Source organism: Margalitia sp. FSL K6-0131 (genome assembly GCF_038008735.1).
In the GTDB taxonomy this organism is placed as follows: domain Bacteria; phylum Bacillota; class Bacilli; order Bacillales; family Bacillaceae_C; genus Margalitia; species Margalitia shackletonii.
In genome coordinates this window covers 3,690,044-3,805,386 of sequence record NZ_JBBOZS010000001.1, presented here as the reverse complement: position 1 = coordinate 3,805,386, position 115,343 = coordinate 3,690,044, and the positions used below count along the sequence as shown (strand labels likewise).

Here is a 115,343-nt window from a genome sequence, read left to right as displayed (position 1 = left end):
AGTAAATAATTTAATAAGTTTAATTTTTTATCTAGTGTAAGCAGATATCGTGCGTACGGATTTCCTCCGTCTTCTCGCTACGATAAGTTAACATCAGTTGAAAATGGAAGTGCTATTTTCACTTGTTCGTGAACTACCTCACTGTGTTTTCTTTATCTCGAGGTGAGCGACTACGAAATCCGTACGCCAGTGTTGCGGCGCTTACGCTTTTTTTATAACCCAGGAAATTTCGACAATTTTCAAATATTAAATGAAATTGAGAATCATTTTAAGGTTATTTTAATGTTTAGCGTATATAATATGTTTAACGTTAACGAAAAGGAGGTATATATACCTAAGGCAAATTCACAAAAAAGCCATGTTTTTATGATGGTAACATCAATTTTTCAAAAAATATATTCATGGAAGTCCAAATAGTGTATAATACATAATATAGATTTCTTTATTAAAGTAATTTTAAATTAAGAATGGTAACCGGAATTGGTGAATCATTAAATAATATAAGGAGTGTGGAATGATATATGGTAACATTATACACTTCACCAAGTTGCACATCATGTAGAAAAGCAAGAAGCTGGCTAGAAGAAAATAATATTTCATATAAAGAACGCAATATTTTTTCAGAACCACTTAGTCTTGAAGAAATTAAAGAAATTCTTCGAATGACAGAAGATGGTACAGATGAAATAATTTCTACAAGATCTAAAACTTTTCAAAAGTTAAATGTAGATTTAGAAACATTGCCTTTACCAGATCTGTTTAACTTAATTCAAAAGAATCCTGGTCTACTTAGAAGACCGATCATTTTGGATGAAAAAAGATTACAGGTTGGATATAATGAAGATGAAATTCGGAGATTCTTACCTCGTAAGGTTCGTACATTTCAGCTGCGTGAAGCTCAAAAGCTTGTTAACTAATAATTGCAGACTTTGTCTACTAAATAACGCCTTTTATTCATGAGAATAAAGGCGTTTTCTGTGTGCAAAGATTGATTGGAAATGCGGAAATAATACTGCATTTGCATATACTTTAGGAAAGCGGGTAAACTGTTCCTAATTTGTTTAAAAAGGGTATTTTGATTTTCATTTTTGCTTCTCGTATACTTTATCTAGCCATAATTATTTTCGGCACATTCCTAAAAATAGGTCTTATAAGGTATCTGTCTATAAAAACAATTTTAGGCATTTTATCTTGAAAATTTTCTGAATTTCCGTTAAAATAAGCAGAATAATATTTCATTCTAATCAATAGGGTAAGACCGTTCACGCAATATGTTTAAAATCCAAAAGCCGATGTTCATTTGTTACTTCTTGTCATTTGATATAAATCCAAAGTAGGCTTTATTTCGAGACATCTTTTCTTATCAAGTAAATTCAGTATTAACCAAATAAGGTTTTTACCCAGAATAGCGTATACAAAAGCAATATAGTTTAAGAAAAGAGCTATAGGTAGACGCGGATTTTTTTAAATTGGAAGTAATTTTATTTCCATTTATCACACTTTTATCATAGAATAAGAGTACAAGGTGTAAACATTTTTAATTCACGTCATAACTAATCTTTATTAGGTAAGATGTCCGTTCAACACTTTTAAATAGAAGGGAGAGTTGATGTATGGATATCGAAAGAATTAATGAAAATACTGTCAAGTTTTATATATCATATTTGGATATTGAAGAAAGAGGCTTTGATCGCGAAGAAATTTGGTACAATCGCGAAAGAAGCGAGGAATTATTCTGGGAAATGATGGACGAAATTCATCATGAGGAAGAGTTTGTTCCAGAAGGTCCGCTTTGGATTCAAGTTCAAGCAATGGAAAAAGGTTTAGAAGTGCTTGTTACAAAGGCTCAGCTCTCAAAAGATGGTCAACGATTTGAACTTCCAATCCCTGAGGATAAGCTAAAAGACTTTCCTATCAATGAGCAGATTGAAGAATTTTTAGACGAACATTTTCAAACGAGACCATTGCAGGAAAATGATGATGATTTATTAGAGTTTATGGTATCATTTAAGGACTTTGAGGATGTCATTTCACTATCCAAAAGAAACGGCCTGGATAAGTTAAAAACTAAATTGTTTTCCTATAATAACAAATATTATTTATATGTTGAATTTATTGATGAACTTTTCGAAGAAGAGGATATTGATAATATTTTAAGTATTTTACTCGAATATGGAGAAGAATCAACATATACTGTACATCGTTTAGAGGAGTATGGAAATACCGTTATTGACAGAAATGTTTTTGAAAAAATAAATGAGTACTTTAAATAAAATCAAAATCCGATTTTTTTAGAAAATCGGATTTTATTTTTTGGGGGAAATATAAAGTTTAACCATGTGAATAACTTTTGAAAAAAATATCTATGACTAATTTCAGCGCTTGCGCATTTTTTTTTTGATTTTTATAAAGGAAAATAAGCATGTTTATGGAATATAGATAAGAAAGGAGGGATGTAATGCTTACCGCATTAACAAAAGAAGGAAAAGTGTATAATTTAGCGGGTTGTAAGGATGATTATCATTTAGATAATCTAAAAAAGAAAGTCCAATTTTATTGTCCTGTTTGTCAGGAACCGGTTATTTTACGAGCAGGCAGTCAGAAAATTCCCCATTTCTCACATCAAAAATCCTCTAATTGTGCATCAATATCAGAACCGGAAAGTTTACGACATATGCAAGGAAAAAAAGATTTATATTTATGGCTTGTAAATCAAAGGTTTAAAGTGTACTTGGAAAGATATTTGCCAAGGTTAAAACAGCGACCGGATATTTTGTTCAATAAAAATGGGAAGTGGTTTGCTGTTGAATATCAATGCTCACCTATTTCGATAAAATTATTAACTCAGCGCACAAATGGTTATGCAAAACATCATATTTCTCCAATTTGGATTATGGGTGGTTATCCTTTTCAGCATAGAAAGGATGCATTTTTTCAACTAAGTGATTTTCATTGGTCTTTCATTCAAGCAAGTGAAAAAATTGGTCTTACCCTTTTCAGTTATACCCCTCATTCTCGGTATTTCCATTTCTTAAGCAATATATCTCCGATTTCTTCAAGAAAAGTCCAAGGTACTTACACAAAAATATCTCTTGATCATATGACATTCCCCATTCTTTTATCCAATACAATATCGCAAAAACAACCAATCAATGCATATTGGTTTTTACAAAAACGAAAATGGCTTCAGAATAAAATTATATATAGTAAGGCCTTTCAGGACCCATTTTTAATATCTTTATATGAGTGTAATAGTCATCCTTCGCTATTGCCACCTGTTATTGGATTGCCTGTAGATTATATGGGTGTATGCAAAACACATCCAGTTGTTTGGCAATTTTATATTTGGCATGACTGTTTACGTTTTTTAAAAACCGGGGATCGAATGACCTTTAAACAAGTGCGTAATGCGATAGAAAGCCGGAAAAGAAGCCAGCATATCCTTTTTAGATGCCTTCCTTTTGTACCAACTTCCTATCAAAACAGAATGATTTATCTGTATTTACAAACGCTAGTACATTTTTCATATTTAAAAGAGGTAAAGAAAGGGACATTTGTACTGCATAAAATGATAACCTTTCCAAAAAATATGGAAGAAGCACTTCTTTTTGATAAAGAATTTCTTCATGAATTGGACGATAAATGACGTAAAAACAGCAGGAATTTTGTAAAAGATAGAGAATTTATTACTGTAAGGATTTTTCGTATCACGAAGGAATGGAGGAAAGACTATGACAAATGAAACAGCTACTGTAAAATCATTACCTAGTCGAAAAGATATACCGGAAGAATTAACTTGGAGATTGGAAGATATTTTTCCAACAGATGAAGCATGGGAACAAGAATATCAAAAGGTGAAAGAGTTAACGGGTGATGCCCCTAAATATAAAGGAAAGCTTGGAGAAAGCGCAAATGATTTATATGAAGCACTTAAGTTTCAAGATAATGTCTTTGAAAGATTAAGCAAATTATATACATATGCACATATGCGTTATGATCAGGATACAACAAATTCTTTTTATCAAGGCTTAGATAGTCGAATGAAGAGCTTGTATGCGGAGGCTGCTAGCTTATTTGCATATGTTGTGCCGGAAATTCTCTCAATTGATGAAAATACGTTGAAAGAATATCTGAAAGAAAACAAAGATTTACAGTTATATGAACACTCCTTGGAGGAAATTAATCTCCAAAGACCGCATGTGCTTTCTGCAGAACAAGAATCATTGCTTGCCAGTGCATCAGAAGTAATGAATGCATCAAGTACTACATTTGGGATGTTGAATAATGCGGACTTGGAATTCCCTACTATTAAAGACGAAAATGGCGAAGAGGTGGAAGTAACACATGGACGTTATTCCCGCTTCCTTGAAAGTCCAGATCAAAGAGTTAGACACGATGCATTTAAAGCAGTATACGAAACATATGGTAAATTCCAAAATACTTTTGCCAGTACATTGAGCGGCCAAGTAAAGAAGGATAATTTCAATGCAAAAGTTCGCCACTATGACTCAGCAAGACATGCCGCTCTTTCCAATAACAATATTCCTGAGAGCGTATACGATAATCTTGTAAATACTGTAAATAAGAATCTTCATCTTCTTCATAAATACGTTAAACTTCGCAAAAAAGTGTTAGGTGTCGAGGAATTGCATATGTATGACCTTTATACACCATTAGTTAAAGAAGTTGAGATGAAAATTCCTTACGAGGAAGCAAAAGAAATCGTATTGAAAGGCTTACAACCACTTGGAGAAGATTATTTGAATGTATTACGCGAAGGATTTGAAAATCGCTGGGTAGACGTCGAAGAGAACAAAGGGAAGCGCAGTGGTGCATATTCTTCCGGTACTTACGGAACAAATCCATATATCCTAATGAATTGGCAGGATAATGTTAATAACCTCTTTACACTCGCACATGAATTTGGACATAGTGTGCATAGCTACTATACAAGAAAAACACAGCCGTATCCTTATGGAGATTATTCCATCTTTGTAGCAGAGGTTGCATCAACTTGTAATGAAGCATTATTAAATGACTATCTTTTAAAAACAATTGATGATGAAAAGAAACGAATTTATTTATTAAACCATTATCTTGAAGGGTTCCGTGGAACTGTATTCCGCCAAACTATGTTCGCAGAATTTGAGCATTTAATCCATCAAAAAGATCAAAATGGGGAAGCACTAACTGCCGAATTGTTTACGAAGGAATACTATGAATTAAATAAACGTTATTTTGGAGAAGAAGATATTATTATTGACGAGGAAATTGGATTAGAATGGTCCCGAATCCCTCATTTCTACTATAATTATTATGTATATCAATATGCTACAGGTTTCAGTGCTGCAACAGCTCTAAGCTCGCAAATTTTAAGTGAAGGTGAACCTGCAGTAGAACGTTATTTAGGATTCTTAAAGGCGGGTAGCTCCGATTACCCGATTGAGGTATTGAAGAAAGCCGGTGTCGATATGACTTCAGCTGAACCTATTGAGGCTGCGCTTAAAGTCTTTGAAGAAAAATTAAATGAATTAGAACAGCTGCTTTCTTAAGGAAAGGCGGAAGTGCCTTGCTCATCGTCGTATGTATTTCGTAGTCGCTCACCACGAGTTTAAAGGAAAACGTGCTGAGGTGTTCACAAGCTGGTAAAATCGGCACTTCAAATTTTATGTTGACTTATCGTAGGGAGGATACGGAGAAATACACTAGCCGATAGGGCTGCAGCTAGACAAAAGACTAATTAGCCAGGCATATAGCCTGGCTAACTTAATGAAAACCTCGAAACGTATTGCGCCCATTAAGGTGAACTAGCAACAAAAATAAAGATAAAAATAAAATGGGAGAGGTAATATAGATTGGAATCAGCTTCATTAAACCAAGGATATTAAGAAAGAAACTGAAAAATATAAAAAGTATAAGGAAGAATACTGTGTACTTTTTCATAACCGTTTCACCTTTCACATGTAGTATTTTAGTAGTATATGAAACATGCCCCTATGGTGAAATATATTCTCATTTCCGGCATTATATAACAGGATTTTGACAATATTGTGAAACAATTAACAATCCCTTGCATCATTCTGCTTTAACGTGCTATAGTATAGATGTGAAGTTGATCACAAGCAAACATATACCCCTTTGTTTGACCGTGAAAAATTTCTCCCATCCCCTTTGTTCGTGTTGAAAAAGGCCTTGCATTTGCAAGGCCTTTTTCTTATGCAGAAAATTTGCAGCGTCTTCTAATGAAAAATAGATAAAAAAAGAATTTGGCGCAAGTTGCCAAATTCTTTTTAATCGATAAACTTCCAAAACGCCCCGTATTTACCTGGTATTTTTTGAATCTTTTGTTGTAGTATCCACTTTTTGAGCTCTTTTTCGACCTCTGCAATAGTCATATTGTATACGACAGCAATCTCTTTTGATGCCACTACACCGTAATACTTAAGAAACCGTTCAATTGGCGGAAGGGGGGCAGGCTCTGGTTTTTCCCCTAATAACTCATAAATAATTTGAACGTATACTTCATATGGATAAAGACCACTTATTTTTAATCCTTCATCCTCAATATTTTCATTGAAAAATACGAGTGAGGGAATTTCAGTTACTTCCATTTCTGATGCAATTTTCAAATCACATTGGAAAGCCTTTGCTGCACTTGAAGAATGAATATCATTTATGAATTCCTCAATATCAAGATTAACGTTTTTGGCACATTCTACAAGCACATCCATACTAGAAACATTTTGTTTTTTTAAAAAAATTAATTCCTGTATTTTTCGCAAAAAGCGCATGCCAGCACGTTTACCTTGTAATTCAGCGGCTTTAATAGCAATAGATGCGAGATACGGTGATGAAATGGGATTATCAAACCAAAGGCTTCCATCACAGGACATGCCCGTTCTGCTTGCTGTTTTCTCCCAAAGCTGTGCGATCGATTCATGCTTTTTCGCGCTAAGATTCAGTGTTGAAAGTTTACCACTTAATACATGTCTTAATCTGAAAAAAGACCCATATTCTATAAATAGTTTCTTCATAATTGGTTCCAATGCCCAACATTCGGGACATAAAGGATCGACAAAAATATATATTTCCAAAGGTTTCTTGTCTTGGTTACACAATTCAAGCATATTTATTTCAGTTTTAAAATCTTTCAATGTTCCTCACCTTTAGTTGTGTCAGGTGTGTTCACCATATGTTGTGCCGTTAAGACTAATCTCGAAAAAAATTGTTCCCGAATTGGGCCCTCTAATTTGACTTCGTCCATTGCTGCACTCATACAGGATAACCATGCTTTAGCACGTTTTGGTGTAATCTCATGAGGTAAGTGTCTTGCTCGCATCATGGGATGTCCGTGCTCATTTGAATAAAGAGTTGGTCCGCCTAAAAACTGTGTTAAAAATTGTTTCTGTTTTCTCGCCACTTCTGATAAATCCTCAGGAAAAATGGGAATTAAATCTGGATGTCTTGCCACTCTGTAATAAAACGCATCGACTAATTTGTTTAACGTTTCTTCCCCTATGATGTCATACGGTACTATACGCTTCTCTACCATATGATAATTACCCCTTTTATTAACGGCTCTTTTCATATACTTTATTGCTGCTTTGTCGAAAATCAAAAAATTTCTCCGGGTAAGATAGAATAACTTTTTATAAGAAATGATACCTCGAAATGAAACGTTAGAAAAAAAGCAGCATTTGTATAGAAAATAACCTTAATAGTTGTATTATGTATACTTATTTTAGCAATGACCTATTAATAACACAAACAAATAGCTTATAATTGTTTTATTTTTTACAAATATCTATACGTTATACTTTCTTCAAGGAAATTCAAATCATAAAAAATACCGCTGCACAATTGTTACAGCGGCTATACTAATTGACTGGTTATACGTCTGACATAATTTTGTGTTTCCTTAAATGGAGGTACTCCATTATATCGTTCGACATTACCTGGACCGGCATTGTATGCTGCAAGAGCTAATACGATGTTTCCATCAAATTTGTCCAGCATACTCCTTAAATATTTTGATCCTGCATCAATATTTTCAGCCGGGTCAAATATATTCGTCACACCGAGACTTTTGGCCGTAGATGGCATTAATTGCATCAATCCGGAAGCTCCGGAACTGCTAACAGCTTTTGGATTAAAATTTGATTCTTGTTTAATAACGGACTTTATTAGATTTTCCGGCAAGTCATATTTATTCGCTGCATTCTTAATAAGGCTGTCCAGATCTTTGGGAACACTATCATTATTTTCGATTGTGTTTAACAACGGAAGAGTATTAATATAATTGGCAGGGGATGATAATCCACTTATTGTATTCATACCCGTTGCGGAATTGTCCGATAAGTCTTGTAATGCATTAGATAAAAGCTCTTGAAATAATGAACTGCTGTTATCTTCTGTTGAAGCTAGTGTGCTTGCAGATGATAGATTTTGCAAAGCTCGTAGTTCCATTATCGTTTTAAGCTGATTTACATTCATCTTTAAAGTGCCTCTCCTACTTTTAGAATAGAACATTTAATTTTTTTCGTTAAACTCGTGAGCATTGTTGTATCGCCATAATCATACAATTGTCGGATACATAAAATTAATGTCCATTTTTTAATTTCTTGTACTCTCGATAAAATCTAATAACTTTATTTTCCGATAGTCTAAGGGGTATTTGAAAATGCTCCAGTAATTTGCGAAAATTTTCTTCCCCCTTATTCTTATCTGTTACTTCATATTCTATCTCATAATCCTCTTTATTTAAATAGGAACTATAGTCAAAAACTAATAATCCCCCTAAATAAGCAATTTCAGCCCTTTTGGTAGTTAGACTTCCGAAGCAAGAAAGGGTGTTAAAATCAATATTTAAATCTGTTAATGTATTTTTCACTTCACCATCAGGGAGATAGCCTGTTTCAATCATTTTTAGTGCTGCTTGTTCTTCAAGATATTCATTTGTTTCCCAATTACCATCCTTCACAGGCTGTTTTAAAGTCAGCTCATAATCCCCTTTCTTTTTTCTGATTCTGAGAGCACAGCTTATATTTTTTATGTCAAACTCTGGAGTATCAAAATAATAGTTTTTTTGTATGACCATGTCTTCCTTTTCGATGTTAAATTCATGAATCAATTTCGTGAATTCGTCTACTGTCACTAGGTTTTTAAATTCGATTTCCAATTCACTGCTCATAAATGATAAGACCCCTTTAATAAAAATTTCCACGCAATAACCGTATTTTATCAATGCTAATATTTCATTCGCAATAACCAAGCATTATAAGATATAATAAATGTTGAAAAAAAGGGATTGGGAGTCTTAGATGTCAATATCAAATACATAAGGTTGTAAGAGCCTGCACTGCTCTTAAAAATTCAACTATAGAATACATCGCTTGGAAACAAGAAGGGGGTTATGCCTAATGAATCATTGGGACCAATTTCTAGCTCCGTATAAGCAGGCAGTAGATGAATTAAAAGTAAAATTAAAAGGAATGAGAACACTTTTTGAACAGGAACATATACATTCACCGATAGAATTCGTCACCGGCCGAGTAAAACCAATATCAAGCATACTTGATAAGGCAACGCAAAAGAAGATACCGCTTGACAGATTAGAAGCAGAAATGCAGGATATAGCTGGCTTGCGTATGATGTGTCAATTTGTGGATGATATAAAAAAAGTTGTTTCTCTTTTAAGATTAAGAAACGATTTCAAAATAGTAGAAGAACGAGACTATATTACTAATAAAAAATCAAGTGGTTATCGGTCGTATCATGTTGTCATCGAATACCCCGTCCAAACAATTCATGGTGAGAAAAAAATACTAGCTGAGATACAAATACGAACATTGGCAATGAATTTTTGGGCTACCATTGAGCATTCCCTAAATTATAAATATCGTGGTCAATTCCCTGAAGATATAAAAATGCGCCTGCAAAGAGCTGCAGAAGCAGCATTTCTTCTAGACGAAGAAATGTCAGAAATACGAGAAGAAATTCAAGAGGCACAGGCTTTTTTCACAAAAAATAAGGAAAAAAATAAATCGGATAAGGAAAGCAGGAATTAAAAAAGGCTCTTTTCTAAAACTAGACGAAGCCTATATTTAGATTAAGAATAAATGAAAAAATGACCTGAAACTCAGTCTACATTAGGATTTATAACAACGTACGAAAAACAACGATCAATACGAATACAGTATTTCGAATGAATAGTTGTTAGTTTGGAAGGAAGGTGTAATTACTTGAAATTTTCAATAACCTCAAAAGGAAATGCACAATCAAATGCATTAATGCACAAAATTCGTACATATTTACAGGATTTTGGTTTAACATATGATGAATCGCAGCCTGATATTGTAATTTCCGTGGGCGGAGACGGGACGCTTCTTTATGCCTTTCATCGTTACAGCTCAAGATTAGATAAGACGGCATTCGTTGGAATTCATACAGGGCATCTTGGTTTTTATGCAGATTGGGTTCCAGATGAAATTGAAAAACTGGTAATCGCTATTGCTAAAACCCCTTATCAAGTGGTGGAATATCCGACTCTTGAAGTGATTATTCGATATCAACACGGTGGAAAAGAAACGAGATATTTGGCTTTGAATGAATCTACCGTTAAATGTGTGGAAGGTACATTGGTAATGGATATTGAAATTAAGGGTCTGCACTTTGAACGATTCAGAGGAGATGGTCTCTGTGTTTCCACCCCATCAGGTAGCACCGCTTATAATAAAGCCCTCGGTGGTGCCATTATCCATCCATCATTGCAGGCCATTCAATTGGCGGAAATGGCATCGATTAATAACAAGGTATTCAGGACAATCGGCTCACCATTGATTTTGCCATCGCATCATACCTGCACATTAAAGCCTGTTCGAGATCAGGATTTCATGATAACGATTGATCATTTAACATTGCTGCATAAGGATGTAAAATCCATTCAATTCCGTGTGGCGAATGAAAAAATCCGGTTTGCAAGATTTCGTCCATTACCTTTTTGGACAAGGGTACATGATTCTTTTATTGCAGATAAAGATCAATAAAATATTGATTTTGCTGGCCCTATTTTTTCACTTTAGACAGATAGTGGATTTCGCAAAGATGATAACAGTGGAGGGGTCCTGTGGCACCATTTAACTTACACTGGGTAATTGAGGAGAAAGACGCTGATAAATGGATCAAACAATTTTTGGCGGAGCACGAAATTTCCCGGAGAGCATTAACAGATATTAAGTTTAACGGCGGGAATATTTCGGTAAATGGGAAGGAAGAAAATGTTCGATATAAGCTGAGAACTGGAGATAAATTAGATATTGTTTTCCCGCCGGAAGAGCGAAGCGAGACATTGGTAAGTGAAAATATACCATTAAACATCGTTTTTGAGGATCTATCCATTCTAGTTATTGATAAGCCTCCTTATATGAGTACCATCCCTTCGAGGGAGCATCCGACAGGCAGTTTAGCAAATGCATTAATGGGCTATTATGAGAAGCAATCCATTGAATCATCTGCCCATATAGTTACAAGGCTGGATCGAAATACGTCTGGGTTGGTACTCATTGCGAAGCATCGATATATTCATCATCTATGCAGCTTGTTACAGCAAAAAAGGCAAATCAAACGAACATACCAAGCATTAGCAGAAGGTTATTTTACAGACAATTTCGGAACAATAGAAGCTCCAATTGGGAGAAAAGAAACAAGCATCATTGAAAGGGAAGTCAGGCCGGACGGTCAATATGCGTGCACTCATTTTGAAGTGCTGGAACAGCATGTGGGTTTTAGCCATGTGAAAGTGTGGTTAGATACTGGAAGGACACATCAAATTCGTGTCCATATGTCCTATATCGGTCACCCTTTGTTAGGGGATGACCTATATGGTGGGAACACAACTCAGTTTACAAGACAAGCATTGCATTGCAGTGATTTACACTTTATACATCCGATAACGAAAGAGGAAATGACGTTTCACAGTGAAATTCCGGAAGATATCAGGCCGTAATGTAAGCAGCACTTTTTAATTAGTGCTGTTTTTTTTATAAAAAAACTAAAAGGTAAATACCTCAGTTTCAGTTCTGAGAATGTACATTCGAAGCCATATTATGGAAATTAACTGGGATGTTGGAGTTATGAAGGACAGGGTATTGATAGAAAACAAGGGAAGTGTCCTTCATCAGGGCTATGAAGGACAAGAAATAGAAAGAAAACAAGGGAAGTGTCCTTCACGGGGTTATGAAGGACAAGAAATAGAAAGAAAACAAGGGAAGTGTCCTTCATCGGGGCTATGAGGGACAAGATAGTGATAAAAAACAAGGGAAGTGTCCTTCATCGGGGCTATGAGGGACAAGATAGTGATAAAAAACAAGGGAAGTGTCCTTCATCGGGGTTATGAGGGACAAGATAGTGATAAAAAACAAGCAACGTGACCTTCATCGGAGTTATGAGGGACAAGAAAAAGATTGAAAATAAGCGAAGTGTCCTTCACGGGGTTATGAAGGACACTTCGTGTGGGAAAATGATCGGGTATGATGATAGATAGGAAAATGTTCATCGCTGCCTTCTTAATTAAGAATCAAAATGGTTAAATTTCTCACCAACAAACGGCATGGAAGATGGCACAGAAATTGTTTCCATCTCCGGGTACCTAAGGGCAGTCAACTTTCCTCCAAAAACCGCTCCCGTATCGATATTAACTGTATTACGGATAAACCTTGGTTCTAAAACCGGTGTATGTCCATAGACAATGGTTGGTTTACCATTGTACAATTTTGCCCAATCTCTTCTCACAGGTGAACCATCCGGGTGTTTTTCCCCTGTAATATCTCCATAAAGAACAAACGTTTTTACTTTACTATTCATTTTTCCAATATAATCTTCACGAATTCCAGCATGTGCAATCACAAGCCTGTTATTATCTAACAGCAAATAGAGTGGTGAGTTTTCATACATTTCCACAAAAATATTTCTGTAGTGTTTTTTTTGTTGATCAGTACATGCAGATAACTCCGCAACAGTTGTTTCAAGTCCATGGGTTACTTGCACCTTGTTTCCTAAAAAATACCGATATAGTTTATTGCAGTGATTTCCCGGCACATAATATGCTTGTTTTTCTTTCCACAGCTGGTAGACAATATCAATTACCTTTAGCGACTCCGGGCCACGATCCGTTAAATCACCCACAAATCCAAGACAACGGCCGCTTGGATGAACTGGAATCCCATCCTTCCAGACATAACCTAACTGTATAGTTAATTGATGAAATTCACTAAAACAACCGTGAATATCCCCGATAATATCCATTTTCATATGAATCCTCCTTCCTATGGGTAAAATAAATTTGAAATATGAATAAGGTTATTATTAGCCAAAAGTAAAGAATCTTGTTAGGATAGAAACTAACAATTTTTTTAAATTGTGCTTTAGCCGAAGAGGGATAATTTACGAATAATCATTTCGCGGTGATTATCACCGGAACTGGCAGAATAATCGCTGGAACTGACGGAATAATCACCAGAACTGGCGAAAATAACACTAGAAATAGTTATAGCAATGGCTCGGCAGGCTAAATGAAATTAGCGGCAAAATTAAGGGAATTAACGGCTATTTTTTCCCATTCGGCTCAGGTTAACTCTTGATGTTAGAGTTGAATTATTTTAGAAGGGAGATGAACAATGGCACATACATCTGTTGCTTCATTATTGATTGTAATTGTGGCTGCGTTTTTAACGCCAATCCTTTTACACCGATTAAAACTATCCTTTATACCTGTCGTAATCGGTGAAATTATCGTAGGGTTAATTATTGGAAAAAGCGGGTTCGATATAATTGAAAAAGACACTTGGCTTAACACATTATCCACTTTAGGGTTTATTTTCTTAATGTTTTTAAGTGGAGTTGAAATAGATTTTTCAGCATTTGTAAGCAGAAAAAAGTCAGTAACATTGCCGAACGGGAAGAAAGAACCAAACCGTTTAAAGGTAGCTATTATTATCTTTATCGGCATATTTATCGTTTCTGTTATTCTATCCTATGTATTTGTCTTTATCGGACTAATTCATAATGCATTCCTTATGACATTAATTATATCCACTATTTCACTTGGTGTTGTAGTGCCAACCTTGAAAGACGCACATATTATGAAGACTGGAATAGGACAGATTATCCTATTGATAGCTGTAATCGCAGATTTAGTTACGATGATTTTATTGGCAGTCTTTGTTTCTCTCTCAGGCAAAGAAACAAGCAATATGTGGCTATTATTGATTTTGTTTGCAGGTGGAGTTCTGTTATATTTTATTGCAAAGGGATTTAAAAAAAGATCCTTATTTAAAAAGCTTTCCACAGGAACAGTGCAAATAGGAACAAGAGCTATTTTTACACTAATTATTATTTTAGTTGCGTTATCGGAATCTGTTGGAGCAGAGAATATTCTTGGTGCCTTCCTAGCGGGGACACTCGTGTCCTTATTATCGCCAAATCAAGAAATGGTTCGGCAGCTTGATTCTTTTGGATATGGCTTTCTCATCCCGATTTTCTTTGTCATGGTTGGGGTAGATTTGGATTTACATTCCATGCTGAGTGATCCAAAATTGCTAATGTTTATTCCACTTTTAATGATTGCCTTTTTTATTTCGAAAATTTTTCCGGTCCTGCTTTTAAAAAAATGGTATGATACGAAAACGGTTGTATCCTCTGCATTTTTGCTGACCTCGACCCTTTCGTTGGTCATTGCGGCAGCCAAAATTGCGGAACGTATAGGAGTTATTTCGACAAGCATGAGCGGTACGCTAATATTAGTGGCAGTCATTACATGCATTATTACGCCAATTATCTTTAGAAAGTTATTTCCAAAAGAAAATATTCAAGTCCGCAAATTGAAGGTTGCGCTTGTCGGGGCAAATCAATTAACCATGTCAGTTAATAGGGAATTAAAATCATCGTTGTATTCGCCAACCTTGTATCACACGATATTAGATAAAGCAGAAAATCAAATTGCTGATTCCCTATTTGATGTCATTGAAATTGAAAATTATGAATCAGATTCACTGGAAAAGGCAGGGATATTTGAAGCTGATATTGTCGTTATTATGACAGGAAATGAGGAAATTAATTCTCAATTAGCAGGGATTGCTAAGCGCAAGGGGGTTGAAAGAGTGATTGCCCGTATTGAAAGTCCAAGTCTTGAAGAATCAACGACGGAACAGGGGGTAGAGGTTTTTTCTACATTGCTGTCCACACAGGCATTGTTACGGGCATTCATTGAATCACCGGATATAATCAATTTATTAACTAATAAAGAGACATCACTATTTGAAATCACGATGTTAAATCACGAATTTGAAGGAATGACATTAAGAAGGTTCCCATTCACAGGAGATATTATTTTCGTACGGATATTCCGCGGAAATGACTCTATTGTGCCGCATGGGGATACACAGTTGCATTTGCATGATCGTTTAATTATTACAGGTTCAAAAGAGTATGCAGATGAACTGAAGCGGGAGCTTGAATTTTGCGAGTAATACATGAAATTGAATAAATTTAGGGGTGATTTTGCGTTCAGGGAGAATAGGGAAATACACATATGAGTGGATTTCTCCTGACCAAATCACCCTAAAATAAAAATGAAGTGTTTCAAATATAGTAACAGCTGCTAAAACCAGGTATAATATAAAGAGAATCATAATATTTTGTTGGAGGATAAAATGGAAGATTTATTAAAACTAAAAGATAAAAACATTGTAGTCATGGGTGTTGCAAATGAACGCAGTATAGCATGGGGAGTAGCACAGTCTCTTCACAATGCAGGGGCAAACTTAATTTTTACATACAGATTGGAACGTTCACTAGGAAAATTAACTCAACTGCTTGAAAAATATAATTATCCTAAAAGCTTGGTTGTTCAATGTGATGTAAATAATGATGAGAGCGTTCAAAATGCTTTTAATGAAATTGGTGAAAAAGTAGGAGTGATCCATGGTGTTGTTCATTCCGTTGCCTTTGCTCATGCGGAGGATTTAAAAGGTGATTTTATTGATACTTCCAGAGAAGGATATGCATTTGCGCAAGATACTAGTGCCTATTCATTAGTAGCTGCAGCTAAGGCAGCGAAGCCTTATATGACAGAAGGCGGTTCTATTGTTACGATGAGTTATCTTGGGGCTGCTCGTGCAATACCAGGGTACAATGTAATGGGAGTAGCAAAAGCAGCGCTTGAATCCTGTGTAAAATATTTAACATTTGATTTAGGAAAAGAAAATATCCGTGTTAATGCTATTTCTGCGGGACCAATTCGTACGCTTGCTGCAAAAGGTGTACCCGGATTTAATGACATCATGAAAATGATCGAAGAAAAAGCACCATTAAAGAAAAATGTTACGGCGGAAGAAGTCGGAGATATGACACTTGCTTTACTCAGCCATTTATCAAGAGGGGTAACTGGTGAAGTGATTTATGTAGATTCAGGTTATAATATTGTAGGATAAAAAAAAACCTCCATTTCACATTTGAAATGGAGGTTTTTTCTTTATTAATACGCTAAGCTGAATAACGCTTTTATGTGAGATAAGTAACGGATATTACTTGCTTCTTTCATTAGTGATGCTGGCATACCTTTAAGAGGTATATTGTTTGCTCCGATTGTAGCAACAGCATCTTTGCGTCCCAAGCTAGCTAAAGTACCCGAGTTTACTTGAGTAAATGTCTTCATTGCTTTGTTTTCTAAATAAGCATATAAGTTATAGCCTGTTTGTTCTCCCATTTGCCAAGCAATTTGAGCTGTTGGAGGGTATGGACGGTCGCCATTTGCAGGGAAGACAACAGCGCTGTCACCTACAACAAATACGTCGTTGTGGGAAGTAGATTGCAGATATTCGTTTACGGTAGCACGTCCACGGTTTACCTCTAATCCGGATTCTCCTACAAGTGGATTTCCTTGAACTCCACCTGTCCAAACGAATGTATTGGATACAATTTTTTGTCCGTCCTTAAGTTCAATTGTATTACCTTCAACGTTCGTTACTGGTAGTCCAGTTAAGAATTGAACACCGCGATCTTCAAGGCTTTTAGTGGCGCGTTCAATTAAATTTTCCGGTAATACTGGAAGAATTTTTGGACCTGCTTCAACTAGAAGTAGTTTAATTTCTTTTGGATCGATACCATACTTACTTGTAAGTGTTGGGAGTTTATCTGCGATTTCACCAACTAGTTCAACCCCAGTTAAACCGCCTCCGCCAATAAGGATAGTTGCGTCTGCTTCATTTTTTGTTTTTGCGTATTCTTGAAGGCGTCCCTCAATATGGCTTTTAATCTTATTAGCATCAGCTGCAGATTTTAATACCATGCTGTTTTCTTCTAATCCTGGAATACCAAAGTATGCCGTTGTACTTCCTAGTCCAACAACAAGTGCATCATAAGTTAATAGTTCGCCATTAGATAGCTTTACTTTTTTATTATCAACATTAAAAGATTCTACTTTTGCGATTTTAAGATCAATGTCTTTTCCTTTGAAAAGTTTATCTAGAGGCAGAGCAACTGCTTCTTGAGTAGCGCTCCCTGCAGCAAGACGATGTAGTTCTGTAATGATTTGATGTGTAGGATATTGATTAATAACAGTCACTTGTGCTTGATCTTTATTTAAATACTTGCGAATATTCAATGCCGTAAGTAGGCCGCCATAACCTGCGCCTAAAATGACAATTTTCTTTGACATAGTTTCTCCTCCGTCCTTAGTAATAAAATAAGAAATTAGTTATTGGATTTCTCTGCTGTAACTTTAAGATAAGCATCAACAAAACGGAAAAGTTTTTGTGCTTGTGGATCTTTGAGCATTCTTAGCAAACCAAATAGACCGATAGTTTCATTACTAACTTCTGCACGGTCTTTTGCTTCAATCACAGTAGCTGCAACACTTTTTGCTGTGTCTTTTACTGGTTCTGCAATTTCTTTAATTGCTCCAATCGTATCGCTCTTTAAAATTTCATCTGTAGCAACTTTTTGCACAAAATCAAATGATGTTGTAAGGAAACTCACCATTTCTGTTAATTTTGGGAGTTGCTCCACTAATGTGTTCAATGATTCTTGAACTTCCGGCTTTAATAATTGATCCAGAATATCTAATTTTTCCTGGCTTACCGTTACGTTTTTTGTTTTTGCATTTTCAACTACTTCTGCCATAACCTATTCTCCTTTACACTAAGTTTTATAAACAGTTAAAATAATGTCCCATTGCATTATACCTCTTATTTGCAAAAGGGAAAAGTATATCGAACGAATTACTTGTGAAATTTGTTCATTTTCAATTTTAAGGGAGAGATAGTATGCGCATTCATTATTTATATTGTTCCATTTCTACTTTCATTAATGCGAAGAAGGATGGATTTATTAAACAAAAAAGTCATTAATCAATAAGGATTCGGCATATTTATATAAGCAGATGATGAAAAAAGAGGGGAAAAACCGTGATCAATTCTTGGCTTTTATTGTTTTTATTTTCCTTAGCAGCTTTCCGCCTCACTCGCCTGCTTGTATATGATAAAATTACTGCATTTATTCGAAGCCCGTTTCACGAAGAAGTAGATGAAACCGATGAGAATGGTACAACGGTTACATACATTAAAATAAAGGGAAGTGGTTTGAGATCATGGATAGGTGAATTATTAAGCTGCTATTGGTGTACAGGAGTTTGGTGCTCCGCTTTTATATATATATTATGGTTAATTGTACCTGCTATAGCACAACCTCTCATTATTTTATTAGCAATCGCCGGTCTTGCAGGAATTTTCGAAGCGGTGCTAACCAAATTCATGGATTGACAATACGAACTACAAGTTTCTTTCCTTCATATAATGGCTAATGGTATAAAACAACAGGAGAGGATGACGACCGTTGAATATGAGAAAACCCATTATCAGAACTCCAGCAATGCCCCCATATGCAAGACCATTGATTACAACGCCTACTGTAAAAAAAGTAAAAAAGAGCGGCTGCGGCTGTGGAAAGAAAAAAGTAAAGTAAGCAGGCAAATAATATATGCCTGTTTTTTTATTTTTTTGAAAAACGAGTGAGTGAAACCTAAGTGAATTCATTAAAGCGACAATTCGCATCCGTTATTCATAACTCCACTCGCAAAGAGTCACAATCCTTCAAGCATTGTTTTGATTAAAAAGATCCTCCTATATTTTCCACTCTGTCCGTTCTCATAAAATGTTGATTTCTGCTAAAAATAATCTTTAGACAATTGATTCTATAGGAGAGGAATGCGGTATGAACAAAGGATGCAAGCACATTTTTATCATCTTTTCCGTCCTGTTGTTATTAGTTGGCTGCAGTAATCAAAACGATAATAAGAAAAGCAGCATGGCCTTAATTAAAACTACTCAGCCAACTCCGGTGAAGCTTAGCAATAAAAACAATGAGACACTTCCAGTCAAAGTAAAAAAAGAAGTAGCAAATATAAAAGAAATCTATGATGTTGCTGTAATCGAAGGAAATAAAACAATCTTAGTAGCCTATAAAGTCAAACATTTATATCGTTTTCGTATGAAAAGTATTGAAAAGAAATTAACGGATCGATTGGAAAAAGAGTATCCAAATGAAAAATTTGTTGTATCCAGCGATTATAAAATATTTCTGGAGGCTGTCCGATTAAGGGAGGCACTAAAAGCCGGAAAGATTTCCAAAAAGGATGCAAGAAAAAGATTTAACGACATCGTAAAATTAAAAGAAGAATTAACATAGAAAGTGTGAGTGTATATGGCCAATAAAAACAAAACAAAAACACCAGAACAAATTCAATATGATCAATTACAAAAAAAACATGAACTGAAAAGACCAGTATTAAAAAATTGTATTCGTGCCTTTTTTATTGGAGGGATTATTTGTTTAGTAGGACAAGCTGTTACATATTTTTATATCTACTTTTTCAACTTTACAGAGCAGACTGCTGGAAATCCAACCGTTGCAACGATGGTTTTTCTTGCCATGCTGTTAACAGGCTTTGGTGTGTATGACCGAATGGGACAATTTGCAGGTGCCGGAAGTGCAGTGCCGGTAACAGGATTCGGCAACGCCGTCATCTCTTCTGCCATCGAACATCGAACAGAGGGGTATGTTCTTGGAGTTGGGGGAAATATGTTTAAATTAGCCGGGTCTGTTATTTTGTTTGGTGTCTTTTCCGCTTTTATAGTGGCCTTGGTTAAAACCGTCCTTACCATGTGGGGGGGATTGTAATGTTAAATGGTGCACAAACATGGGTCTTTAATAGCAAACCTGCCATTTTATCGACAGGTGTAGTAGGAGGGCCATTTGAAAAAAACGGAAATCTTGCCAATGATTTTGACAAATTTCATGAAGACCTATGGATGGGACAGGATTCCTATGAAAAGGCGCAACGAATCTTAATTGAAGACGCTGTAGATATTATTTTAAAAAAAGAAGGGATAAAAGAGGAGAAGGTTCAATTTTTTATTACCGGTGATTTAATTAATCAAATAACCCCATCAAGCTTTGCTGCAAGAACGAATCAAATCCCTAATCTAGGCTTATTCAGTGCATGTGCTACTTCGATGGAGGGGTTAGCCTTATCCGCCTTTATTATTAATTATCAAGGTGCAAATAAAATTATTACTGGAGCATCCAGTCATAATGCTTCTGCAGAAAAGCAATTTCGTTATCCTACAGAATATGGCGGACAGAAACCCCCTACAGCTCAATGGACAGTTACAGGTGCAGGGTTTGCGCTAATTGGTTCAGGAAATGAGGCTGCAGAAAAACCGCACCCAAGAATTTTATCTGCTACTATTGGGAAAGTAATTGATTTAGGAATATCTGATCCCTTTAACATGGGCGGGGCAATGGCTCCTGCGGCAGTGGATACGATTGAGAGACATCTCCAGGATCTTCAAATTGATCCATCTTATTATGATCTAATTGTGACGGGAGATTTAGCTACCATTGGAAGAAATGTTGCATTAGAGCTTTTTGAACAAAAAGGTATTCCAATTAAGGAAGAACAATTTAAGGATTGTGGGTTACTCATTTATAAAAAGGATCAGCCAGTACAATCAGGAGCGAGCGGTCCGGGGTGTTCAGCTACCGTCCTTTACGGTCATCTTCTAAACCAGATGAAGAGCGGAAAATTAAAAAGGATTTTAGTGGTAGCAACAGGTGCGTTACTTTCACCCCTTTCCTTTCAACAAAAGGATACTATTCCATGTATTGCACATGCGGTTGCAATTGAATATTTATAGGAATTCAAAAAGAAAGGGTGAACATTATGCTTGCAATGTTTTTTTGGGCATTTGTCATTGGCGGTATTATTTGCGTGATTGGTCAATTATTATTCGATGTCGCCAAATTAACACCAGCACATACTTTAAGCTTACTTGTTTCCATTGGTGCGATACTTGCAGGTCTTGGCTTATATGAGCCACTCATTGATTTTGCTGGTGCAGGTGCCACTATTCCAATCACTAGCTTCGGAAACTCACTAGTACAAGGAGCTATGAATGAAGCAGGAAAGCATGGACTGGTCGGTGTATTGACAGGAATGTTTGAAGTAACCTCCTCAGGTATTTCTGCTGCAATTATCTTTGGCTTCATTGGGGCATTGTTATTTAAGCCAAAAGGATAAAGAAATGTAATTGTTGTTAATGGAAAACCCAAAAGCCCATACACATTTATCCCGCGTTTCATACTCTATAACGAGTAGAAAAAAAGCGAGGTGAGGTTGTATGTTCGGTTATGGAGGATACGGATACGGCGGCTGCTGTGGATATGGATACGGCGGCGGTTATGGCTGCGGAAACACTTTTGTTTTAATTGTTGTGCTGTTCATATTGTTAATTATTGTTGGAGCATGTTTTTGCTAAACAATGGTCCTCATAAAGATGGAGTAAAACATAGTGGTTTTGCTCCATCTTTTATGTAGAAAATAAATTTTTCACTTTCAAAGATCTCCAAGCTCGGATTTCTCCGTCTCCTCTTACCATAACTACCTCACCTTATTTCCCTTTATCTCGAGGTGAGCGCGAAATCCGTACGCTGATGAGCAAGGGCCTATCACATTTCTATATTGTCCGCCTTTTTCTTTCACCATTTATGAATTTCTTACATAACATAATGTAGTTGAAAGGGAGGGCGAGACGTTTATGGATAATCCTTTATTTAAAAATATTGAAAAGAAAACAGGCGTAAATATGAAGGAAATCTTAGAATTGGCGAACTCTTTGCAAAATGCCAATTTTAAGGATGAGAAAACAGTTCGAAGTATTATTCATAGAGTATCAGAAATTGCAAATAAGAAGGTTCCAAAGGAATTAGAAGATAAATTGGTAAAATCTATTACACAAGATGGAAAGAATTTAGATTTTAACACATTATCAAAAATGATGAATACTCCTAAAAAGAAATAATTTATTTCTAAGGGCTTGCCAGGTCGCAAGTCTTTTTTTCTTTTCCATCACATATACTTTAATATGCATCTATTCAAAAGGATGGGAGAAAAATTGGGCTATATCTTGCCAATTACGCAATATTCGCCGCCTGGAAGGAAAATAGAGAAGGAACCATTGAAATTATTTCCATCCGAACGGCCAAACCTTCTATTTCAACCATATAAGCACACTGCTTATATGGCTACGGAAAAGAAGGAAAACCACATCTATAGCGAAATGATAGTTTCTGTTGAACAATATTATAGATTAACTGGAAAAGGAAAACATATAAATGTATTAAAATAAAAAAAATGCCTAAAAAGGCATTTTCTACAATGATTTCTCCATTGTTTTGTGAGGAATTCCAGCATCAAGAAATTCATCGGATACTACTTCATATTTTAATTTTTCATAAAATGGAATGGCATGTGTTTGAGCATTTAATTTTAATCTAGTTAATCCCTGTTCAGAAGCGTGCTGTTCGATAGCTTCCATAATGATTTTCCCCGCACCTTTTCCTCTGTAGGAAGAGAGAATACAAATTCTCTCTACTTTTCCTTTTCCATCTACTACTCTAAAGCGGCCAGCACCTATCGGCTTATTATCGTCATATAATACAAAATGATCTGCTGCATCCTCGTACTGATCAATTTCCTCTTCTTCGGGAACCTGTTGCTCCTCTATAAATACAATTTTTCGAATCGTAAATGCGTCCTTTAGTTCATCCTCTGTTGTTACTTTAACGATGTTCACTTCATTTATTCCTTTCCTAAATGATATGTTTCATATACGGTCCAAGAACCATTATCAAGTTGATATAAAAGGTGAAATCGATCGATAACTTCTTCATGGTCTATACCAAGCATTCTTAATTGACCATAAATATCGGAATGTTCATCACTGGATAGCTTTTGTCCAATCGTAATATGTGGAACAAACGCATATTCCGATACTGCGTCAGGTAATAATTCTTCTAAATTCTTTTGTAAATTCTGTAATTCAGATGTAGGCTCCACTTTGAAATAAATTGTATTATTAACTGGTTGAAAGGAACTTACCTTAGAAATCTTTAATGGAACGGGCCGGTGATTTTTTGCAATCTGATTTAGTTTTTCAGAGTAAGTTGCAATTTCTCCATCAGATAATTCAAAAGCGGCTTTCAGTGTTAAGTGTGGAGGAATAAGAGCATAGTGAGGATCGTAACGCATTCTGTAAGAATTGGCGAGATCTTGTAGTTTTTTAGATGGGAACATAACTATTCCATATTTCATTAGTTTCAACCTCCTTATTCTTTACGAACATAATACTATTATAACAAATTTTCTAAATTTTTTATATAGCCAAATAGGCTCACAAAGATTAAAACATGTATTTCAAAGCTCTCTTTAAATCCGGTTGCCAATATTTCCAGGTATGTTCCCCATCAAATTCCTCATAAAAAACCGAAAATTTCTTTTCCTTAAACAATTGGTGTAGTTTTCGGTTTGGAGTAAGAAAATCCTGAACTTGCCCATTTGTCGTTTTTACTTTTGTTTCTCCTTTTCCAATTATATGATAGACAGAAAGTAAGGATGGATCAGGGTGTTGTTCCACTGCCTCTAGCACTTTTTCATCCACCATAGGGGATTGTAAAATAACCTTTCCGAAAATATTAGGGTATTTCGCCGCCGTTAAAAGAGATACAGTCGCAGCTAATGAATCGCCTATTAGCACTCTTCCCATTCCCATATGAAAAGTTGGAAATTCTTTATCTAAATAAGGTACAAGTTCATGAGCAAGAAAACGTATGTAAGCTTGATTTTGTTCTCCATCCGGATGGTATTTCTTACGGCGATCATGTACATTTTGATAAGGAATCCCTACTATTATCAGGTTTTCTATCTCATGGTTCTCCAATAGCTCATCTGCAACTCTGGCAATTCTTCCAAGCTGAAAATAATCCTTCCCATCTTGGGCAATTAATAGATGATATTTATATAATGGCGAAAAGGTAGCAGGGAGATAAATAAGGATAGTTAAGCTTTCCCCTAATTCTTTACTTTCAAACGTAAGTTCTTTAATAGTACCTCTTGCTTGTGTCATTGCTGTAATCCTCCATTTTATGGTGTATAAGTTAATGGCTATATTTTATCATAATTCGCAAGCAAACAATTAAAAATTAAATACGATAACCTTCCTTAAACTTTTCCGAAAGGCACTTTTCCATTTAAAGGCTGACAACCATATAACTATTGGTTCCTTTAATGGCTGAGGTTGTATTACTCTATAAAAAGGTAATTTAAAAAATAAGAATGGATAGGATAATTAATCCTGATATTATTTTATACTTCCGTAGTATTTTTTAATGTAAAAAAGATATCATATTTGGTAATGTGGCTAATATTATATGATGAATATTTAGCCACATTACCGGATCCTTGGGGATATTTCCAATACGGATGGTGGAAGCTTGGGTATTCAGGAATTTTAGACATTGTATTTTTGATCATTTTAGTAAGATTTTCCAAATGGATGTGTCGGGTGGGAGATAAGATGCATTTGTCCAATGGACTATTAAATGGCGGTAATAAATTATTGCCGTAAGATACAAACTAACCTTTGTTTACTATTTACATCTTGGATCATTCATTATTAATCGCTAATTTGTTCCGGAGTAATTCTCTGTTTTGCAGGATTCTTTTATCATTTGGACGATATTGAAAGGCTTTCTCATTATGTTCATAGGATTTTTGAAAATCACCTAAATAATAGTAGCAAACACACATTTGTAAATGCGGATACCAGGTATAATAGGCTGGGTAAGAAAAGCTCCATTGATCTGAGTCCGGCGGAAGTTGTGTAGCAAGTCCATACCAAAATACAGCGGTACGGTAATCTCCTTTTCGCTGAAAGTTATACCCTATTCGACTGCAGCTTTCCGGCCTAGGAGTCTTTGAAAATTCAAATGATTGGAATAAACTTTTTAGTTCATTTTCGGAATCCCCAAGGAATAAATAACAATCAGCCTTGTTAATACAGGCATAAAGCTTATCCTCAATCCAACCTGATGTTAATTCGATATTCTTATTGTAATTTTCTATTGCTTTTTCATAGTGACCGTTTTCTCTTAGTTCATTCCCATAATAGAAATAGTCTCTAGCTGTAAAAATGTCTCCTCTTTCAATCTTACTTTGATAAATATTTAATGCTCTTCCAACGGAATGCCGAATTTTTTTATGAGTAACGGAAATATCAGAATTGATGATTTTTCCATAGACATCAAGATACTGATGACAATCGCCCCGCCACTTATAATACTTATCTCTTTTCACTAATCGGTTTCTTCGATAGCGCAATGTTACGTTCCCGTATTCGTCGGTACCAGCATCATAATACATGGAAACGGAATCAACTGAAGGATCCAGTGATTGTTTTAATTCCATTAATTTTTTTTGATCTTCTTCCAATATTACATCATCGGCATCCAGATATAGAATATAGTCCTTTGTGGCATATTTAAAGGATTCGTTTCTTGCTGCAGCAAAATTTCCTATCCATTCAAAGAAAAAGACCCTGTCCGTATATTCTTTTGCAATTTCAACGGTTCGATCTGTAGAACCGGTATCTACGATATTGATTTCATCCACAATGTCTTTAACACTATCAAGACATCTTGCTAATACTTCTTCTTCGTTTTTAACTATCATACATAAGCTGATAGTGATCAACTAAAGCACGCTCCTTTGTAAAAATTGTTTAAGGTCTATATAGCATACTCATAAACACTTAAAATGTTTGGATAATGCACTTAAAAACTAGAAACCTTTTATATTAGTGAAAGAGATAGCCAATAGGCTACCTCTTTCAACATATTAACTAATTAAGCTAATTTTTCAATTTGAATATGAGCGTTTGTTCCAGTTGATAGTGATAAAGCTACACCAGTAACGACGATGGAAACTGTAACTGGAGCAGTTGTTACATTGACGATTGTTTCTCCAATTAATGGTGCCCCAACCGCCGCAAGTGCGAAGTCACCTGAAACAGGAGTTCCATTGACAGTAATTTCAGCACCGCCAAGTAGGCTTACTGCAGTTGTATATAAGATGAATCTCACAGAGTAAAAACCAGGAGCATTTAAACTAAAGGTTGTTGTTGTTGGTTGGGTTATATCGGTTCCGAATGATGTTTCTGGTGTATTAAATGGTACAGCTCCACCAACACCGACCGTAATACCTCCTTGATTTCGTGCACTAAATCCAGCTGCTAAGCCTGTACCTGTAGCTCCAGTTGGTCCTGCTGGCCCGGTAACACCTGCTGGTCCGGTAGCACCTGCTGGTCCGGTAGCACCCGCTGGTCCCGTAGCACCTGCTGGCCCGGTAGCACCTGCTGGTCCCGTAACACCCGCTGGTCCCGTAACACCTGCTGGTCCGGTAGCACCAGCTGGCCCGGTAGCACCAGCTGGTCCGGTAGCACCAGCTGGTCCGGTAGCACCCGCTGGTCCAGTAGCACCAGCTGGTCCAGTAGCACCAGCTGGCCCGGTAGCACCAGCTGGTCCGGTAGCACCTACTGGTCCCGTAACACCCGCTGGTCCGGTAGCACCAGCTGGTCCGGTAGCACCAGCTGGTCCGGTAGCACCAGCTGGTCCGGTAGCACCAGCTGGCCCGGTAGCACCAGCTGGTCCCGTAACACCTGCTGGTCCGGTAGCACCAGCTGGTCCGGTAGCACCTGCTGGCCCGGTAGCACCTGCTGGCCCGGTAGCACCAGCTGGTCCCGTAACACCTGCTGGTCCCGTAACACCTGCTGGCCCGGTAGCACCAGCTGGCCCCGTAGCACCTGCTGGTCCGGTAGCACCCGCTGGTCCGGTAGCACCTGCTGGTCCTGTAGTACCTGCTGGCCCTGTAGCACCTGCTGGCCCCGTAGCACCAGCTGGTCCGGTAGCACCAGCTGGTCCGGTAGCACCTGCTGGTCCTGTAGCACCTGCTGGCCCTGTAGCACCTGCTGGCCCGGTAGCACCTGCTGGTCCAGTAGCACCTGCTGGTCCCGTAACACCCGCTGGTCCGGTAGCACCTGCTGGCCCGGTAGCACCCGCTGGTCCAGTAGCACCTGCTGGTCCGGTAGCACCCGCTGGTCCGGTAGCACCCGCTGGTCCGGTAGCACCTGCTGGTCCCGTAACACCCGCTGGTCCGGTAGCACCTGCTGGTCCCGTAACACCCGCTGGTCCGGTAGCACCCGCTGGTCCGGTAGCACCTGCTGGCCCGGTAGCACCCGCTGGTCCAGTAGCACCTGCTGGTCCGGTAGCACCCGCTGGTCCGGTAGCACCCGCTGGTCCGGTAGCACCTGCTGGTCCCGTAACACCCGCTGGTCCGGTAGCACCTGCTGGTCCCGTAACACCCGCTGGTCCGGTAGCACCCGCTGGTCCGGTAGCACCTGCTGGCCCGGTAGCACCCGCTGGTCCAGTAGCACCTGCTGGTCCGGTAGCACCCGCTGGTCCGGTAGCACCCGCTGGTCCGGTAGCACCTGCTGGTCCCGTAACACCCGCTGGTCCGGTAGCACCTGCTGGTCCCGTAACACCCGCTGGTCCGGTAGCACCCGCTGGTCCGGTAGCACCTGCTGGTCCGGTAGCACCTGCTGGCCCCGTAGCACCCGCCGGTCCGGTAGCGCCAGGTGTTCCTGGAGGTCCCGCTGGTCCCGTAGGTCCTGCCGGTCCGGTAGCGCCAGGTGTTCCTGGAGGTCCCGCTGGTCCCGTAGGTCCTGCCGGTCCGGTAGCACCTGGAGGTCCTGTTGGCCCTGTAGTTCCCGGTCCTCCATTATTTGTTGTGTCTAATAGTTGAATATCGTCTACTAAAATATCTGCGCTTCCTGGAAATGGCAGTTTATTGATGACAACAAGTGCTTGAGTTGTCCCTAAAGGAGCTGGACTTGTTTCATGATAGATTTCGAGCCAATTGTCATTATCTGCTGAAGGAAGAGCGCCAGGCGGAATATTATCTATTAAACTATAGCCAAGGTAATCTAGAGCATTATCATAAAAAACTACGAGAAGTGCTACAGGTGGAGATGGGTCAGAACCAACTTTTGATAATGAGGCAAGAAATTCAAAACTTTCACCAGGATTCGCATCTACAAATTGTACTAAATAGGAGTTAATATCCCCGCCAGCTAACCTGGCAGAATAATAACCTGAATGAGAAAATTCAGTGGTTATGGCAGCATTCTCTTCCAGCCAATTATCAAGGGATCCATCTTCAAAATCTCCGTTTACAATAAAATTTCTTATAGCCAATTTTCTTCAACCTCCTTTACAATGTTGCTTCTTCTTTTTAGAGTTTTATTGGGTGATACGGTTATAATACTGATTTATCTTTAACAAATATGAACCTTTAGTAATTCTCGGCGAGCTAATATCAGCTTTGTTTAACATTATCTTTAAAAAGAAGAAGCTTACCACATACTATGGAACTATCGAACTTATCGTATCCACCATTGTTTTAAAGCAATCACACATTTATTTAAGATTTTGAGACTGTCATCACAAGTTTTGATAAAATTGGTATAAAAGTCCAGGTGAGTGATAAGAAGTACTATAAAAATATGTTTCACCTAAAAAAAGGAGTCACGTAAGAATGAAAAAAAATTCTTATGAGACACCCTTTTCATTAAGCCAGTATTAAATTTTTTGTCCATCACCAAGTTTAATAACTCTTGCATTTCCTTCAAAAGTACCGGTCACATTCCTTGTATCAAAAACTAGTGATGCATGAGTTAAAATTTGCTCTAAAGGTATTTTAGAGTGATCAGCCAAAATAATGACACAATCAGATTGTGATAAAAGACTATCTGTTAAATCAACACTTGTAAATAACTCATCTCCAATTTTTATAGAAGGAATATATGGATCATGGTACAGAACGTTTGCACCTTTTTGCTTCAATTTATCGATAATCAATAAGGATGGTGAATCACGGGTATCTGCTACGTCCTTCTTGTATGTTATGCCATAAATTAAAATAGTAGAGGAGTCAAATGGTTTCTGGTCTCCCAGCATTTCTTCGGTCCTATTTACAATATAGTCTATGATTTTTTGGTTAGTTGAATCGGATAATAAAATAAATTCACTATTAGTATTTAACTGTTGTAATTTCCATTGAAGATATAGCGGATCAACAGGAATGCAGTGTCCGCCAATACCGGGACCAGGGTAATATGGTGTGAATCCATATGGTTTCGTTGCAGCAGCTTCTATAACTTCCCATATATCGGTATTTAACATATCACTTAAAATCGCCATTTCATTTATAAAGGAAATATTAATAAATCGATAGGTATTTTCCAATAATTTCGTTAACTCAGCTGCTTCAGATGTAGAGACTGGTACTACTTTTTGATATATGTCGCCATATAAAGAGAGGGCTTTATTTTTACATTCATCTGTTATTCCACCAACAACTTTTGGTATTTCATCTACTTTATATTTTTTGTTTCCCGGGTCAATTCTTTCTGGTGAATTTGCCAAGTAGAAATCGATTCCTACTTTTAAACCGCTTTTTTCTAGGATTGGCAATAACACTTCTTTTGTTGTACCTGGAAAAGTGGAGCTTTCTAAAATAACTAATTGGCCCTTTTGGAGTCTCTTTTGAATAGCCTCTCCGGCACTTACGATAAAACGTAAATCAGGCTTATGCTCAGTAGTTAGTGGTGTAGGCACACAAATAATAATTGTGTCCACTACTAATAGCTCATCAAAATTGGTAGTTGCTTTAAAGCGATTGCTCAGATTGGCTTTTTGTAGTCGATTATCAGTAATATCTCCTATATAGCTCTTCGCATTATTTAAGGAAGTAATTTTTGCTTCATCTAAATCAATCCCTATAACATCATATCCCTTTTCCACAAGCATGATAGACAACGGAAGTCCTACATATCCTTGACCAATCACGGCAATTTTATTGTTCATTAACCTACCACCTCGTTTCTAAATATAAATTCCTTTTACACTATTCAAAGAATGGGAGGCAGGGATAGACAAACAACACCAAATGTGGAAAAAAGGCAAATGCATTGATTTAAGTGTCATAGAATGCACTAAAGGGACAAATAACTAATAGGGCGTTTGCTGATAGAGCAAATATAAATATAGGTTTTTAAATCATTATGGGGAGAAAGTATAGAAAAACAAAAATATAGTGTTTCCTGCCGTGACTTTATATAATATCCGCTCATAAATTATGGAGAATATAAACTTTTTACTAATTAAAATGATCCTAATGGCATGAGTTCATTATGGACCAAGATTATTTTATGTAGAGTCAGGGAGATGAATTATGATTAATCTAGTAGACTTAGGGCGTCAATTTCAACATGTTAAAGAGGAAATCTTACTTGAGATTGAGAAGGTAATTGACAGTGGTAACTATATCTTAGGATCGAAGGTGGAAGAACTTGAGAAAAAAATAGCGGAGAAACTAAATGTTACAGAAGCTGTTTCCGTCGCTAATGGTACAGATGCGCTTGTGCTTACATTAGAAGCACTTGGAATCGGTAAAGGTGATGAAGTCATCACAACGCCATTTACGTTTTTTGCAAGTGCGGAAAGTATATCACGTATCGGGGCGACACCTGTTTTTGCAGATGTGAATCCACATACATTTAACCTTGATCCTTCTGATATAGAAAAAAGAATTACTTCAGCGACAAAAGCAATTATTCCTGTTCATTTATTCGGGCAACCTGCAGACATGGACGAAATAAATAGCCTGGCTAAGAAGTATGGTCTTCTGGTTATTGAAGATGCTTGTCAGGCATTCGGATCCACCTATAAGGGAAAACCTGTAGGAAGTCTTGGAGATGCAGCTTGTTTTTCCTTCTTTCCGACGAAAAATTTAGGAACGTTGGGGGATGGGGGAATAATTACTACCTCTAATGTAAAACTTGCAGAAAATCTCAGGAAACTGCGCGCACACGGAACAACAAAAAAATATTATCATGACAGGATTGGGTATAATAGCAGATTAGATGAATTACATGCAGCTATTTTACTTGTAAATTTAAACAAAATAGAGGAATGGAATTCCAAGAGAAGAGAATGGGCGGAGCGTTATAAGAAATTCCTTTCGGGTGCCGCTCATATCCAATTACCAATGGAAGAAAAGGATCGGAAGCATATTTATCATCTGTTCTGCATTAGGTCCAAACAACGTGAACAAATAATGAAAGCCCTCAAAGCTCATGACATACAAACGGGAATCTACTATCCGTGCTGCCTCCATCTACAGGAAGTCTATAAAACCTTAAATTACCAAGAAGGAGATTTTCCTGTAGCGGAATCTTTATCTAATGAATTATTTGCCATTCCAATGCATCCTTATTTAACAGAAAGCGAGCAGGATTATATTATTTCCATTCTTCTTCAGGATGGAGGTAACTAAATGAATATTCGGTTTGGCTTAGTTGGTTGCGGGTTTATTTCAAAAAATCATTTGCATGCATTATCGAAATGCAAACAAGCACAGTTATCTGCTGTAAGCGATATTGAAAAAGTAAGAATGGATGAAGCAGTCAAATATTATCAATCGGAAGTAAATTCACTGGAATATGTTCAATGTTACGAGGATTATGAGGAAATGCTGAAGAGTCCAGAAATAGATGCGATTATTATCGCTACTATTTCCGGTTTTCATTATGAAATGTGCAAAAAGGCTCTTCTTGCCGGTAAGCATGTCATTCTTGAAAAGCCGATGGCATTATCAATAGAGGATGCAGACAATTTAATAAAAATCGCAAAACAACAAAATAGAAATTTGATGATATGTCACCAACTGCGATTTCGACCTATTATGAAAAAAATTAAATCTGTCATTACGGATGGGAAAATAGGTAAGCCGATTTTGGGAGTTGCCTCGATTCGAATTAACCGTTCCCTAGACTATTATAAATCTGCATCATGGAGAGGTAGCTGGGAAACGGATGGAGGTATGCTTATTAATCAAGGGATACATTTAGTCGATTTACTTCAATGGTTTTTAGGTGATGCAAAGTCAGTTTATGGTGAAATTAGCAGTCATACCGATGTAAAGGAAACAGAGGATGTGGCCGTTGGCATTATACAATTTCAAAATCAAGCGAAAGGAATGGTTGAGGCAAATATAGTTACTCAGCCTAATAATCTCGGATATTCATTATCTATTTTTGGAGAAAAAGGAACGATTTCTGTGGATGGCCGATCATTAAATAAGATTTCGCGGTGGTATATCGAAGGAGAGGATGCAGATCCCGCTGCTTTGTCTAGTCTCTTAGAGGATACGAATGAAGAGGTTTATATGTATGAGAATTTTATAGAATCAATAAATGACCAGGAAAAAAGCCTATTAATAGATGGAGCCGAAGGAAAAAAAGCCTTAGAAATCATTTTTGGCATATATGAATCATCGCGAATCAATAAAACGGTTTTCCTTCCACTTGAATCATTCTCCACTGCAGAAATGGCTAGAAAGGAGGAAACTGAAATATGAAGTTCACAAATGTTTTAGTAACTGGAGGAGCAGGGTTTTTAGGTTCACAGCTCGTGAAGAAATTACTGCCGATTAGTAACCATATATATGTAATCGATGATCTTTCAACAGGGAATAGGGCTGCAGTTCCGCTGTCTGAAAAAATAACTTTTTATGAGGATAGTGTAACGAATGGACGTATTTTAGAGGAAGTATTGCCAAAGGTGGAATATATTTTTCATTTCTCCTGTAAAAATCTCGTTCTTTCTGTAAAGAATATGGATGATGATTTTCATACGAATCTGTACGGCGGTTACTTGCTGCTCCAAAAGGCACAAGAATTTTGCCCTAATCTAAAGAAATTCGTCTATGCATCTACTACTTCCATCTATAGTGAATCTCCTATTTTGCCAACACCTGAATCCTATTACAATATTAAACTCCCATATGCGGCAAGTAAATTCTCGATGGAGCATTATTGTCATGTGTATTATGAAATGTATCAAATGCCAATCACTATTTTGCGTTTTTCCAATGTTTACGGACCTGGTCAGCTTTCATCGAATCCATATTGCGGAGTGGTGGCAAAGTTTTTCGAAGCTGTGGAACATAATGAATCGATGATTATCTATGGAGATGGAACGCAAACAAGAGATTTCACCTTTGTAGAAGACGCCATGGATGCCGTAGTAATCGCTGCTAGTTCGGAAAAATCAATCAATCAAGTATATAATGTTGGAACAGGTGTAGAAACGAGTGTATTGGATCTTGCTAAGGCAATTAAGAAAGTGACAAACCATGAGAATATTAAGTTGAAATTTGAACCAAAACGAAGAGTGGATGTAGTACAGCGCCGTTGTATACATGCTGAGAAAATTAAAGAAGAGTTGCATTGGCATAACCGCCATTCGTTAATTGATGGGTTAGTAAAAACCTACATTTGGCTTAACGGTGGTGAGGATTAAAATGAAAATATTTCATGGCACTATTGAAATCGCAGGTCAGATGGGTATTCTTAGTAGTGCATTAAAGAAAAAGGGGTATTATTCCATAGGCTATAATACCTTTCATAGCTATCTTGGTTATGAGGATTGCTTAGTTAATACGGATCAACCCGGAATCGAAGAAAAGTTTGAAGAAATTATTGACACCTTTGATCTTTTTCATTTTCACTATGGCAGCTCACTTTTCACCGATTTATCAGATCTGCCAGAGCTTAAGAAGAGAAAGAAGAAAATGGTTATGCATCATTGGGGGAACGATGTGAGGTTCCATGAGCAAGCAAGAATTCATAATCCATATGTTTACACAGGAGATTCGCCTCCGAATGAAGAAATCCATGAAAAGCTGATGAAAATTACTCCATATATTAAAGATGCAATTGTCCAGGACTACGAAGTTTATGATTATGTAAAGGACTATTACGAAAAAGTTCATGTGTTGCCGATTGCCATAGATTTAAATTTCTTTCAGCCGAGTTATCCGTCTTTAGAAAAAAAACGGCCAGTTTTGTTACATGCTCCAACTAATCGAGAATTTAAAGGCACGATTCATGTTGAAGAAGCAATTGAAAAACTGAAAAAAGACTATGACTTTGATTATGTAATAGTGGAAAAAATGAATCATGAGGAAGCGATAAATCTTTATAAGGATGCGGATATTATTATTGATCAATTCTTATGTGGATCTTATGGACTTTTTAGTGTAGAAGGAATGGCCCTCGGAAAACCCGTTCTAGCTTATATTCGTCCAGACCTTGCAGCAAAATTTCCATCCAATTTACCTATCGTAAATAGCAATCCGGATACATTATATGATAATGTAAAATTCCTTCTAGATCATCCCGAATTACGCCAGGAATTAGGGATAAAAGGGAGGAAATATGTGGAGAATGTCCATTCACATGAAGTAGTGGTAGAGAAATTACTCGATATTTACTGCCAATTAGAGGTATAAAATCCGCCATATAAAATGAACAGTGCACGAGAGGGTTAAAATCCTCTCGTGCACTGTTTATTTTGTAAAAGTTTATGCGGGGAAAGCAGCAGTCGGATAAACCGGCGTATAAGTCTTTCTGGTAAAGGAGTATAGAGCAATGTATTCATCAAGATTGTTTTCATAAATTTCACGCATTGTTTGGTTTGGAAACTGATATACCAATAAGCTCTCATTCATATAATTATTGTAAATTCCATAATTTAGATAGTCGTATAAATGTCTTTCTTTGAACATATCACCTTTCCCAAAGAAGATTTGCATTCCTATACGATAATAATTTGCAAAGACAGTTGAATTGGCTATCCATGAAAAATCATGGCCGGAATTTCCATAGAAATTAGGATTTGTGCATGATGCATCAAAACCAAATTCCTTCCAATCCACACACCCGCAAGAACCGTACTGTTGTAACCACAAGGATAGCAACCCATTACTGTGGATGAAATTGTTAACATTTTTCACAAGGTTTATATCATTGCCACTTATAGAAACCCTTTGCCACACGAAGCCCTTAAAGGTAAGGAACTCATGAAGTGATGTAGATTGGTCCCACATATTTTGAAAAGAGGAAATCCACCATTTTACCGCTTCTTCTCGATCCTCCTCATTTTTGAAATTAAGTTCTCTGCCATCTACTAATCCAAAATTAGTTTGGGATGGATTTGGATATGGGATTGTTACCCATATATCTGTTTTAAAACCAGGCTTTGTATTGATAGCAAGAGCATCTAAATTATAGTTACTTACAAATAAATTATTGAGAGCAATTTGCCAATCTTCTTTATCTGCCAATTCGCCAAAATCTGCATACATTGGGTGAATATAATGGCCTTCTCTCCCGTTGATTGGATTGAAAATGAATCCTCTAAACAATCGATCTGCTGAACGACCATTCACTAAATATGACTGATAAGGTTTTAAATCTGTCGTTGACCATAGAACTTTACCGGTATCTGAATTTTCCCCGTAAGGTAAAACACATATGTGATTTTGGATGCCGAGCTCCTTAGCGGTCATATATCCGTTTTCCACCAAAAAATCCCTCCATTTATTTAAATTCCGTATAGTATATGTAAGGAAATATGAATTCGTATAGTCACTACTCTATTAGTGAATTCAACCAAACAAAAATTTATGTCATGAATACAATATAGAGGAAGGAGAGATCAATATGAAAATAGTTCATGCACCTACTGAAATAGCAGGTCAAATGGGAATTCTAACCCAACAATTAAGAAAAGAAGGTCACAAAGTAGCTGGATTCAACGGGTTTCACACTTTTCTAAATTACAAAGAGGGCATCATTAACACAGATGGATTTGAGGTATTGAAAGAATTCCAATTCCTCTTAGACAATGTGGATATTTTCCATTTTTATAACTCTAACACGTTTTTAACGGATTTTATTGATATTCCTATGTTAAAAGCAAAGGGAAAAAAATTAGTGATGCACCATTGGGGCAGCGATGTTCGTAAAGATGGAATGGTAAAGGAATTAAATCCATACCCGCTGCCGCCAACTTATTACACAGATGAAGAAATAGATAAGCAGCTTACGTTTCTTTCACAATATATTGATGTAGCAATAGTACAGGATTATGAGGTATATCAATATGTAAAAGATTATTATAAAAAGGTATTTATTCTGCCACTTGCTTGTAATGTAGATGACATTCAACCTGCCTATCCGTTAGTTACGAACAATAATCCATTAATCATTCATGCGCCGACAAATCGAGAATTCAAAGGTTCGGATTATGTAGAAGCAGCTATAGAAAAAATTCAAGGGAAAGCTCCGTTTACGTATCAAGTTCTGGAAAAGGTATCGCATGAAACTGCGATGCAAACTTATATGAGCTCAGATATTATTATTGATCAGCTGTTATGCGGATCTTATGGCATGTTAAGTGTAGAAGCCATGGCTATGGGGAAACCGGTGGTTGCTTATATTAGAGACGATATAAAAAGTCATTTTCCTGCGGATCTTCCAATCGTTCAAGCTACCCCTGATAATCTTGATGAAGTATTGTTGAATTTAATTCAAAATCCGACATTGCGAAATCAAATTGGTATTGCAAGCAGAGCATATGTTGAAAAGAATCATTCTGTTAAAAACGTTGTAGATGAGCTAATCAAAATTTATGAACAACTATAAAAAAATATGGTCATAAATTCATAGGTGAAAACTAATTTGCTTTGGTAGTTAAAAGGAGAATGTTCATGGTTAACAAATCTGTGCGACTAGGAAATAATGTAGAGATAGGGGAAAATGTAGTAATCGAAGACAATGTATTTATTGGTGATAATGTTGTGATTGGGCATAATGTAGTGATCAAAAAGGATACGATTATCGGAAGTGGAGTCCAAATTGGTGATTTAACTATATTGGGAAAATCAACTTCTTCGAACAAAAAAATGGCAAGGAAGCCTGAAAAAAACCTTTCTCCTTTAGTCATAGAAGAGGATGTTACAATTGGATGCAATAGCGTCATTTACCGTAATGTTCAATTGAAAAGAGGAGTGTTCGTAGGAGATTTATCAAGTATCCGTGAAAAGGTGGAAGTAGGGGAAGATAGCATTGTCGGTCGTAATGTAATGGTCGAAACCAACACTCAAATTGGCCAAAGAGTGACGATTCAAACTGGCTGCTATATTACTGCTGACATGAAAATAGAAGATGATGTATTTATTGGTCCTTGTTGCTCGAGTTCGAATGACAAGTATATGGGTATGGGAAATTTTGAACATCAAGGACCAATCATCAAGAAAAATGCAAAAATCGGAAACAATGCGACGTTGCTGCCAGCTATCGTTATTGGAGAAAATGCTATTGTTGGAGCGGGAGCAGTCATTACAAAAGATGTTCCTGCAGGTAAAACCGTTGTTGGTAATCCAGGAAGGATCATTCGTTAACGCCTAAAGTTTCATATATTTTTTTGCCATATATACAAATAAAAAAGTCATCTGAAGAGTATGCCCTAAATTTTTTTTTGTAACTTATTGTTTAGATAGAGATTGGTAAATTTCGAGTACTTTCAGGCTATTTTTGTTCATGTCGTGATATGCCTCTGCATATTTGCGCCCTTTTATGCCGATTTCCTGCAACTGATCTTGGTTTTTTAATATACTTTCCAATACTTTTGTAATCGTATCCGGATTTGCTGAAATGATCGGTAAATCATTTGGATAGTTCTCTTTCATAAAATCACTAATCCAGCATATGACCGGCTTTCCCATCGCCATAGCTTCCACTGCTAAAAGCCCGTAACTTCCTATATGAAGCTGGTCAATAATTAAATCTGCTTCTTGATAAATTTTCATCGCCTCTTGATGGGACATTCCTTGAATTAATCGAAAATCAAAATGGTATTGTTTTTTTAGAGTGTCAATAGCTTTCAAAATATACTGTGTTCCTTTTATATAAGGAGAAGTAGGGGCATGAACAATTAGTGGTTTTTGACTTCTCTGATTTCGTTTGATCGGAACGTATGAGTCTAAATTAATCATTGATGGTATAACAAATACATTTTCATAGTAATCTTTCACATATTGATACAATTCCATATCTGGAACAATGCAGTGCTTAATAGAATCAGACAAACTTGTTAACATATAGTGTATCTGATTTTCGTTTTGATTTTTAACTAGACTATACGGATTGTTTTCCATTGCTTTAGATAATAATCGTATATCACTTCCCCAATGTTGCATGATTACAGGTTTTTCATATTTTATATATAATGGGAGGTCGGAGTAATCAAACGTCATGCTTGTGCCGAAATGGAAATGAAAGAGATCAAATTGTGGGAGAAATTGTTCAGCAAGTTTTTTTTGTTGTTGATTTAATAATGGAGAACTTCTAAAACCAAGCAAAGACCATTCATAGTCCGACTGGTAATTTAAATAATATGGATAATAATTCAACGTTTTGGAGTAAACGCCTATCTTTGATAAAGCGTCCGATAATGTATTCATTTGATTAGCAATTTCAATTGTTCCTTGCATGACTCTAAGCAGATGATTTGAAGATTGTGATGCTGTTTGTGGGTTAATTTCATCTTCATAAAGATTTGCAGGAATAATATTGGTAAAATTTTTATTTTCGAAGCCAAGCTTGCTTAACTGCTGAAAGTAATGATCAGCTTCCTTATTCCTCCCTAGAATCTTTAAGATGTCGCTCATCAATTTGTTCAAGCCAGGGTCATTTGGAAAGTCATAAAGTCCTCTCCATAACCAAAGCCAGGCATTATCAAAATTTTTTATTTTAATGAAATACAATGCGTTCAAAAAATAAACGTCGGAAGTTGATTTAGCATTTTGTTCTAATTGATCAATCAGTTGTTTAACCTTTTCTAATTCCTCTTGTTCTATTAAGTTTATAATTTTTTGTTTCATTTCCTCCATCTGTTTCTCACCTCTTGACATGTTAAAACATAAGGAATATATAATATACTTTTATCATATGAACAGGGGATGTGTATCGAAACGGTGAAGTGACATATAGAGCTTAATTTAACTTTTATTCACAACTGATGACCATATAAACCCCAAAAAAAATAACTCCCAGAAAATGTTTAGGGAATTATTCAACGTTTTATAATCCAAACTCTACCGGTTGGTTAATATTTGACTCCAACTCCTTACGAATCGTTTTCCTGTTGTTTAATTTTAAGTCGTGAATATTGCTTTAAAGATTAATGGATATATAGTAAAAAATAATAGTATATAGAAAGAATTATCCAATTATCATTGACATTTTTGGATTACCAATATATATTAATAATTACCCAGTAATAATATGATGATTCTGTAGCTCAGCTGGGAGAGCACCACCTTGACAGGGTGGGGGTCGCTGGTTCGAGCCCAGTCAGAATCATACACAAAACCCTGGAACCATAACGGTTCTAGGGTTTTTCATTGTGCGCCCGGCATGGGTGTAGTCTCTAGGGTGAAAGTCCCGAACTGTGAAGGCAGAAGTAGCAGTTAGCTTAACGCAAGGGTGTCCGTGGTGACGCGGAATCTGAAGGAAGCGAGCGGCAAACTTCCGGTCTGAGGAACACGAACTTCATACAAGGCTAGGTATCATTGGATGAGTTTGCAATACAAAACAAAGTCCTTTCTGCCGAAGGTGATACAAAGTAAATGAAGCAGATAGATGGAAGGAAAGATTGCACTCTTACCCGGGGAGGTCTGGTTGATACGCCAAGTACACTTGGTAACCTATCTAGTAATGGATAGCTGAACAATCAGAAGTCAGCCGAAGTCGTAGTACTTGGTTTGCTCGAGAGAATCAAGGAAGGACTGAACCATTTTAGGAGAACAAACACTCGGCAAACGGTTCTTTATGTATGAAAGCAGAAAATTCTTACGGAACCTACCTGAAAGGAAGAAATGGTGAATTCCATGGGGGACTTCGGGAGGGCTTAGTAAAGAACCCACTTAATGAGAATGTATTGTTCACGTAGAAAGGATAAATCTCAATGTTAATGGAACGAATGTTGTCACGGGAAAATCTTTTATTGGCATTAAAGCGAGTAGAAAAGAACAAAGGAAGTCATGGAGTAGACAATATGTCCGTAAAAGACCTACGAAGACATATTCTCGAAACGTGGGATACACTTAAAACATCCTTAATGGAGGGTACTTATCAACCTTCTCCTGTCCGTCGGGTTGAAATCCCAAAACCGAACGGTGGAGTAAGGTTATTAGGTATCCCAACCGTGACAGACCGTTTCATCCAACAGGCGATTACTCAGATTTTAACCCCTATCTTCGACCCGACTTTTTCAACACAGAGCTATGGTTTTCGACCAAACAAACGAGGTCATGACGGTGTTAGACAAGCGAAGAAATATATCGAAGAGGGATACCGATGGGTAGTCGACATGGACTTGGAGAAATTCTTTGATAAAGTCAATCATGATAGATTAATGCGGACTCTATCCAAAAGGATTCAAGACAGAACGCTCCTATCACTAATTCGGAAGTATCTACAGTCTGGCATTATGATTAATGGAGTCATAACGAAATCCGAGGAGGGTACGCCCCAAGGTGGACCATTAAGTCCTTTACTCTCCAATATCGTTCTAGATGAACTAGACAAAGAGTTAGAAAAGAGAGGGCACAAGTTTGTCCGATACGCAGATGATTGTAATATCTACGTAAAATCGAGAAGAGCCGGAGAGCGAGTAATGGACTCGATTACTACTTTCATTGAATTTACTCTAAAACTAAAGGTGAATCGAGAAAAGTCAGCTGTAGACAGACCTTGGAAAAGAAAGTTTTTAGGTTTTAGCTTCACATTTCATAAGAAACCGAAGGTGCGGATGTCAAACCAAAGTATTCAACGTGTCAAGAAACGGATACGAGAATTAACTTCAAGGTCAAAACCAATTCCAATGGATTATAGAATAGAGAAGCTGAATCAATATTTGATTGGCTGGTGCGGATATTATGCATTAGCAGATACACCCACTATTTTCAAAGAATTAGACGAATGGATTAGAAGGCGTCTCAGAATGTGCCAATGGAAAGAATGGAAGAAACCAAAAACCAAAGTAAGAAAACTCATTGGATTAGGGATTCCAAAAGAGAAGGCATACGAATGGGGAAACTCTAGAAAGAAATATTGGAGAATAGCCAGAAGCCCAATCCTACAGAAAACCCTCACAAACTCCTATTGGGAGATGCGAGGGCTGAAGAGTCTTTATGTGAGATATTCTCAACTACGTCAGACATAAATGGAACCGCCGTATACGGAACCGTACGTACGGTGGTGTGAGAGGTCGGGGGTTAGTCACCTCCTCCTACTCGATTTCGTTGATATTCTACAAAAAGAGCATTTAATGACGAATTGTTGACGAAATATTTAAATGCTCTTTTTTTGAGGTGAAAAAACATTGTCCAATTTATTCGCTGCTTCCTTATCTGTAGTTTGAAGAGCATACCCATAAGTGTCCATAGTAATTCGAATATCAGCATGCCCGAAACGTTCCGAAATGATTTTTGCATGTACCGATTGATTAAAAGCGTAGCTGAAGTATGGCGTAAATCATTTAGTCGAATATACTGAACCTTCGTACGCTTAATAAAACTTCTCCAATCACGTTGTAGGTGTGGAAGGGAAGAAGTGCATACCCGTCTTCTTTACAAAAAAACCATTCAAGTTCTTTTTCAATTCAACTTTCACCAGATCTTAGTTTTTCAATGAGTATGAAACTTTTTCAATTCTTCAATTGGAAGGCGGTATATATACAATACGTTTAGATTTTTTGACTTTGTACCTTTAATAAGTGGCCTTCCGTTTTCACCTTTAACAATTACCTGTTTAATATTTATTGTACCTTTTTCAAGTTCAACATTGGCCATTCGAGTCCTAGCATTCACCACGTCTTAATCCAGCCGCTAAAGCCAAAGTGATGAAGATTCTCCAATAAAAAAACTCGTCTTGAACAAGAGTAAAAAGTTGTTAAACTTCTTTTTCATTGTAAACATTTGCTTCATGATCCTCATTATCTTTTGGCCTTTTTTCCACAGCTACTGGATTATATTTAATAATTCTCCAGTCAACGGCGCGCTGAAAAACGTTTCTTAATGCTATATAAATGTATTGTTTAGTTCCTACTGAAATAGGTACATCTTGCCCATCTTTTCTCTTGATTTGATTAAGAAAATTAATAATGTGAAATGGTTTTACTTGATCTAACGTTTTTCCTCAAAAACCGGCAATATGTGATTGCGTAAATTAAATTTATAATTATCTAATGTACCTGAGAAAGTTCATCTTTTGCATACCTGATTTCCCTCTCCTTTACGAATTCATATTTGTGAATAAATACAAGTTAATCGCCTCATTGTAGGCATGTTCTGTTAATGGTTTAATAGAAACTCCAACCATCGGAAGGAGGTATAAAACTTTTAAAGTATAATTTTATTTTCTTATTCCTTCAATTTCACAAGTGGCTATACATCGACATGTTTATGTACATCTAGCATAAGAAAATAACTCGTAAATTTAATTTAGGATGGTAAAACTAAGAAGAAACGTTAATCTTCTCAAAAAAATAATATGAAAAACAAACGTTTCCAGCTTTATCAATTTAATATTTATATTTCGCGTAAATGGAGTTTCTCCTTCAATTAAAGGAGTACATCTTTTTTCGCGTACCATTAAAAAAATATTTGAGTTAGATTAGCCAAGATTTACTTTTGTACCTATATAAAATTTTGGTTTTCAGTAGAGCAGGAAATAATGGTATGTGGACAATATGGATTATCCATTTTTAATAAACCAAGGCAAGATGATGTTTTTGTATTTTGCAACCATCCAAATAAATAAAAAGGAAACTAATAATGCAACTACTAACCCAAGCAATTTCTTAAGGTCTTTGATTAACATACAAATTCCCTTTAAAAAAGCATATTAAAAAGCTAGGATTCCTCTTGACAGCCTATTATTATATCATGGGAGGCTACCTTATGAGACTAAAAGACATGGAAATTAATCCTAGTACTATGAAACTAGAAATTGATATAATGGAACAAAAGGGAAGCTTTTCCATAGTTGTTTGTGACGGGAAGGCTAGGATTGGTCCTCTTCTGGAACATGGTAAAACGAAGATTATGACATATCAAGGAAAGATTAAGCGGATGAAGTGGGATGAGGGGGAAGAGTTTTGATTTTCAGCAATGCAGAAACGTACAAAAAATATTATTTACCTGTAAATATAGTGATTACATTTTTATTAATATGGAGTTTATATAAATTGCATTATTTTCATTTTTTTATAGGGATAATATACTTTTCGTTCATTATTTATCAAATTTTTTTCCTTTACAGAAAAAAAGGAGATTTTAACTCTATTAGATTTTTTTTTAAAATAATGAGAGAAATTACTTTCTGTCTATGGTTTTCTACAGCTTTTATTTATTTTAATACAACAGATAAGGTTTGGGTATGGCTAAATATATCTTTATGGTTTCTAATTTTAGCTATTTCCTACCAATATATAAGAATAATACTAAATACTTGGTGGAAATACCTAATCTTGTTTTTTTGTATGTTTTTTATCAATTTTTTCATTGCGGGATTAGGGTTAATTATTCTCCAAGAAGCGTATAAAATTAGTGATAGAGACATGTTTACTATTATTTATGTGTTAACGATATTTATACCGATACTATTAACTAGTTTGGAGACGGATGAATTAAGATTAAAAGTTATAAAAGTTGCAATTTACGCTTGGGTAGCTTTAATTACTTCCCTTTCTACAATTGTCTTTTTAATTAAAGACGATGTGGAAAAATTTATTTATAAAGACGTTATTCTTAATGAATTAAATATTAGAGATGAAAGGCATCTTGAAGATATCTTAAAAAACAAAAAAAATGTAGAACAATTTGAAAAAATGATTAATGAAATGAATTTATCAGAAAAAATTACTTTAAGAGGTGAGTCAGGAAGCTATTTGTCAAGTAAAGAAATTACTAGAAATATAATTTTGCAATTTAAAGAACAAAGTAGTGCATGGACTGAAATGTTATTTTCATTATTCTTTTTACCACATATTATTGGTGGGGTCTGGTGTACCTTTGTCGTAGAGCTGAAAGAAAAATATATTTTTTTTAGTGATATGAAAAATAAAAATATTTAATGTAGATTCGAGTGGAATTATTATTTAAATAATTTGATGCAGTACTTGGAAAAAAATGTGTTAATAAACGACCTAAAATTTAATGATAAATGGGATGAGGGGGAAGAGTTTTGAACTTTGTCTTAGGGTTTTTTGTAAACTGGACTGCAATTGGAGCAATAGCTTCTGCAATAGCCTCCACAGCAGCTTTAATAACTATCATCATTTCAATTAAGCAAAGTAAAAATAAAGATAAGGAAAAACATTATGGTGCTCAACCATGGTTTCATGCAACATCGATTGAACGAATGGGAGAAAAAGCTCCAGTAAAAATTATCGTTTTAAATGATGCTACGCCCACTATTAAAATTGATAAAGTTGAAATGATTGTAAAGGAATCTCAAGAAATAATAGAATTAAAATATAAGTATTTAAAGAAATCGGATCGTTTTATTGAAACAGGAAAATGCTTTGGAATAGAAATTCCGAACAAAGTATCACTCTTTGGAAGAGTAGCTTTTATTGAAATTCACTTTACGAATCTATATAAAAAAAGTATGGTCGCAAGTTCTCCGGAATTTGAATTTTATGATAGAGAGGGAATGGACACTCTATTATATATTAAAAAAGAAGGATTTTTGTACAAGCCTTTTAGTAATTCAATTAAATAATATGTTCTATCAGTCAACTGGAGGACACTAAACGAACGCAATTTAGTGTTTGTTTGGTGTCTTCTTTTGATGGTTGTTTTGAAATAGAATCTAGTCCTATATAACTAGTGTTTGATATAGTAGTAATATAGGGGAGTATTTCCATATGATATTGTTTGTTAGGAAGGCAAGAATAGTCCCATTACCGGAATCCCGGAATATGGTGAAACAAAGATTATTACACATCAGGGGAAGATTAATCGTGTGAAGTGGGATGAGGGGGAAGAGTTTTGAAACTATTAAAAAAGCTACTTAAAGAGGCAGAAGGATCTTCTGAATTAATATTTAGGAAAGTATTTCATGATGAAAAATCGAAGTTCGATGTCTATGATGGTGTAATTAAAGGATTTTTTGAAGATATGATCAAAAAGACAGAGGGTATTAGTTTTTTTGATTGAAAATGATAAAGTAGTTTTCAACTGATTCAATTGCCAGAAATATTCTGGAGAACTATGTATATTTGAAAACAATATTTTCTAATATTATAAACTATATGCATCATGGCCGGTAAATAGAATTTTGATGAAGAATCCCACCTTTCGGTGGGGTTTTTAAATTATTATAAATATCTCCGATATATTATTTGGGGGTGTTGATTTGGAAAAGATTGATTTTAGTCCATTTCATGGACAAATGAATCATATGGTTTTACAACTTACTCTATTATTAGGAATTCCATTAGTTATAGGATTAGTTGTTAAATGGATTCTCAGAATAATTAAGATACCAAACAGTATATCAAATATAATTTCAGTTCTAATATTCTTATATGTGTTTATTAAAAATATTGGTATTGTACTGGGATAATATTTGAAGGGAAATATCTCCTTTTGACAGAATCATATACAATGAAAAGCCCTAAACCTTTATTTTTAAGTGTTTAGGGCTTTTCATTTATCCATTACAATGCATTGTTTATTTTGTTCTAACTTACATATCCAGTTGTAATAAAATAGCAGTATCAGTAGTAATATTGGATCCACAATAGCAGATAGCCAGAGCTTCCACCAACCATTATGAAAGTATGCCCAAGGTTCAGGAATTAAAGTTATAGCCTCATATAATAAAATGAATCCTACAAAAATGAAAATATACATAAAGCGGATAAAATGCTTTTTCTCAGATGGATACCAGTTCAAAAACATTAAATTAACCGGGGGAACGATAAAAAGATGAGGAAGGAGTCCTTTCCAGTCTATTCCTTTCCCGAAATACCAATACCCGTGATATTTAAATTCAACGAATATATCGAAAGTTTGTTGGAAAGCAATCGTAAACATCCATATATGGACTATTTGACTTCTACTTAGTTTTTTATTAGTTAGGAATGCAGTTAAATTGAATGTAATAATAGCAATAGTTAATCCTATCATAAAATAATCCTTTTTACTTTTAGCATGGACCATTATGGAGAAATAATACAATTAATTCATCAACTAATATTTTGTTCTAATGGAGCACCAGTACATTTTAGGGTGAATGAACCGGATACTTGAGTTCCTTTAAAAGTAATTTCAGTGACTTTTTATAATATAATGCCAGGAATGGGTACTAAAAAATACTTAAGAGTAAAATAGTTTAAAATTAGGCCAATCACAATTTAATTAACATACGTTTCATTTTGATCTAATTTTCGTAACTAGCCACAATAATACAAACAAAATAGGAATGTAAATATACCCCAAGAAAAATCCCAAATCATTAATGATCGAATTTAAAATATCTATTTCCGATCTGGTTTTTATAACTATACATCCAAATAAGATAAGAGTACATAAAATGGGTACGCTATATTTTAGATTTAATTTAATCGTTCTTTTAAGTAATCTACCTGCACACCAAATGGACAAACAAATACTAGGTAATATAATTAAACACCAGTTTGCTATTCCGATGAATTCAAAACGCTCCACAACTGGTAATTTTACAATTTTATAAGCAGTTAAAGTTGGCCAAATTTCCTTTTTCAGTTCTGTTTGCGCAAAGAAAGCAAAGGTAAGGAAGGTCGTGAATAAATATAATATGGTCGTAAAGATGATGGAAAGTTGTCCCCATTTTCTTGCCTTATTTGGGCTTTTTATATATGGATAGAAAAGCAAGAGTGTCTCGTAACCCGAATTTGCTAATGACATGTTTTCGGCTGACTTCATTACATCACCCAGGGAATGATCAAAAACAGGTAAAAAGTGCCGGAAATCAGCAAAGTGAAGAGTAAATCCCTGGATAAATATAATATAGAACGGAAGAACGAAGGAAAAAAAGCGATTCCAACGATTGTTCGGATACCTCCGTGAATAATATAGATACATAATAAAAGATAACCGGCCGCAAACCAAAAATTACTTAAATTAGGGAACATCCAGACCTGTACGAATTCAATATAATTCCTTAAGATGGTTATCGCATACCATAAAAAATAAATAGCAATTAGAATATTGATAAGATTACCCAACCATTTTCCAAAAATTGTCCAATGAATATCACACATATCTCCATTTACCAATTCTAATTGTTTAAACATAAACCACATGATGATATTCATTGTTACTCCTGCAATAATTACCGATAGCCAAGCATCATATCCGGCAAAGAGAGCGATAAATTTTTGAAATCCCAGTATTCCTAAGCTTATTTGCATAGATTGAATAAGAAAGAAAATAAGAAATGGCGAGAATTTTATGTACTCAGGAATCGTTTGCGGCTGCATTTAGCTACCTCCAGCAGGTAAATCTTTATTATTTTGTCCGCACGAAGGTTAGTGTTACCAATTGAAGGGGAAATATGAGGAAAGAGCATATTAATATAGGAAATAACCGTGAAAGATAGAAAGTGTCAAAAAACACAATTCATTGACGTATTTTGTACGTCTTCGGATTGTGTTTTTAGAAATCATTCGGGCTTACGAGAATAGTGTCCGTGAACCATAGCCCATTCATTTTGATCGTTTTCATAGAAAACATCCGTTTCGCGTCTATGTGCTTCCCAAGGTGAAAGTTTTCTTATCTAATTGGATGAGACGGTTGACGGCAAGTTGGAACCGGCATGCGAGGAAGTAAAGTTGGTAACAGACATCATCGGTACCACATTTTTGGACAATGACGCATTTACCATCTGCGTATCATTATTGACAAGGTTTAAAGTTCCATCTTCGCGTCTATATGAAAAATGGCGGAGAAGTGTTACAGGGAATCTCAGGTCGGGACTTGCAGCCAAACTAGTCGTGAACAGCACACCATTCGTAACGAACAAACCTTTGTCCAATAAAATTCCCTGGTTAATGACAAATATTTTTGGCAAGATTATATATAAATAAATTCTACTCCTTAGACGAAAAAAATATAAACACAACTAAAAGAGATAAATACCATTTTAAAGGGTTTGCATTAATTTATAATGGAAAAAATTATTTTTATTAATAAGCAAATAAAAAGTCCAATTGGCATCAGAAATTGGTTAAGCATGTTGCAAATAACGTTTAAAGTAACGATTGGAGTGAGTACCAATGACAACTATCTTTGAAGCTGTAAAAGATTTTTTACAATTGAATTTGGATAACGAACCTAAAAATCCTTTACATGTTGGGGAAGTAATGAGTTGTTGGTATTATTTAGCCTTAATGGATGAAGCCACAATATATATCCAAATTGGACTAAATACTACAAGTGATGATGATGTCCTAAAAATTTTAAAGGAAAGCTTAAAGCAATGTGATACCCAGGGGACAAGATTTAAAGACTTCATGAAAAAGGAAGGGATACATCTTCCGCCAACTAGTGAGCAACGTCCAAACTCTGACCCAAATGGGGTTCCACTTGGAGTAAAACTTACACATGATGAAATCATGAATGGTTTAAGCATTAAGACTGTAGCGGCCATTACTACGTGTGCTACTTCTTTAAGTCAAAGTATTCGAAATGATGTAGGCGCATTATTTACACAGTGTATGTTAGAAAAAATGAAATTTGGATCTTCATTAAAGGATTTAATGCGAAAGCGAGGATGGATAAGAGTTCCTCCATATTATTATGCACCCGGACTACCAAAACAGTAGTACACATTATTTTATGTAATAGAGGCTGGGACATAACTAGCTTCAAATAGTGAGAAAGGTGAATTTGAGGGAACTCAAATTCACCTTTCTCTATTTTTGCGTTTAAATTTTCTATTACCTTAGTTGTTTGGCAGTGAATTTTCTTAAATTCACTGCCATTAACGCAAGGCCCATTTCGTTTTCTACCTTCGATTTTCCTCGTACAGAAAATCGAGCGAAACGCAAATTAGCCTTCAAGAATCCAAAAACTGGTTCCACATCGATTTTGCGTTTTCGATAGATGGCACTCGTTTTCTCTTCTGAAAGCTTCGCTCTTACATATTCTTTTTGCTGTTCCCATTTTTCATTCACCATTAGTTTTCGATTGTTGCCTTCTTTTGCTTTTGTACAGGATGAACGGAATGGGCATCCCGAACAGTCTTCGCACTCGTAGATTTTGAACTTCCGTTGGAAGCCTGTACGGTCATTTCGGACTGAATGATATTGATATTCAAGACGTTTCTGATTAGGGCATGTATAGGTATCTGTTTCTTTATCATACTTCCAGTTGTCGGGATTAAAAGTGTTTTGTTTGTACTTTTTCTTTTGTTCCTTCAAATACATATTATATGTAATAAGTGCTTCTCGTTTTCTTTTCAAAAGGATATCATTAAAGTTTTGTTCACTACCATAACCTGCATCTGCGACAATGTGTTTCGGTAACTCGAAATAATGCTGCTCGATCTCATCTAAAAATGGAATTAACGTACGCGTATCTGTTGGGTTTGAAAATAAACTATAGGCAAGCGCGTATTGGCCCTCCGTTGCGATTTGTACATTGTAACCAGCTTTCAATTGTCCGTTTTGCATATAATCATCTTTCATTCGCATAAATGTCGCATCTGGATCTGTTTTAGAATAGCTATTACGCGTGCCAAAGATTTCAATGTCTTGTTGGTATTTCTGTTTTCGCAGGACAAAATCAATCAACTGTTTTCGCACTTGTTTTGGGTATTTCCGTTCATTTCTTAAAGCTTTTCGTTCTGGAACGTCTGATGATGCTTCTATTTGTTTATCATACTCGGTTACGACATCGTCCACTTTTTGAACCAATTGAGCGAGTTCTTCCAATGATAACTGTTCATCGCTTTCACGTTCCATTTCAGGTATAATTTCATTTTCAAGCAGTTCATTGTATAGCTGGTTTGACTTTTCAATTAAACTTTGATGATATTTCTCAATCGATTTCTTCCAGACAAACGTAAATTTATTCGCATTCGCTTCAATCTTTGTACCATCGATAAAAACCGCTTCTTGATCGATAAGTTTTTCTTCGATCAATTGGCAACGAAATTGGACGAAACATTGGCGAATTAAATCTTTCACTTCTGATTGAACACGGAATCGGTTGATGGTGCGGTAGCTTGGTTGATAACCTTGAGCTAACCACATCATACGGATACTGTCTTTTAATAGGGCTTCCATTTTGCGTCCTGAAAAGATAGATTGCGTGTAAGCACATAAGATAATTTTAAGCATCATGCGTGGATGGTAGGCAGGGCAGCCATTATTTCGCAGAAATGGTTCGAACGCTTCAAGAGGGATGCTTTCAACTAAATGATGGACATGGAAGGCAATATCATTTTTTTGTAATTTTACTTCTAAATCTAAAGGCAAAACTAATTGATTCATGGTATAATTTTTAAACATAAGGATCCTTCTTTCTGTATAATTTTGTTGTGGTGACTTAATTTTATCAGAAGCGGTCCTTATTTTTATTCAAAAAATAATCAAAGCCGGTGAAATTTTACTTGTCGTAAAATTTCACCGGCTTTTTCATCTCAGAGGCGGGTTTTGTCCCAGCCTCTTTTCGTTTAAAATAGGTTATTCAGATTTTAGTAAATCATTTAATTCTTGGATCATAATTATAATCAATTATTTATTATTTGCTTTTTTACTTTCAAGCCGAAATAGTAGTTCGTTAGCCATTCTTTTATTTAATTTAAGCGTCTTGTTGTTTCCTATTTTATCCGCATATTTTTGAATCTTATTCATTTGTGTTATAGTTGGCGGCTGTGTTTCGATGAGTTTCTGATAATTTTGATATGCTACTTTCACTGCTGTATCAGGTGTCAATAAGTCAATGGTTTCGTAAATGGCGTTAACTGCATTGTCATATCCCACACCGAATCCCCCATCGGTTCCAAAGACAAATTTATCCGGATATTTTTCCATCAAAGGTATAAAGTCTTTCAATTTATATTGACTTGATTCATCATACTTTGTATATCCTGCAAAAAAGTCAATATAAAGATTATCATATTTTGCTAGCAGTTCCTTAATTCGATCTGGAGAATTTGCTACATTCGCATGTCCAAAGATGATATTTGTTTGAGGGTGTTCTGTTAATGCCATTTTTAAACCCTCAATAGGTGCTCCTCCCGGTGGATCGATATGAAGTAGTACCGGTACTTTATATTTTGCGGCGAGGTTATATATTTCACCTAAATTACCAGACGTAGGGTCCTCACCTTTCCAAGGCAGGATAGAAACAACAGGTGAATAAGTGGATGCTGCCGCAAGTTCACCAATCGCCAAGTACCCTTTTTCTAAGTTATCCTTCGTATATTTGATTCCCTCTTTATCATAAATATTAATTCCAGCAAAGGAAGGATATATGAGATCAGGCCGTAGTTTAAAATCATCCCAAGCTAAGCGATCTGTATTCATTGCGGCAGGCTCAGAAATATTTCCGAATATAACGGTTTTATCTACGCCTAGTTCCTCATATGTACTAGTTGGAAATTCAGATGCTTGATGGTTGTGGACATCTATTAATGGTAAGTCTTTGTATACCTTATATAATGGTTCATCTGATTTTTTATTTTTTCGCATTTCTTTTACTTTTTCTACCATATTTTCATCTGGCTTATACTCCGTTACAGTAACAATATTCACTTTCTTTTCAACATATTGATTCCCATCTACTTTATTATCACACCCATATAATAAACAACAAGCCAATAAAGAAATTGAAAACCCTCTTTTTAAACCATTCCATTTCATAGTGAAAAGCCCCCTTTATATATTTTTTTGCAAACGTTCCCGAAAACTTAAAAAACACCTACCTCAACCATATGAAGCTATTCTTGAAATATATTAACTATGTAATTTATTTAAATATTATTATAAGTCATTTCATTTTGCAATTCACTTTACGAAATAACTTTTAAAGGGTAGATTAAGAATAAAGATAATTGGGAACGTTCCCTGATTAAATAAAGGAATGAGTAATTATGACGAAAGCATCCATAAAAGATATTGCAAGAAAAACCAATCTTTCAACGAGCACAGTTTCAAGGGCTTTAAATTCTCAGTATGGAGTAAGTAAACAGACTCGTATTAAGGTGATGGAGGCGGCTAAAGAATTAGGGTATGTACCGAATTTATTAGCAAAAGAATTGGTTCATAATAAAAGTAATTTGGTTGGTTTACTTATTAAGGACAGTACTATGGGGGAAGCACGTCCAGCTTTTTTTGAAATGCTCCCATATATTAATAAAACATTAGCGCTTTATGGTAAGAATACCATCATATCAGCAATTGATCCTCTTAGTATGGAGGACAATGAGCTGGAGACCATTATTAAGACGCGAAATTTATCTGGTCTAATTATTTTTCCGGGTCTTCAGTATAAATCAATTTTAAGTCAAATAAAGAAATCAACGCTTCCAATTGTCATTATTGAGGAAGATCTAATGTTAAAGCATTGTTCTTGTATTGGAACAGACGAATACCATGGTACTGAGTTAGCGGTTAAGAAATTATTTCAATTGGGTCATAAAGAAATTGGCTTTATTAATGGACCTGATAATATTGGTATATGTCAAAAAAGACTAATAGGGTTTAAGAATGCTTTAGAAAAGTACGGATTGCAATTTAAGGAAGAAAGAGTGATTTATAGTGACTTTTCGGGTATTGGTGGTGGAGAAAGTGCTTTATCGTTAATTAAAGCTGATTCCTCTATTTCTGCTATTTTCTTTGCGAATGATTTAATGGCAATGGGGGGAGTATCCACTTTAACTGAACAGGGTTTTAATATTCCAAAGGATATATCTATTATTGGCTATGATGGGTTGTATATGACGCCTTATTACAATCCTTCGTTAGCAACCATTAAAATTAATAATCAAGAATTGGGAATCAAAACTGTAGAGGTATTGATAGAACTTATAAACGGGGGAAAAGGAAAATCTTTATCCATCAAACCAACTTTTCAAGATGGAAAGTCAATTAAGTCGTTAATATAACAATTTTATAAGAAAATTTATATAAACAAAGAGTATTGATAATGGTGCCAACCCCCCCCCAATGCATTTAATCGTAACCTCATTGGGGGGCAAAATATACAGACAACCTATATTTTTAAAACTTCCTCGACAGTAAAAGAAACACAAGGAATGCATTCTGAGGTAACGGTATCTCCTGCATCAAAAATATGGAGTAGTTCATATGGATGGTTTTGTGCTGTGAGGACATATTGTTCAATGGTCAAGTTAAAGGGATCGACAATCCAGTATTCCGGAATACCAAAACCTGCATAGCTTTCCCTTTTGACTGTTCGATCTCGCTTGGCGCTATTTGGTGAAAGAATTTCAATAACTAAATCGGGTGGCCCAACAACTGCATGCTCCTCAATAATGTGCTCACGGCTGCGATGAATCATTAGAATATCCGGCTGTCTCGTTTCATTTTCCGATAGAATTACATCAACAGGGGCATACATTACGATATACTCGTTCTCGCATGTATCAACCAACCTTCGTTCTAAACGTTGACTCAAGCGTTGGTGAGTCGTCGAAGGTGAAGGCTTAAGTTCGAGTTGTCCGTGAATAATCTCGTATTGGTTGCCGTCTTCCGGTAATTGATAATAATCTTCCACCGTCCAACCTGTTTCTTTGACGATGTTGTGTTCAGTACGTTTCTTTTCTTTCATTCAATTTTCCTCCCTATTAGATGGTTTTATTTGAGTCTAAATGGTAGGTTATTTTAAATAAATTATCGCATTTATATAACCCTCAAGCAATCATCCTTTGAGAGAAATACATAAGAGTAGACGTTGAAAGAGGAATTTTTCCTGAGATGCAGTTCGAACTAAAAATAAATTTTTTTTTTTGGGACCGTATGGTTTTATAAATAATTTCCGTCTTATATAGTGAATAGATATTATGAGAGGTTGACAATGAACAAGAACGAAGAATTATTTTGTGGGATATAACGACGGTTGAAATGGAAGATGGTTACATTGTAAAACACAAGAGCTATTATTTTTGCAAGGAATTCCTTTCTTTGGCAGCAAAAGAGCTTAAAGTGAGACTGGACGAAGATAATGAGTTATTTGGACATCAATGGTAGGTTAGATAAAAAATGAACCTTGGGTGGACCAAGGTGGGGGTCTTTGGAAAGAGTTTGCAGTTATGGACCCTGACGAATATTGTAATGCATTTGGTGGTACAAATGGACAAAAAGATTAATGGTAAATTTAGTTTTTAATGCAATATTAGGAACGGGGCATTCCTTAACAGGGGATGCTTATTCTTATTTTATAAACAAGTTTTTTTTATAAAAAAGTACAAAACCCTTGTTACTTCTTAAAGTTTAAACGAATAGGTTGTAGATTCCCAATGCTTAGAGCTCGTTTTTTTCTTGCCATTCAATCCTATTTTTTTGAGTTCCTTTCCTATCATCATATTAAAAAATCCATGCCCAACCAAAACCACATTATTATGTTCTTTGGCACATTCAACTAAAAACGCTGAAGCTTTTTTTGCCCTTATTTTAGCATCTTTTAAGGACTCGCATCCATTTGAATAACCGCTAAACCAAAGACATCTCAAAATGGCCGCCCAAATATTTGGATATAATTTTAATCCCACTAATTTTGCTAACGGAATAGGTAATTCTGTTTCACGAAATAAAGGGTCTGAAATAGCTGATATGTTGGGGTTTAATAACTTGGCGGACTCAACAGCCCTTTTCAAATCACTCGTCAGGACAATATTTGCTGTACCTATTTTTTCAAGAGTTTCCGAAGGGTAAGATTTCTCTTCAAACACTCCATTGCTGTCATATTTTTCAACCCAATTTTTAAAATCCTGACAAGCTATTGGTTTATTTTCAATCCACAAAGATTTACCATGCCTTACTAATGTAATTTCCATATAAGACTCCTATTATCCAGTTCACTCATCATTTATTAATTCCTTTTCTAGTAGGCTAACATGTTAAAAATTATAATGCTACTCAGAAATTGCACATTCAATAAAACCAATAATTACAGTGTGAACATAATAAAAGATTGATAATTTATATTTAAAACGAAATAAAGGTGGAAAAAATGCATAAAATTTTTATTTTGCTTAAAGGGAAGACCCAAACTTTTCACCCTTTAGTTTGGGTTCTGCTATTTGGTACATTCATTTCAAGAGCAGGTTTTTTTATGAGTATCCCTTTTTTAGGGGGAGCATGGTCGGATCGTTTTGGAAGATTTCCAGTAATAATTGTTTCCATGTTACTATGGTCGATGATGTTTATAGGATTTGTTTTCGCAAGTGAAATATGGCAGTTCTTTTTACTAAATGCACTTAGTGGTTTTTGCAGAAGTTTATTTGAACCTACTGCACGAGCCTTATTAGTGGATGTAACTCCTACAGATAAGAGAATAGATGTGTTTAATACACGATATTTTGCCATTAATATTGGCGGTGCAATTGGACCTTTAGTTGGTCTATCTCTAGGATCCTCCAAGAATCCGCAGATGTTTTTCATAACAGCCATTATATTCTTTATTTGTGGGTTATTGCTTATTATTAGCAAAACAAAGTTTACTTTTTCCGAAAATAACATATCGCATTCCGAAAAATTCACTCTCAAAAGCAGTATGAGAATAATTGCATCGGACAAAGTATTTAAGTTCTTTCTTATTGGAAATATATTTACAACCGGGGCATATGCACAATTAGATACTACACTTTCTCAATATTTAGGTACAGAAAATGTCGGTGTTTATTCCTTTCTATTTGCTGCTAACGCAATAGCTATTTTAATTCTGCAATTTCCGATTGTTAAAATAATGAAAAAATATCAACCTCTAACAGCATTAAAATTAGGCAGTTTTCTTTTTGCTTTAGGCATTTCTGGATTTGGTTTTTCAAACTCTATGATTTTATTGGTTCTATCTGTCGTTTTTTTTACTGTAGGGGAAATATTATGTTTTATCATTGGTGATGTTTTAATTAGCGATATTGCCCCGAAGCATTTAAGAGGAGCGTATTTTGGAGCCTCAGGACTGCAATTTTTTGGTCAAAGTGCAGGAGCATGGTTGGGAGGGATGTTACTAAGTATTTTAGGAATAAATAATGGAATCTTGATATTTGGAATCCTTTCAATATTAACATTGAGTGCATATCCTTTCTTTCAGCATGGGGAAACTCTTCTAAAAAAGGAAGTAGATATAAGGCAAAATACTAAAATTTCATAATACAATACATCATTCAAAAAATTATAGGAGGCTTAAAATGCAAATTTATAATTTTAGCAAGGATAATGGTAAAAAGATAGGAATATTTAATTCGAATTTTATTATGTCCCGAATTATTGAAACGAATAAAGGTGCGCACATAGGATGTATGTATTTGGAGGAAAATGGGATAATTGGTTATCATCAAGCAACCATTCCCCAACTTCTTTTAATTTTGGATGGAGAAGGATACGTATGTGATGAAAAAAAGGAATATTTTAAGGTACGATCCGGTGACTCTATATTTTGGGAAAAAAATGAATGGCATGAAACAAAGACAGAAACTGGTTTAACTGCAATTGTCATTGAAAGTGAAGAATTAAACCCATCACTGTATATGCCAAAAAAACATTGGGACGTTTCTTCTGTGTCTTTTTAAGAAACAGAAGAAACGTCCAGGTGTATTCCAAGATGAGCTGGGGTATTAGCAATGAAAAAGAATGAATATACTTTCCGAATGAATAAAGTAATCGATTATATTAATCAGAACTTGGATTCCGACCTATCCTTACAAGCATTAGCAAGAATTGCAACTTTTTCCCCATACCATTTTCATCGGATTTTTAAAGTGGTTGTAAGCGAATCAGTACATGATTTTGTAAATCGATTACGTATGGAAAGAGCAGCGAAATTATTAAGACATCAAAAGAGCCAAACTGTAACAGAAATTGCGCTTCAATGTGGTTTTTCCTCTGCTTCAACTTTTTCAAGATCTTTTAAAGAGTATTTTGGAGAATCTCCAAGCCAATATAAAAAGACAGTGCCTAAAGTTTTCCAGAAAAATAGCAAGAATTGCAAAGTGTTTAGCAAGAATGGGAAAGAATCAAGTGCAAACTTTTTATACGATATACATAGAAAAGCGGATGAATCAGGAGTGGCTCATATTCATCGTAATAGATTTATAGTGGAGATTTGTACCCTTCCAGATTTTTATATTGCATATGATAGGATCCTACATGGGTTCAATAAAGGAATCTATAGCGAACGTATTACAAATGCATTTGAAAGGTCATTTAACTGGGCTGAAGCGAATGAGTTATTAACCTCTCATTCCAAAGCTATTGGGATATTATATGACAATTTTGATGTAACCACCTCATTAAATTTTAGATATGATGCTGGGGTATCGATTAATCAACATGTGGATTTGTTAGATGGAGAAATTGCTATTCAAAAAATTAGTGGTGGCAAGTATGCGATTTGTAGGGTTGAACGCGAAAATATAAATAGTCAGTCATTCAATGTGGCGATTGCAGAGCTCGGTCAAGCAGCTGATTTTTTATATGGCGAATGGTTACCCGACAGTTTCTATCAATTAGAGGATAAGCCATGTATAGAAATCTATCATTCCGCTAGATCTGATTCAAAAATTACGATTGATTTTTGCCTGCCAGTCATTCCGCTTTGAATAAAGCGCTTTTCGAAAAAACTTGAATAAAGGTAGGGAGAGATGAAGAATGACAGTGTACTATAAGGGATCTGGCCAGTATTGCTATGCAAATTCATTGGCTATGGCATTATCAAAAGAAGAGGAGTACGATCCAGGTTATTTAGAATGTTTAACAGGCGTTGCTATAAGTGCTTTTCTTACTGAAGATGGTTTACCGTTTTTTAGTAGTAAGTTCAATGCACCGGACAAAGGAATTAATCATGCACTCGACCATTTAGGCTACAATTATACTCACTATTTCAGTAAAATGGATGATAGGTTTGAAGGGGACAAGGCTTTTCAGGAGCTGGAACTACTTATGGAGAGCGGCCCAGTGATAGTAGGGCCAGTAGACATGGGGAAATTAGTATATATACCAAATCATGCTTATTTGGGTGGTGTAGATCATTATATCGTTGTTCACTGTGTCGATCGAAATAATGTCTACATACATGATCCTACTGGATACCCATATATGAGTTTAACAAGGGAAGAATTTATGAGGGCATGGAAAGCTGAAAGTATTGAATATAAAATGGGCTCCTATTCAATTTGGGGAAATTTTGAGAGAATTAGTTGTCCTTCTCATGAAGAACAATTTTTAAAAGCGGATAAGCAAATAAAAGATAATTTGTTGGTGGAAAAAAGTGCAAACGACGAAAATGTCGGTCCAAAATCTATTCTAAAAATTGCCGAAATCATTTCGAAAGGAAACTTATCTGATTCTTTAAAAGGACATTTATCCTTCTTTAGCCTTCAGTTAGGTGCCAGAAGGTGCTCCGATTTTTCTGCATTTTATAAGCCTTTTGATAAAGAGAGATGTTTGATCAAAGATTTGCAGGGACTGCACTTTGGATCTGCTCATGTAGCCTTAATGAGAAAGAACTGGAAACAAATGTGGGAGGATTTAAGAATGATTGCTGATTTAGAGGAGCAATTTCAGGAAAAGTGCATGCAGGTAAGTGTCTGACAACTTCATTTATACGTTTAATCAAAATCTATAATAGGAGGTTTCATCATGTGGAAAAAAATAGAATGTGTTGCCATTTATTCAGAGGATATTGATCAATCAATCGAATTCTATACAGCATTGGGTCTTATTAAAGCTTGGGATACCTTCCAAGATAGTGAGCAACGATTTAGAATAGTAGGCATGAGTTTTCCTGAGGGAGATTCGCAATTAGTGTTAAAATCTAATCCCGATCTAAAATTTATAGAGACGGAGATTATGGTAGAAGATGTATGCACCCTTTATGAAAAGTTAAAAGAAGTTAATGGAGTGAATTGGATCAGACCTCCTTTTTCAAATCCGCTTGGGGGGCATGTAGCTGTTATGGAAGCTCCGGATCGAAATGTATTTGTACTAGTTGGGAAATGAAATTAAGCGTGAACTGCACCCGAATTGTTAAGCAAAAACAACAATTCGGGTGCAGTTTTTATGACTAAAGATGCAATGAAAAAAATTATCGTTATCATTCGTTTCTATTTAAATAGTGGGAGTTTTAAGGGTGTAATCAGATTTTGCTAACCCTTTCCGCTTCTTTTTTAAATATCTTTCAGTCAATGAAAGATTAATGATTATGGAAATGATGATAGCAAGCGGAAAACCTACAGAAAATCCTAGATGAAGTAAAAATACAGTAATAGGCATTAACAGCCGGAAAGTAACAAAAACTAATGTGATTGCATAGCTGCGTATCATCCATCTTTGATGACTTTGAATTTTCCTTTCTCGAATCCTTTTCAAACCGATAAATGTTGTTGCGAACCAGAAGATATCAAGAATGAGAAATCCAATAGTACTCCCAATACCGCCAGTCGCATAAAAAGCAAGGTATATTCCAACTGGAACACTTAGGAAAATCGATGTGACATAAATCTTCCCAATCGACCGATGTATGTGGATATTTTTGCGGCTCTTTTTTAATAATTGAAATGGGCCAAGGATTAAAGCAATAGCACCTGTAACAATGTGAAAGTAAAAAAATATCCTCCATGTATTAAATGAAAACTCCGGGTTTTCAAATTTTCCGGATACAATACCTGCTTTTCGTGAATCGTTAAAGCCGTACGCAAGTAAAATATACCCGACAAAGGCTAGAATGCCTAAATAACAAAGCAAAACAGCCCAACTTAATTTGCGTTTGTTCAAATTATGTCCTCCTTTTGGAAATGGCGTTCATCATTTATCTAAATACCTTTGAAAACCAATATATTATTATATAAGGTTCAACCCGTCCTATATGCACTTAAAGTATTGTGTATTTTTATAAAACTTATAGACAAAAATGCATGTAATTACCCCCCAGTTGTTAAAGAAGGGAGGTTGCGCTTTTTTAACTTAAAAATTCTGTTACTAATTCATTTACGATATCTTTTTGCTCTGCGGGCAAACAATGAGAACTATTCGGAATTAATTTCGTTTTAATTTTAGGGAAACCGGATGCATTCTCAATGGCTTTTTTGGTTGAAGAATAGACAACTTCTTGCTCGCCGATTAATAAAAGCGTCTCTGGTTTTAACCGCTCAATATCCTTTCTGTCAAAAACTTTGGGCACAACCCTTAATTGAATCTTTCCATATTTATATCCGTTTAGAAATTGTTGATACAGTATCTCATCAGGTTCATTTCCCTTGGCAAACATCCAATTATATAAAACCCTTATAAAGAAAGAGTTACGAAACCATAATGATGGAAATAATTTAATAGGGAATTTCCAATTTAAACTAGCGAAACTCATAACGGGTGAAAGCAAAACTAATTTTTTTATACGGTCAGAATGTAAACTGTATTGTAAGGAAATCCAGCCTCCCATCGAGTGACCGACTAGGAAAATATCATTTAGTTGTAAGGCATCAAGTACTTCATTTAACCAAACATCAATATGTTCAGCAGAAGAAATTGGTTTCGTGCATTCGCTTTTTCCAAAGTCCCCAATTATATCAATAGCAAATACTCTAAAATTTTGACTCCAAAAAGATGCATTTGCAAACCACATCGTTGAGCTTACTGTCATGCCATGAATTAATACAAGGGGAGGGGCATCTTCTGAACCACAAGTAATGACATGCGTTTTTCCGAAAGAAGTATCAATATAAAAACTTTCTGTCTTAACTTTCCATTGTTCTAGTGATCTATCATAGGTCTCATAATATATTCGTTTCTTTTCTTCATTTTTAAATACTGAATAGGACATATTACACCCGCTTCATCAATTTATATTTACCATTTATTAATCCTTTTTCTAAAAGGCTAACCTTTTTAAAATTATGATGCTCTTCAGAAATTGTTCTTTTTAAAAAAGCAATAATTACAGGGAGAAAATAATAAAAAATTGATAATTTATATTCATAAAAATACTTACAATTTGAGGAAGAAGTTTTAAAAATGGATTCTGAATAAAAATAAAATCAGCAAGAAATGCAATCTTTCTCAGCGAATATTTAAACTCTCATGGGTTAGTCATTACATGATTTTGTTAATCGATTAAGTACAGAGTAAAGGGGAAATAAAAATGTTCTTTCTCCATATATTAGCATTCGTGTTACCTCTTGTGTTTCTTGGATACCAAATGGTAATAGATTTTGTGAATTTATATCCCTTTAATGATATTCATTCTCGGGATAAGCGGTTACGTAAATACGAAGTATTAGGAAATTATCCGCCACTTGTCGTTATCGCAGCATGCTTTTACTCTAATAGCGTGATTTGGCATTGGGTAGGTTTTATCATGGCCAGTATTATAATGGTTATGCATTTATTTGCATGGTGGATTCCTTATTTTACAGGATTTCCGAACCAAGTACGCACGGATTATGAAAAATACTTCAGTGAAACATTTAAGTTTTTACCTGCAATAAAAAAACATATCATTCCAGATGCAGAGCATGTTGGAGTTGGGGTGCTTTTGTCCGCCACTTTGGTTGTTCAAAGCATTTATTTATTCAGCTAACATTGTAGATAGAATTAACGAAGCCCCACAGTGTAAAATTCACAGTGGGGTATGGTATATATGGCCAAATCCTTTATTGGATTGACATCGATTGATCATTTCCGAAGCCATGGTTGAACCAATCCACCATATATTCATAAAAGGTAGAAAATTCATTATTTGAAGGAGGAATTTTGATGAAAAAAATCGGTGTTGGAATTATTGGAGTAGGCGGTGTAGGGAAAAGGGTATTGGAAGCTTTCCTAAAACATCCAGAAGTATTTATCGTAGGGATCTGTGATGTGAATGAAAAAATATTGCAGGAATTATCAGAAAGTATTGGGGAGGTTCTCCTTAGTACGAACCATCTCGACATCATAGAAAACGAACAGATAGATTTAGTGTATATAGCGGTACCACCAAAATATCATTATCCAATCGTAATGGAGGCTCTTGAAAACAATAAGCATGTGTTATGTGAAAAACCATTGGCGAATTCCCTTCAAGAGGCAGAGGCAATGTGGAAGACTGCGGATGAAAAAGATTTGGTGCATGCGATGAATTTTCCTACTTATTACCGAAATGCATTTAAAACAATGAATCAAATCATCGAATCAAATCGTTTAGGTACCATTCAACGGATTCAAGTGAAGTCTCATTTTCCGGATTGGCCAAGGGAATGGCAAAAAAACAATTGGATTAATACGAGAGAACAAGGTGGCTTTATAAGGGAAATAATGCCACATTACATCCAATTAATTCAGCATCTATTTGGGAGAATTCAAGATCTTCATTCAATTGTTACATTTCCTGAAAACTGTAGACAATCAGAAACGGGATTGATTGCAACAGGACAATTAGAAAATGGTATACCTTTAATTTTTGACGGGCTAAGCGGAACAGCTGAAAATGAATTGATGGAGTTTACGATTTATGGATCATATGGAATTGTGACATTAAAAGATTGGAACAATGTTTTTTTTGGAGAAAAGAATCAAGCTTTAACAAAAATAGAAGACATAAGTCCAATTAATCATCTTCTTGATTTAGTAGACAATGTATTGAAAGCGATTAATGGTGATCCAGCAACCTTAGTTACTTTTAAAGAAGGATATGAAGTTCAAAGAATCCTTGAAAATTTGTTAAGTTACAAAGAAACAGAATTGCAAACTATATAATGTAATCGACCATTTTTGTTTTTAACTAATCTAAGATGCAAGTCGAGAAATAGATAAGTATAACTTATAGAAACATATTGATATTTTAAAATTTTCTTACTCAACTTTTAGCATTGTGATGATCATTAGAAGGAATCAATTTACTTTATTTTAACCAAACTAGACAGATAATTGTTCTATTTACAATAAAAATTAGGATAGGAAAGAAAGCGTAATTGTAGTGAGGAAATATAAAAAAATGATAATTTATCATTAATGACTAAATATATAGGTGGGAATAAATGAATAAACTTTTCTGACTGACTAAAGGAAAAAACCGGACCTTTCACCCTTTGGTTTGGGTACTGTTATTTGTTACTTTCATTTCAAGAGTAGGCTTTTTTATGAGTATCCCTATGATCTATCTTATGAGATAAAAGGGTATGACAACTCAATTACAGGAGCCGTTTTAGGGATAAGGGGGAACATATGTCTAAAAAGGAAATGCACTCGAAAATTATCTTCCTTGAGGGTTTACCATCTACTGGGAAATCAACAAATTCAAGAATACTATTATCTCAATTTGAAAGCAATGGATATCACGCGAAATGGGTTCATGAAATGGCGAGACCGCATCCAACCCTTTTCTTTTATGAATCATGTTTAACCTATAATGAGTACCAATTGCTAGTTCGGAGATATCCAAATAGCTCCAATATATTAAATCGAGTAAAAAGAACAAGAAATAAATATATTGCATTTGATTTATTAGAAATAGAATGGAATAGATTCCTTGATGAAGAAGTGCTTCACGCAATTAAACAATTTGATGTCTGGAATTTTCCATTAGAAAAGTACATAGATGTTGCATTGGATAAATGGGAGGATTTTGCCCAGCAAATTAGAAAGCAAGACCAAATTATATTGTTAGACAGCAGTATTTTTCAGTTTCAAATTTATACCTTTTTATTGGAAAATGCATCATTTTCACTTCTTGAAACATTTCTATCCAAAATTTATGGTTTATTAAGAGAATTTAACCCGGTTCTTATCTATTTTTATAGGGATAACGTTAATGACACCATTACCTATATGGAAGAAGACCGAGGAATACAATTTTTTATAAATATATGGGAAAGAGATCAACATCTGCCTTATTATCAAAACCGTCCAAAAGGCGCTAATGGATACAAGGAATTTTTACGAGATTATCAGAAAACTGCGGAAAAGTTGTTCGAGATATTTCCATTTAAGAAGCTCCCATTTGAAATATCTGAGGGCAATTGGAGCAAATATGTACAAATGATGCTTAGTGAACTTGAAATCATACCTACGGAAATATCTGTTTCTTCGCTACCTGTGGGAAAATATGTGAATGAAGAACTTGGGTTTGAAATTAGGTTAGAAGGTTCCTTTATGATTGACCCAACTGGAACACGTAAGTGCCTCTATAAAAAAACGGAAAATGAGTATTACATAGAAAATCTCCCTGTTATTCTTTATTTAGAAACACCGGATAAACTAGTGATAAAGGGAGAACAATTATGTGACCGATGGACAACACTAGGATTGGTATATAGAAGAATTGACTTTTAAAAGTCATACAAATTAAATAAAGGAGGTAGGCACGTAATATTTTGGTTTATCGAGGAAGGCTCATCGCCTTTAATGAAATAACATTTACAAAAAAATTTTTGAAAATGACAATAAATCTAGTTGGAGTGAAAACATGGTAAAACTAGTAAAAGTTCTATCAGAACAAAAACCTATCTTGGAAAACCTTATGCAATTTTATATCTATGAATTTAGTAAATATATTCCTGGAATTACTTTAGAGGAAAATGGATCGTATAAACCCTTTGATTTAGATCCATATTGGGAGAGCCCAGATTTACATCCATTTTTTATAATGCTCGAAAGTGAATATATTGGTTTTGCTTTAATTGAAAGTGAAAAAGAGGGTAATCCGAATACAGTAAAGGAGTTTTTCATTATACAAAAATACAACGGAAAAGGATTTGGCAAAAGGGCGGCCATTCAGTTATTTCAGATGTTCCCTGGTAGTTGGAAGGTAACACAAATTGCTAAGAATTATCCTGCACAGGCTTTTTGGAGAAGTGTCATTTCTGATTTCACGAATGGGGACTACGCAGAATACTATGATGAAAATAGAAAATCCGTTCAAAAATTCATTGTTTAAGTCTCTATTCATATACTTTGTTGCTTTTGGAAAAAAGATACGAAAATCTATATGATTTTTCAACAAAGGCACAAGAGGCAATGAAAGAATATATTGAGACACGGAAAGCGGAAAGAAAAAAACTTAATAAACTGCGTGATGATGTTTTAAGCAAAAACAAGGGGAAATTAAAAAACAAAAAGCGAAACAAAAGCATTAAGGGCGTTAGATTGATGAATTCAACAAAAATAACAATTCCTAGGAATTAATTAATGCAATGTTAAATTTAAAAAGTCGATTTCTGTACGTTAAGGAATCGACTTTTTATTTTGAAGTTTTGTTAGTAAATCCTATAGTATAGGTCACCAGAAAATTAGCTTCTAGAATTCTAATGATTCCCCTTTTTCATACCGAACAAATCGCAGAATAGAAAAAGGTTCTCCATTGTTTTTATCATTCAAAGCTTTTATCATATCCCCTACTGTTTTGTCTGGATCCATGACGAAATCTTGTTCTAATAAACAACTATTTTTGAGGTACTTCTTTAGTTTTCCCTGTATAAATGTTTCAAGTATGTTTCCAGATAAACCCTCATTTTCTGCTAAAGTTTTTAGAATAGCTTTTTCTTTATTTAAAACATATTCGGGAATTTCCTTCTTATCCAAATATTTTGGATTTGTTGCGGCTATATGCATTAGCAACGTTCTAATAAAAGATTTAATTTTAGGGTTGAAGAGTGTATTAAAAGATGTTTCCACCAATACACCAATCTTACCCTCCGTTAAATAATCGTCATGGATATAAGCATCAATCACACCATTTCCAGCTGCCTCAAATCTTGTAAAGCGTTTAATCATTATATTTTCGCCGAATGTATTTACCAAATTATGAAGCATATTTTCTACTGTTTTGTCTCCCGGTAACTTTAGTGAAAGTAAACAGTTTAGATCATCTGGGTTCTTTTCGGCTACAAGTACGGTTATATCCTTTACAAACTTTCTGAAAATGTCATTCTTAGCTACAAAATCTGTTTCACAGTTTACCTCTATAATTGCACCATTTCTTTGGTCCGGAGCAACATAAGCATGTACTAGACCTTCTGAAGTTGTACGACCCATTTTTTTGTTTGCTGTGGAGAAACCCTGTTTTCTAAGAATCTCAATAGCCCCGTCTAGATTTCCGTTTGATTCAATCAAGGCATTTTTACAATCCATTATTCCTAACCCTGTTTTTTTCCTTAATTCTTTAACTAAAGATGAACTTATAATATTATTCATCGCACTTTCCTCCTTTTTTATTGAACGGTGGTCAATAAAAATCAAAAAATTAAATTTGTTGATTTTTTATTAAAAAATCAACAAATTGTTCTGCAATAGTCATTCCGCGGTCTAAAAACTGCTCACTTCTAAGATGGTATGAGACAAAACCATGAAGTGAGACAAATATGAAATAAACTTCTGAAGAAATAACATTAAACTTCATTACTTCATCTTCAAATCTTTTGTAACTATCTAAAGGGGCAGAATGTAGTAAGAATGCGTCCTCTTTTGTAATAAACATAATTTCATAATGGTGTGGGTACTTAAAGCCAAAGTCCACAAATCCTAATAAAATATCCTTTAGACTATGCTCATCACTAACAATATTTTCCATTATTGAATCGAGTAAATTAAACCCTGCCTGGAGCAGTTGATTAAATAATTCAATTTTGTTTTTAAAATGATAATAAATTGCACCATGACTGCATCCTAATTCTTTAGCAATATCACGCATGGAAACCTCTTGAAATCCTTTTGCCGAGAATAAATTGCGAGCGGCATTAAGAATTTGTTCCTTTGATAATTCTTTTTCGACTGATTTTCTTGGAGACATTAAATCACCTTCTAATTTTTAATTGACCACTGTTCAATAATATAATGACATGCGTTAACTTTGTCAAGCACCAAAAATACCTAAACTTAATGTGTCTTTTTTTTTATTGAAATAAGTGGGAGGGAAAGCTAGGTTTTATAGCGACTCAACAGGTTCAAATTTTTTAAATCTATAAAATACTTTGCAACAGTAATCACCATTTATTTTAAAAAATAAACAACAATTTCTAAAGAGAAAGCCCTTAGAAAAAGTGTAAAAATATTATCATCATCTCCCTTAAAAGGAAGGAGAAACGGTATGATGATAAATAATACTAATCTAAAACAATATATAAAGGAATTGATGGATTTTACAAGCATTCCAAACAATGTTTATGACCCAAATCAAATAAGAAATAATGCCGAATTCTTAAAGTCCATTATGGAAAGAAAAGGAATAACTACGGAACTGTTGGAAACACCTACAAATCGGCCTCTAGTATTCGGGGAATTAATTACTCCAGGTGCAGAGCAAACCATTTTAATTTATAGCCATTTTGATGGGGTTCCGGTTGAAGAAGAGTCATGGAACTCTCCACCTTACAAACCAGTTCTAAGAAAAAGCTTAGATGGTGAATCATTGAACATTGAAGACATTCCGAGTAATGACATACAAAATTATAGAATTATTGGTAGATCTATTGCAGATTCAAAAAACTCCATTATTGCATCGCTAGTAGCAATTGACATACTTCGTCAAGAAAACATTTTTCCTAAGATTAATATTAAATTCCTTTTTGATAGTGAAGAGGAAGTGGAATCCCCAAGCCTTAAAGAACTTCTATCTTTACACGAAGATAAAATGAAGGCGGATTTAGTTATCTCGGCTTCAGGAGAAACTCATCAAAGTGGTTTGCCAACAATAGAGTTAGGGTTTCGAGGCATCTTACAATTTAATATAAGTGTATATACTGGAGCGGTTGACTTACACAGTGGCCACTTTGGAAACTTCCTTCCTAATGCTGCTTTTCATCTTTCCACTCTTATCTCCTCCATGAAGGATGAAAAAGGGAAGGTATCTATTATTGGGTTTTATGATGATGTGACTCCAATGACCGCAATAGAAAAGAAAATAATAAAGGAAATACCACAGATTGAAAACGACATAAGAGGTATGTTTGGTATCAAAAAACCTGAAATGGATGGGTTATCCCTTCAGGAATTAATTAATCTGCCAACCTTAAATGTTAGAGGTTTATCTGGAGGTTATGTTGCGGAAAGTGGGAGAAATATTATTCCAAGCCAATCCACGGCTGAATTCGATGTCAGGCTTGTGAAAGGAATGGATCCTGATATAATCCTTCATTTAGTAAAGGTTCATATTCTTGAGCAAGGGTGGACTTTAATGGAAGAAAACCCTACTTTAGAAGATTTGCAAGCTCTCGGTAAGATTGCAGTGGTAGAACAAAAAGCTGGATTTCCTGCAACCAAAACGAGTTACGATTCAAAAGAAGCACAATATGTAATAAACGCAGTTAAAAAAGTTTTTGGAAATGATATTGTCATCATGCCAACGGAAGGAGGAAGCCTGCCACTGTACATTTTTGAAAATATTAATATACCAGTGATTGGCTTACCTACATCTAATTTTGATTGTAATCAGCATACTCATAATGAAAACTTACGAGTGGACTTCTTTAAAAGAGCCGTTGAAACCTTTCTTTCCTTGTATACATGTTAATGGTGTATTTTTAGGATTTAAATTTCGAAAAAGTTAAATATGAGTAAAAAAAGGTGACGGTATCCCTTAAGGTAAATCTTTTGATCACTCGATAACGGACCCATGTTTGAAGGGGGATCAGGTCGCATTGTAAAAATTGTTCTATTAATTAAAGCAATTTTTAATGAGCGGTGTATATAAAGTACTGATACATTTATAAAGAAAAATTATTCACTTCTATACAGTATGTATTGGCAAAGTCAGGAGGAGGTATTTCAATGAACACTAATATCATAAATAATCAAATGGAAAAAGAACTAATTAAGTACCACAGATGTGCAGAAGTAGATATTGATTTAGTTTTTTCCGCATTCTCCAAAGGATTTTCGGATTATATTATTAAAATAGAAATGCCAAAAGAAACATTTATAAAGAACTTTTTTGGACCTGAAGGAAATAGCCTGGAACACTCATTTATGGCTACTTATGATGGCGAACCAATCGGTGTCATCCTTGGCGGTATAAAACACTACGAGGGCATTAAAACCATGAGGTGTGGTGCCTTGGCTGTTAGCCCTGATTTTAGAGGAGAAGGAGTAAGTAAAAGGCTTTTTGAATTGCATAAAGAAGAAGCACTCAAACATAATTGCAAGCAGCTGTTTTTAGAGGTAATTGTTGGAAATGATCGAGCTATTAATTTTTATAAAAGACTCGGTTATGAAAAGATATATAATCTTTCTGTTTTCTCCTTATCTGATCCATCCCAATTACCAGAGGCGAAAATACTGGAAAATGTCGACTTCAAAAAAACGAGTTTCATTGATTATGAGAAAGCAGCAGTGAATTGGGACTATCATATTAATTGGCAAAATGATGTGGACTATATTCGATTAGCTGAAAATTATCATTTCTATGGTGCTTATGTGAAAAATGCAATTGTCGGGTGTTTATGTGTCAGTGGTACCGGAAGAATTAGCTTTTTAATGGTGGATAAAGACCACAGGGGATATGGTATTGGCATCGCTTTATTAAATCAAGCCAAAGCGGATTTTGATTTAAAGAATATGACGACATCTTTTCCGAATAACAATAAGCTAGAAGGTTTTCTTAAGCGCTTAGGATTTAAAAGAAATAATCTAGCACAATATGAAATGTACTATATTTTATAGTGGACTTTTCTGTACTTTAAAAATAACAATGCTAACTCAAAATAGATGGGCGGAAGTATTACTATGAAATTAATGGTTGGAGTCATTCTTATTTTAATAAGTGTTGTGCATGTTATATATGGGGAGAAAAAATTAGTAAAGGAATTAATGGTTTTAAAAGCTGATAACAGTTTAATTGGGTCTTTAAGAGTAATGTCACTACAAGGTGGTGTTTTACTGTTATTTGTAGGTTTAATTGAATTAATGATCTATATCGGTGCCATTACGCTTTTCGGAATTTCCAGATTTTTTCCCCTTGGAATCATATGCTTAAATGTAATTTGCTGTTTAATCGTTTCTATTTTTAAACATCGCGAATTAATAAAAGCGATGATTCCTCAACTATTAATCTTTTTTATTATTATAATTATCCAATTATTAAGTATTCGTTAATTGAACAATCTTAAATGTGAGAGTTTATATGGGGAGTGGATTGCCCGCCTCCATTTTTTGTTTGTTATCAGGATACTTATGATTAAACTTTCAGGTTGATTTCTTTAATAGAGCGATTAATACTATCCTCTCTAAATATATGACCTTTAAGAATAAAAAGGATGTGAAAAAATGACTCATAATAAATCTGCCTTGTTGACCATAGATTTACAGATGGGGCCATTATGGGGCACTTTTAAAAAGGAAGAAGTCATGTGTTCAATGAAAAATTTAATACAGAAAGCAAAAATAGAAGAAGTTCCAATTATTTATACTCAACATGAAGAACCAGCTGGAGGCATATTAACCCGAAATTCTCCATATTGGCAATTTGTGGACGGTGTTTCTCCCAGATCGCAAGATATAGTGATTAATAAATTGGCAACGGATGCATTTAATCATACAAAACTGCAAGAAATACTAGGGGAGTTGGAGGTAACTCATTTAGTTGTAATGGGTGCAAGAACGGAATATTGTGTAGATACTACATGTAGAGCTGCCATATCATTAGGCTATGATGTTACATTAGTAAAGAATGGACATACAACCGTGGATGGAATAATTCCAGCGGAGGAAATAATGGATCATCATAACTATCATTTAAGCACTATTGGAAGCCCTGATCGTAAGATAAAAGTGGTGAAAGAATGTGATATTGAATTTTTAAAACAGCAATGAAATATTTAGATAATACGGAGTGAAATGATGAAGGGTAGGACAATTTATAAAAGCGCTGAAGGGAAAACATACATTGTCGGGCACTATGAAAATTATATGCAATCATTTAAATTTGATGTTGAAAGGTACTATATTGACACAAGCTATGGAAAAACTCATGTTATTGTATCTGGTCCAAAAGTGGGAAAGCCTATATTTATATTCCAAGGTGGGAATTGTATAAATCCAATGACTTTATCTTGGTTTTCGTCGCTTACAGATGAGTATAGAATATATGCCCCAGATACAATTGGTCATCCCGGATATAGTGAAGAAATTAGGATTTCTGCGAAAGATCATAGTTTTGCGCAATGGATCCTAGAATTAATGAACCATTTTAATGTTGATCAAAGTGCCTTTATCGGTCCATCCTATGGGGCGGGAATTATTTTAAGATTGGCAGCCTTTATGCCAAATAAAATAGATTGTGCAATATTAATTTCTCCAGCGGGAATAGGTTTAGGATCTAAATTGAAAATGATGAAAGATGTCTTATTGCCTTTAGTCTTATATCACGTTACCTCTTCAGAGAATTATCTTAATAGTATTGCAAAAGCATTATCAGATAATAGAATGAAAGAAATAGATAAAAAAATTATTGGCGATATATTCAAATATACCAAGCTTGAACAAGAGATGCCCAAATTGACGGAAAAAAAGGAGCTCGTTCATTTCAATTCTCCTACTTTAGTTATTTCGGGAAAAAGGGATATTTTTTTTCCAGACAAAAGAATAAATAAAATTGCTAATGACATTATCCCAAATTTGATAGATTTAAAATCCTATGATATGGGTCATTTCCCTTCAGAAGAATACCTAGTAAAAATAAATAGCGATATAAAAAAGTTTTTGAAAAAACATTATTAAAATGAAACATTTATCATAAATTTTATATTAAATATTAGGTCCCTAATATCTTTAATAAAAATAAGTAAGTAGGTGTTTAAAATAGAATGTGAATTTATTGAAAAACTTACACAAAATCAGATAATAGATTTACATCATTTATTTCAATTGGAATGGTGGACAAAAGGGCGCAATTTAAACGATGTTAAACGAATGGTTGATAATTCTGATATAATTGTTGCCTATTGCTTACCCGAAACGAACGAACTGATTGCTTTTGCAAGGGTCTTAACTGATTATGTCTATAAAGCTTTGATTTTTGATGTAATGGTAAAAGAATCTTATAGAAAGAAAGATTTAGGTCGAAGATTGGTAGATAAAATTATGAAGCATCCTTTATTAAAGGATGTAAAGCATTTTGAATTATATTGCAAATTAGAAATGCTGCCGTTTTATAGAAAATGGGGGTTCACTGAGGGTATTGGCGAAGTAGTTTTTATAAGAAAGGAAAATTATTAATCTTCCTCAAAAAACATCCAACCAACACATTCAACCAGTTAAATAGGGGAATAAAAAAATGGCGTATAATTATCCATACGTCATTTTTTTAATTCACTTAACAAGTGAAGCTGTGTTTCTTTTCTTCAAGTTATCTCTCCACTGCAAATAAATATACTCCCTATAACAAGCGAACAAATAGAAAATATATTCATATAGATGAATTGATTAATTTTTTTATAATGAAAATTTGTTTATGAAAATGTATAATGTATTTGTAATATTAGGAAAAACAAGTGGGGGAATGCGTCCTGAGGTATGTGAATTTAAAATTACCCAACACAAAGCTTATGTTGTCCCGTTTTGATTCATATTCATCAGACCCAGTTGAACATGATCATGGGGATGATTATCAAATTACCATCCCATTAGAGGGAAGTACTTTTTTGGATCAGAATAAAGTAGTAAATAAAGTGGAATCAAGCAAGCACTTTCTAACATTTCCCGGAGAAAAACATTTTCATTTCACAGAAGAAGATAAGAGTCGGATATTGTTAGTAAATATAAATAAGCATTTTCTTGATCACGTTGTTTCAACAAAATTGAATAATCATGTAAATGATATAGAATTCTTTAACCAAATTGATTACTCCTCTGAGAAATTAATTAAAACTGCGGATGAATTAATTAAACTTAACCTCTTTGATAATAATCATCAAATTCAAACAGAAGAATTGGAATGGGAACTAGCGGAAATATTTTTATCCATTCAAAAAGGATCTCACTCGGAACTATGGGAAAAGGAGTACATGGTAAATTGCAATCCAATTATAAAAAATGTCATTCATTATATGGGGGAAAATTACCATAATGATTTATCATTAGATATCTTGGCTGATCACTGTAAGATGAGTAAGTTTTATTTAATCAAGCTCTTTAAGGAAGTTCTAGGATGCACACCAAGCCAGTACCTATTAGGAATTAGATTGGAGCATGCTAAACATCTATTACTAAAATCGGATTGGGATATTACAAAAATATGCTTTGAAGTTGGATTTGGAAGTCTAAATACTTTTGAAAGAGTATTTAAAAAAAGATGGGGGATTACCATTTCGGAATTTAGAAAAAAATACAAGATTTGAACGTATTTTTCAAAAGCGTGTTAATACTAATATGGGTTTACTTGTGAGGTGCAATGCGGTAAATAGCTGGCCAAATCAAATAGCAAATCACATAAAATTCACAGTATATTTCAAAGTCAAAAGGCTTAGAGATGCCAATATCTCTAAGCTTTTTTATATTTTATTTTTTTCACGAAATCACCTGAAAGTTGTAAAAGTTCATTAGATGCTAAAGCGAGTTTGATAAATAGTAAGCCCGAAATATAAAAAAATAGCGCACCTTTACGGTACGCACGACGAATAGCCAGCCATCTGATATTTTTTTCGGATAGTTGGCTATTTTGCACATGTGGCTTGGATATTTTCTGACCAAGGCATGTAGTTATGTAAAAGATCCGACTGCTGGTGAATTGGTAAAGTTGGCAGCTCTGTTAGTAGCTTGACTAAATATTGATAAAAATCGATACCATTTGCTTTTACTGTTTCAGCTAAACTTAGACAAATAGCGTTCGCTTTTGCACCTGCTTCGCTTACAGAGAACAGCCAATTTTTGCGACCGATTACGTTGGGACGAATCGCATTTTCAGCAAGATTATTATCGATTTCTAAATGGCCATCATCAAGAAATGCTTTTAATCCTTCTGCTCGGCTCAACGTATATTCAGCTGCTTTCGCCAACGCATTTTTACCGAAGAACGGTGAGCGATCAATCCAAGCGAAAAATTCATCTACGATGGGCTTCGATTTTTCTTGTCTTATTTGTTGGCGCTCTTCTGGCGAAAGGTGTTTAATTTTACGCTCAATCTGATACAACCGGTCGCAGTAATCGACGCCTATTCGCCCGTTTTTACTATCAGCTTTTAACCAATAACGCCTCGTGTGCGCCCAGCAGTTGGCGAACTGCACGTCAGGTAAATGACCGTAAGCTGAATAGCCATCGCAAATCACCGTTCCTTTGAACCCGGCTATCAAATCTTCTAATACAGCTCGACTTCTAGATAAGGCGCTTTTGAAAAGGACAATGATAGGACCTTGACTTGGTACGCTACGACATACCCAGTTATAAGCGTTCGATTGACCGGATTTTCCGTCGGAACGATTAATGATTTGCGCATAGGTTTCGTCCACATGGAGCACTGACTTGGCTGTTAGTACTTGCTTCATCAAATCATAAATTGGTTGAAGCCAATCTTCGGCAGCGCGAATAACCCAGTTAGATAGGTTCTTATCATTTGTAAGTAGACCATATCGTTCCCATTCTTTCACCTGGCGGTAAAGAGGCAAGTACTGAATAAACTTATCGTAGATAAGTTTAGCCAAAACAGTTGGTCCTGCAATGCTACGTTGAATGGCAGTTTGCGGTGCTTTCCCACGCTTGATTTGTGCTTTTTGAGTGGTATCTTTTTTGCACACCGTGCACTCATAGGCATGCTCGATATGTTGCACACGCTTCATTGTAGCTGGAATGAATTTTGCTTCTTCACGTGCTATTGTTGTACCTACTTCTGTCATTTGATGAAGACAACAATCACATAGCGTATTAGCTGGATGATGGTGAATTTCTTCTATCTCAATATTGTTGCTAAATGAATCGTTTCTCTTTTTCTTTGATACTTTACGGACAACGGTATAGCTAACTGTTTCTGTGCTTTGTTCTTCTGTCTGCTCAGAATCGTTAAAAGACGGATCGTCTTCAAATAAAGAGCCTTGACCGTCTGGTACTTAATACTTTGATTTTTCTGATTTAGAACCATATAAAGCTTTGGTTAATTGACGAATTTGTTCGGTTAATGCCTCGTTCTGTTTTAAGGCCTTATCGAGTTTTTCCGAAAGCCTATTGTTTTGTTGATTGGAATTGGTCAATTGCGTTTCAAGAAGCTGAATTAATTTTTCATATTGTGCCCCATTATTTGAAGAAACATTAACCATTCGTCTCACCACTTTTCGCCCGTTTTCGTTACTTATAGTATACCATTTGGGACAAAAAAAATGAAGCTAAAAACGGCTGTAAATCAATGTTTTGATAGATTTAGAACGCCCCTTTCAGTGATGATTTTATTGCTTTTGGCTGCTGAATGGATAATCCTTCTAGGAGCCAGCGAACCTCCTTTTGTGAAAGATTGCGTACTTCGTTTTCATCCTTGGGCCATTGTAGTTTGCCGTTATCCAAACGCTTATAAAGCATGGCGAAGCCATCACCATCAAAGTATAAACATTTGTAACGATCTTTACTCCATCCAGAGAATAAGAAAATGGAATCGCCGTATGGATCCAGTTTGAATGTATCTTGAATCAGTGTGGCAAGGCCATCAATTCCTTTACGCATATCGGTTTTTCCACAAATAATGTAAATGTTTTTGACATTTGTATAATCGTGCTTCACGTATGTTTCAACTCCCTCATAATGGTTCGAATTACGTACTCATCTACGCCGCTATGAAGGGAGATTTCAACGTTTGCCATTTTGATTGTGCAAATGCTAGTTAAAGATTCTTTTGGAGAAGTGGGTGGTAAATCCTTTTTACTTTCGGTATGAAGTGTGACGGGGACGATGGTTAATTTTTGTTGTGGCATAGAAAAAGCACCTCCTTTGATTGATATAAGTATCATACCAAGTGGTGCCATATGTTTGAAATGCGTGGTTTGAATGGGGGCTTACTGTTAAAACAAGATATTATAAATTCAATATTTGAATTTGCAAAAAAAAAAAGGTCGAACAACGAAAATTATCATAATTCTTTGGAATTAGAGTATCAAAGAAACAAACGGCGTGTAACAAATCCTTCCCCAAAGGAAGTAAAAGTACCTGTACACTGGAAAGTCGATAGAAAGCACAATCCTTATTATGTGTTAAAGCATTACAAGAAAATAGGTACCTCGATATTTAACAAGCTAATTAATGGTGAATATAAAACACACCAACCTTATATAAACTATGTTGATAAAAAAGGTGGTGGAAAAAGAGAAGTATATATATTCCAAATACCGGATGAAGCGGTATCCAATTATTTTTATAAAAAACTATTAAGTAAAAACAAACATAGATTTAGCTCGTTCTCGTATGCCTACAGAAATGACAGAAATGTACATTATGCGATAAATGATATTGGACTTGATATAAAATTAAGCCCCAGAACATTTGTAGCCGAATTCGATTTCAAAGATTTTTTTGGGTCGATTAATCACGATTATTTATTTGATCAATTCAATCAAAATGGTTTTTTAATAAGTGAATTTGAAAAAGGTATTATTAAGTTATTCTTAGTAAATATGGTAAAGGGAAAAGGTATACCCCAAGGAACATCCTTATCACTTTTTCTAGCAAATATGGCATGCTGGAAGTTGGACAAAAAATTAGAAAAAGAAGGTTTAAGATTTGCAAGATACGCAGATGATACAATTATTTGGGCAGATGACTATGGAAAGATAACTAAATCATTTGAAATAATTAATATGTTTTCTACAGAGGCAGGGGTTAAAATTAACGCTCTTAAATCTGATGGAATTAGTATCTTATCTAAAAAGAAGGAATGCCTTCCGAGCTAGCTTCTTACAAGCATTATGTAGAATTTTTGGGGTATAAGCTTTCGAATGAACATATCAGTATTAAACCTTCCTCTGTTAATAAGATAAAAAAACAAATAAGCTATATTCTTTATAGAAACTTAATTCAACCATTAAATGGGGAAACTCTTAAATCGGTCATGATTCCAGGAAATGACGAAGATAGGGACTTTGTAACTGCTATAATGCAAATTCGTCGTTATTTATACGGTAATCTAAATGAGAGAATGCTTAGAAATTATCTTAATGGATCTTATAAAAGATTAAGATTTAAAGGTATTATGAGTTTTTACCCATTGTTAGATGATGAAGACCAGCTAAGGTACTTAGATAAATGGCTTATCTCTACAATTCTAAATACGCTAAAAAAAAAGAAAAAAACTTCTACTTAAGTGGGGGCACTTAAGGGATGATCAATTCCCGTTTAATGTTAACTGTAATGATTTGATACAAGAATGCAAGAGTAGAAGAATTAAAGGCAAAAAAGGAATAATGGAAATACCGAGTTTCTTAAGAATATATCAAGCAATAAGAATGAATGTCATTACCGTTGGGATTGAAAGGACAATGAATCCAGATTCTAATTCCTACGATTATTAATAACTATTTTCACATCTAAGGAGCAGTAAAAATTTTGTTGACCGGCTATTTTTGATAACGATTAAAGGATACATATTTAGAAGATGCAGCACAGAATGCGTATGATAAACTTTAATCATTTGTTTTTAATTCCAAAGAAGATGTGTACGGATTATCAAATAAACTAAAGCAATTGCTACTCTTATTATCAGAAGTGGAGAAAAAGTTTAATATGAGTTCTGGTCACCAAACTGGTCACACACTAAAAAAAACATTAAAATATACGAGGAAATGAAATAACATTAAACAATCCCCAAACCCTTGATATCAGTAGGTTTGGGGATACCTTGAGAAATTAGCGGTAACTTACAAATGTGAATTGACAGGGTGGGGGTCGCTGGTTCGAGCCCAGTCAGAATCATACCAAATGATGAGCTATAAACCTTGATACTATAAGGTTTATAGCTTTTTTAATATCTTTTCATCATCATTGGTAGAGTGCTCTGGCAGTTTCAATCCTGTATGCGTTACTGTTAAAGAAGCTATAGATCTGTTCCATGGCATCTATAAAGATGGCCTAGAGGCGTTGCAACAAGCATTCTTAGATTGACCGATAGAAATCGATTTAGAAAGAAAGGTTACTTGACTTGAGAAAAATCTAAATCTTTAACATATCGTCTTTTATTTAAGTAAATCTAGAGATATCAAAGCAGCCAAGCGCTTTTAAAAAAAAGCCTTGGCTGTTACATGTTTCGGGTACAACAGCTGTTTTACAGATTTCCTTATATGCATTAGGGGGCAGCTTTATGTGTAAAGTCAAATAAAAGATAAGAAATTTTAGTTCAGTCGGTAGATTGAAACCAGCATTTAACAGTTGACTAAATGAACTGTAAAGTTTAAAGTTACAGTATGTTGTTGGAAATAAATTTGCCATCGCTTGTAAAATTTAGTTAAACAAATGCCTTATCGTGAAGTTAAAGTAATTTTATTGAAGTAGAATTGTAAATCAAATAATATTAATAAAATATGAATAGTTCAGCTGAGAATAAAATAAATATTGTTGAATAGATAATAGTACGTGTTTTTGATTGTGAACTGTAACTTTTTTTAATACATTTAAATACCCCATTCTTGAAACAGTCTGGCAGTGTACATTTGACAAAAAATATTAAAGGAGCGTGTAAAAATATGGTAACTCTATTTACGACCCCAAGCTGTGGTTCATGCCGGAAAGCAAAAGCCTGGCTCGAGGAACATCATATTGATTATATTGAAAGAAACATAGTAGCAAGTCCTATTACTGTTGATGAACTTAAATCGATTCTTCGATTAACAGAAGATGGGGCTACCGAAATTATTTCGACTAAATCCAAAACTTTTCAGGAATTAAATATAAATATTGAGGAACTTTTGCTTAATGAATTCTATAATTTAATAATCGAGTACCCTCTAATGTTACGTCGGCCAATTATCCTAGACGAAAAAAGATTACAGGTTGGTTATAACGAGGATGAAATTCGTAAATTTTTGCCTCGTAGGATTCGAACATTTTTGAGCATTGAATTGCAAAAAATGGTTAATTAATAAGTAATATACTTTGAGGTAAATTTTTTTGAAAGGAGGAAGAAGGAGATGATTGAAGTATTTGTTACAGTTAAATATAAAAATAGTAATTATCATACAAATGTCATTGTGAGTAAAGAGACGATGTGGCCAAAAATTAGACAGTTGGCAGAAGAACAAGTTAAGAAACAATGGAATCTTTAAAAGTTTATTTTCAGACTTAAAAGCAAAGATAAAGATAAAAAGGTTTTTTGAATCAAATTATTCAAAAGTAATTAAATACAGCCTGAGCATAGGTGAGCTAGAATGAGATATAAAGGAATTTATTTCTTCATTAAGAATAATTCATATATATCTTAACGTTTAACAACCTATCTGTAATATTTACTGCTACAGTATGTTATTATATAAGAAAAAGTACTTTTCAACGTATAAAGTGATTAGCAATTTATATCTTAGGAGGAAAACCATGAACAGCGATTTTACACTTGCCATTCACAGCTTAACTTTTCTAGCTTTACAGCCAGACCGCATGTCAACAAGTAATGCTATATCAGAAAGTGCATGTGTTCACCCAGTACGCATTCGCAAAGTGCTAAGTTTGTTAAAAAAGCACAAGTTTATACAATCAAAAGAGGGGACTGGCGGCGGGTTTATTTTTGTTTTGGATTTAAGTGAAGTTAATCTCTGGGATATTTATAAGATAACCTCAGAGGGTGCTTTGCAACCTAAGTGTCCTGAAGCAAATAATCAGTGTATTGTGGGTTCGAATATGCAAAAAGTCCTGTTTACTATTTTCTGCGGTGCTGAAGAACATCTAGGGGAATATTTAAAGAACTATACATTGAAAGAGGTTGTTGATCTTATCAATCAAGAACGGTAAGCGGCTTGATTGTAATAATTCCGAGAAGTTCTTATTGCTTAAATGTAACGAAAAATATTACAGTTTTATTTGGTTTGTATGCCTTGCATGCTGTCACTAAAATTTCTTAATAAAATTCAACTAAAATCATTTTTTAGAAGGTGGAAAAGTATGATGTCAAATAATAATCCCGTTTTAAATATAGGAGATTGGGTTCGAGGAAAATCAAGTGAGGGTGAATTAATAATTGGTTACATTGAATCACTTGATACTATAAGGGGAGTAGTTAAGGTAACCGTTGTTAAATGTGATAACAAAGACACGATAACCAAAACCATTTCAATTTTAAGTAAACACGTTAAAAAACTACCTGATTCAAAGGCAATAAACAAGGAACAAATCCGTTTTCTAATAGACTTGGCAATATTAACAGGAGATGAAGAGTGGTTTATGGCGCTTTCTTCAAAATTAAACTCGATGAAACAGCTCGTTGATGGAATGCTGTGAAATCTTTCAATAAATATAATCTCTTTCGGTATTTTTAGTTACGGAAAAAATCAATGGTATGGTTAATTTTGTCTGCACTAGGATTTGATTTTGTTTAAGGTCATTAATAAAAGGAGCAATGAAAATGGCTATTACTAATTAGGATCCAGAAATATATGTCGAATTTATTAAAGAAGGTTTTACAATTTTTCTTTAGTTGTATTTATCTTAATAATGTTTATAAACGGTTTTTATTTAAATGACTTCTCCTTAGTTTTGATAATACTTAAAAATATGCAATACAGAGTAAATACCTGCTTTTAAAGTGGGTATTTTTTTTTGAAAATAGTTAAATCTACCATAATTGGGGGGATTTATTGAAAAAGAAAAACTTAAACGCCTAACTGTTCACGCTTAATACATACGATTTCAGAAATTGTGCAAGTAATTAGCTGTTATTTGATTTACTTATTAGGGTAATCCGTTTATGATTGCTCTTCCGTCCTTAGGACAAACTGTTTTTTAAGAGCAAATTCAAATGTTAAGAATTCTTAAGGATTTTTGCTCCTTTTTCTTCAGATTTGGATTTTAAAGTATGATTATAAATTAAAATCCATGGAGTGATTAAAAATGAAGCGATGGTTATTTTTATTTCAATATATAGTTAATCCAAGAACAGTAGGTGCAATACTTCCTAGTTCAAGGTTTCTTGGAAGTAAAATGGTAGAAAGAATCAATTTTAAGAATGTTAAATATATTGTCGAGTATGGACCAGGAACAGGTGTATTCACGGAAAAGTTGCTTGAAAAACGAAATCCACAGACCATTATTTTATTAGTGGAAAACAATAAAGAATTCTATTTATTGTTGAAAGAAAAATTTAAAGAAGAAAAGAATTTATTCATTGTAAATGGATCTGCTGAAAATATTGGTAAGTACTTAAAGGACTATCGTATTCCTTATGCGGACTATGTTATTTCTGGTCTTCCTTTTGCAAGCTTGCCAAAAAACGTTTCCATAAAAATTTTAATAAATACCGCGAAAATCTTAAAAAAGGATGGAGAATTCATTACTTTCCAATACACTAAACTTAAGAAAGCGTTTATTGAACAGTTTTTTACTAAAATTGATGTGAAAAGAGAAATTAGAAATTTGCCGCCAGCATATGTCTTTAACTGTTCTAATCCACAAAATAATTGGGAGGGATAAAATGGAGTCTAAAATTCTTATTGTTGATGACGACAAAGATATTAGAAATCTTATTTCCGTTTATTTGGAAAATGAAGGTATGTACACTCAAAAGGTAGAGGATGCTATTGAAGCTTTAAAACTATTGGAAGAAAAAGAGTTTGACCTCATTATATTGGATATCATGATGCCCAACATGGATGGCATTGAAGCGTGTATGAAGATTAGGCAAGAACGAAATATGCCTATTATCATGCTTTCTGCAAAATCGGAAGATATAGATAAAATACAGGGGCTAGCTTCTGGTGCCGACGATTATTTATCAAAACCATTTAACCCATTAGAATTAATTGCCAGGGTAAAATCCCAATTAAGAAGATATAAAAAATACAATACAGAAACAATCAACACCAAAAATGTCATTGAAATTGGTGATTTGACCATAAATACAGATACTCGACAAGTGTGGGTTCGGGGGAAGGAAGTAAGGCTTACTCCAAAAGAATTTGAGATACTTGAACTTCTTTCCAGAAATAAAGGAATTGTTCTTAGTGTCGAAAAAATATATGAAACAGTATGGAAGGAAGACTTTTTTAAATCTGACAATACAGTGATGGTCCACATTACAAAAATTAGAGACAAAATAGAAGAGGATCCTAAACATCCCATTTATATCAAAACAGTATGGGGAACAGGATATAAAATATGAAGAGATTTGGAAATAAGTTAATAGTAAAGCTTCTTGTTGCGATAGCAATTAGTTTTGTTGTTTCATTATGTATGATGACCTTGATTACTTTTTTTTACGTGTATCTGAGTAAGAAAAATGAAGCGACAGAACATAGTTTACTTATTAGTTATTTATTAATGTTACTTCAGTATTCGGTTGGCATCTTTACTTTTATTGTAGTTTTTTTGTTAATGGTTCGGAAAAAAATAGTATATTTGAAACGCATTTCTGAAAGTGTTCACCAAATTGCAAATGGAAAACTTGGCTTGGCCATTAAACTTGAGAGTAGGGATGAATTGACTCAGCTTGCACAAAATATCAATTACATGTCCAATCAGTTAGAGAATAAGTTTGAACATGAAAGACAATTGGAGAGGGCAAAAAATGAACTTATTACAAATGTTTCCCACGATTTAAGGACGCCATTAACATCCATTATCGGATATTTGGATTTATTAAAAAAAGAACAATACGCAAGTAAAGAACAATATCAGGAATACCTTGAAACTATTTATTCAAAATCGAAAAGATTGAAATACTTAATTGACGAACTATTTGAATATACTCATTTATCGAGCCCAGATGTTTTGTTAAACCTAAATGAAGTAGACTTATCAGGTTTATTAGAACAAATAGTTGGAGAGTACATTCCAATTTTTGAAAATGAACAATTAAGTATTCAAAAGTCAATAACAGAGGAAAATGTACCTGTTTTTATGGATATTGAAATGATGGTTCGTGTGTATGATAATCTCTTTATGAATGCGATAAAATACAGTATGAAACCATCTGAAATACAAATAAGTCTTGACATATTTAGCAGCAAAGCAATTTTGAAAGTATCAAATAGAGCAAAAAAGCCTCCTGTAGAGGAAGTGAATAAATTGTTTGAAAGGTTTTTCAGAGGGGATAAAGCAAGAAAAGATAATCAAGGATCCGGACTTGGACTTGCGATCTCCAAAAGAATTGTTGAACTTCATAATGGTAGTATTCATGCGGAATATAAAGAAGGTTGGATGAGCTTTATTATTGAACATCCAATACATTTATAATGGCTTGTGGGATTAAAAGTTCTATAAGCTTTTTTTCTTAATAAAAAAACTTAAGAATCCTTAAGAATTTTATGGAGTGTTTCTTCATTCTCATTGCTTATCATGAATGTATGGAAAGCGAGGAGAGTGAAGAAATTGAAAAAGAAAATTTTCATTGTAGCTATATGGATTATAGCATTATATATATTTAAGCAATTTCATTTACTGTCACTGGATATGAGTGTGTTAAAAGAATTTATATCTGGAAATAGCAAGTATGCAATGTTGCTATTTATTGCTCTGTGGATAGTGAGGCTGTTTATGTTGATACCAGGTGCAACTCTAATGTTTTTAGGGGGAATATGCTTCAATCCATTACTTGGTTTTATATTATCAATGGTTGGCATGGTTTTAAGTGAAACCTTAGTTTATATTTTCTCAAGAGTTTTTTCCAGTGAAAGAATCAATCAGTATTTAGAGAGTAAATATCCACAATTAAAAACTTTATTGGAGACTTACAGTTATAAGTTTTTAGCACTGGGAATCATTTGTCCAATAGCACCATCAGATGCAATATGTTTTTTGGCTGCAGCAGTTGGGTTAAAATATTCTACTTACATTTTAACCATCATTATTTCGAATATCCCTTTAATGATATTATATAGCATTATTGAAATCAGCCTTAGTGAGTCTTTAGTGGGTATAGTCTTAATTATCATATCGTTTGTTTTGATTGCAATTGTATCTATAAAAATTTGGAACAATCTTAAGCAGATGCAAAAAATATAGCTGCAATAGTGTTAATGCAATAACACAGCTGCAGGGACGGGATGCATGGAGGTTCTGAAAGAATAAGAAAACAAGGGAAATTGACAATATTCACATTTTGCATGGATAATATTATAGAAGAAAAAAGAGAACGTAATAAAAAACTACTGGAGAGAAAACGTCATGGCTATTCATTTTATTAAATTAACTGACCCTAATACTAGTGTTGTAGAAGTATTCAATAAATGGGAAAACGACCCAGCCTTAAAGGTGTTAACTCGTCCTAACAAAAATAAATCCGAATTGGAACGTCAAGAAAAAATAACCGTGGATGACTTATCAAAACGCTTGGAAAACCAACATATTTTCCTAATTTATCTGGACGACCAATTGATAGGTGAAATGAATTACATGGTTGATCCGAGCCACCTCTACAAAAAAGAGCCTGGGACTGCTTGGTTAGGTATTACAATTGGTGAGTCCATAGGACGAGGGAAAGGTATAGGCTATGCAGCCATTCAATATTTGGAGGAGCAAATAAAGGAAAGCGGAATGAAACGTATTGAATTAGGTGTATTTGAATTTAATATCCAAGCGCAGAAGCTTTATCAGAAGCTGGGCTACAAGGAAATTGGCAGGATCGAAGACTTTACATTTTGGCAGGGCAAAATGTGGAATGATATTCGGATGGAGAAGTTTGTATAAAATCAAAAATGCCTCGGTGAATTATCTTAAAAATAATAAATTATGTTAAACAATCAGTATACTCAGTGTTTAAAGAAGGAAAAATAAAGAATTACGTAAAGCTGTCATTATTTAATTTTTTGGACCCGCTTATTGTTGTTGTCTTTTATATCAATTAATTTGCAGATTCTGATTGTTTGTCCTTGTAAGGGGTTCTGCATCAAAACGCGAATAGTGGACGTGTTTTGATACAGAATCCCCTTATTGTAATATGTGGGCATATAATTTGAAAAGTAATCCAAAAAAAATACAAGTCTCCTGTACTTAAATCATACTTTGCACAGGGGCTTGTATGAAAATCAGAAATGCTAAGTAAAATTCATTTATCAACGATATGGCTTTTCGGAAGTGTTTGTACGAAAACATCTATAAACATTGGAATCCACGTCCTATTCTTATTAATGTTTATCTTTTTCATTTGCCACCCTTTGTTGTACTAAATCAGTTATCGATTTATTCAGTCGTATCAAATACTCCTCGAATTGTTTGCAGTCGTTTTCTGGCCAATTAGCCAATAGATCACGATAAAGTTCTTTACGTGCTATTCTGACTTCATGAAATATTTCATGTCCAATGGGAGTAACCTCAAGCAGGCTGATTCGACCATCTTTTGGATCTGGAATGCGGCGAATATATCCTTTGGATACTAAAGCAGCGGCCTGTCTGCTCACTGTTGAATTATCCAATTGAAATTTGTCCGCTAAATCGTTAATTCCCATCGGTCCACTCTCCTCCAGCTCCGTTAATAAGCGAAAAGCGGAACGATCTAGCTGACCTATTTTTTCATCTTTTCTTCTTGCAAATTCTATATGTAAGACAAGCTCACTTATTGCGGATTGAATATTATCAAATGTATCTTTTTCCATATTATTAACCTCTCACATAGTCAATTTTGTCCCTTCAAGATTAATCAAGGTTTCACTTTCATTATAATATGTTTTTTTATTTTTTCTAATAAATCCTACACTTGACTGTAACAAAAAAAGGTGTATAATGCAAATAGTTGTATGTTGAAAGTAGTTGTATTATACAATTGTTGTATTATGCAATATATTTTTTATTTACTATTTCCTTAATTAATATATATCAAGAGAGGTGTTTGCATTGTCAAATCAAATACATGCGGATCAAGTTCCAATGGAACCGCGTCGAAAAAAAGGCAGTTTTCGTCAACCGAAGGCAACTTGGGCGGTAGCCTTTGCTTGTGTGGTTGCGTTTATGGGCCTTGGCTTAGTTGATCCGATATTGACGTCCATTGCAAAAGAATTGCATGCAACAGCCAGTCAGGTTGAACTGCTATTTACAAGTTACATGCTTGTAACAGCTGTCATGATGCTGATTACTGGTGCAGTGTCAAGCCGTATCGGTCCAAAAAAGACATTGCTTTTCGGACTTTTAATCATTGTGATTTTTGCAGTATTAGCGGGATTATCTAGTACTGTTACGCAAATTATTTGGTTCCGCGGCGGATGGGGCTTAGGAAATGCGTTATTCATCGCAACTGCCTTGGCAGTAATTGTAAGTGTCTCCATAGGCGGTACTGCAAAAGCAGTTATCATTTATGAAGCATCGATTGGTCTTGGATTATCCGTTGGTCCATTACTCGGCGGATGGCTTGGAGGAATTACTTGGCGTGCGCCATTCTATGGAGTAGCGATATTGATGGCCATTGGATTCTTAGCTATTTTATTCTTACTGCCGAACATTGCAAAACCAAAACAAAAAAGTTCCATTCTTGATCCAATTCGTGCATTGCGTTTTCCGGGTCTACTATCAATGGCTTTTACAGCTTTCTTTTATAATTATGGTTTTTACACATTATTTGCATATACGCCGTTTGTATTAAATATGAGTGCCATGAATCTCGGCTTTATATTTTTCGGCTGGGGTATTGCTTTTGCCATCTTTTCTGTTTTTGTTGCACCACGAGTTGAAAAAAGGTTTAATTTGCGTCGAATCATGTATCTAATGCTATTCCTTATCGCATTAGACCTACTCGTAATGGGCTTAACAGTGGCTTCCGGCAATCCGACCATTCATGTTTTGGGTATGAACTGGTCTGCGCAAGCCATGATTATTGTGGCGGTCATTATAGCAGGAATTTTTATGGGAATTAACGGTACATTAGTCACAACGGCTGTTATGGAAGTTGCACCGGTAGAACGTTCTGTAGCTTCTGCTGCATATAGTTTTGTCCGTTTCTTAGGGGGAGCAATCGCACCATTTTTGGCTGGAAAGCTCGCAGAATGGTTTAGCCCAAGCGTTTCATTTTACGTTGGAGCAATTGTAATGGCTGTTGCTATTATTGCACTTTTTTGCGGAAGAAAATATGTTGGTGCAAAGGAAGCAGCCCACACAACTAATGAAAAAATGGATTCAAGTGCACAAGTTGCTGATGAGTTGGAAGCAGCAGCGGGTATTGAAACGGTTAGTCAACCAACCACTAACAGTTATGCTGAAAATAATGCCGATTTTGATTTCCGCAAGGCTATCCAAGAAATCCAACGGGGAACGTTCCGTTCAAGTGGTCACAGGGAAAATGGGGACGGAATTATGAATGATCAAGAATTCCGCGAAGCTCTTCGTGCATTTATGCAAAATGAAAAAATAGCAAATGCAGACGAACCTATGGATGATAAAGTTTTTCGTGCTGCTCTTCGGGAGATGCAGAAAAACTCTTACAAATAAATTTAACGGAGGAGAAACAACAATGAAAATTTATGTCGTATTTGACAGTGAAAATGGACATACAGAAGCATTAGCAGAAGCCATTTCCGAAGGAGCTCGAGGTGTTGATGGAGCAGAAGTTTTTATAAACCATGTAAGTAATGCAAACGTTAGAGACCTTGAGGATATGGATGCTATTATTTGGGGATGCCCCGGTCACTTTGGCACCATAAGTGCAGGATTAAAAGCTTGGATTGATAAATTAGGTTATCTTTGGGCTCATGGAAAATTAGTAGGAAAAGTAGGTGCATGTTTCTGTACAACTGCCACTACTCATGGAGGAATCGAGGCTACAATGCTAAATCTGATTACTCCAATGCTTCATCAAGGAATGATAGTCGTTGGTTTACCTGGGAATATTCCTGAAAATGCGGTCTATGGTTCCTATTACGGAGTTGGTATTTCATGCCCTGTTGATGAATCAGACGGCATACTTACAAAAAATGATATAGCTTTAGGAAAGGCTCTAGGAAAACGAGTAGGAGAAATAACTAAAAAGCTTGTTGGGGCGCAGTCACCTGTGGTGCGATAAAAACTTAATTAATCCCATGATGAAGGTATGAGAGGAAGGATAGATATGTATAATAAAATTTTAGTAGCATTTGATGGCTCAGCTGCTTCTGCGCGTGCCCTTCACCATGCAGCAAAATTAGGGAAAACCGTCGGAACGGAAAAACTGACGATTTTACATGTGAATAGAGAGATTCCAATGCCGGAACCAGCTCTAAATATCGATTTGGATCAACTGTTAGATGAGGAAAATCAGGAAATATTAACTCCGGCAATCCAATTCCTTTCAGAATCTAACGTTAATTATGAGGTTCATACATTTCATGGCGAACCGGCTCATGTGATTATCAACTATGCTTCAGAACATCATTACGACGTCATTGTGATGGGAAGTAGAGGAAAGGGACTAATCAAGGAAGCACTATTAGGCAGTGTAAGTAATAAAGTGGCACATTCCGCGCATTGCCCTGTACTTATTGTAAAATAACTATTAATGAGCCAATGGAGAGTGCAGAAAACGGCACTCTCCATTTTTTTACCCTTTACAATAAACTATTATTTTCTAACTTACATATCCAGTTGTAATACAATAACAATATCAATAGTAATATTGGGTCCACGATAGCTGATAGCCAGAGCTTCCACCAACCGCCATGAAAGTATCCCCAAGGTACGGAATTAATGTTACAGCCTCATATAATAAAATGAATCCCACAAAAATGACAAAATAACCTCTAATATTTTCTGGTTCTCCAGTTAGAACTAAATCACCCATTGGAGTTTTTTGAAGTGCTTGAACAAATGTCCAAAAAATCATTTGATATTAAGAAAAGAGACTATAAATCTGTTAGAATAAGGAAATCGTTTCCCCAGTGCGGATAGATTTTCTGATATTCATAACAACTGATAATGCTTTTTTTGCTTCATTTGGACCAATAATAGGTGGGGTGTTGTTGATAATCGAGTGAATAAAATGTTGAATTTCAGCCTGTATGGGTTCAATAGGAGGGACTTTAATGGTTTCGATGGAATTTTCAATTTCGTTAAAGGTTTGTAAATCGGAAGCTGTTTTTTTATAGATTTGCAGTTCTCTAGTAATGTAATTTGCAGTAATTACACGTTGTTTTTCTGTAATAGACAATGTTCTTAAAGATTCTGTTGAAACCCGATTCGCGATAAGATTGGCTATGACTCCATTTTGAAATGTTAATAGGACATGTACGATATCCAGGTGTGTTTGATTATTATCGGAGAATGATCCCTTTGCAGTAATGCTCCGTAAATCACTTTTCACCAAATTCAAAATAATGTCTATGTCATGAATCATCAAATCAAGTACGACATCAACATCAAGATTTCGTTCTGTTTCGGAAAGTCTTCTTGCTTCTATACTTATAATGTTTGAATCATCTATGGAATTATTAATAATTTCAATAACTGGATTAAACCTTTCGATATGTCCAACTTGAATTATGCAGTTATTATTCTTACTGTTTAAGGCGATTAGCTTTTCGGCTTCTTCCAATGTATTTACAAAAGGCTTTTCAATTAAAATATGTTTACCACTCTTAATAGCTTTTTCAGCATATTGATAATGAAATGTTGTTGGAACAGCGATAATGACAGCATCAACTGCAGAAAGCATTTCGATGTATGAGGAAAAAGGAGTAACGCCATAGGAGACTGCTACTTCTTTACATTTATCTGAATCAATATCATAAACTCCAATAAATTGACTACTTTTTAATAAATTGACTACTTTGCAATGATTTCTTCCCATGTGGCCAACCCCAGCAATACCAATTTTAACTTGCCTCAAAAATTCTCACCTCTCATTATCAATGATATACATTTCTTTTTAGCAATTCTAAAATTCCGAATAACATTTTAATAATCATACATGATTAAGTGCAATGTATTTAATTCAATTTGCTCAATAGTTGAGTATTCCTTAAGCACGAAATTCTCACACGATTTTAAATCATTTTATTCGAACTATTTATGATGGAAACGCTGTAAGTCCAATTGTGTTTGAAAATGTGTTAATACATAATTACACTGGCAATTTATTAAGCACATTTATCAAATCATTACTCTTATGTTCTTTTTTTAGCATTTTTTCGAAGAATAATAATCATTTATTTTTTGATCCAGTTGTTTAATGAGTGCTTGTTCTTTCCGTACATCAATATTCCGGTAATGATGTAAATTTCCGGGCTGTTTGTCCTTTTCATCTGCTAAAGTTATAACTTTTTGTAATGGAGTTAATTCAATTTCCCCTTTTGGAAGCGCTGATTCTGTATGAAATAAAATAGCATGTGCAATTTCTTTTGCTGCATATTTGTCTTCCCCTAAACGAACCAATAATTTGTGTGCTCTCTCGGCGCCTTTTATCGGGTGGATATCATAATCTCGATAAAGTTTATAATCCCATTTTCCATTTCTATACCATTCATAATGTCCAATATCATGTAAAAATCCCGCTTTAGCTGCCCAATCAGGTCGAACGCTGTATTTCTTTGCGAGATGAAAAGAATGGTAGGCTACGGAAATAGCGTGAGCCATACCTGAACGTCGAATATATTTTTGTGAAATAGGATGATTATAGATATCTATTAAAGTAACCAACTATTATTCCTCCTTTAAAACTAGTAATTAAGGCTAAATTATCGATATATTATCATCTCTGCATACGAAAATCAATTCCATATATTAAGAAAAAATTGTTCTTGTACAGCAGTTTAAAATAGGTTACCATTATAGAGGTAACCTGTAAAGAAAGGAGTTAGAATATGGATAAACGTGTATACTTATTAACCATTGTTTCGTTTGTTGTAGGAATGGTTGAATTAATTATTGGTGGTATCTTGGATTTAATCTCAAAAGATTTACATGTAAGTTTAGGAAAAACAGGATTTCTGATCACCATATTTTCACTCGTATATGCAATTGCAGCACCCGTGTTATTAACCCTCACATCGAAAATAGAACGGAAGCGTTTAACGATTGCAGCACTATTTGTATTTTTAATAGGGAACGTTTCAGCTTTTATTAGCTCGTCCTATAGTATGTTATTAATTGCACGGATCATTTCTGCAGCAAGTGGATCTTTGCTTGTAGTATTATGTGTAACAATCGCTTCCAATATTGTTACTGAAAGATATCGTGCTCGTGCAATCGGGGTAGTATTTATGGGAATAAGTGCTTCCCTTGTATTGGGAGTTCCAATTGGGTTGATTTTAGGAAATGCTTACGGATGGCGAGCTCCGTTCATTTTAATTTCCGTGTTAACCGTGCTATCTATGGCAGGGGTGTATTTCTTTATGGGGAAAGTAGAGCCAAAATCTTCTATCCCAATCAGAAAGCAATTACGGACGCTAAAAAATAGAAAAATACTTTTTGCCCAATTAACTTCATTTTTATTTTTAGCAGGTCATTTAACATTGTATGGATATTTTACTCCATTCCTGAAAACGACTTTAGGTTTGAATGGAACATGGGTTAGTATGGTCTATTTAATTTTTGGTATTGCAGCAGTCGTTGGAGGAGGATTAGGGGGATGGCTTGCAGATCGATTTGATCTTAAACTAACGATTATTGGTGTAATTATTATCTTTGGCATATCTATTATTTTGATACCTTATACAACATTTGCTTTTCCGTTGTTTCTAGTAGTAATGATCATCTGGAGCATGCTAAGCTGGGCGATTACTCCAGCTATGCAAAGTTATCTCATAGAGCTTGCGCCTGAAACTTCTGAGATCCAGCAAAGTTTAAATAATTCGGCTCTTCATTTTGGGATTGCATTTGGTTCTTTGGTAGGTGGAATGGTAATTGAACAAACAACAGTGGAGCACAATGCAACCATAGGTGGTGTGTTTATCATTTTTGCCTTAGGAACAGCGGTGATCTCTATGGTTAAAGGTAAAAGTGCATCCAATGTAACCATTGAAGTCGCGAATAAAACCAAATAAATTTCTTTTTAAAATTCAACCAAGGAGGTGAACCCATTACAATTAGACTTGCTTTAATTTGTAATGGTAAATTCATGAGTGTTCATATAAATGCTAAACAAGGTGACATTGCAGAAAATATTCTATTACCTGGTGATCCTTTACGTGCAAAATATATTGCAGAAACCTTTTTAGAGGATGTCATATGCTATAACAATGTCCGAGGAATGTTAGGATTTACAGGTGTATATAATGGAAAGCGTGTTTCCGTACAAGGTACAGGAATGGGTATCCCATCCATCTCCATTTATGTTAATGAGTTAATTCAGAGCTATGGTGTGAAAAATTTAATTCGTGTCGGAACATGCGGTGCTATTCAAGAAGATGTTCAAGTCCGAGATGTAATCTTAGCAATGAGTGCATGTACCGATTCTAATGTGAATCGTGTTACATTTCCTGGTATTGATTTTGCTCCATGCGCAAATTTTGATTTATTAAAAAAGGCATACGAAGCAGGATTAAAAAAAGGTTTACACTTAAGAATGGGAAATGTCTTTACAGCAGACGCATTTTATCGAGATAGTATGGAGATAGTAAAAAAATTAGCGTCATATGGAGTTCTCGGTGTGGAAATGGAAACAACAGCATTGTATACACTGGCTGCAAAATTTAAAGTAAATGCATTATCTATTTTGACGGTGAGTGACCACATCTTCACTGGAGAAGAAACGACTGCAGAAGAAAGGCAAACCACCTTTAATGACATGATTCTCATTGCACTGCAAGCAGCAACAGAAGAATAACGATTAAAAACGAATATTAAGCTGAATCAAAAATCTTTTGAATAAGATTTTGATTCAGCTTTTTTAATTATTATTTTAGTACCGTAGTTTCATTAGAATATTTCTTATTTCCTCATCATTCATCAATAGGTCAAAATGTTTTTCATTGATTTTTGCCAGTGCAACATCATGATAGAAGAATTCAGTAAAGACTTTGATAAATGGTTTAGACATTGTTTTTAGTGCTTGCCACGATTGATTTTCCATCCCTGCAAAGATGACTTCTTTATCATCAATAATAATTAGGCGAAATCTTTCTAGCGTTTGATGTTCAACAGCAGGAATTAGAGTGTGTATATGGGATAAATTTGTTTCCAAATTACCTACTACAAGTACTTCCACTTCGACACCATTTTCTTCTTTATCTTGTAAGATAGGCAAATATTCAATTATGTCATCTTTCCAACCTGAAATGAGAATAGATTTTTTTGCTTCTTGAACAAGTTGGTTACTTTGAGCACGAATTGATGATTCCATTTTTAAGCTCCAAACATGTTCATCGTAAAAAGTTCTTTTGTATGTATTATTTTCTAATTGTTTCACATTATCTTGAAATTCGGATGTAAGTTTGTTGATAACAAGCGGTAATGGAAGTGCAGTATATAGTTTTTTCTTTTCGGATATAGAATCCAGCACCATTCCTTTTTCAATTAGTCGTGAGATTACTTCATATATTTTTGCTTTTGGAACCCCAGAATATTTAACAATATTAGTAGCATCCATAGGATCCTCACTAGAGGCAAGAACTTCGAATACTTGACTTTCGTATTGCGAAAAACCGAATTTTTGTAGCATATTTCCTCCTAAATAATTGTATATAATAAGACTTTTGCATTTATTGTATCTACTAACCATAATAAAACAAAAAATAAGCTAATTCCATTAAACAAATGATTTGAAAGTCAGGGCAAAGGGTTAATCATAATATGAATTACATATTATTTCCATGTGAGAGTAATCGTTTCAAGGAAACTACTAGACAAAAATTATTTTGCAATTAGCTTTCCGAAATAATTTATAAAGGGTAAATTAAGATTATAAACGATTGGGAACGTTCCCTAAAATGGATAAAAGAATGGGTGATGATGAGGAAAGTATCCATAAAAGATATAGCAAGGGGGCAAATTAATATGTTTATTGAAGAACGATTAGCAAAATGGGTGGACTCATATGAAAGAAATGGCTATTTGCATGGTTCCATTTTAGTAGCATCACATGGAAATATTCTTTTAAACAAAGGGTTTGGTATGGCAAACTGGGAGCATAAGGTACCTAATAAACCTACAACAAAATTCCGTATTGGCTCTCTTACAAAAGCATTTACAGCACTTGGAATCTTTCAATTGCATGAGAAAGGGAAATTAAGTATTAACGATTATCTTGATAAGTACTTTCCTGATTTTCCGCACCATAATCAAATAACTATCTTTCACTGTTTAACCAATACGTCAGGAATTCCCAATTACACTAGCTTTCCAGATTTTTGGTTCACAACTATGCGATTACCCATGACATTACAGCAAGTGATTGACTCGTTTAAAAATCTTGAATTAAACTTTGTACCGGGAAGCAGATTTGAATACTCCAATTCTGGGTACGCATTATTGACGGCAATTATTGAAAAGGTTTCGGGTATGAGTTATGGGGATTACATACTAGAAAAAATATGCCGACCTCTTGGTATGTATCAAACAGGGTGTGATGATGGAAAAAAGATTGTTCCAGACCTAGCCTCTGGATACACCTTCTGGGAAAAACCAGTACATGCAGCTTATGCCGATTTAACTTCCCCTCTAGGTGCATACGGTCTATACTCCACTACAGAGGACTTACTCCTTTGGGACCAGGCGTTAAAATCATCTCAGCTCCTTAACAAGGAATTGATGGAGAAAATGTTAACGCCGAATCTTCAATCATATGCTTGCGGCTGGGTGGTTTCTGAAAAAATGGGCAGAAAATGTTTCCATCATTATGGAGACATTAGCGGATATTGCAGTGAATTTTTTAGATTTGTAGATGATGAAATTACGATTATTTTCTTAAGTAATATGAACGTTACTCCGGTATCCCATTTAACAAATGAAATGGCAAAGCTTATGTTTGAAGAAGAGGCATCGCTTCCGGTTCCAGCTGTACCGATCAACTTTACTAATAAGAAAGGGTTGGAAGGGAAATATTTTATAGAAGATGATCGAAATCTCCTGTTCGATATTTCTATTAAAGATGGAAAACTTTATTTAACGATGTCCAAAATGTACGGTGTATTATATAAATTTAAACTTTTACCTGTATTTTCTGAATTAACCAAAACGATCTTTATGACTGAAATGATCAATGAAATGCTTATTTTTCATACTTCCGTAACTGGTGAGATAGAATACGTAGAGTATACTGATTATTATGGAAATAAATATAACCTTATAAAGGGAAATAGTATTGATTTGAAGTAATAGTATAACGGAGGGGACATATATGAAAATGATAAAAACAGAAAGATTAATTTTAAGGGATTTGTCATATGGGGATGCGGAGAATATCGAGGAATTGGCAGGGGACTATGATGTAGCGAAAACAACATTAACTATTCCACACCCATATCCAAAAGGAGTTGCCCAAGAATTTATTGCTTCTATGAAGATCGCAGAAAGCGAAGGAAAAGTTGTTATATTTTCCATTGAAAGAAAAGAAGATTCCTCTTTCATTGGGATAATTAATATAAATATACAAAAAAATTATCATCGTGGAGAACTTGCATATTGGATTGGGAAACCGTATTGGGGAAAGGGCTATGGTACTGAGGCAACAAAAGCGATTATAGAGTACGGGTTTGAAAAATTGGATTTAAACAAGATATTTGCCACTTCTTTCACCAATAACCCCGGATCATGGAGGATTATGGAGAAATGCGGTTTAAAACACGAGGGGATATTGCGTCAACATGTTAAGAGATTAGGAGAATATATTGATCTTACATATTATGGACTCTTGAAAGACGAATATCTTAATACTAACAAGTGACAAAGACCCCTTCTGAAAAAAAGGGATTGTAAAAAAAATCAAATGTTACTTTATCATAAAATCATAAGTCATCTGTTATACCTTTAGCAGATAATCAGCATTAAAGAGCGAAAGCCAGAGTAATAAAACTCTGGCATTTTATATAACTTAGACGTCACTTGAAAATTGTATATACTGAATCCATTGGAACAAACTTGAATAAATTTCCTTTTTAAAAGGAATTAAAAAGTCATTTATAGAAATACACAGTATAGCAAATCTAGTTTGTTGATAAATGGAGGATTTTGATGAATAAACTATCTTTACTCACTCCGAATCTTCAAAAATATGGTGATCATCCACTATATTTACAATTGTTTTTATTCATTAAAAATGAAATAGAAACAGAAAAGCTTTTAGAAGACACACGTTTACCATCTATTAGAAATTTGGCTGATTATCTTTGTCTCAGTCGTAATACGGTCGATCTTGCTTATCAACTATTAATACAAGAAGATTTTATTCGATCAGTAAAAGGAAGTGGATTCTTTGTAAATAAAGTTCATGAGCATAAGAAATTTTCTCAAGGATCCATTCCATCTTTGAATAATCCACCCATACGTTATGATCTTTATCACAAAGCTGTTGATTATAATGAATTCCCCTATACAACTTGGAATCAAATTGCAAAAACAAATTCCTTACTAAGTGGTTCGGATGACACTCATGTGATGGACCCGAAAGGAGGCGCGACACGTTCCTAAGTGAAAAGCTTAGGCGCTTTGAAACATATTTCCTGTTTCGAGTGAACTATTATTCCGAGAAGTCAAATGAAAGGGTAACGCCTTGAAGGGCTTCCTCTAATCCTTCGACATGCAGAATAATTGGCAAGAATTATTCTGTATGAAGCTCGATGAAGTCGGTCGAGAGTTGCCGTAAGTCTTATGACACGAAAACTGTCCAGAGGTGGATGGTGCAACCTATAGACCGGGAGTCTATAAAACACTTATGGTTAGGATGTACTAAGAAACGCATGTGATTGGTGTTTCGTACGGACGAATCTCTGATGGTACGGGTCTATATCGGAAGCAGGTCGAAAGGTCTGTTGACACAAGTGGTGTCGCTACTGTGGATTAGTAAAACTCTCCTTTATGAAAGTCCATATATTGTTAAAGGCAATATCGAGGTAGCAGGCTCATAGGAGAAACCTAAAAGTGTATATGTAAAGATAGGAATAATGGAACGTGGTAAACTGCCAACGTTGAGGACTTGCACTCCAATGAAACGGTTCTTAGGAAAGCATTTATGATATTAGTAAATGTATAACTAAAATTTATGGCAGTGAAAGTGGTGGCACAGTACCTATGAAGCGTGTAATGAACGTGGAGGGATAGCCACTAGTCGATTGAAGACTGATAGTTATTTAAACGGTTCAACGTGGTTTTGAGTAAAACTAAGAGATGTAGCTTTCTCCTTCTGGGGAGGGTACAGCCCATGTTGAAGAAGCCCAAGTTAAGACACAGTGAATATTATAATATGCAAGATTATTTTGATGAATTATATTCCAACAGTCTTAACGGTAACAACTTCTATAAATTAATGTCTATTATTGGTTCCGAAGATAACATCCGTTTAGCATTTAGAAATATTAAAAGTAATAAGGGTAGTAAAACTGCGGGAACAGATGGATTAACTATTAAAGATATTTGGCATTTGAATGACCGTGAAATTATACGTGGTGTAAGAGATAGGTTGGATTGGTATCAACCACAACCGGTTAGAAGAGTGTATATACCTAAAGAAGGAAGCGATAAATTGCGACCTTTAGGCATTCCTACTATTTGGGACAGATTGGTTCAACAGAGTATTTTGCAAGTTCTTGAACCAATTTGTGAAGCAAAATTCCATAACCACAGTTATGGTTTTAGACCAAACAGAAGCACCCACCATGCACTTAGTAGGATGATTAGTCTCATGAACATTGGACATCATCATTACTGTGTTGATATTGACATAAAAGGTTTCTTTGACAATGTCAATCATGGAAAACTTTTGAAGCAGCTATGGACAATTGGAATAAGAGATAAGTCCCTACTCTGTATTATCTCTAAAATTCTTAAATCCGAAATTGAGGGTGAAGGAATTCCTACTAAAGGAACACCGCAAGGTGGGATAATCTCCCCTTTGTTGTCCAATATTGTTCTTAATGAACTGGATTGGTGGGTCAGCAATCAATGGGAAACTTACAAACCTAAAAATGCGACCACCATTGGGTTTCGTCAATATGCTAGGAAATACACTAATCTCAAGGATGGCTATATTATACGCTACGCTGATGATTTTAAAATCATGTGTAGAACATATAAGGATGCCAAGCGATACTATCATGCCACAGTTGACTTTCTTAAGAAAAGACTCGGTCTTGAAGTCAATGCCGACAAATCTAAAGTAGTCAATTTAAAAAAGAACTCTTCTACTTTTCTAGGTTTTAAAGTCAAATTGGTTCCTCAAGGAAAATCTAAATTTGGTTGGGTAGCAAAAACAAACATGACTGATAAAGCTATCACTAAAACCAAAAGAGTATTAAAGGATAGAGTTCGAGAAATTCAAAAGAATCCTATAGCAGAAAATGTAATTCGATATAATACCACCTTAATTGGTATACAAAATTACTACCGATATGCCACGAAAATATATCTTGATTTAACGGAGATTAGCTACGGTTTGCGCAAAGCCATTAAAACCAGATTAAGAAACAACATGAGCGTTATTAGATTCAAAGAGACATCCGAAGAATTTAAAAAGAAAACTCAAGGGATAAAATCAGATACTAAGGTATATGTAGTTCAAAATGCACCTTTACTTCCAATCACCGGAGTACATCACAAGAAGCCAATGAACTTTTCACAAAATATATGCAACTTTTCAAAGGTTGGTCGTGAGAAAGTTCATAGCAATCTTAAAGCCATACCAAGAGATGTTTTGAAATATGTCATGTCCAATTATTCTGTCAATCGGAGCATTGAGTACAACGACAACAAAATATCAAAATACGTAGCCCAGTATGGAAAATGTTATGTAACAGGTGAAGTAATAGGAATCGATAGAATCTATTGTCATAACGTTAAGCCCCGTAGGATGGGTGGCACTGATAAGTACTCTAACTTAGTGATTATAGATTCCAAAGTACATAAACTCATATACATGAAAAATCCTGATAGAATCCGGGAGGTTCTTCGAACTCTAAATCTTAATACGAAACAGTTTAACAAGCTTAATCGCTTGAGAACTGAATCTGGAAATGAACCAATAGTAGTTTAAAATAATTTATTGTATCAGTTGGAAACGATGGAACGCTGAGTGCTCTGAAAGGGGCTCGCTCAGTGTGAAGTGGGGGAAAAGACGGAGATTACATCAAACTCTTACCTATCACTATAAATCTATTTAAGAAAAGAAATAGTCAAATATCTTTATTCGACAAGGGGACTACATTGCACCCCTGATCAAATTGTGATCGGAACAAGCTCTACCCAATTATTACAAATTCTTTTAACATTAACAAACCCTATGCCACATGGAGATACTGTAGTTTATTTTGAAGATCCTGGATATGATGTAGTCCGTAATTTTTTTATTCATCAAGGCTTTGAAATCAAACCAATTAGAATAGAAGCTGACGGTCTATGCATTGAAGATTTAAAGAAGCATCAGTCAAATGCATTTCTCTACACCAGTCCGTCTCAACAGGTTCCATTAGGAAGCATAATGTCCCTATCAAAAAGACAAGCGTTAATGAAGTGGGCAGAACAAAATCAAGTTTATGTGATTGAAGATGATTATGATTGTACTTTTATCTATGAACATTCACCCATACCAGCTCTTCAAAGTTTCGATCAAAATGAAAAAGTGATTTATTTCGGAGGATTCTTTCGAATTCTCTGTCCTGAAATCTTATGTAGTTACATGGTACTACCACCTCATTTATTAATAAAATATAATTTGACAGTGGCCACCTATTCAATGCCTGGAATTTCAATTCATCTGCAGAAGCAATTGTATACCTTTATGTCAGAGGGGAATTTATATAAGCATACTAAGAAAATGAAGATGATTTATCAACAAAAACATAAAAGAATAAATAAATTAATTGAACAGCATTTTGGACCTGCTGTAAATGTTATCGACACAGGAGCAGGAACCCATTTGATTCTTGAGCTATTGACAAAAGGGATAGAAGAAGAAGATGAGTTGGTTCGGTTAGCAATAAGTTCAGGTATTTATATAATATCTACGAAAAAATACCGTTATCGGTATATACCTGAAAATCCACAATTTTTATTACACTATGGCGGCTTACAAATGGAGGAACTTGAAGGAGCTATTGTTCTCCTGAAAAATGTTTGGTCAATTGAATATTAAATAAGGGAAGGGTGTCACCTTCTTTTTTTTTGTATTTGGAACTGAAGAGGTACAATTTTTTTGTATACATATATTAATTGTACCTTTTTAAAAAAAATAAATATTGTTACCATTTACATAAATTTGAGACACTAAGAAAGGTGGAGCATGTAATGAAGGATTTCGCTATGGAAGACACTTACCAAATACTAAAACAGTTAGTGGAAATACCCAGCCCAGCAGGAAATGCTTTTGAAATCATTTCTTTTATTGATGAATATTTACATGCATTGGACATTGAAACAAAACGGAATAACAGAGGAGCTTTAATAGTAACTTTGCCAGGGAAGGACACACATCATCACCGCTTAGTAACAGCCCATGTAGATACATTAGGTGCTATGGTAAAGGAAATCAAACCCAGTGGTAGGTTAACCATTGATTTAATCGGTGGTTTGACTTTTAATTCCATCGAAGGGGAAAACTGCAAAATAGAAACTTCTTCAGGTAGGGTCTACACAGGAACCATTTTAATGCACCAAACTTCACTACATGTTTACAAGGATTCTGCAAAAGCAGAAAGAAATCAAGCAAATATGGAGATTCGAATCGATGAAAAAGTAACAAATGCGGATGATGTGCGGTCATTAGGGATTAAAGTGGGAGATTTTATTTCGTTTGAGCCAAGAATGGAGCTTACCCCATCAGGTTTTATAAAGTCCCGGCATCTTGATGACAAAGTATGCGTAGTAATAATGCTTCAATTACTAAAGAAACTTCATAAGGAAGAAATCTCATTACCATATACCACTCATTTTCTTTTTTCTAATAGTGAAGAAATTAGATATGGAGGAAATGCAAGCGTCCCATCAGAAACAGTGGAATATCTTGCGCTTGATATTGGTGTTATAGGTGACGGCCAAGCATCTGATGAGTATACCGTCTCAATTTGTGCCAAAGACTCTAGTGGGCCATATCATTTGGGTTTAAGGAAAAGTTTACAGCATCTCGCAGAAAAAAATAATATCGCTTACAATCTTGATATTTTTCCTTTTTATGGATCAGATGCTTCCGCTGCTATCTATGCTGGACATGATATTGTTCATGGCTTAATTGGGCCAGGAGTAGATGCCACACATGCTTATGAGAGAACACATTTATCGTCCATTCAACATACATCTTCTTTACTCTTTTACTATTTACAATCCAATTTGATGGAAAATGATAGGAAGTAAAATTGATAGGAAAAACATTATTTTCTAAACACTTATTAGGGATTACATGCTAAATATTTCTTACTAAAGACGGATTTGGATATTACAAGAATATGCTTTGAAGTTGGGTTTGGTAGTCTTAATAAATTTGAACGAGTATTTAAAAAAAGATGGGGGATAACTATCTCGTAATTCAGAGGAAAATACAAAATTTGATTTGATTTTTCAAGAGCGTGATTCAATCAGCCACGCTCATTTTATATTTTTACAAAAGAGTTAATAGTGTCGATTTAGAAATCAATTATTCTAATTTTACATTAATTACTAAAACCTTTAACAAATAAAATAATAAAGCAAACCATTTTAGAGAAGGTAAGTTTGGATTAACTAACAATGATTTATAATTTGATATCGCTTTGATTTCCTTTTCTTACTTTCAACTTAATCAAAGCAAGCAACAACAATATTAAAGGAATGAGCGCTCCCATAAGAATATTTAAAGGGACATAGGACTCAAAAAGAAACGAATTAAGTTCAGCGAAATTTTTAATAAACAATATAGTTCCTACACCAATTAACCATGCTAAGGGAATAATTAGTGGCTGATAGGAAGGTAACTTAAGACTTTGGGCGAGTCCCAAGCAAAGCCCGTAAAAGAAGACAGAAATGCGAATCATCAAGCCTACCGTCCAAAAAAGCACTGCAATGACATCAAAACGGTTTATAACGTCGCCGGAACTTATGTATTTTACCTCTGAAAAAGTTGGAAAGGTCATTTTTGCTGCCTCTACAGGACCAAACAAAGCTATAGGTCCGGTAACTGGACCAAGAAAAAATATACAAGTTACAACCGCAGCCCAAATACCTGTCTTCACTAACTTTTTAGGCTGTTGGACATAAGGAAGAATCATACCTAAAACGACAAATTCTCCAAACCAGCCCATTACGGATAAGGAACCCTTTCCAACTGGCAGGTAACCGTTACCGAAAATAGGAAGTAAATTGGTGTAATCCTTTTTTTCACCCATAGTTAAGAATACTACCGCAATTGCAAAAATGACTAATACAGGCAACATGATTTGGTTGAGTCGACTGAGTGTTTCCAATCCGGAGTAGACAATATACGCTGTGAGTAAGATGATAACAATAATAAAGGCCGGAAGGGGGGTATCTGGCATGATTATTTTATAAGTCTCTCCATACAATCTGACTGCTAATGTAACCATCAGAAAAAAATAGAGTAGATATAATACTCCAATTATTTTACCAACCCAGGAAAAATGGTGAAATAGAATTTCAACAAGTGTCAAACCCGGAAAACATTGTGATAATTTAACAATGGATAGGATTCCTATTAAACCAAGTATGGTGCCGATAATTGTTGCCATCCAACCATCTTGACGACTTTGTTGGATGACAACGGTAAGCAATATTAAATGTCCGATGATTGTTAAAGAGGTAATGGCCAGCATAGCTGCTTGTATATTTGAAATTCGTCCTTTTTCAATCATTGTAATATTCCTCCATTTCCTGTCCCAAGAGGGCTCAACCTATTAAGAAAATAAGCAAGGGAAGGGGTGTTTTCATTGTAAATAGCCATTATTCCACCGATCATGGCTATTGCCATTATGACGATCTGTACCCACATCGTTTTTCGATCGCCTTTTTTCCAGACGTAGAAAAGTTGAAGTCCAGTCGTAACAAAAATAAGAAGTATTAATATTATGCTAAATAATATTTTCATCGCCTACTTACCTCGATTCATTTGCTTTACTTGGTTCCGTTGTAAGTCCATAGCGGGAAATATTTGCATCAATGTTAAGAACGACGTTCAAATTTTTTAACCCACCATTTCTCCAGGATGCTGATAGCTTGTCCCATTCGGATGGATGTTTACGGTATATGGCTTTTCCAAATCCAAATATATCGGTTTCCCAATTTTTTTGAGCTAATAATAGGGTTTGGGTTACTTCTTCCTCTATTTTTTCACGAAAATAACGGTTTAGATCTTTCATCTGGTGCGGATTAAGTTTTTTATTTTTACATGAAATCTCCATTATAGTAGCATCCGCTTTTATTTTGACTGTCATTTTTTTGTTATCGTTCGATGGAATCATAGATGAATCAGAATTTTGAATTTGCAATTTGATTGAACCATTGTCGGAGTGATTAGTGCAATCTATTTCCTCACTAGAATTTTTCATCTTACCGCGAATCCACATTAATCCTTTTGTCTCACTTTCATTTAAGTAACCGATTAGTTTACTTCCTTTAAAAACAGCTGTATCTTGTAATTTTAATACGTCATGTTGTGACTCCTTTGTTTGTTGAGAGGACTTTATGCTTTTAAGGGATTTTTTTTGATTTTTATTTGTATCTGTATCTGTATCTTGATCTAAAGTCATATTTATTACACCAGTTATTGGATCTATCGTATTACTGGTCATGCTTTCCGTAAATTTACTTAAATCTTCCACTGTTTTTGTACCTGAAAAGATGTTGTTCTTGAATAAATCATACATTTCTGTACCAAGTGTTGGATTAAAGTTTGGAGCTGCTTTAATCACATTTTCAGCTAGACCCTTTGTTACAAAAAAGAGTATATTTGGCCGAAACTCGTTCTCCCTTTTAAAGAAATCCAAACTCTCTTCCATTCCCCCTTGAGCGGCCTTTTCTCCAAATACGACGACATTGACATGACCAAGATATATTTTATCTGCAATGGTACTCGAGAGCTTTTCCATGGCATCATACAATGTTTTACCGCTAGCCGATTCAACAAGGAAACTATCCTCTTTATCTTCACGTACTGTTTACTCTTGCGGAAATAGGTTGTTAGGTTTAATTACAGCAACAGATAAAACGATTTCACCCTTTTCATTCTGATCCACTCCTATAGCATTAATGATAGCTATATTGTTGATTTCCTTAGAGCTCCAGCAACCACTGAGCAGAAATGTAATCAAAAAACATAAAAAGATTTTAATAGAGGTTTTGGTTTTATTCATGGTCTTTCTCCCCAATTTTTGGTGAATTTGCTTTATTGACACTGCCGGCACGGTCTTGATTCGTAATATCTAGTCCTGGTGACCGAGTATCCATAGCCCACCAAGGTGCCCGAATAAACACGTCTTTCCATCCTTCTTTACGTGCTGGAGAAACAGGGGAAAAATAGGGAACCCCAAACGAGCGTAAGCTGATTAAATGGGTTAATCCAAACATTAAGACTACAATTATTCCCATAAATCCGAATAAACCTGCAAAAAATAAAATGGGAATTCCACAATACCGAATTAGCTGTTGAAAATCGTAAGATGGAAATATAAAGGACGTTAAAGCAGTCACTGAGATGACGATTGACATTACTGACCCAATTATTCCTGCTTGAACAGCAGCTTGACCAATAAAGACTAGGCCTAGAATCGTAACCACAGATCCTCCAAATACTTTTGGCATCCGTATACCTGCCTCCCGTAACAATTCAAATGTAATCAACAGGAAAATAGCTTCAATCATAACTGGATAAGGCAATGCCTCTCGACTAGCAGCAATTCGAATTAAAAAAGGAGTCTGTAATAAATCTTGATGAAACGAGGTTAAAGCAACATAAAAAGCAGGAAGAATTAACGTAACAAATAATCCTAAAAAACGAACCCATCTAACAATCGTAGCTACAAGTGAGCTATCATAATAATCATCACTGGAATGGAAAAATTCCACGAACATTACTGGCACCAATAAAGCAAAAGGTGTTCCATCAATTAATATTGCAACTTTCCCATCTAATAATTGTCCGCATACACGGTCAGGTCGTTCTGTACTTAAAACAGTCGGAAATGGAGACTTAGGTGAATCCTTTATCATAGATTGAATGTAATGACTTTCTAAAATCCCGTCTATTTTAATTTTCGATAATCTTTTTTTAACTTCATCTACAATATCTTTATTAGCTATGCCGTTCATATAAACAATACTGAGATTTGTTTTTGTTTTTTCACCTAGAATAAGATTCTCTACTTTTAGGGAAGGTGACTTTATTTTTTTACGTATTAGATTAAGGTTTTGATCAATATCTTCAATAAAACCTTCCTTGGGTCCTCGTGCAGTACGTTCTGTTGTAGGTTCTGTAATATTTCTTCCTATTTTATTTTTGGTATTGAATATGTAAAATTTCTTTATTCCGTCTATTAAAAGAAGGGAATATCCAGACAAGATTTTATATGAAGCTTGCTCTAATAAATCTGTATCTTCAACTTTAACCCATGGGAAAAGGGTAGAAATTATCTTTGAGGGCGAATGATAATTTGTGTTGTTAGCCAAATAATGATGGATATTTTTTTCTATCTCATCAAGGGATTCTTGGTTTACTAAATCCGAGATATAAATCAAATATGCCTGTTCATTTAAAATACTAAGCTGTTGGAAGACAATATCATCATTATTTTGATATATGTGCTTTAAAACTTTTATATTTTCGCCAAGAGTTTTCAATTACATCACCTCCATTTACATAGGTTTCACCTTTTTTAAGGAAACATTCTAAGTTTTTTTAAATAAATAAGGAATTTGCTAGTTAGGATGATGATAAGCAAACCAGATATTCTCCAGCTTTTAGGGATTTAAGGCTCTTGTCCTCATACAAAGAAGAAAAAAAGTTAGGTATGAAAAAATAAAAACCCTTATGCTGCTCCGAGACCTAAAAGTTGGATAGTATTAATTCAACTAATGGGGGGTCACATCGTTGCGTAAGGGTTTTTATCCTTTTTATTACAAACAAACGATTTATTGCATGTCTATAAAACAAGTTCCTATTGATAACTATTTTAAAATTAAGCATTACCAACTGTTGGCTGTTCGACTACACTAGTATCCAGTGTATTATTAACACTAATTAATTGGTTGCTAATGTTAAATGCTGCAGTATCTCCGCCACTTCCGCCAATCGATTCTTTTGTTGCTGTTTTTGGAGAATGCCATGCTAGATCTCCAAATTGGACATTGGCGGTACCTGCAATATTAAAAATTTGTATAGCACCTAAGAAAGCTGGCAATAATATCAGTCCTTTATAACTTTTTTATATGCTATTCAAACCATTTGATATATGAATAGGCGAATATCCTTTATATTTGAAAGAGGTGAATAACTAGAAGCCCCCAACAAATTTTTCACTATTTATTACCCTCTATTTCTTGATCGGCAATGCTTGAATTTAGTGTCTTATTTAAACTTAATAAATTGTTGTTTATGTTAAGGCTGGCAATATTTCCGCCACTTACGCCGTTTGTATTATTGGTAGCTTCTTTCGGAGAAAGCCATTTGGTATCCCCAAAATGTACATCGGCAGTGCCGCCAATATTTAATATTTGTGCTTTACTTAAGAATGCTGGCATACCATTCCATCCTTTATTAATTATTTTTAAAATATCCTATTCAAAACAGAACAAAATGGGTGGGCGCAAATAAATGAAATGAAAAAGCATTTTTACATGTGTAATTAAAAATCTTTTGCTGTATTAATGGAACAAGATATAAATTACGGATTTTTTTCCCTAATTGGGGAAAAGTATGACCATTATTATCGAATATAATAGGTCGAGGGGAGATGGTGAAATGTCTATTGCTGTGATCTGCTCAGTGACCTGGTTAGTTATCAGTGTGTTTGCTATTGTTCCAAAGAGGTTTACTCTTGTTGATATGGTTTTTATATATTTCGTAAGTACAATACTTAGCTGCACCATCTTTACCATTTTAGATATCAATTTGCAATGGGTTCCAGCAAGTAGGGAAACGGAAAAAGCACTTGCTTTAAATATCGGCCGTTTTATCGAAATACCACTCATCCTTATCATGGCTGCAGATATATTGAATTCAAGGTTAAGAACTCCTAATCGATGGGGGATAGCTTTAGTGATTTGTTTGTTCTTAACTATTAACGACTGGATATATTTATCGCTCGATATTGTTGAATATAGAAAATGGAATTACATATATGCGTTCATCGACTATGGACTCTTTATTGTCATAATAGCGTGGATAGCCAGGTGGTTTGTCCTATTACATAGAGGGGGCATGGAAAAAGTTTGAAGGAAATTATATACGATAATCATTTTAATGAAAACGAATGGTTTGTGCTAATCTCATTTTGTATAGGTGCTATGTTAGTGTATTGTCTGCCGCGGCGATTTCCTAAAAAAATTACCAATGTTTTTCTTATGTGCGGAGTTTTTTTTTGGTATTTTTTTTGATCACACTTTGAGTGTTGTACCAGTAAGTTATTATGATATTGGAGATACATCACATCTGGAATTATTTGATTTAATTTCCCAGTTTAATTATGGACCATATAGTTATTTATTCTTTTATTTCTATGACCGGTTCCGCATTAATCCTAGTTTCTCTCCAATGTATATCCTATTTTGGTCATTGTTTAGTATTGGCAGTGAGCGATTGTCAGATGCATTTGGGGTTTACCATTATACAAATGGGTACAATATTTTTTATTCGTTTGCAATTTATTTATGCATTTTTAGTTTTTGGGTTCCATTATATTATGTAATCATGGCTTATGGTCAGAAAAGTTTTGGGAAAGAATACGACGATTCATCAACGGTAAATACTCATAAAAAAAGCAGGGATTCTGATTAGATTATCATTCTTTTTTAATACTGCCTACATCCTTCTTATCCAGAAAAAAATATCAATTATTCTACCTCCTAGTTTGTTATATATTCGCTCCGGAAAAATTAGTATTAATACCATATGTATATGTGAGAAATTGATATTGCATTGTTATCTAAAAAAAGAGTACTTCAACTAAAATATTTATGAAAATCTAGTAGTTTCGATTAAATATTACACTATTTCTAAAATAGACCTAATCACAAATATTATCTATAAAAGAGTGGAAAACTAACTGACATCAAAAAATGAAGGGAATTAATATATGGAAAAGCATATGAATTACGGCAGTGATTATAAATTCATTCCCGCTTCGTCACTTGGAAATGGTTTGAGTATCGAGGTATTACCTGATGTATTATGTCATACAGTGCAAATAGTCAACATCTGTTTGGTCGGTAATCCAGAGACACAAGAATTTGTGATAGTAGATGCGGGAATGCCTAATTCAGCTGATGAGATTATATCGGTTGCAGAAGAACGGTTTGGCGCAAATATTAGACCAAAAGCAATCATTTTAACACATGGCCATTTCGATCATGTAGGAGCAATAATAGAATTGATTGAACATTGGGATATTCCCGTCTATGCACATGAATTAGAAATTCCTTTTCTAACAGGGAAAAAGAGTTATCCAGAACCAGATCCGACGGTGGAAGGTGGGATGGTGTCAAAACTATCCTTCATGTTTCCTAATGAACCAATAAACTTAAGAAAAAATGTGGAAAAGTTGCCCTCTGATGGAAGTGTTCCACATATGCCTAATTTCCGATGGATTCATACGCCTGGCCATACTCCCGGACATGTTTCCTATTTTAGAGAAAAAGATAATGTCTTAATAGCGGGAGATGCATTTATTACTGTTAAACAAGAGTATCTATACAATGTGTTAACACAAGAACAAGAAATAAGCGGTCCGCCAAGATATTTTACACCGGATTGGAAAGCTGCAAAAGAATCTGTTATGGAACTAGCGGGATTAAAGCCTTCTGTTGCAGTTACAGGGCATGGATTGCCGATGTCCGGTGAATTATTAGCTAATAGTTTAGATACATTAGTTCGTGAATTTGATCACATTGCCATTCCGGATTATGGGAAATATGTAAATAAAAATGTTCATTAAAAATCTCGCTTAGGAAGTTAATATACCCTAAAGAATAGAGATTTAAAGGAGTAAGATGATATAGAAGTAAGGCCATTATTCAAAGGCATCCATATTGTCTAATCTAGAACCATTTGTTGCAATCCATAATGGGTTTGGATTTCTCTTTAAGCCAATTATCTTCTCGGAGATAATTGGCTCACTATTGTGCGCCCGGCATGGGTATAATCTCTAGGGTGAAAGTCCCGAACTGTGAAGGCAGAAGTAGCAGTTAGCTTAACGCAAGGGTGTCCGTGGTGACGCGGAATCTGAAGGAAGCGAGCGGCAAACTTCCGGTCTGAGGAACACGAACTTCATACAAGGCTAGGTATCATTGGATGAGTTTGCAATACAAAACAAAGTCCTTTCTGCCGAAGGTGATACAAAGTAAATGAAGCAGATAGATGGAAGGAAAGATTGCACTCTTACCCGGGGAGGTCTGGTTGATACGCCAAGTACACTTGGTAACCTATCTAGTAATGGATAGCTGAACAATCAGAAGTCAGCCGAAGTCGTAGTACTTGGTTTGCTCGAGAGAATCAAGGAAGGACTGAACCATTTTAGGAGAACAAACACTCGGCAAACGGTTCTTTATGTATGAAAGCAGAAAATTCTTACGGAACCTACCTGAAAGGAAGAAATGGTGAATTCCATGGGGGACTTCGGGAGGGCTTAGTAAAGAACCCACTTAATGAGAATGTATTGTTCACGTAGAAAGGATAAATCTCAATGTTAATGGAACGAATGTTGTCACGGGAAAATCTTTTATTGGCATTAAAGCGAGTAGAAAAGAACAAAGGAAGTCATGGAGTAGACAATATGTCCGTAAAAGACCTACGAAGACATATTCTCGAAACGTGGGATACACTTAAAACATCCTTAATGGAGGGTACTTATCAACCTTCTCCTGTCCGTCGGGTTGAAATCCCAAAACCGAACGGTGGAGTAAGGTTATTAGGTATCCCAACCGTGACAGACCGTTTCATCCAACAGGCGATTACTCAGATTTTAACCCCTATCTTCGACCCGACTTTTTCAACACAGAGCTATGGTTTTCGACCAAACAAACGAGGTCATGACGGTGTTAGACAAGCGAAGAAATATATCGAAGAGGGATACCGATGGGTAGTCGACATGGACTTGGAGAAATTCTTTGATAAAGTCAATCATGATAGATTAATGCGGACTCTATCCAAAAGGATTCAAGACAGAACGCTCCTATCACTAATTCGGAAGTATCTACAGTCTGGCATTATGATTAATGGAGTCATAACGAAATCCGAGGAGGGTACGCCCCAAGGTGGACCATTAAGTCCTTTACTCTCCAATATCGTTCTAGATGAACTAGACAAAGAGTTAGAAAAGAGAGGGCACAAGTTTGTCCGATACGCAGATGATTGTAATATCTACGTAAAATCGAGAAGAGCCGGAGAGCGAGTAATGGACTCGATTACTACTTTCATTGAATTTACTCTAAAACTAAAGGTGAATCGAGAAAAGTCAGCTGTAGACAGACCTTGGAAAAGAAAGTTTTTAGGTTTTAGCTTCACATTTCATAAGAAACCGAAGGTGCGGATGTCAAACCAAAGTATTCAACGTGTCAAGAAACGGATACGAGAATTAACTTCAAGGTCAAAACCAATTCCAATGGATTATAGAATAGAGAAGCTGAATCAATATTTGATTGGCTGGTGCGGATATTATGCATTAGCAGATACACCCACTATTTTCAAAGAATTAGACGAATGGATTAGAAGGCGTCTCAGAATGTGCCAATGGAAAGAATGGAAGAAACCAAAAACCAAAGTAAGAAAACTCATTGGATTAGGGATTCCAAAAGAGAAGGCATACGAATGGGGAAACTCTAGAAAGAAATATTGGAGAATAGCCAGAAGCCCAATCCTACAGAAAACCCTCACAAACTCCTATTGGGAGATGCGAGGGCTGAAGAGTCTTTATGTGAGATATTCTCAACTACGTCAGACATAAATGGAACCGCCGTATACGGAACCGTACGTACGGTGGTGTGAGAGGTCGGGGGTTAGTCACCTCCTCCTACTCGATTATTGTAGGTGGATTTTGCTCTCTACCTATCAGCATAAAAGGCTTAGGAGCAATATAACATCAAATAAATAAGAAGGAAGAGATCCTTAAAGATCTTCTTCCTTGGAATATTTTCATTAAGAAGTTTGTCCGCCTTGTTGCGCTTGTTGATTTTGTTGCTGTCCTTGTTGTCCGCCTTGTTGAGAAAATTGCTGAGCTTGTTGTATGGCTTGTTGCATTTGCTGCATTGCTTGATTTGCCTGAATGCCTTGAAGCGCTTGATTTAGTCCTTGGGCAGCTTGTTGGATATATTGCTGTACTTGTTGATCTGTTTGTTGCATTTGTTGTTGTGCTTGTGAACTGAATTGCTGTATTTGTTGCATTAATTGATTAGCCGCTTGGTTAGATTGTCCGGATTGACTTGATTGTGAGCTTGATTGCCCACCTTGTTGTTGCTGTGAAGACTGCATTTGGGTGACAGTTTGACTTAATTGTGAAAGTTGTTGCTGAATGCTGCCGAGCTCTTGAGCCAACTCCGTATCTGTAATATTTTTACCTAGGATTTCAGAATGCTTTTGTTTTTGATTTTGGTGTTGTTTAGACATAATGTAAAATCCTCCTTTAAAGAAATAATCAACACACAACTATATAATTGTCTGTTTTGACACAAAAGATAGGAGGGAATTTAAGGGAAATTGTTAAAGACCTACGATTACGCCAGGACTCAGTCCTTTAAAAACCTCTTTATGTATTCATAAATTTCATACGGCCGTTCCTCGGGAATGGCATGGCCGGTTTCTTTGAGAACGACGAGTTCTGAATTTATGAGGTCATTTTTAAGTCGCTCACCAACATGGAGAGGTTGTGACCTGTCGTGCTCTCCCCAAATTAAAAGGCAATTTGCGTTAATTTGATTTAATACTTTTGAAGGTAAATCCCCTTCCCAATCACGAATCATTCTCGTCATGGCGGAAAAAATTTTATTTTGTAAGAATGGCTGTAAATAGCCATCAATCATTTCATTATTGATTAAAGAATGATTATAAAGGGTATCCTGAAGGTTTTTAACAACGCCAATTCTCGCAAGCCAAAGTTTTACAAATAATGAGGAAAATGGGACATAACTGAACATTCGAATGGTCCATTTTAATCGTTTTAGATAAGATGAACTGGAAAGCAACACTGCTTTTTCTGCAATTCCAGGCATAAGGTGAAGGATATTCAAAACCACTTGTCCTCCCATTGAATGACCAATCAAAACGGGATCTTTAATGCTAAAATAATCGATCATTTGAATAACAGTTTGAGCTAAATTTTTATAAGAGTATACATAACGTCTTGACTTTTCACTTTTCCCAAATGGAGGTAAGTCTATTGATAACACTTGATAGTCACTGACTAATAAAGGGATTAAATGACGAAAGGTAAAAGTCGAGGAAAGAAAACCATGCAATAACACTACTGTTTTTGCGTTTTGATTCGGATAAAATTCATAATATACATTTCCTCCATTCACTAAGCGGTGTCCGGTTACAACAGATTGCTCCATGATAAATCCTCCGATTCATGTTGTAAATTTAAGTTAATTTTCCCGTAACAAACAATTTTTACACATGAATAAATGTATAACTATTTCATTCGTACAGGTGAATAATTTCTCTCAACATACCTTAATAACAAAATGAAAATGGGGGGATTTAATTGAGTTGTAATTGTAAATCAAACTGTAAATGCAGCCCTCTACGTAAATGTTCGCGATATTGTATTTGTAATGCAAGGTTTAAGTGTAATTATTGTAGATGCCATACACAATGTGGTCGTGGATCTAAATGTTGTCAAAGATAGCGTGGAATTATCAATAAGCTTGTTTATTTAATCTTCCCGGGTAATGCTTTTCCAATTGGGCAAAATATGATTGTTGGAAAAGCAAGGAGGTGAGATGAAATGGCAGATAACAAGCGTAATCGTGATGATATCGATACTAGTGAGGCAGTAGGAACTGGTGCTGGAGCCGTCGCAGGTGCTGCAGTTGGTTCAGTATTTGGTCCGCTTGGTACAGTTGCAGGAGCTATCGCTGGTGGTGCGATGGGGAACAAGGCTGGTGAAAATGTCGATGATGTTGACAATCCTTCAGACCGTGAGGAAGAATAGAATTGCTAATTTTTCCTCTTATATAAATAAACGTAAAAGAGACTCCTAAAAAAGGGAGTCTCTATTTATGTTAAATACAGTGTTGAAACATAAGATGTGGATAAAATAAACTCAGAAACTTTTTTAAGAATTGAAAGGTGGCACTTATTGATGATTAATCAGCATGATATTCCCATAAAGAAACAAATAGCCAGATTTAACATAAACCGAAAAAAGAAGGTATTAGTTTTTCTATGGATTAATTGGGAGAGAATGTTTAATAGGCTATTTCGTATTCAGCCGATTGATAGGAATAATCCACTATTAATGGTAAGGGTTAGAACTTATTGGGGTAAAACAATTCAATTGTTAGACGGAGAGAAAATTCAAAGAGGAGATCGAATATTGGAGATACATTTTAATAATGAAATGCTATTTAACATGGGAATCCATGCACGTTCATCTTTTCAATTGGCTATTCAAATGATCAGATCAGCGGAAAAGCTATTGCCGAAAACACTCCCTATCATCTTAAAACATCCAGATTCTGAAAAGATTAAAGCACTGTATGGAATATCCATGATCTATCAAGGGACCAATCAATTCGGGTTTACCGTTAATAATGTGCCAAAAGGGCCGTTCTCTTTCTTTACCAAAGTTTATTTACGCCTATTATTATGTATTGTTCATCCACAGGGTTATGAAAGATTACAAAACAAAATGGGTCAATTTGTTCCAAGGATGATGATCATGACGAAAAAGGAACTTATACGAAGATATTCCATCGAAAACCTTTAGATAGTTTGTCTAGTAAATCGCTTGCTGCTTAGTTTTTTATTACATCTTAGAGGTGAAAAGAGTTGGATATCACGGTTATGACCTATAATATACACCATGGTAAAGGGAGCGATAAACATACAGATCTTTATCGAATTGCGGATGTTATTAAAAAAAGTAAGGCAGATATTGTTGGTCTAAACGAGGTTGACAGAAATTTTTCTTTACGGAGTAACTATGAAGATCAAATTTATTGGCTTGCAAAGCAATTAAACATGTATCAAGGGTTTAGTCCGGCGATTTCCTTATCCTCCCCAAACCGTTCGCATGTTCGAGAATATGGAAATGCTATTTTGTCTCGTTATCCGATTAAAAGGAATAATAGTTATACATTTCATTTAAAATCAGGCCTTGCTGAACCAAGGTCTTTACATGAAGCTTTCATTCAAATAAATGAAAGGCAAGTTCGATTTT

General features: G+C 35.0%; 117 protein-coding genes, 1 tRNA gene and 6 pseudogenes (1 of these 124 cut by a window edge). 83 read left to right on the top strand and 41 right to left on the bottom strand.

The annotated features are described in order from the left end of the window. The first annotated feature begins 521 nt into the window (after positions 1 to 521). The 4 genes from spxA (NSQ59_RS18700) to pepF all read left to right on the top strand — a co-directional run bounded on the left by spxA (NSQ59_RS18700) (position 522) and on the right by pepF (position 5,552). Positions 522 to 917 (top strand): transcriptional regulator SpxA, encoded by a 396-nt coding sequence (spxA, locus tag NSQ59_RS18700; protein WP_055740776.1) that lies wholly within the window; start codon positions 522 to 524, stop codon positions 915 to 917. Positions 918 to 1,613: 696 nt separating this feature from the next. Further along, positions 1,614 to 2,273, top strand: coding sequence for an adaptor protein MecA (mecA, locus tag NSQ59_RS18695; RefSeq protein WP_055740775.1), 660 nt, complete (start codon positions 1,614 to 1,616; stop codon positions 2,271 to 2,273). A 185-nt stretch (positions 2,274 to 2,458) separates the two neighbouring features. Beyond that, positions 2,459 to 3,646: a competence protein CoiA gene (locus NSQ59_RS18690; RefSeq protein ID WP_340832402.1), complete on the top strand. Its 1,188-nt coding sequence runs from the start codon at positions 2,459 to 2,461 to the stop codon at positions 3,644 to 3,646. 85 nt (positions 3,647 to 3,731) lie between these two features. Beyond that, positions 3,732 to 5,552, top strand: coding sequence for an oligoendopeptidase F (pepF, locus tag NSQ59_RS18685; RefSeq protein WP_126648012.1), 1,821 nt, complete (start codon positions 3,732 to 3,734; stop codon positions 5,550 to 5,552). A 738-nt stretch (positions 5,553 to 6,290) separates the two neighbouring features. Here the strand turns inward: pepF and NSQ59_RS18680 are convergent. The 4 genes from NSQ59_RS18680 to NSQ59_RS18665 form a co-directional block, all read right to left on the bottom strand. Then, positions 6,291 to 7,127, bottom strand: a complete 837-nt coding sequence (locus tag NSQ59_RS18680) for a ClpXP adapter SpxH family protein (protein WP_340833177.1) — start codon at positions 7,125 to 7,127, stop codon at positions 6,291 to 6,293. Between the two features lie 23 nt (positions 7,128 to 7,150). Then, positions 7,151 to 7,552: a globin domain-containing protein gene (locus NSQ59_RS18675; RefSeq protein ID WP_055741271.1), complete on the bottom strand. Its 402-nt coding sequence runs from the start codon at positions 7,550 to 7,552 to the stop codon at positions 7,151 to 7,153. Positions 7,553 to 7,872: 320 nt separating this feature from the next. Next, positions 7,873 to 8,493, bottom strand: a complete 621-nt coding sequence (locus NSQ59_RS18670; RefSeq protein WP_340832401.1) for a lytic transglycosylase domain-containing protein — start codon at positions 8,491 to 8,493, stop codon at positions 7,873 to 7,875. A gap of 106 nt (positions 8,494 to 8,599) precedes the next feature. After that, entirely contained in the window at positions 8,600 to 9,190 is a 591-nt protein-coding gene (locus NSQ59_RS18665; protein ID WP_340832400.1) for a CYTH domain-containing protein, read from the bottom strand. 229 nt (positions 9,191 to 9,419) lie between these two features. Between NSQ59_RS18665 and NSQ59_RS18660 the strand changes: the two genes are divergently transcribed. From NSQ59_RS18660 to NSQ59_RS18645, 4 genes are all read left to right on the top strand, one after another. After that, positions 9,420 to 10,067 carry a GTP pyrophosphokinase gene (locus NSQ59_RS18660; protein WP_055740770.1) on the top strand — a complete coding sequence of 216 codons (648 nt, stop codon included), beginning with the start codon at positions 9,420 to 9,422 and terminating at the stop codon, positions 10,065 to 10,067. 174 nt (positions 10,068 to 10,241) lie between these two features. Next, entirely contained in the window at positions 10,242 to 11,045 is an 804-nt protein-coding gene (locus NSQ59_RS18655; protein WP_055740769.1) for an NAD kinase, read from the top strand. Between the two features lie 80 nt (positions 11,046 to 11,125). Continuing rightward, complete coding sequence (locus NSQ59_RS18650) at positions 11,126 to 12,004, top strand: RluA family pseudouridine synthase (RefSeq protein ID WP_340832399.1); 879 nt, start codon at positions 11,126 to 11,128, stop codon at positions 12,002 to 12,004. Positions 12,005 to 12,131: 127 nt separating this feature from the next. Continuing rightward, complete coding sequence (locus NSQ59_RS18645) at positions 12,132 to 12,290, top strand: hypothetical protein (RefSeq protein WP_340832398.1); 159 nt, start codon at positions 12,132 to 12,134, stop codon at positions 12,288 to 12,290. 277 nt (positions 12,291 to 12,567) lie between these two features. Here the strand turns inward: NSQ59_RS18645 and prpE are convergent, their stop codons facing one another. After that, on the bottom strand, positions 12,568 to 13,308 hold the full coding sequence (gene prpE / locus NSQ59_RS18640; protein ID WP_340832397.1) for a bis(5'-nucleosyl)-tetraphosphatase PrpE: 741 nt from the start codon (positions 13,306 to 13,308) through the stop codon (positions 12,568 to 12,570). Positions 13,309 to 13,673: 365 nt separating this feature from the next. Between prpE and NSQ59_RS18635 the strand changes: the two genes are divergently transcribed. Both NSQ59_RS18635 and fabI read left to right on the top strand, forming a co-directional pair. Next, the gene (locus tag NSQ59_RS18635) at positions 13,674 to 15,524 is read left to right on the top strand and encodes a monovalent cation:proton antiporter family protein (RefSeq protein ID WP_340832396.1); all 1,851 of its coding nucleotides are present in this window, start codon (positions 13,674 to 13,676) and stop codon (positions 15,522 to 15,524) included. A 183-nt stretch (positions 15,525 to 15,707) separates the two neighbouring features. Continuing rightward, on the top strand, positions 15,708 to 16,487 hold the full coding sequence (gene fabI, locus NSQ59_RS18630) for an enoyl-ACP reductase FabI (RefSeq protein WP_126649409.1): 780 nt from the start codon (positions 15,708 to 15,710) through the stop codon (positions 16,485 to 16,487). A 44-nt stretch (positions 16,488 to 16,531) separates the two neighbouring features. Here the strand turns inward: fabI and NSQ59_RS18625 are convergent, their stop codons facing one another. Then, positions 16,532 to 17,713, bottom strand: coding sequence for an NAD(P)/FAD-dependent oxidoreductase (locus tag NSQ59_RS18625; protein WP_055740764.1), 1,182 nt, complete (start codon positions 17,711 to 17,713; stop codon positions 16,532 to 16,534). 35 nt (positions 17,714 to 17,748) lie between these two features. Further along, positions 17,749 to 18,177 (bottom strand): DUF1641 domain-containing protein, encoded by a 429-nt coding sequence (locus tag NSQ59_RS18620; protein ID WP_055740763.1) that lies wholly within the window; start codon positions 18,175 to 18,177, stop codon positions 17,749 to 17,751. A 284-nt stretch (positions 18,178 to 18,461) separates the two neighbouring features. Here NSQ59_RS18620 and NSQ59_RS18615 point away from each other — a divergent pair, with 284 nt between their 5' ends. The 9 genes from NSQ59_RS18615 to NSQ59_RS18575 all read left to right on the top strand — a co-directional run bounded on the left by NSQ59_RS18615 (position 18,462) and on the right by NSQ59_RS18575 (position 22,742). Beyond that, positions 18,462 to 18,815 (top strand): DUF1360 domain-containing protein, encoded by a 354-nt coding sequence (locus tag NSQ59_RS18615; protein ID WP_340832395.1) that lies wholly within the window; start codon positions 18,462 to 18,464, stop codon positions 18,813 to 18,815. 73 nt (positions 18,816 to 18,888) lie between these two features. Continuing rightward, positions 18,889 to 19,017 (top strand): hypothetical protein, encoded by a 129-nt coding sequence (locus tag NSQ59_RS18610; protein ID WP_268888416.1) that lies wholly within the window; start codon positions 18,889 to 18,891, stop codon positions 19,015 to 19,017. 249 nt (positions 19,018 to 19,266) lie between these two features. Then, a complete protein-coding gene (locus NSQ59_RS18605) occupies positions 19,267 to 19,740 on the top strand; it encodes a YhcN/YlaJ family sporulation lipoprotein (RefSeq protein ID WP_055740760.1) in 474 nt (157 codons plus the stop codon). Positions 19,741 to 19,755: 15 nt separating this feature from the next. Next, the gene (gene spoVAC, locus NSQ59_RS18600) at positions 19,756 to 20,232 is read left to right on the top strand and encodes a stage V sporulation protein AC (RefSeq protein ID WP_055740759.1); all 477 of its coding nucleotides are present in this window, start codon (positions 19,756 to 19,758) and stop codon (positions 20,230 to 20,232) included. Beyond that, positions 20,232 to 21,251, top strand: a complete 1,020-nt coding sequence (gene spoVAD / locus NSQ59_RS18595; RefSeq protein ID WP_126649413.1) for a stage V sporulation protein AD — start codon at positions 20,232 to 20,234, stop codon at positions 21,249 to 21,251. Before spoVAC ends, spoVAD begins: the two co-directional genes overlap by 1 nt. Before the next feature lie 26 nt (positions 21,252 to 21,277). Further along, a complete protein-coding gene (spoVAE, locus tag NSQ59_RS18590) occupies positions 21,278 to 21,634 on the top strand; it encodes a stage V sporulation protein AE (protein WP_055740757.1) in 357 nt (118 codons plus the stop codon). A 100-nt stretch (positions 21,635 to 21,734) separates the two neighbouring features. After that, positions 21,735 to 21,872, top strand: a complete 138-nt coding sequence (locus NSQ59_RS18585) for a YjcZ family sporulation protein (protein ID WP_083489383.1) — start codon at positions 21,735 to 21,737, stop codon at positions 21,870 to 21,872. Positions 21,873 to 22,151: 279 nt separating this feature from the next. Next, positions 22,152 to 22,415: a stage VI sporulation protein F gene (locus NSQ59_RS18580; protein WP_055740756.1), complete on the top strand. Its 264-nt coding sequence runs from the start codon at positions 22,152 to 22,154 to the stop codon at positions 22,413 to 22,415. A 93-nt stretch (positions 22,416 to 22,508) separates the two neighbouring features. After that, entirely contained in the window at positions 22,509 to 22,742 is a 234-nt protein-coding gene (locus NSQ59_RS18575) for a hypothetical protein (RefSeq protein ID WP_055740755.1), read from the top strand. Between the two features lie 24 nt (positions 22,743 to 22,766). Here NSQ59_RS18575 and NSQ59_RS18570 read toward each other — a convergent pair whose 3' ends face one another. From NSQ59_RS18570 to NSQ59_RS18560, 3 genes are all read right to left on the bottom strand, one after another. Further along, the gene (locus NSQ59_RS18570; RefSeq protein WP_055740754.1) at positions 22,767 to 23,189 is read right to left on the bottom strand and encodes a GNAT family N-acetyltransferase; all 423 of its coding nucleotides are present in this window, start codon (positions 23,187 to 23,189) and stop codon (positions 22,767 to 22,769) included. Positions 23,190 to 23,194: 5 nt separating this feature from the next. Beyond that, on the bottom strand, positions 23,195 to 23,707 hold the full coding sequence (locus tag NSQ59_RS18565) for a YjcG family protein (protein ID WP_055740753.1): 513 nt from the start codon (positions 23,705 to 23,707) through the stop codon (positions 23,195 to 23,197). A gap of 88 nt (positions 23,708 to 23,795) precedes the next feature. Next, on the bottom strand, positions 23,796 to 24,518 hold the full coding sequence (locus NSQ59_RS18560) for an alpha/beta hydrolase (RefSeq protein WP_340832394.1): 723 nt from the start codon (positions 24,516 to 24,518) through the stop codon (positions 23,796 to 23,798). A gap of 282 nt (positions 24,519 to 24,800) precedes the next feature. Between NSQ59_RS18560 and NSQ59_RS18555 the strand changes: the two genes are divergently transcribed. Next, the gene (locus NSQ59_RS18555) at positions 24,801 to 25,019 is read left to right on the top strand and encodes a hypothetical protein (RefSeq protein WP_055740751.1); all 219 of its coding nucleotides are present in this window, start codon (positions 24,801 to 24,803) and stop codon (positions 25,017 to 25,019) included. A gap of 38 nt (positions 25,020 to 25,057) precedes the next feature. Here the strand turns inward: NSQ59_RS18555 and NSQ59_RS18550 are convergent, their stop codons facing one another. From NSQ59_RS18550 to NSQ59_RS18540, 3 genes are all read right to left on the bottom strand, one after another. After that, complete coding sequence (locus tag NSQ59_RS18550) at positions 25,058 to 26,143, bottom strand: glycosyltransferase (protein WP_055740750.1); 1,086 nt, start codon at positions 26,141 to 26,143, stop codon at positions 25,058 to 25,060. A gap of 152 nt (positions 26,144 to 26,295) precedes the next feature. After that, the gene (locus NSQ59_RS18545; protein WP_340832393.1) at positions 26,296 to 28,701 is read right to left on the bottom strand and encodes an NTTRR-F1 domain; all 2,406 of its coding nucleotides are present in this window, start codon (positions 28,699 to 28,701) and stop codon (positions 26,296 to 26,298) included. Positions 28,702 to 29,085: 384 nt separating this feature from the next. After that, the gene (locus NSQ59_RS18540; RefSeq protein WP_055740748.1) at positions 29,086 to 30,372 is read right to left on the bottom strand and encodes a nucleotide sugar dehydrogenase; all 1,287 of its coding nucleotides are present in this window, start codon (positions 30,370 to 30,372) and stop codon (positions 29,086 to 29,088) included. A 367-nt stretch (positions 30,373 to 30,739) separates the two neighbouring features. On the opposite strand from NSQ59_RS18540, the gene NSQ59_RS18535 reads away from it, so the two are divergent. The 4 genes from NSQ59_RS18535 to NSQ59_RS18520 are packed head-to-tail and all read left to right on the top strand — an operon-like array spanning position 30,740 to position 34,861. Continuing rightward, entirely contained in the window at positions 30,740 to 31,843 is a 1,104-nt protein-coding gene (locus NSQ59_RS18535; RefSeq protein ID WP_055740747.1) for a DegT/DnrJ/EryC1/StrS family aminotransferase, read from the top strand. Further along, positions 31,844 to 32,926, top strand: coding sequence for a Gfo/Idh/MocA family protein (locus NSQ59_RS18530; RefSeq protein ID WP_055740746.1), 1,083 nt, complete (start codon positions 31,844 to 31,846; stop codon positions 32,924 to 32,926). Further along, positions 32,923 to 33,870: an NAD-dependent epimerase/dehydratase family protein gene (locus tag NSQ59_RS18525; protein WP_055740745.1), complete on the top strand. Its 948-nt coding sequence runs from the start codon at positions 32,923 to 32,925 to the stop codon at positions 33,868 to 33,870. The genes NSQ59_RS18530 and NSQ59_RS18525 overlap by 4 nt, the downstream gene beginning before the upstream one ends. Position 33,871: 1 nt before the next feature. Further along, a complete protein-coding gene (locus NSQ59_RS18520) occupies positions 33,872 to 34,861 on the top strand; it encodes a glycosyltransferase family 4 protein (RefSeq protein WP_055740744.1) in 990 nt (329 codons plus the stop codon). A gap of 72 nt (positions 34,862 to 34,933) precedes the next feature. Here NSQ59_RS18520 and NSQ59_RS18515 read toward each other — a convergent pair whose 3' ends face one another. Next, the gene (locus tag NSQ59_RS18515) at positions 34,934 to 35,935 is read right to left on the bottom strand and encodes a DUF4855 domain-containing protein (RefSeq protein ID WP_152982398.1); all 1,002 of its coding nucleotides are present in this window, start codon (positions 35,933 to 35,935) and stop codon (positions 34,934 to 34,936) included. 139 nt (positions 35,936 to 36,074) lie between these two features. Here NSQ59_RS18515 and NSQ59_RS18510 point away from each other — a divergent pair, with 139 nt between their 5' ends. Continuing rightward, positions 36,075 to 37,058 (top strand): glycosyltransferase family protein, encoded by a 984-nt coding sequence (locus NSQ59_RS18510; protein ID WP_055740742.1) that lies wholly within the window; start codon positions 36,075 to 36,077, stop codon positions 37,056 to 37,058. 65 nt (positions 37,059 to 37,123) lie between these two features. Further along, positions 37,124 to 37,816 carry an N-acetyltransferase gene (locus NSQ59_RS18505; RefSeq protein WP_055740741.1) on the top strand — a complete coding sequence of 231 codons (693 nt, stop codon included), beginning with the start codon at positions 37,124 to 37,126 and terminating at the stop codon, positions 37,814 to 37,816. Positions 37,817 to 37,900: 84 nt separating this feature from the next. Here the strand turns inward: NSQ59_RS18505 and NSQ59_RS18500 are convergent, their stop codons facing one another. Then, positions 37,901 to 39,298: a glycosyltransferase gene (locus NSQ59_RS18500; protein ID WP_244885877.1), complete on the bottom strand. Its 1,398-nt coding sequence runs from the start codon at positions 39,296 to 39,298 to the stop codon at positions 37,901 to 37,903. Positions 39,299 to 39,706: 408 nt separating this feature from the next. Here NSQ59_RS18500 and NSQ59_RS18495 point away from each other — a divergent pair. Together NSQ59_RS18495 and ltrA (NSQ59_RS18490) are read left to right on the top strand one after the other, a co-directional pair. Next, positions 39,707 to 39,779, top strand: a tRNA-Val gene (locus tag NSQ59_RS18495). Positions 39,780 to 40,383: 604 nt separating this feature from the next. Next, positions 40,384 to 41,643: a group II intron reverse transcriptase/maturase gene (ltrA, locus tag NSQ59_RS18490; protein ID WP_055737770.1), complete on the top strand. Its 1,260-nt coding sequence runs from the start codon at positions 40,384 to 40,386 to the stop codon at positions 41,641 to 41,643. Positions 41,644 to 43,175: 1,532 nt separating this feature from the next. On the opposite strand, the gene NSQ59_RS18485 is transcribed toward ltrA (NSQ59_RS18490), so the two are convergent. Next, positions 43,176 to 43,301, bottom strand: coding sequence for a hypothetical protein (locus NSQ59_RS18485; protein WP_268888417.1), 126 nt, complete (start codon positions 43,299 to 43,301; stop codon positions 43,176 to 43,178). 80 nt (positions 43,302 to 43,381) lie between these two features. Between NSQ59_RS18485 and NSQ59_RS18480 the strand changes: the two genes are divergently transcribed. The 6 genes from NSQ59_RS18480 (at position 43,382) to NSQ59_RS18460 (ending at position 46,052) form a co-directional block, all read left to right on the top strand. Continuing rightward, positions 43,382 to 43,582, top strand: coding sequence for an XtrA/YqaO family protein (locus NSQ59_RS18480; RefSeq protein ID WP_055740739.1), 201 nt, complete (start codon positions 43,382 to 43,384; stop codon positions 43,580 to 43,582). Next, positions 43,579 to 44,556, top strand: coding sequence for a hypothetical protein (locus NSQ59_RS18475; protein ID WP_340832392.1), 978 nt, complete (start codon positions 43,579 to 43,581; stop codon positions 44,554 to 44,556). The genes NSQ59_RS18480 and NSQ59_RS18475 overlap by 4 nt, the downstream gene beginning before the upstream one ends. A gap of 110 nt (positions 44,557 to 44,666) precedes the next feature. Further along, positions 44,667 to 45,206 carry a hypothetical protein gene (locus NSQ59_RS18470; RefSeq protein ID WP_055740737.1) on the top strand — a complete coding sequence of 180 codons (540 nt, stop codon included), beginning with the start codon at positions 44,667 to 44,669 and terminating at the stop codon, positions 45,204 to 45,206. A gap of 180 nt (positions 45,207 to 45,386) precedes the next feature. Further along, the gene (locus NSQ59_RS27980) at positions 45,387 to 45,479 is read left to right on the top strand and encodes an XtrA/YqaO family protein (protein WP_367591793.1); all 93 of its coding nucleotides are present in this window, start codon (positions 45,387 to 45,389) and stop codon (positions 45,477 to 45,479) included. Further along, a complete protein-coding gene (locus tag NSQ59_RS18465) occupies positions 45,476 to 45,643 on the top strand; it encodes a hypothetical protein (RefSeq protein WP_161809269.1) in 168 nt (55 codons plus the stop codon). Before NSQ59_RS27980 ends, NSQ59_RS18465 begins: the two co-directional genes overlap by 4 nt. A 199-nt stretch (positions 45,644 to 45,842) precedes the next feature. Continuing rightward, complete coding sequence (locus tag NSQ59_RS18460; protein WP_055740736.1) at positions 45,843 to 46,052, top strand: hypothetical protein; 210 nt, start codon at positions 45,843 to 45,845, stop codon at positions 46,050 to 46,052. A gap of 83 nt (positions 46,053 to 46,135) precedes the next feature. On the opposite strand, the gene NSQ59_RS18455 is transcribed toward NSQ59_RS18460, so the two are convergent. Both NSQ59_RS18455 and NSQ59_RS18450 read right to left on the bottom strand, forming a co-directional pair. After that, positions 46,136 to 46,618 carry a hypothetical protein gene (locus tag NSQ59_RS18455; protein WP_055740735.1) on the bottom strand — a complete coding sequence of 161 codons (483 nt, stop codon included), beginning with the start codon at positions 46,616 to 46,618 and terminating at the stop codon, positions 46,136 to 46,138. A 243-nt stretch (positions 46,619 to 46,861) separates the two neighbouring features. Further along, positions 46,862 to 47,883 (bottom strand): annotated as a pseudogene (locus tag NSQ59_RS18450) (GerAB/ArcD/ProY family transporter). Positions 47,884 to 48,747: 864 nt separating this feature from the next. Here NSQ59_RS18450 and NSQ59_RS18445 point away from each other — a divergent pair. Further along, positions 48,748 to 49,296, top strand: coding sequence for a DUF3231 family protein (locus NSQ59_RS18445; protein ID WP_055740733.1), 549 nt, complete (start codon positions 48,748 to 48,750; stop codon positions 49,294 to 49,296). 114 nt (positions 49,297 to 49,410) lie between these two features. Here the strand turns inward: NSQ59_RS18445 and NSQ59_RS18440 are convergent, their stop codons facing one another. Both NSQ59_RS18440 and NSQ59_RS18435 read right to left on the bottom strand, forming a co-directional pair. Continuing rightward, on the bottom strand, positions 49,411 to 50,985 hold the full coding sequence (locus NSQ59_RS18440; protein ID WP_055741904.1) for an IS1182 family transposase: 1,575 nt from the start codon (positions 50,983 to 50,985) through the stop codon (positions 49,411 to 49,413). A gap of 225 nt (positions 50,986 to 51,210) precedes the next feature. Beyond that, positions 51,211 to 52,341 (bottom strand): amidohydrolase family protein, encoded by a 1,131-nt coding sequence (locus NSQ59_RS18435; protein ID WP_055740732.1) that lies wholly within the window; start codon positions 52,339 to 52,341, stop codon positions 51,211 to 51,213. A gap of 230 nt (positions 52,342 to 52,571) precedes the next feature. On the opposite strand from NSQ59_RS18435, the gene NSQ59_RS18430 reads away from it, so the two are divergent. Continuing rightward, positions 52,572 to 53,585 (top strand): LacI family DNA-binding transcriptional regulator, encoded by a 1,014-nt coding sequence (locus NSQ59_RS18430; RefSeq protein ID WP_055740731.1) that lies wholly within the window; start codon positions 52,572 to 52,574, stop codon positions 53,583 to 53,585. A 107-nt stretch (positions 53,586 to 53,692) separates the two neighbouring features. Here the strand turns inward: NSQ59_RS18430 and NSQ59_RS18425 are convergent, their stop codons facing one another. Next, positions 53,693 to 54,271: a Uma2 family endonuclease gene (locus NSQ59_RS18425; protein ID WP_055740730.1), complete on the bottom strand. Its 579-nt coding sequence runs from the start codon at positions 54,269 to 54,271 to the stop codon at positions 53,693 to 53,695. Between the two features lie 269 nt (positions 54,272 to 54,540). Here NSQ59_RS18425 and NSQ59_RS18420 point away from each other — a divergent pair, with 269 nt between their 5' ends. Continuing rightward, on the top strand, positions 54,541 to 54,690 hold the full coding sequence (locus tag NSQ59_RS18420; protein WP_161809268.1) for a hypothetical protein: 150 nt from the start codon (positions 54,541 to 54,543) through the stop codon (positions 54,688 to 54,690). A gap of 236 nt (positions 54,691 to 54,926) precedes the next feature. Here the strand turns inward: NSQ59_RS18420 and NSQ59_RS18415 are convergent, their stop codons facing one another. Beyond that, the gene (locus NSQ59_RS18415; RefSeq protein WP_055740729.1) at positions 54,927 to 55,496 is read right to left on the bottom strand and encodes a histidine phosphatase family protein; all 570 of its coding nucleotides are present in this window, start codon (positions 55,494 to 55,496) and stop codon (positions 54,927 to 54,929) included. Between the two features lie 278 nt (positions 55,497 to 55,774). On the opposite strand from NSQ59_RS18415, the gene NSQ59_RS18410 reads away from it, so the two are divergent. Genes NSQ59_RS18410 through NSQ59_RS18390 form a run of 5 tightly spaced genes read left to right on the top strand, consistent with a single transcriptional unit; the run spans position 55,775 to position 59,661 of the window. Next, positions 55,775 to 56,815: an MFS transporter gene (locus tag NSQ59_RS18410; RefSeq protein WP_340832391.1), complete on the top strand. Its 1,041-nt coding sequence runs from the start codon at positions 55,775 to 55,777 to the stop codon at positions 56,813 to 56,815. Positions 56,816 to 56,852: 37 nt separating this feature from the next. Continuing rightward, positions 56,853 to 57,233, top strand: coding sequence for a cupin domain-containing protein (locus NSQ59_RS18405; protein WP_055740727.1), 381 nt, complete (start codon positions 56,853 to 56,855; stop codon positions 57,231 to 57,233). A gap of 51 nt (positions 57,234 to 57,284) precedes the next feature. Then, positions 57,285 to 58,262 (top strand): AraC family transcriptional regulator, encoded by a 978-nt coding sequence (locus NSQ59_RS18400; protein ID WP_055740726.1) that lies wholly within the window; start codon positions 57,285 to 57,287, stop codon positions 58,260 to 58,262. Positions 58,263 to 58,311: 49 nt separating this feature from the next. Continuing rightward, the gene (locus tag NSQ59_RS18395) at positions 58,312 to 59,253 is read left to right on the top strand and encodes a cysteine peptidase family C39 domain-containing protein (protein ID WP_055740725.1); all 942 of its coding nucleotides are present in this window, start codon (positions 58,312 to 58,314) and stop codon (positions 59,251 to 59,253) included. A 48-nt stretch (positions 59,254 to 59,301) separates the two neighbouring features. Further along, the gene (locus tag NSQ59_RS18390; RefSeq protein WP_055740724.1) at positions 59,302 to 59,661 is read left to right on the top strand and encodes a VOC family protein; all 360 of its coding nucleotides are present in this window, start codon (positions 59,302 to 59,304) and stop codon (positions 59,659 to 59,661) included. A gap of 108 nt (positions 59,662 to 59,769) precedes the next feature. On the opposite strand, the gene NSQ59_RS18385 is transcribed toward NSQ59_RS18390, so the two are convergent. Together NSQ59_RS18385 and NSQ59_RS18380 are read right to left on the bottom strand one after the other, a co-directional pair. Further along, on the bottom strand, positions 59,770 to 60,435 hold the full coding sequence (locus NSQ59_RS18385) for a DUF2306 domain-containing protein (RefSeq protein WP_055740723.1): 666 nt from the start codon (positions 60,433 to 60,435) through the stop codon (positions 59,770 to 59,772). Between the two features lie 184 nt (positions 60,436 to 60,619). After that, positions 60,620 to 61,480 carry an alpha/beta fold hydrolase gene (locus NSQ59_RS18380; RefSeq protein ID WP_340832390.1) on the bottom strand — a complete coding sequence of 287 codons (861 nt, stop codon included), beginning with the start codon at positions 61,478 to 61,480 and terminating at the stop codon, positions 60,620 to 60,622. 318 nt (positions 61,481 to 61,798) lie between these two features. On the opposite strand from NSQ59_RS18380, the gene NSQ59_RS18375 reads away from it, so the two are divergent. The 4 genes from NSQ59_RS18375 (at position 61,799) to NSQ59_RS18360 (ending at position 65,572) form a co-directional block, all read left to right on the top strand. After that, entirely contained in the window at positions 61,799 to 62,236 is a 438-nt protein-coding gene (locus NSQ59_RS18375) for a hypothetical protein (RefSeq protein ID WP_340832389.1), read from the top strand. Positions 62,237 to 62,412: 176 nt separating this feature from the next. After that, positions 62,413 to 63,393, top strand: coding sequence for a Gfo/Idh/MocA family protein (locus NSQ59_RS18370; protein WP_340832388.1), 981 nt, complete (start codon positions 62,413 to 62,415; stop codon positions 63,391 to 63,393). Positions 63,394 to 63,861: 468 nt separating this feature from the next. After that, a complete protein-coding gene (locus tag NSQ59_RS18365; RefSeq protein ID WP_340832387.1) occupies positions 63,862 to 64,968 on the top strand; it encodes a hypothetical protein in 1,107 nt (368 codons plus the stop codon). Between the two features lie 133 nt (positions 64,969 to 65,101). Then, positions 65,102 to 65,572: a GNAT family N-acetyltransferase gene (locus NSQ59_RS18360; RefSeq protein WP_340832386.1), complete on the top strand. Its 471-nt coding sequence runs from the start codon at positions 65,102 to 65,104 to the stop codon at positions 65,570 to 65,572. 359 nt (positions 65,573 to 65,931) lie between these two features. On the opposite strand, the gene tsf is transcribed toward NSQ59_RS18360, so the two are convergent. Further along, positions 65,932 to 66,828: a translation elongation factor Ts gene (tsf, locus tag NSQ59_RS18355; RefSeq protein ID WP_340832385.1), complete on the bottom strand. Its 897-nt coding sequence runs from the start codon at positions 66,826 to 66,828 to the stop codon at positions 65,932 to 65,934. A 49-nt stretch (positions 66,829 to 66,877) separates the two neighbouring features. Further along, the gene (locus NSQ59_RS18350) at positions 66,878 to 67,423 is read right to left on the bottom strand and encodes a TetR/AcrR family transcriptional regulator (RefSeq protein WP_055740715.1); all 546 of its coding nucleotides are present in this window, start codon (positions 67,421 to 67,423) and stop codon (positions 66,878 to 66,880) included. Positions 67,424 to 67,720: 297 nt separating this feature from the next. On the opposite strand from NSQ59_RS18350, the gene NSQ59_RS18345 reads away from it, so the two are divergent. From NSQ59_RS18345 to NSQ59_RS18315, 7 genes are all read left to right on the top strand, one after another. Further along, the gene (locus tag NSQ59_RS18345; protein WP_340832384.1) at positions 67,721 to 69,142 is read left to right on the top strand and encodes a M20/M25/M40 family metallo-hydrolase; all 1,422 of its coding nucleotides are present in this window, start codon (positions 67,721 to 67,723) and stop codon (positions 69,140 to 69,142) included. A 284-nt stretch (positions 69,143 to 69,426) separates the two neighbouring features. After that, positions 69,427 to 70,290, top strand: a complete 864-nt coding sequence (locus NSQ59_RS18340; RefSeq protein WP_055741270.1) for a GNAT family N-acetyltransferase — start codon at positions 69,427 to 69,429, stop codon at positions 70,288 to 70,290. 63 nt (positions 70,291 to 70,353) lie between these two features. Further along, a complete protein-coding gene (locus NSQ59_RS18335) occupies positions 70,354 to 70,722 on the top strand; it encodes a hypothetical protein (RefSeq protein ID WP_055740713.1) in 369 nt (122 codons plus the stop codon). A 171-nt stretch (positions 70,723 to 70,893) separates the two neighbouring features. Next, positions 70,894 to 71,439: an isochorismatase family protein gene (locus NSQ59_RS18330; protein WP_055740712.1), complete on the top strand. Its 546-nt coding sequence runs from the start codon at positions 70,894 to 70,896 to the stop codon at positions 71,437 to 71,439. A gap of 96 nt (positions 71,440 to 71,535) precedes the next feature. Beyond that, positions 71,536 to 72,345 carry an alpha/beta fold hydrolase gene (locus NSQ59_RS18325; protein ID WP_321198666.1) on the top strand — a complete coding sequence of 270 codons (810 nt, stop codon included), beginning with the start codon at positions 71,536 to 71,538 and terminating at the stop codon, positions 72,343 to 72,345. 72 nt (positions 72,346 to 72,417) lie between these two features. Then, positions 72,418 to 72,843 carry a GNAT family N-acetyltransferase gene (locus tag NSQ59_RS18320; protein ID WP_083489378.1) on the top strand — a complete coding sequence of 142 codons (426 nt, stop codon included), beginning with the start codon at positions 72,418 to 72,420 and terminating at the stop codon, positions 72,841 to 72,843. 299 nt (positions 72,844 to 73,142) lie between these two features. Next, the gene (locus tag NSQ59_RS18315; RefSeq protein ID WP_055740710.1) at positions 73,143 to 73,964 is read left to right on the top strand and encodes an AraC family transcriptional regulator; all 822 of its coding nucleotides are present in this window, start codon (positions 73,143 to 73,145) and stop codon (positions 73,962 to 73,964) included. Between the two features lie 315 nt (positions 73,965 to 74,279). On the opposite strand, the pseudogene tnpC reads toward NSQ59_RS18315, so the two are convergent. The 3 genes and pseudogenes from tnpC to NSQ59_RS18295 form a co-directional block, all read right to left on the bottom strand. Next, positions 74,280 to 75,872, bottom strand: a pseudogene (tnpC, locus tag NSQ59_RS18310) (IS66 family transposase). Positions 75,873 to 75,972: 100 nt separating this feature from the next. Then, a complete protein-coding gene (gene tnpB, locus NSQ59_RS18300; protein WP_143252667.1) occupies positions 75,973 to 76,326 on the bottom strand; it encodes an IS66 family insertion sequence element accessory protein TnpB in 354 nt (117 codons plus the stop codon). Continuing rightward, a complete protein-coding gene (locus tag NSQ59_RS18295) occupies positions 76,323 to 76,517 on the bottom strand; it encodes a hypothetical protein (protein ID WP_055740709.1) in 195 nt (64 codons plus the stop codon). Before NSQ59_RS18295 ends, tnpB begins: the two co-directional genes overlap by 4 nt. 51 nt (positions 76,518 to 76,568) lie before the next feature. Here NSQ59_RS18295 and NSQ59_RS18290 point away from each other — a divergent pair, with 51 nt between their 5' ends. The 12 genes and pseudogenes from NSQ59_RS18290 to NSQ59_RS18235 all read left to right on the top strand — a co-directional run bounded on the left by NSQ59_RS18290 (position 76,569) and on the right by NSQ59_RS18235 (position 85,419). Next, on the top strand, positions 76,569 to 77,489 hold the full coding sequence (locus NSQ59_RS18290; protein ID WP_200915595.1) for a reverse transcriptase domain-containing protein: 921 nt from the start codon (positions 76,569 to 76,571) through the stop codon (positions 77,487 to 77,489). Next, on the top strand, positions 77,474 to 77,899 hold the full coding sequence (locus NSQ59_RS18285) for a hypothetical protein (protein ID WP_200915593.1): 426 nt from the start codon (positions 77,474 to 77,476) through the stop codon (positions 77,897 to 77,899). Before NSQ59_RS18290 ends, NSQ59_RS18285 begins: the two co-directional genes overlap by 16 nt. Positions 77,900 to 78,567: 668 nt before the next feature. After that, a pseudogene (locus tag NSQ59_RS18280) lies at positions 78,568 to 78,696 on the top strand (SRPBCC family protein); the annotation flags it as partial. 578 nt (positions 78,697 to 79,274) lie between these two features. After that, positions 79,275 to 79,670 carry a transcriptional regulator SpxA gene (gene spxA / locus NSQ59_RS18275; protein ID WP_055740708.1) on the top strand — a complete coding sequence of 132 codons (396 nt, stop codon included), beginning with the start codon at positions 79,275 to 79,277 and terminating at the stop codon, positions 79,668 to 79,670. Between the two features lie 48 nt (positions 79,671 to 79,718). After that, complete coding sequence (locus NSQ59_RS18270) at positions 79,719 to 79,853, top strand: BA3454 family stress response protein (RefSeq protein ID WP_055740707.1); 135 nt, start codon at positions 79,719 to 79,721, stop codon at positions 79,851 to 79,853. A 265-nt stretch (positions 79,854 to 80,118) separates the two neighbouring features. Then, positions 80,119 to 80,532, top strand: a complete 414-nt coding sequence (locus NSQ59_RS18265; RefSeq protein WP_055740706.1) for an RrF2 family transcriptional regulator — start codon at positions 80,119 to 80,121, stop codon at positions 80,530 to 80,532. A 153-nt stretch (positions 80,533 to 80,685) separates the two neighbouring features. After that, positions 80,686 to 81,018: an IDEAL domain-containing protein gene (locus NSQ59_RS18260; protein ID WP_055741267.1), complete on the top strand. Its 333-nt coding sequence runs from the start codon at positions 80,686 to 80,688 to the stop codon at positions 81,016 to 81,018. 609 nt (positions 81,019 to 81,627) lie between these two features. Continuing rightward, entirely contained in the window at positions 81,628 to 82,206 is a 579-nt protein-coding gene (locus tag NSQ59_RS18255; RefSeq protein ID WP_055740705.1) for a class I SAM-dependent methyltransferase, read from the top strand. A gap of 1 nt (position 82,207) precedes the next feature. Then, positions 82,208 to 82,894 (top strand): response regulator transcription factor, encoded by a 687-nt coding sequence (locus NSQ59_RS18250; RefSeq protein ID WP_340832381.1) that lies wholly within the window; start codon positions 82,208 to 82,210, stop codon positions 82,892 to 82,894. Next, positions 82,891 to 83,967: a HAMP domain-containing sensor histidine kinase gene (locus tag NSQ59_RS18245; RefSeq protein WP_055740703.1), complete on the top strand. Its 1,077-nt coding sequence runs from the start codon at positions 82,891 to 82,893 to the stop codon at positions 83,965 to 83,967. The genes NSQ59_RS18250 and NSQ59_RS18245 overlap by 4 nt, the downstream gene beginning before the upstream one ends. A gap of 135 nt (positions 83,968 to 84,102) precedes the next feature. Next, a complete protein-coding gene (locus NSQ59_RS18240; RefSeq protein WP_055740702.1) occupies positions 84,103 to 84,735 on the top strand; it encodes a TVP38/TMEM64 family protein in 633 nt (210 codons plus the stop codon). A 162-nt stretch (positions 84,736 to 84,897) separates the two neighbouring features. Beyond that, entirely contained in the window at positions 84,898 to 85,419 is a 522-nt protein-coding gene (locus NSQ59_RS18235) for a GNAT family N-acetyltransferase (RefSeq protein WP_055740701.1), read from the top strand. Positions 85,420 to 85,856: 437 nt separating this feature from the next. Here the strand turns inward: NSQ59_RS18235 and NSQ59_RS18230 are convergent, their stop codons facing one another. Then, positions 85,857 to 86,324, bottom strand: a complete 468-nt coding sequence (locus NSQ59_RS18230; RefSeq protein WP_055740700.1) for a MarR family winged helix-turn-helix transcriptional regulator — start codon at positions 86,322 to 86,324, stop codon at positions 85,857 to 85,859. A 238-nt stretch (positions 86,325 to 86,562) separates the two neighbouring features. Between NSQ59_RS18230 and NSQ59_RS18225 the strand changes: the two are divergent. From NSQ59_RS18225 to NSQ59_RS18215, 3 genes and pseudogenes are all read left to right on the top strand, one after another. After that, positions 86,563 to 87,792: pseudogene (locus NSQ59_RS18225) on the top strand (MFS transporter); the annotation flags it as partial. Between the two features lie 376 nt (positions 87,793 to 88,168). After that, positions 88,169 to 88,717, top strand: coding sequence for an NAD(P)H-dependent oxidoreductase (locus NSQ59_RS18220; RefSeq protein ID WP_340832379.1), 549 nt, complete (start codon positions 88,169 to 88,171; stop codon positions 88,715 to 88,717). 45 nt (positions 88,718 to 88,762) lie between these two features. Further along, positions 88,763 to 89,182, top strand: coding sequence for a universal stress protein (locus NSQ59_RS18215; protein WP_055740698.1), 420 nt, complete (start codon positions 88,763 to 88,765; stop codon positions 89,180 to 89,182). Positions 89,183 to 89,542: 360 nt separating this feature from the next. Here NSQ59_RS18215 and NSQ59_RS18210 read toward each other — a convergent pair whose 3' ends face one another. Further along, a complete protein-coding gene (locus tag NSQ59_RS18210; RefSeq protein WP_055740696.1) occupies positions 89,543 to 90,514 on the bottom strand; it encodes a Gfo/Idh/MocA family protein in 972 nt (323 codons plus the stop codon). Between the two features lie 290 nt (positions 90,515 to 90,804). Continuing rightward, positions 90,805 to 91,323: an HD domain-containing protein gene (locus tag NSQ59_RS18205; RefSeq protein WP_321198703.1), complete on the bottom strand. Its 519-nt coding sequence runs from the start codon at positions 91,321 to 91,323 to the stop codon at positions 90,805 to 90,807. A gap of 164 nt (positions 91,324 to 91,487) precedes the next feature. Between NSQ59_RS18205 and NSQ59_RS18200 the strand changes: the two genes are divergently transcribed. Together NSQ59_RS18200 and deoD are read left to right on the top strand one after the other, a co-directional pair. Continuing rightward, positions 91,488 to 92,669 (top strand): MFS transporter, encoded by a 1,182-nt coding sequence (locus NSQ59_RS18200; protein WP_340832378.1) that lies wholly within the window; start codon positions 91,488 to 91,490, stop codon positions 92,667 to 92,669. Positions 92,670 to 92,743: 74 nt separating this feature from the next. After that, positions 92,744 to 93,451 carry a purine-nucleoside phosphorylase gene (gene deoD / locus NSQ59_RS18195; protein WP_340832377.1) on the top strand — a complete coding sequence of 236 codons (708 nt, stop codon included), beginning with the start codon at positions 92,744 to 92,746 and terminating at the stop codon, positions 93,449 to 93,451. A gap of 75 nt (positions 93,452 to 93,526) precedes the next feature. Here the strand turns inward: deoD and NSQ59_RS18190 are convergent, their stop codons facing one another. Further along, on the bottom strand, positions 93,527 to 94,285 hold the full coding sequence (locus tag NSQ59_RS18190; RefSeq protein ID WP_055740692.1) for a TrmB family transcriptional regulator: 759 nt from the start codon (positions 94,283 to 94,285) through the stop codon (positions 93,527 to 93,529). 290 nt (positions 94,286 to 94,575) lie between these two features. Between NSQ59_RS18190 and NSQ59_RS18185 the strand changes: the two genes are divergently transcribed. The 7 genes and pseudogenes from NSQ59_RS18185 to NSQ59_RS27975 all read left to right on the top strand — a co-directional run. Continuing rightward, on the top strand, positions 94,576 to 95,940 hold the full coding sequence (locus tag NSQ59_RS18185; protein WP_340832376.1) for a serine hydrolase domain-containing protein: 1,365 nt from the start codon (positions 94,576 to 94,578) through the stop codon (positions 95,938 to 95,940). 22 nt (positions 95,941 to 95,962) lie between these two features. Further along, on the top strand, positions 95,963 to 96,508 hold the full coding sequence (locus NSQ59_RS18180; protein ID WP_055740690.1) for a GNAT family N-acetyltransferase: 546 nt from the start codon (positions 95,963 to 95,965) through the stop codon (positions 96,506 to 96,508). Between the two features lie 287 nt (positions 96,509 to 96,795). Next, a complete protein-coding gene (locus NSQ59_RS18175) occupies positions 96,796 to 97,251 on the top strand; it encodes a winged helix-turn-helix domain-containing protein (protein WP_340832375.1) in 456 nt (151 codons plus the stop codon). A 730-nt stretch (positions 97,252 to 97,981) separates the two neighbouring features. Beyond that, positions 97,982 to 99,808 (top strand): group II intron reverse transcriptase/maturase, encoded by a 1,827-nt coding sequence (gene ltrA / locus NSQ59_RS18170; RefSeq protein ID WP_340829483.1) that lies wholly within the window; start codon positions 97,982 to 97,984, stop codon positions 99,806 to 99,808. A gap of 117 nt (positions 99,809 to 99,925) precedes the next feature. Further along, positions 99,926 to 100,906, top strand: a complete 981-nt coding sequence (locus NSQ59_RS18165) for an aminotransferase-like domain-containing protein (protein ID WP_340833176.1) — start codon at positions 99,926 to 99,928, stop codon at positions 100,904 to 100,906. 152 nt (positions 100,907 to 101,058) lie between these two features. Beyond that, entirely contained in the window at positions 101,059 to 102,120 is a 1,062-nt protein-coding gene (locus NSQ59_RS18160; protein WP_340832374.1) for a M42 family metallopeptidase, read from the top strand. 57 nt (positions 102,121 to 102,177) lie between these two features. After that, positions 102,178 to 102,291, top strand: a pseudogene (locus NSQ59_RS27975) (AraC family transcriptional regulator); the annotation flags it as partial. Between the two features lie 206 nt (positions 102,292 to 102,497). On the opposite strand, the gene NSQ59_RS18155 reads toward NSQ59_RS27975, so the two are convergent. The 6 genes and pseudogenes from NSQ59_RS18155 to NSQ59_RS18125 all read right to left on the bottom strand — a co-directional run bounded on the left by NSQ59_RS18155 (position 102,498) and on the right by NSQ59_RS18125 (position 107,490). After that, on the bottom strand, positions 102,498 to 103,610 hold the full coding sequence (locus NSQ59_RS18155) for a GerAB/ArcD/ProY family transporter (RefSeq protein WP_055740687.1): 1,113 nt from the start codon (positions 103,608 to 103,610) through the stop codon (positions 102,498 to 102,500). Further along, positions 103,607 to 103,843: a hypothetical protein gene (locus NSQ59_RS18150; RefSeq protein WP_055740686.1), complete on the bottom strand. Its 237-nt coding sequence runs from the start codon at positions 103,841 to 103,843 to the stop codon at positions 103,607 to 103,609. The genes NSQ59_RS18155 and NSQ59_RS18150 overlap by 4 nt, the downstream gene beginning before the upstream one ends. A 7-nt stretch (positions 103,844 to 103,850) precedes the next feature. After that, positions 103,851 to 105,107: pseudogene (locus NSQ59_RS18145) on the bottom strand (Ger(x)C family spore germination protein). Beyond that, complete coding sequence (locus tag NSQ59_RS18135; RefSeq protein ID WP_340832372.1) at positions 105,100 to 106,590, bottom strand: spore germination protein; 1,491 nt, start codon at positions 106,588 to 106,590, stop codon at positions 105,100 to 105,102. The pseudogene NSQ59_RS18145 and the gene NSQ59_RS18135 overlap by 8 nt, the downstream one beginning before the upstream one ends. 338 nt (positions 106,591 to 106,928) lie before the next feature. Further along, the gene (locus NSQ59_RS18130; protein WP_055740682.1) at positions 106,929 to 107,150 is read right to left on the bottom strand and encodes a spore germination protein; all 222 of its coding nucleotides are present in this window, start codon (positions 107,148 to 107,150) and stop codon (positions 106,929 to 106,931) included. Positions 107,151 to 107,268: 118 nt separating this feature from the next. Beyond that, on the bottom strand, positions 107,269 to 107,490 hold the full coding sequence (locus tag NSQ59_RS18125) for a spore germination protein (RefSeq protein WP_055740681.1): 222 nt from the start codon (positions 107,488 to 107,490) through the stop codon (positions 107,269 to 107,271). A gap of 220 nt (positions 107,491 to 107,710) precedes the next feature. Here NSQ59_RS18125 and NSQ59_RS18120 point away from each other — a divergent pair, with 220 nt between their 5' ends. From NSQ59_RS18120 to ltrA (NSQ59_RS18110), 3 genes are all read left to right on the top strand, one after another. After that, positions 107,711 to 108,184 carry a hypothetical protein gene (locus NSQ59_RS18120; RefSeq protein ID WP_152982395.1) on the top strand — a complete coding sequence of 158 codons (474 nt, stop codon included), beginning with the start codon at positions 107,711 to 107,713 and terminating at the stop codon, positions 108,182 to 108,184. An 859-nt stretch (positions 108,185 to 109,043) separates the two neighbouring features. Beyond that, positions 109,044 to 109,901 carry an MBL fold metallo-hydrolase gene (locus NSQ59_RS18115; RefSeq protein WP_340832370.1) on the top strand — a complete coding sequence of 286 codons (858 nt, stop codon included), beginning with the start codon at positions 109,044 to 109,046 and terminating at the stop codon, positions 109,899 to 109,901. 747 nt (positions 109,902 to 110,648) lie between these two features. Beyond that, complete coding sequence (gene ltrA / locus NSQ59_RS18110; protein ID WP_055737770.1) at positions 110,649 to 111,908, top strand: group II intron reverse transcriptase/maturase; 1,260 nt, start codon at positions 110,649 to 110,651, stop codon at positions 111,906 to 111,908. A 191-nt stretch (positions 111,909 to 112,099) separates the two neighbouring features. Here the strand turns inward: ltrA (NSQ59_RS18110) and NSQ59_RS18105 are convergent, their stop codons facing one another. Both NSQ59_RS18105 and NSQ59_RS18100 read right to left on the bottom strand, forming a co-directional pair. Then, entirely contained in the window at positions 112,100 to 112,567 is a 468-nt protein-coding gene (locus tag NSQ59_RS18105; RefSeq protein WP_055740679.1) for a hypothetical protein, read from the bottom strand. Positions 112,568 to 112,686: 119 nt separating this feature from the next. Then, positions 112,687 to 113,511 carry an alpha/beta fold hydrolase gene (locus NSQ59_RS18100; RefSeq protein WP_055740678.1) on the bottom strand — a complete coding sequence of 275 codons (825 nt, stop codon included), beginning with the start codon at positions 113,509 to 113,511 and terminating at the stop codon, positions 112,687 to 112,689. A gap of 395 nt (positions 113,512 to 113,906) precedes the next feature. Here NSQ59_RS18100 and NSQ59_RS18095 point away from each other — a divergent pair, with 395 nt between their 5' ends. The 3 genes from NSQ59_RS18095 to NSQ59_RS18085 all read left to right on the top strand — a co-directional run. Continuing rightward, complete coding sequence (locus tag NSQ59_RS18095) at positions 113,907 to 114,113, top strand: glycine zipper domain-containing protein (protein ID WP_055740677.1); 207 nt, start codon at positions 113,907 to 113,909, stop codon at positions 114,111 to 114,113. A gap of 150 nt (positions 114,114 to 114,263) precedes the next feature. After that, complete coding sequence (locus NSQ59_RS18090) at positions 114,264 to 114,890, top strand: YkoP family protein (RefSeq protein ID WP_055740676.1); 627 nt, start codon at positions 114,264 to 114,266, stop codon at positions 114,888 to 114,890. Positions 114,891 to 114,967: 77 nt separating this feature from the next. Continuing rightward, positions 114,968 to 115,343: the 5' portion of an endonuclease/exonuclease/phosphatase family protein gene (locus NSQ59_RS18085; protein ID WP_340832368.1), read on the top strand. Its footprint extends 338 nt past the window's final position; only the first 376 of its 714 coding nucleotides appear in the window; its start codon is at positions 114,968 to 114,970; its stop codon lies off the right edge, out of view.

Excerpts from the sequence above, each read along its gene's own strand:
- NSQ59_RS18095 (WP_055740677.1), top strand. The coding sequence starts at position 113,907 with ATGGCAGATAACAAGCGTAATCGTGATGATATCGATACTAGTGAGGCA.
- NSQ59_RS18365 (WP_340832387.1), top strand. The coding sequence starts at position 63,862 with ATGTCTAAAAAGGAAATGCACTCGAAAATTATCTTCCTTGAGGGTTTA.
- NSQ59_RS18090 (WP_055740676.1), top strand. The coding sequence starts at position 114,264 with ATGATTAATCAGCATGATATTCCCATAAAGAAACAAATAGCCAGATTT.
- NSQ59_RS18690 (WP_340832402.1), top strand. The coding sequence starts at position 2,459 with ATGCTTACCGCATTAACAAAAGAAGGAAAAGTGTATAATTTAGCGGGT.
- NSQ59_RS18520 (WP_055740744.1), top strand. The coding sequence starts at position 33,872 with ATGAAAATATTTCATGGCACTATTGAAATCGCAGGTCAGATGGGTATT.
- NSQ59_RS18505 (WP_055740741.1), top strand. The coding sequence starts at position 37,124 with ATGGTTAACAAATCTGTGCGACTAGGAAATAATGTAGAGATAGGGGAA.
- NSQ59_RS18390 (WP_055740724.1), top strand. The coding sequence starts at position 59,302 with ATGTGGAAAAAAATAGAATGTGTTGCCATTTATTCAGAGGATATTGAT.
- spxA (WP_055740708.1), top strand. The coding sequence starts at position 79,275 with ATGGTAACTCTATTTACGACCCCAAGCTGTGGTTCATGCCGGAAAGCA.
- spoVAE (WP_055740757.1), top strand. The coding sequence starts at position 21,278 with ATGCTTGCAATGTTTTTTTGGGCATTTGTCATTGGCGGTATTATTTGC.
- NSQ59_RS18410 (WP_340832391.1), top strand. The coding sequence starts at position 55,775 with ATGAGTATCCCTTTTTTAGGGGGAGCATGGTCGGATCGTTTTGGAAGA.
- spxA (WP_055740776.1), top strand. The coding sequence starts at position 522 with ATGGTAACATTATACACTTCACCAAGTTGCACATCATGTAGAAAAGCA.
- NSQ59_RS18660 (WP_055740770.1), top strand. The coding sequence starts at position 9,420 with ATGAATCATTGGGACCAATTTCTAGCTCCGTATAAGCAGGCAGTAGAT.
- NSQ59_RS18540 (WP_055740748.1), bottom strand. The coding sequence starts at position 30,372 with ATGAACAATAAAATTGCCGTGATTGGTCAAGGATATGTAGGACTTCCG.
- NSQ59_RS18185 (WP_340832376.1), top strand. The coding sequence starts at position 94,576 with ATGAGGAAAGTATCCATAAAAGATATAGCAAGGGGGCAAATTAATATG.
- tsf (WP_340832385.1), bottom strand. The coding sequence starts at position 66,828 with ATGAATAATATTATAAGTTCATCTTTAGTTAAAGAATTAAGGAAAAAA.
- NSQ59_RS18415 (WP_055740729.1), bottom strand. The coding sequence starts at position 55,496 with ATGGAAATTACATTAGTAAGGCATGGTAAATCTTTGTGGATTGAAAAT.
- deoD (WP_340832377.1), top strand. The coding sequence starts at position 92,744 with ATGAGTGTTCATATAAATGCTAAACAAGGTGACATTGCAGAAAATATT.
- NSQ59_RS18335 (WP_055740713.1), top strand. The coding sequence starts at position 70,354 with ATGAAATTAATGGTTGGAGTCATTCTTATTTTAATAAGTGTTGTGCAT.
- NSQ59_RS18565 (WP_055740753.1), bottom strand. The coding sequence starts at position 23,707 with ATGAAATATGGAATAGTTATGTTCCCATCTAAAAAACTACAAGATCTC.
- NSQ59_RS18400 (WP_055740726.1), top strand. The coding sequence starts at position 57,285 with ATGAAAAAGAATGAATATACTTTCCGAATGAATAAAGTAATCGATTAT.
- NSQ59_RS18100 (WP_055740678.1), bottom strand. The coding sequence starts at position 113,511 with ATGGAGCAATCTGTTGTAACCGGACACCGCTTAGTGAATGGAGGAAAT.
- NSQ59_RS18445 (WP_055740733.1), top strand. The coding sequence starts at position 48,748 with ATGACAACTATCTTTGAAGCTGTAAAAGATTTTTTACAATTGAATTTG.
- ltrA (WP_055737770.1), top strand. The coding sequence starts at position 110,649 with ATGTTAATGGAACGAATGTTGTCACGGGAAAATCTTTTATTGGCATTA.
- NSQ59_RS18250 (WP_340832381.1), top strand. The coding sequence starts at position 82,208 with ATGGAGTCTAAAATTCTTATTGTTGATGACGACAAAGATATTAGAAAT.
- NSQ59_RS18350 (WP_055740715.1), bottom strand. The coding sequence starts at position 67,423 with ATGTCTCCAAGAAAATCAGTCGAAAAAGAATTATCAAAGGAACAAATT.
- NSQ59_RS18255 (WP_055740705.1), top strand. The coding sequence starts at position 81,628 with ATGAAGCGATGGTTATTTTTATTTCAATATATAGTTAATCCAAGAACA.
- NSQ59_RS18480 (WP_055740739.1), top strand. The coding sequence starts at position 43,382 with ATGAGACTAAAAGACATGGAAATTAATCCTAGTACTATGAAACTAGAA.
- NSQ59_RS18290 (WP_200915595.1), top strand. The coding sequence starts at position 76,569 with ATGTTTGAAATGCGTGGTTTGAATGGGGGCTTACTGTTAAAACAAGAT.
- mecA (WP_055740775.1), top strand. The coding sequence starts at position 1,614 with ATGGATATCGAAAGAATTAATGAAAATACTGTCAAGTTTTATATATCA.
- NSQ59_RS18430 (WP_055740731.1), top strand. The coding sequence starts at position 52,572 with ATGACGAAAGCATCCATAAAAGATATTGCAAGAAAAACCAATCTTTCA.
- NSQ59_RS18265 (WP_055740706.1), top strand. The coding sequence starts at position 80,119 with ATGAACAGCGATTTTACACTTGCCATTCACAGCTTAACTTTTCTAGCT.
- NSQ59_RS18395 (WP_055740725.1), top strand. The coding sequence starts at position 58,312 with ATGACAGTGTACTATAAGGGATCTGGCCAGTATTGCTATGCAAATTCA.
- NSQ59_RS18440 (WP_055741904.1), bottom strand. The coding sequence starts at position 50,985 with ATGTTTAAAAATTATACCATGAATCAATTAGTTTTGCCTTTAGATTTA.
- NSQ59_RS18190 (WP_055740692.1), bottom strand. The coding sequence starts at position 94,285 with ATGCTACAAAAATTCGGTTTTTCGCAATACGAAAGTCAAGTATTCGAA.
- NSQ59_RS18220 (WP_340832379.1), top strand. The coding sequence starts at position 88,169 with ATGAAAATTTATGTCGTATTTGACAGTGAAAATGGACATACAGAAGCA.
- NSQ59_RS18325 (WP_321198666.1), top strand. The coding sequence starts at position 71,536 with ATGCAATCATTTAAATTTGATGTTGAAAGGTACTATATTGACACAAGC.
- NSQ59_RS18670 (WP_340832401.1), bottom strand. The coding sequence starts at position 8,493 with ATGAATGTAAATCAGCTTAAAACGATAATGGAACTACGAGCTTTGCAA.
- NSQ59_RS18375 (WP_340832389.1), top strand. The coding sequence starts at position 61,799 with ATGTTCTTTCTCCATATATTAGCATTCGTGTTACCTCTTGTGTTTCTT.
- fabI (WP_126649409.1), top strand. The coding sequence starts at position 15,708 with ATGGAAGATTTATTAAAACTAAAAGATAAAAACATTGTAGTCATGGGT.
- NSQ59_RS18285 (WP_200915593.1), top strand. The coding sequence starts at position 77,474 with ATGCCTTCCGAGCTAGCTTCTTACAAGCATTATGTAGAATTTTTGGGG.
- NSQ59_RS18360 (WP_340832386.1), top strand. The coding sequence starts at position 65,102 with ATGGTAAAACTAGTAAAAGTTCTATCAGAACAAAAACCTATCTTGGAA.
- NSQ59_RS18405 (WP_055740727.1), top strand. The coding sequence starts at position 56,853 with ATGCAAATTTATAATTTTAGCAAGGATAATGGTAAAAAGATAGGAATA.
- NSQ59_RS18160 (WP_340832374.1), top strand. The coding sequence starts at position 101,059 with ATGAAGGATTTCGCTATGGAAGACACTTACCAAATACTAAAACAGTTA.
- NSQ59_RS18295 (WP_055740709.1), bottom strand. The coding sequence starts at position 76,517 with ATGCCACAACAAAAATTAACCATCGTCCCCGTCACACTTCATACCGAA.
- NSQ59_RS18620 (WP_055740763.1), bottom strand. The coding sequence starts at position 18,177 with ATGGCAGAAGTAGTTGAAAATGCAAAAACAAAAAACGTAACGGTAAGC.
- NSQ59_RS18635 (WP_340832396.1), top strand. The coding sequence starts at position 13,674 with ATGGCACATACATCTGTTGCTTCATTATTGATTGTAATTGTGGCTGCG.
- NSQ59_RS18665 (WP_340832400.1), bottom strand. The coding sequence starts at position 9,190 with ATGAGCAGTGAATTGGAAATCGAATTTAAAAACCTAGTGACAGTAGAC.
- ltrA (WP_055737770.1), top strand. The coding sequence starts at position 40,384 with ATGTTAATGGAACGAATGTTGTCACGGGAAAATCTTTTATTGGCATTA.
- NSQ59_RS18175 (WP_340832375.1), top strand. The coding sequence starts at position 96,796 with ATGAATAAACTATCTTTACTCACTCCGAATCTTCAAAAATATGGTGAT.
- NSQ59_RS18345 (WP_340832384.1), top strand. The coding sequence starts at position 67,721 with ATGATGATAAATAATACTAATCTAAAACAATATATAAAGGAATTGATG.
- NSQ59_RS18260 (WP_055741267.1), top strand. The coding sequence starts at position 80,686 with ATGTCAAATAATAATCCCGTTTTAAATATAGGAGATTGGGTTCGAGGA.
- NSQ59_RS18435 (WP_055740732.1), bottom strand. The coding sequence starts at position 52,341 with ATGAAATGGAATGGTTTAAAAAGAGGGTTTTCAATTTCTTTATTGGCT.
- NSQ59_RS18115 (WP_340832370.1), top strand. The coding sequence starts at position 109,044 with ATGGAAAAGCATATGAATTACGGCAGTGATTATAAATTCATTCCCGCT.
- NSQ59_RS18675 (WP_055741271.1), bottom strand. The coding sequence starts at position 7,552 with ATGGTAGAGAAGCGTATAGTACCGTATGACATCATAGGGGAAGAAACG.
- NSQ59_RS18150 (WP_055740686.1), bottom strand. The coding sequence starts at position 103,843 with ATGAAAATATTATTTAGCATAATATTAATACTTCTTATTTTTGTTACG.
- prpE (WP_340832397.1), bottom strand. The coding sequence starts at position 13,308 with ATGAAAATGGATATTATCGGGGATATTCACGGTTGTTTTAGTGAATTT.
- NSQ59_RS18535 (WP_055740747.1), top strand. The coding sequence starts at position 30,740 with ATGATTAATCTAGTAGACTTAGGGCGTCAATTTCAACATGTTAAAGAG.
- NSQ59_RS18215 (WP_055740698.1), top strand. The coding sequence starts at position 88,763 with ATGTATAATAAAATTTTAGTAGCATTTGATGGCTCAGCTGCTTCTGCG.
- NSQ59_RS18180 (WP_055740690.1), top strand. The coding sequence starts at position 95,963 with ATGAAAATGATAAAAACAGAAAGATTAATTTTAAGGGATTTGTCATAT.
- NSQ59_RS18235 (WP_055740701.1), top strand. The coding sequence starts at position 84,898 with ATGGCTATTCATTTTATTAAATTAACTGACCCTAATACTAGTGTTGTA.
- NSQ59_RS18380 (WP_340832390.1), bottom strand. The coding sequence starts at position 61,480 with ATGTCCTATTCAGTATTTAAAAATGAAGAAAAGAAACGAATATATTAT.
- NSQ59_RS18270 (WP_055740707.1), top strand. The coding sequence starts at position 79,719 with ATGATTGAAGTATTTGTTACAGTTAAATATAAAAATAGTAATTATCAT.
- NSQ59_RS18245 (WP_055740703.1), top strand. The coding sequence starts at position 82,891 with ATGAAGAGATTTGGAAATAAGTTAATAGTAAAGCTTCTTGTTGCGATA.
- spoVAD (WP_126649413.1), top strand. The coding sequence starts at position 20,232 with ATGTTAAATGGTGCACAAACATGGGTCTTTAATAGCAAACCTGCCATT.
- NSQ59_RS18340 (WP_055741270.1), top strand. The coding sequence starts at position 69,427 with ATGGAAAAAGAACTAATTAAGTACCACAGATGTGCAGAAGTAGATATT.
- NSQ59_RS18680 (WP_340833177.1), bottom strand. The coding sequence starts at position 7,127 with ATGCTTGAATTGTGTAACCAAGACAAGAAACCTTTGGAAATATATATT.
- NSQ59_RS18605 (WP_055740760.1), top strand. The coding sequence starts at position 19,267 with ATGAACAAAGGATGCAAGCACATTTTTATCATCTTTTCCGTCCTGTTG.
- NSQ59_RS18530 (WP_055740746.1), top strand. The coding sequence starts at position 31,844 with ATGAATATTCGGTTTGGCTTAGTTGGTTGCGGGTTTATTTCAAAAAAT.
- NSQ59_RS18370 (WP_340832388.1), top strand. The coding sequence starts at position 62,413 with ATGAAAAAAATCGGTGTTGGAATTATTGGAGTAGGCGGTGTAGGGAAA.
- NSQ59_RS18560 (WP_340832394.1), bottom strand. The coding sequence starts at position 24,518 with ATGACACAAGCAAGAGGTACTATTAAAGAACTTACGTTTGAAAGTAAA.
- ltrA (WP_340829483.1), top strand. The coding sequence starts at position 97,982 with ATGTTGAAGAAGCCCAAGTTAAGACACAGTGAATATTATAATATGCAA.
- NSQ59_RS18485 (WP_268888417.1), bottom strand. The coding sequence starts at position 43,301 with ATGTTAATCAAAGACCTTAAGAAATTGCTTGGGTTAGTAGTTGCATTA.
- NSQ59_RS18510 (WP_055740742.1), top strand. The coding sequence starts at position 36,075 with ATGAAAATAGTTCATGCACCTACTGAAATAGCAGGTCAAATGGGAATT.
- NSQ59_RS18200 (WP_340832378.1), top strand. The coding sequence starts at position 91,488 with ATGGATAAACGTGTATACTTATTAACCATTGTTTCGTTTGTTGTAGGA.
- NSQ59_RS18585 (WP_083489383.1), top strand. The coding sequence starts at position 21,735 with ATGTTCGGTTATGGAGGATACGGATACGGCGGCTGCTGTGGATATGGA.
- NSQ59_RS18625 (WP_055740764.1), bottom strand. The coding sequence starts at position 17,713 with ATGTCAAAGAAAATTGTCATTTTAGGCGCAGGTTATGGCGGCCTACTT.
- NSQ59_RS18645 (WP_340832398.1), top strand. The coding sequence starts at position 12,132 with ATGAAGGACAGGGTATTGATAGAAAACAAGGGAAGTGTCCTTCATCAG.
- NSQ59_RS18525 (WP_055740745.1), top strand. The coding sequence starts at position 32,923 with ATGAAGTTCACAAATGTTTTAGTAACTGGAGGAGCAGGGTTTTTAGGT.
- NSQ59_RS18500 (WP_244885877.1), bottom strand. The coding sequence starts at position 39,298 with ATGAAACAAAAAATTATAAACTTAATAGAACAAGAGGAATTAGAAAAG.
- NSQ59_RS18425 (WP_055740730.1), bottom strand. The coding sequence starts at position 54,271 with ATGAAAGAAAAGAAACGTACTGAACACAACATCGTCAAAGAAACAGGT.
- NSQ59_RS18120 (WP_152982395.1), top strand. The coding sequence starts at position 107,711 with ATGTCTATTGCTGTGATCTGCTCAGTGACCTGGTTAGTTATCAGTGTG.
- NSQ59_RS18125 (WP_055740681.1), bottom strand. The coding sequence starts at position 107,490 with ATGCCAGCATTCTTAAGTAAAGCACAAATATTAAATATTGGCGGCACT.
- spoVAC (WP_055740759.1), top strand. The coding sequence starts at position 19,756 with ATGGCCAATAAAAACAAAACAAAAACACCAGAACAAATTCAATATGAT.
- NSQ59_RS18155 (WP_055740687.1), bottom strand. The coding sequence starts at position 103,610 with ATGATTGAAAAAGGACGAATTTCAAATATACAAGCAGCTATGCTGGCC.
- pepF (WP_126648012.1), top strand. The coding sequence starts at position 3,732 with ATGACAAATGAAACAGCTACTGTAAAATCATTACCTAGTCGAAAAGAT.
- NSQ59_RS18330 (WP_055740712.1), top strand. The coding sequence starts at position 70,894 with ATGACTCATAATAAATCTGCCTTGTTGACCATAGATTTACAGATGGGG.
- NSQ59_RS18455 (WP_055740735.1), bottom strand. The coding sequence starts at position 46,618 with ATGATAGGATTAACTATTGCTATTATTACATTCAATTTAACTGCATTC.
- NSQ59_RS18580 (WP_055740756.1), top strand. The coding sequence starts at position 22,152 with ATGGATAATCCTTTATTTAAAAATATTGAAAAGAAAACAGGCGTAAAT.
- NSQ59_RS18230 (WP_055740700.1), bottom strand. The coding sequence starts at position 86,324 with ATGGAAAAAGATACATTTGATAATATTCAATCCGCAATAAGTGAGCTT.
- NSQ59_RS18105 (WP_055740679.1), bottom strand. The coding sequence starts at position 112,567 with ATGTCTAAACAACACCAAAATCAAAAACAAAAGCATTCTGAAATCCTA.